We start from the raw sequence: 109,861 nt of genomic DNA on the forward strand, positions 1-109,861 counted from the left end.
CCTTTGGTCGTGATGGCGATCTGTTGTAGAGCCGAGCCCATGCTCGGCTGCGTTCCAGCATAAGCCGAGCGCAGGCTCGGCTCTACTTACAACCCGTAACGCTCGATCACATCCAGATGCGGCTGGCGGTCCTGGTCGCAGGCTTCGGCCAGCCGCAGCCAGCAGTGTGGGTGCGGCCACTTCGCGGTCTCCTGCTGCAGGAAGCGGTGCAGCGCCAGCGGTGCGTGGTCCTGCGGCTGCGCAACGGTGAACAGCACGCCCGGCAGGGTGCCTCCCTCCATGTCGGGGTCGGTCACGGTGTAGTCCGCGCGGCTGTGCGACCACACCTTCCAACCCTGTGCTTCGGCCGCCTCGACGAAGGCGTTCCAGGCTTCTTCGCCCGGGTGCGCGCCATCGACCAGCCAGCTGCGGGCAAAACCACCGCGTTCCAGCACATGGACCTGCGCATAGGTCGGAATGAAGTGCTCGCGGGCCTCTTCTTCCTCCGGTGCCGGGTGCACCAGCGCGGCATCAAACACCACCCAGTCGCCGACCTGCTGGGCACGGTTGGCCGGTGCGTTCTCGACGATGCGTGCGGTCACCGGGCCATTGCGACGGGCGTAGTACTCCATCGGCTCGCCATTCTCTTCACTGCGGATGATCACCCAGCCCCACGGCTCCTCGACCACGCCATCCTGGCTGGACAACTCCATGCCGATCGCCGCCGCCGAGCGGCGCACCGCATCCCAGTCGCGTGCCGCGCTGGCCGCACTCATGTGGTCCCAGTGCGCGGCGTTGGGTTCCTCCAGCAGCTCCACCAGCTGCGCATAGCAGGCCTGTGCTTCACGGAAACGGCCGGTTTCCATGTACATGCGCGCCAGCGTGCCCCGCGCGCCGTGCGAACCCGGCGAGGCGGCCAGCAGCGCCTGCGCGGCCTGCTCCAGCGCCGGCCAATCGGACACGCGACGTGCACGCTGCACCTCGCACCAGTGCGCGAACACCGGCACGCTGCCACGGTAGATCCCGGCCAGCTGACGCAGGCCCTCGTCGTCGCCCTGCTCGGTCAGCCAGCGCATCAGCGTGTAGGCGGCCGGGCCATCATCCTGATCGTGTGCGCGCACGAATCGCCACAGCAATGCGCGCGCTTCCGCCTGCGCACCACAGGCGCTCAATGCCGAGGCAGCCATCTCAGCCAGCGCCTCGTCATCGGGCAGCTGCGCCTGTGCCTGCAGCAGCCACTGGGCCTCGCGCTCCGGATCGCGCGACTGGTTCTGCTCCCCCTGCTCGTTCAGCCAGGCCAGCAGTTCGCTGGCCGGCACCGGCAGCGGCGCAACGTCAGGCAATGCATCGATACGCGCGGCCAGGTCGGCCACCAATGCTGCCGCACCACGGTCCTGGCGCAGCTGCGCCAGATGGGTACGCGCCAGTTCCAGCTGGCGCAGCGCCACCCAGCGTGCACCTCGCTGCAGCGCCAGTTCAAGGCTCAGCGCAGCGACTTCGATCAGCAGGCGGTGCGAGCCAACCTCGGCAAAGTGTTCGATGATGGTGTTGAAGCGCGTGCCCAGATCCCAGGTATTGCGTGCAGGATCGCGCCGGCACAGCGCTGCGGCCGTGTTCGCCCACAGTCGCCAGTAGGTAGGCGTCAGTTCGCTCCACGGCACCAGCTGCTGCACGGCCTCTTCGTCGCGGCCCAGCTGGGCCAGCGCCCATGCCTTGGACAGGCGGCGCGGCACCGTGCAGTTGGCCGGCTCGTACTCGCCCGACGCGGCCACTTCGGCCTCTCGCTTCTCGATCAGCAACAGCGCTTCTTCGGCGCGACCCATGCCCAGCAGGATCTTGATCTGCATTTCCGGGAAGCTGTCGAACACTTCCTTGCCGCAGGCCTCGATCGCATCCGACTGCACCTGCAGGTAATCCAGCGCATCCTGGCCGCGGCCATCATCCAGCAGCGCATCGGCCTTTTCGCAGCTCAGGCACTGGAAGCAGGCCCAGCTTGGATCGATGCGTGCAAGCGTTTCATCGCACACCTCGACACGTTCGGGAACCCAGCCCGGGCCATCGATGTTGCCGTAGCAGGCAGCCAGATCCTGGGTCACGCAGATCGACTGCGGGCACTCCATCGTGTCCTCACGATGCGCACGCTCGAACAGCGCCACGGCTTCGCCCAGCGCACTTTCGCCTTCGACGCGGTTGCCGACGCGATTGCGCAGCGCCCAGTGGCCGACGTAGACGTCGACCCACGGGTTGTCCAGCGCCTTGCCCAGCGCACGCGCTTCAGGCAGCAGCGCGTCGACGCGGTCGACACGCAGTTCGCTCACCTCGTCGGCGAGACGGTTCAGCAGGTGCGCGTTCTGCGCCTGGCCCGCCTGGCGCAGGTCACCCTGCAGTTTTTCGACCCAGTTCCAGATGTCCATGGGGTAAGTGCTCCTGTCTAGCGAAGGCTGGATGAGAAGGTACGGTGCTCAGCGCAGCATCTGCTGCAGGGCACCGGCGATATCGGTAAAGGCGCCGTTGAGATCCGGGCCGGGCGTAGTGTTCGCGCGTGCCAGCGGGCGGCCCTGCGCGGCGACGATGATCTTCAGTGAGCGCAGCAGGCGGGCTGCGGCTTCGGCCTGTGGATGCCCCTCGCGCTGGGCGCGCAACAGCGCCTGCACGGCCGGGTTGTCGAGGTTGAGGTACAGCCGCGACGGTGCGCGCGATTCGATGCGCGCGGTGAACTGCCGGGCCAGGCGCAGCGCGGCCATCGAAACGCGCTTGTCGTTCTCGTCGTCTTCCAGGCGCTGCTTCAGCTCGGCTTCGCGGTCGGGCACCACCACCACCGGCAGCGACTCGGGGCTGAAGCGTGCCGGCAGCAGCTGTTCGCCGTCACCGAGCTGCTCGCGCAGCCATGCCAGCTGCGCCTCGTCGAGGCTGTCATCGCTGCGGAACAGTGCACGGTTGCCCTGTTCGGTCCCCAATTCAACCAAGCGCAGGCCCTTGGCCTGGGCCCAACGGCGCAGGAACGGCGCCACCGCATAGCGATGGCCGTGCGCGACCGGCACGCCCATCGCGCGGAACAGCATTTCCTCGAAGCCGCCGCCGTTGTCGAGGATCACGTGCACGGCACCACGTGCGGGCAGCGCACTGGCCGGCAGGTCGCCCTGCGAGGTCGGCACGCGCACGTGTTCCAGCAACAGGTCGAACAGGCGATCATCGCACAGCGCTGCGCCCAGCAAGGCCTCATTGTGGCGCGTGAGAACGCGTCGCCAAGCCTCCGGCTGCTGCCGCGCGACGTCGGCCAGGCCATCAATCAGCGCTTCCAGCAGCGCATGCTGCACGGCGCGGTACTGGTCGTCGCGCTGCAGATCTTCGCGGCTGGCGGTAGGCGTCAGCCGCGAGGATTCGATCACCCCGCCAATGAACCCAGCCCAGGGCGGCAGCAGGTCGCGCGCATCGTCATCCAACAGCATGCCGCGCACGAACACCGACAGGTTGCGGTTGTCGCTGGTGCCGTAGGTAGCGCCGTCCTGCACCCACAGCAGGCCGGTGGCATCGCTGTTGCCATCGGCACGCAACGGCACGGTGACGATCGGCTCGAAATCGTGCTCGAAGCGCGCAGCGAACTGCAGCGCCTGGCGGCGCGCCTGCACCGGATGCAGAGCAACATCCCCCTGCCCACGCCACGGCGGCGGTTCGGGATTGAGCGCCTCGCCCGCAGCGCCGATGAAGATCGGTTCGGACAGCAGCGCGCAGTAACGGCCCAGCACCTCGTGCAGGCGCGCCTCGTTGGCCAGCGGCAGGAAGTCCGGATGCAACTCCAGTTCCACCTCGGTACCGATCGCGCGTGCCGGCACCTCACTGACGGTGTATTGCTCGGCGTTGCTGGACACATACAGATGGCCCAGTTCCGGCGTCTGGTACGAGGTGGTACGCACGCTGACCCGGCGCGCCAGCACGAAGGCCGAGAGGAAACCGAGGCCGAACATGCCGATCAGGCCTTCATCGTCCTCGCCGCCCTGGCGCAGGCCACGGGTGTAGCCGACGCCGACGGTAGCCAGGTAATCGTGGATCTCCTGGCGGGTCAGGCCAGCGCCGGTATCGGTGATGCGCAGTACGCCAGCGGCGGCATCGACCTGCACCGAAATGCGCGAAGGCACTTCGATGCCGGGCTGTTCGATGCGGCGACGGATGATCGAATCGTGCGCGTTCTGCACCAGCTCACGCAGCGCCACCACCGGGGTGGAATACAGGTGCTTGCCCAGCACCGTCATCAGTCCATTGAGATCGACCCCGGCGCGACGGATTTCGGCGTTGGGGGCGGTGAGCGCGGTGTCCTGCATGTAATCGTTTACTCCTGGGCACGGAAAGACGCCAGAGGGCGTCTTCGTCGAGCGGGAAAAACTAGCACAGGGAAGCTGACCGTTGCTGCATTGGACATGTGTAGAGCCGAGCCGATGCTCGGCTGCTGTTCGCTCTTTGTAGCGTCGAGCCATGCTCGGCTGCTGTTCGACCACCCGTCGACCATGGCTCGACGCTACAGAAAGCAGCCGAGCGTGGGCTCGGCTCTACAGTGCTGGCATCACGCCGCGTCGATGGCCTCGGACAGGCGCTCCACCGCGATCACTTCCATGCCTTTCACCGAACCGCCCTTCGGCGCATTGGCCTTGGGCACGATGGCGCGCTTGAAGCCATGGGTGGCCGCCTCGCGCAGGCGGTCTTCGCCATTGGGCACCGGCCGGATCTCGCCGGACAGACCGACTTCGCCGAAGGCAATGGTCTTCTCCGCCAGCGGCCGATCCTGCAGCGAGGACAGCACCGCCAGCAGCACCGGCAGGTCGGCCGCGGTCTCCTGCACGCGAATGCCACCGACCACATTGACGAACACATCCTGATCGCCGACCAGCACACCGCCGTGGCGATGCAGCACCGCCAGCAGCATGGCCAGCCGGTTCTGCTCCAGGCCAACCGCGACACGGCGCGGGTTCGACAGCGGCGACGCATCAACCAGCGCCTGCACCTCCACCAGCAGCGGCCGGGTGCCCTCGCGGGTGACCATCACGCAACTGCCCGGTTGATGGGTGCTGCCACCGGACAGGAAGATCGCCGATGGGTTGGAGACCTCCTTCAGGCCCTTGTCGCCCATCGCGAACACGCCCAGCTCGTTGACTGCACCGAAGCGGTTCTTGAAAGCGCGCAGCAGGCGGAAGCGGCTGCCGCTCTCGCCTTCGAAATACAGCACCGCATCGACCATGTGTTCGAGCACGCGCGGGCCGGCGATGCCGCCCTCCTTGGTCACGTGACCGACCAGGAACACGGCGGTGCCGGTTTCCTTGGCGAAGCGCACCAGCCGCGCAGCACTCTCGCGTACCTGGCTGACCGAGCCCGGCGCGGCGGTCAGGCTCTCGGTCCACAGGGTCTGCACGGAGTCGGCCACAATCAGCCGCGGGCCGGCCTTGGACGCATGCTGCAGGATCGACTCGACGCCGGTCTCGGCCAGCGCATTGACGCCATCCAGCGGCAGCTCCAGGCGATGCGCGCGGCCAGCCACCTGCGCCAGCGACTCCTCGCCGGTGACGTACAGCACCGGCAGCTCGGCCGCCATCTTCGCCACCGCCTGCAGCAGCAGGGTCGACTTGCCGATGCCGGGGTCGCCACCGACCAGCACCACCGCGCCTTCGACCAGGCCGCCGCCGAGCACGCGATCGAACTCGCCGATGCCGGTGCTGACCCGGCGGTGCTCGGTCTGCTCCACATCCTTCAGTGCGGTGATCTTCGGCGGGTCGATCTTGCCGGCCCAGCCCGCCCGGCGCGACGCCGGCGCCTTGGCCGCCGCCGCGCTCTCCAGCACGATTTCCGACAGCGAGTTCCAGGCGTTGCACTCGGTGCACTGGCCCTGCCACTTGCTGAATTCGGCGCCGCATTCATTGCAGACGTAGGCGGTGCGGGCTTTTGCCATTGGATGATTTCCAGCAACGGGAACAGGCGTGGCAGGATAGCCGAGCCGGGTCGCAGGTGCTGCGACCGCTCAAGTCCCGCCCCCCCGCGCCGATAGCTGTCGCGGGCGTGCGCCTTGCGGGCGCCCCCTCCCTCCCCCTCTGGATTCAACATGACTGGCAGTTACAGTCAGAGCCTGGTCGCCATCTCCCTGCTGGTGGCCATTCTTGCTTCGTACACGGCGCTGGACATGGCCGGCCGCCTGGCCACGGCCGAGGGCCGCGTGGCCCGCTGGTGGCTGGCCGGCGGTGCAGCGGCGATGGGCCTGGGTATCTGGTCGATGCATTTCATCGGCATGCTGGCCTTCGACCTGCCGATCCCGGTCGGCTACGACCTCGGCATCACCCTCTACTCGCTGGCCGTGTCGATCGGCGCCTCTGCCTATGCGCTGTGGCTGGTGTCGCGGCCCAGCCTGCCCTGGCGACGGCTGCTGGCCGGCGCCGTGCTGATGGGCCTGGGCATTGCCACGATGCACTACCTCGGCATGGCCGCGATGCGCATGCAGCCGGGCATCGACTATCACCCGGGCTGGTTCGCCGCCTCCATTGCGGTGGCCATCGGCGCCGCCGGTGCTGCGCTGTGGATCGCATTCCGCCTGCGTGCCGAGCAGCGCAACACCATGCGCCTGCGCGCACTGGCCTCGCTGGTGATGGGCCTGGCCATCGTCGGCATGCACTACACCGGCATGGCCGCGGCGCGCTTCCCGGAGGGCAGCATCTGCGGCGCGGTCGGCAGCGGTGGCATCGACACGCGCTGGCTGGCGGTGCTGGTGATCGTCACCACCGTGGCCACGCTGGGTATCGCCCTGGTCGCCTCGCTGTTCGACCGGCAGATGCGCGTGCGCACCGGCCTGCTGGCCGATTCGCTGGCGCATGCCAACAACAAGCTGATCCAGGCCGCCCTGCACGACCCGTTGACCCAGCTGCCCAACCGCATGCTGCTGCAGGACCGCATCGAGCAGGCCATCGAGAAGGCGCGGCGCCGCAACCATGCGGTGGCGGTGATGTTCTGCGACCTGGACGGCTTCAAGGCGGTCAACGATGCCTACGGGCACCAGCTGGGCGACCGCCTGCTGGTGGCGGTGGCGCAGCGTATCGGCGGCCTGCTGCGTCCGCAGGACACCTTCGCCCGCCTCGGCGGCGACGAGTTCGTGATCGTGCTGGCCATCGATATTCCCGACGATGCGGTGGTGGTGGCCGAGCGGATCATCGCGGCGGCTGGCGAACCGTTCCTGCTGGATGCAGCCGAGCTGCAGGTCAGTGCAAGCCTGGGCATCGCCCTGTACCCGGATGACGCCGGCAACGAGCGCGAGCTGATGGCACACGCCGACGCTGCGATGTACCACACCAAGGAAACCGGGCGGAACGGCTATACGTTCTTCACCCCCTCGATGCAGCTCAGCGCCAACCGTCAGCTGCGCCTGCTGCAGGACCTGCGCAAGGCCGTGATGCGCAATGAACTGATCCTGCATTACCAGCCCAAGTTCCCGGCCGCGGGCGCGCCAGCCACCGGCGCCGAGGCGCTGCTGCGCTGGCAGCATCCGGAGCTGGGCCTGCTGGCGCCGGACGTGTTCATCCCCATTGCCGAACGCAGCGGCCTGATCCTGCCGATCGGCGACTGGGTGCTGGACCGCGCCTGTGCGCAGTTGCGTGCGTGGCACGATGCCGGACATGCCGAATGGTCGATGGCAGTGAACCTGTCGCCCTTGCAGTTCTCCTCCCCGGCCCTTCTGGACAGCGTGCGCGGGGTGCTCGAACGGCACCACATCGAGCCGGCGCGGCTGACCCTGGAGATCACCGAGACCACGGCGATGAAGGACGTCGACGCCAGCCTGGCGATCCTCAACGACCTGACCGCGATGGGCGTGCACATTGCCATCGACGACTTCGGCACGGGCTATTCCAGCCTGCTGTACCTGAAACGCATGCCGGCCACCGAACTGAAGATCGACCGCGCGTTCGTGCATGACCTGGAATGCAATGAAGAGGACGCCGCCATCGTCTCGTCGATCATCGCGCTGGGACGCACCCTGCAGCTGCAGGTGGTGGCCGAAGGCGTGGAGACGCAGGCGCAGCGCGAGTACCTGAGCGAACTGGGCTGCGACCAGTTGCAGGGCTACCACCTGGGCCGACCGATGGACGCCGAGGAATTTCTGCGCCGGGTGGGCTGAGCCGATGTGCGGAGCAAGCTCCGCACCCACCTCATCAGTAGATCCACGCCGTGCGTGGATGTTCCTCGCCGCCCCTCCCACGGCAAACAGAAAGGCCGCCCGAGGGCGGCCTTTCTGCGTGGCAACGTCGCGAAGACGTCAGTGCATCATGTGCACGTTCATGTTGTGCATGACCCACAGGGTGCCGACCACGATGATGCCGATCACCACCACGGTGAAGGCCGCAGCGTTGACGTTCCAGCGGCTTTCCGAAGAGCGGTCCAGGTGCAGGAAGAACACCAGGTGGACCAGCATCTGCAGCACCGCGGTGATCGCGATCACCACACCGTTGACGGTGCGCGAGAAATCACCCGACATCACCATCCAGAACGGGATGACGGTCAGCACCACCGCCAGCACGAAGCCGATCAGGTACGACTTCACGGTGCCATGGCTTTCGCCGCCGGTGCCGTGGTCGTGTGCATGGTTGTCATGTGCCATTACAGGGCTCCATTGAGGTAGACGACGGAGAACACACCGATCCAGATCAGGTCCAGGAAGTGCCAGAACAGGCTCAGGCACGCCATGCGGGTCTTGTTGGTCGGGGTCAGGCCGTACTTCTTCAGCTGCACGAACATCACCAGCAGCCACAGCAGGCCGGCGCTGACGTGCAGGCCGTGGGTACCAACCAGGGCGAAGAACGCCGACAGGAAGGCACTGCGGTCCGGACCGTAGCCCTGGTGGATCAGGTGCTGGAACTCCCACACTTCCATGCACATGAAGCCGAAGCCCAGCAGCCAGGTGATGCCCAGCCACAGGTACATCTGGCCCATCTGCTTGCGGTGCATGGCGATCATGCCCAGGCCGAAGGTCAGCGACGAGGTCAGCAGCAGCGCGGTTTCCCATGCCACGAACGGCAGTTCGAACAGGTCCTTCGCGGTGGGGCCACCATCGGTACCGCCCGCCAGCACCACGTAGGTGGCGAACAGCGAGGCGAAGATGAGGCAGTCGCTCATCAGGTACACCCAGAAACCGAAGACGGTATTGCCGCCGGTGTCGTGGTGCTCGTGGTCGTCATGGCCATGGGCCGCCGCGTGCGCGGCGTGCCCGTGGCTCAGGGTCGAGGTATTGGTGCTCATGCCTTCAGCTCCGACTTCACCAGGCCCTGGGCTTCCAGGTGCTTGCGGTGTTCGTTCTCGATGCGTTCCACCTCGGCGGCCGGGACCCAGTAGTCCACGTCCTGGTCGAAGGTGCGGTAGATGAACGTGGCGATCATGCCGACGAAGCCGACGATGGCCAGCCACCAGATGTGCCAGATCATCGCGAAGCCGAACACCAGGCTGAAGGCACCGATGACAACGCCCGTGCCGGTGTTGCGCGGCATGTGGATGTCGGTGTACTTGGCCGGCTTCGGCCAGGCTTCACCACGCTGCTTGCGCTCCCAGAAATCGTCCAGCTCGGTGACTTCCGGCAGCGTGCCGAAGTTGTAGAAGGCCGGCGGCGAAGAGGTTTCCCACTCCAGCGTACGGGCATCCCACGGGTCGCCGGTCAGGTCGACGGTCTTCTTGCGGTCGCGGATCGACACGGCCACCTGGATGATCTGGCACAGGATGCCGGCGCCAACGATGAACGCACCTGCGGCGGCGATCAGCAGCAGCGGCTCGTAGGCCGGGTTGACGGTGCTCTGCAGGCGACGGGTCATGCCCATGAAGCCCAGCACGTACATCGGCATGAAGGTCACGTAGAAGCCGATGAACCAGCACCAGAACGCGCACTTGCCCCAGAACTCGTTGAGGCGGAAGCCGAACATCTTCGGCCACCAGTAGGTGATGCCGGCGAACATGCCGAACACCACGCCGCCGATGATGACGTTGTGGAAGTGGGCAATCAGGAACAGGCTGTTGTGCAGCACGAAGTCGATGGCCGGAATCGCCAGCATCACGCCGGTCATGCCGCCGATGACGAAGGTGACCATGAAGCCGATGGTCCACAGCACCGGGGTGGTGAAGTGCACGCGGCCGCGGAACATGGTGAACAGCCAGTTGAAGATCTTCACGCCGGTCGGGATCGAGATGATCATCGTCGTGATGCCGAAGAAGGCATTGACGTTGGCACCCGAGCCCATGGTGAAGAAGTGGTGCAGCCACACGATGAACGACAGCACGCCGATGCAGGCGGTGGCGTAGACCATGCCCTTGTAGCCGAACAGCGCCTTGCGCGAGAAGGTCGCGATGACTTCGGAGAACACACCGAACGCCGGCAGGACCAGGATGTACACCTCCGGGTGACCCCAGATCCAGATCAGGTTGATGTACAGCATGGCGTTGCCGCCACCGTCATTGGTGAAGAAGTGCGTACCCAGGTAACGGTCCAGGGTCAGCAGCACCAGGGTGATGGTCAGCACCGGGAAGGCGGCGACGATCAGCACGTTGGTCACCAGGGCGGTCCAGGTGAACACCGGCATCTGCATCAGCTTCATGCTGGGGGTACGCATCTTCAGGATGGTGATGAAGAAGTTGATACCGCTCAGCGTGGTACCCAGGCCTGCGACCTGTAGACCCCAGATGTAGTAGTCCATGCCGACGCTTGGACTGTATTCGATGCCCGACAACGGCGGGAACGCCAGCCAGCCGGTGGCGGCGAACTCACCGATCCACAGCGACAGCATGATCAGTACCGCACCGGACACGAACAGCCAGAAGCTGAGCGAGTTGACGAACGGGAACGCGACGTCGCGCGCACCGATCTGCAGCGGCACGGCCAGGTTCATCAGGCCGGTGATCAGCGGCATCGCCACGAAGAAGATCATGATCACGCCGTGGGCGGTGAAGATCTGGTCGTAGTGGTGCGGCGGCAGGTAACCCTCGGACCCGCCGACGGCGAGCGCCTGCTGGGTACGCATCATGATGGCGTCGGAGAAACCGCGCAGCAGCATGACGAAGGCGACGATGAGGTACATCACGCCGATCTTCTTGTGATCCACCGAGGTGAACCACTCCTTCCACAGATAGCCCCACAGCTTGAACTTGGTGATCAGGGCCATGACGCCCAGGCCACCCAGCACCGCGCCGACCAGGGTGGTCAGCACGATTGGATCGTGGGGGATCGACTCAAGAGAGAGTTTTCCCAACATGTTCATTCTCCCGAACCCGCGTGGCCGGCATGGCCCGCGTGTTCGTGTTCGTTGGCATCCAGGTTTTCACCCGATTCCTTGGAATCATGTGCGTCACTGGGGGCATGGCCCTCGTGCGCTTCATGGCTGGCGGCATCGGCAGCGGCGGCACCAGCGTGCGAGTGCTTCATGCCGTAGTGCTTGTTGTCGCCCATGTGCTTGGCGATGACCCAGTCGAACAGGCCTTCTTCGGTCTTGCCGAAGTAGGTGACCGGGTACCACTCGGCGTTGCGTGCTTCACCCAGCGCCTTGAACGAGGTCTTGTCCAGGGTCTGCTCGCCGGCACGGACCTGGTCCAGCCACTGGCGGTATTCGGCATCGGTGACCGAGTAGGCGGTGAAGTGCATCTTGGCGAAGCCCGCGCCGCTGTAGTGCGAGGACATGCCCGGGAATTCACCGGTCTCGTTGGCGATCAGATGGAGCTTGGTCTCCATCGCAGCCATCGAGTAGATCATGCTGCCCAGGTGCGGGATGAAGAAGGCATTCATCACCGAATCGGACGTGATCTTGAAGTTCAGCGGCGTGTTGACCGGGAACTTGATTTCGTTGACGACCGCCACCTTCTCTTCCGGATAGATGAACAGCCACTTCCAGTCCAGCGAGATCGCCTCGATGGTGACCGGCTTGACGTCCGAATCCAGCGGCTTGTACGGGTCCAGTGCGTGCGACGAACGCCAGGTCAGGACCGCCAGCACCAGCACGATCATGCAGGGAATGGACCACACCACCACCTCGATCGCCGTCGAGTGGGACCACTTCGGCTCGTAACGGGCCTTGGTGTTGGAGGCGCGATACTTCCACGCGAAGGTCAGGGTCATGATGATGACCGGGATGACGACCAGCAGCATGAGCACGGTGGCCGTGATCAGCAGGGTCTTCTCATCCTGGCCGATCTGGCCCTTCGGACTGAGGATGGCCACGGCATCGCAGCCGGTGAGCATCACCAGCAACGACAGCAGCAGGCCCGGGCGCAACCAGCGCCCAAGGGTTTTCAACGGAATCATCGGTCGATCCAATTGCGAGGGAATGCCGTTCCCCGTCCTGCCTGTTCCGGCCAAAGCCGGTCCCACCGGTCCGGAAGACAGGCAGGGAGGTGGGGTCGAGTCAGCCTTTCAATTTTAGGCCGTCACCCACCATTTAAGAAAGGCATTGACAATGATCGAGCGCAGGAAAGGCCCGTTTCTGGCTGCGACACGTTGTCGCACCGCACGGGCGCGGCGGGCAGAACACCCGAGGGCGGCATCCTAGCATCGGGTGCTGGCCGGCGGTCCGCCCTCGTTCGGCAAAGTCATCTGAACCTGTTCAGGCGTGCTGACGGGTGCCCGGCATGGGATGCTCGGCGCTGGAGGAAGCCCATGGACAAGATCGACTTCAAGAAGCGCGATCGCGCGTTGTACCAGCCCCCGGTGGGCCGGTTCGTGACGGTGGACGTACCGCCCCTGCCCTACCTGATGGTCGACGGCCACGGGGATCCGAATACGGCCCCCGCGTATGTGCAGGCGGTGCAGTGGCTCTACTCGGTCAGCTATGCACTGAAGTTCGCGCTGAAGGCCAAGGGCCAGGACTACGTGGTGCCACCGCTGGAAGCGCTTTGGACCGCCGAGGATCCGTCGAGCTTTGTGGCACGCCGCAAGGATGAGTGGAGGTGGACGGTGATGATCCGTACGCCGGACGGGATCCGTCCAGAGCAGCTGGAGGCTGCCATCGCCAAGGCGGCGAAAAAACTGGGCGACGCTCCGGCCAGTCTTCGCCATCAGGTGATTGAGGAGGGCCTCTGCCTCCAGACCCTGCATGTAGGCGCCTACGATGACGAGGGTCCGGCCCTGGCCCATCTGCACGACGAACTGATGCCTTCGCTGGGCTACACCTTCGCCGGCCCCCATCACGAGATCTACCTGGGCGACCCGCGCAGGACCGACGCTGCGCGGTTGAAGACCGTGCTGCGGCAGCCGGTGCGCAATGGATTGCCGGCCTGCTGATCATCGGCTCCGCATCAGCATGGCTCCTCCACCATGATAGACAGGTAGCGACCATTCAGAACAGCCAGTACTGTTGCAGGCACGGACGCGATACGGTGAAACGCATCGACGCGGATTTGCCTGTGAGAAAGACGTATTGGCCCCCTGATAAACCACGCCACCGTCATTGCTCAGTTCATATCGCTCAGCGCGCGCGGAAGCTCCCCAGGCCATTTCACAGGAGCTCCGCGTTTCGGCGACGTTGAGGCTTCCCGGCACATCAGGCACCGGGCGCAAGACCAGGGTGAAGGTAACCACAGCGGAGTACCCGCTGCACCCGGCGGCATTACATGCACGGGCACGGTAGCCGTAGCTACCCGCGCCGCGAGCACCCGCAGCGAACTGCGTCTCGGCCGAGTCCAGAACCTGCGTCCACTGCCCTGCTGCAAATTGCTCCTCCAACCGATAGGAACTCGCAGTGGCAACTGCCCCCCCAGTAGACCCTGAACCCTTGACCGCTTCCAACGTTTGACGAATCGACGGACAGACTAGGTGCAGACGGCGCCCGCAGCACGGTGACAAGCAGCGCCGATGACAGCGGTCCGCAACCACTGGCATTGCAGGCACGCACGCGATAGCCGTACGCCCCTGTCGAACGTTCGGGAAGCGTTGCGGCGATCGCGCTGGAGTTCTGCACCTGGGCCCAGGCTCTACCCGGCGCCTGCTCCTCCAACGCATAGCTCGCACCATCGAGCACGGCGCTCCAGCCAACCACGACCGGACTGCCATACTGCGTGGAGTTGCCACTCATTACAGGCGCCACGGCAGGGATGCGCAGGACACGAGTGGTCGCGACGGCGGAATAGCTGGAACACCCGGCGTCATTGCAGGCACGGACGCGATAGCCATCCTCACCGCTGGGGCGCCCGGCAACATCCTGCGAAGTCCTGGCGGCGTTCGCGATCTGGGTCCATTCACCTGTACCGGAGCGTTGCTCCAGCGCATAGCGGGCTGCCCCTGCCACTTGGCTCCACGAAACCACATACGCACCGGAGCTGTTGCTGGCCGGCAACGACAATGTCGGCGCGGTCGCCGGCTTGAGAATGACCTGGATGGAAGCGGGAGCCGAGTAAGCCGCACATCCACGCCCGTTGCAACCACGCACGCGGTACTGCACGGAGCCGGCGGGCTGCCCACTGACCGGATGATTCGCGACATTGGCGGAGAGGACGTTCGCCCACGCACCTCCAGTGGATGCCTGCAGCTCATAGCGACTGGCGCCGGCGACTGTGCTCCAGGTCACGACGTAGTTGCCTGAATAGCTCGTGGCCGGCACTGTGACAATGGGAACATCGACCGGCTCAGCCTGAACGTTGATCGCGCCAACACTGCTCCATGCACCACATGCATTCGAGGAGCACGCCCGCACCGAGTATCCATAGACACCGGCCGAACGATTGCTCACTGTCCAGATTCTACCAGCCCCCGAATACACCGTGGTCCAGCTGCCACTGTCTCGCTGCTCACGAAGCTCGTAGCGCACTGCGCGGCCGACTTCCCCCCAGCTTACGCTGAAGCTCCCCGTCTCCGATGAAGGCGGAACCGATAGCGACGGAACGCCTGGTGCAACATGCCCAACGACCTTCGCTACGAGACTGCTACCCAGGTAGACATATTCAGAGATTTCACCCGTCCGCTCATTGTTCTGTCGCCTCAGCAAGCCATCCTCGCCATACAGCGAGAAAATCCGGCGTTCCTCATTCTCGGCAGACGACAAAACTCGTCGCCCGTGTGCGTCATAGCGATAAGACTCAGCCCCGGCCACCTTTCGCAGCCGATTGCCGACATCGAACGTGTGAACAACGCCGTTTCGATTCCTAAGGTTTCCTTGCGGGTCATAGTCCAAGCCAATAATCGTGGAACCACCCCTCGTCTGTACATTGGTCAGCCGATTGGATGCGTCGTACCAGTACTGGTGGTCCCTCACTCCGGCGAGGCTGCTGCTGCGGAGGTTATCCAGTGCGTCATAGGTGTAGCGCATGACACCATTGCCGCCAAACATCGCAGAGGTCGCCTGCTGGAGGCGATCAAGCTGGTCATACTCCATCCGACGATCACGAAGGCTGTCGACGCCATCGAGGATGGTGACGACGTTTCCAGCGCCATCATAAAGATACGAATAGTCGAGCACCCCGTTCCCGTCAACAACCTGCGCCGGCAGCTGGCGGGCGTTCTGCTGCATGCTGTGCACGACGCCATTACCGTAAGTGAATCGACGAATCGCTCCATTGGGGTAATAGCTCACTGCAGTCGCGTAAGAGCCTGCCTGGGTTGCCTGTCCGAGCGCATTTGGGGCAAGGCCAACGAACATCCCGCTCGGATAGGTAATTACGGCCCTGGTACCGTTGCTGTCGTAGCCATACCCCAGCGAAAGGGCGGGCCCGGCCGACTCCTGCAGCGACTCACCGGTAAGAAGGCGACGCTTGTTGTAGGTATACCCGTTCACCGCTACGGCCCCGCCCCCGTCATTCAGAGTGGTCACCTGTGCGGGCTTGCCATCTGCATAATAGAGCCAGTCCTGATCACCATTCCGGTCGGGAAAACGCAGTGTCGCTAGACGGTTCCGCGCATCGTACGTCCGGTCCACGCGGCGCGAAGACGACAAGGCTGCGGCAGCATCACAGGATGCGACGTTGGGCAATGCGAGCCCGGATGCCGTCCACAGCAGATTTCCCACAGGGTCATATCCCATCGCGGTACTGCCAGTTTCCGGTTCAATCGACTTGCACAGTTGCTGGTGGCCGTCGTAGACATAAGTGCGCGTCAGCGCTTCAGTAGAAGACGCGTTCCGCCGTTTGATGGAAAGTGGCTTGCCAAAAACGTCACGGACAATCTCGGAGAACCCCCCCCCCGGGATGTGCAATGGCGATCGGCTGCGTCTGACTGGGCTGATCAAAGGCCTGGTATGCAGTCGTAGTCACCCGGCCTTTCGGATCAATCACCCTTACCAGTCCGCCAGCAAGATAACTGGTCGTAGTTGTCAGCAAACCAGACTCGCTGTCCTGTGAGACAGATGACACTCGCCCCAGGCCGTCGTACGTCGTCCAAGTGCCCGTGGAGGCATTGGCCGACGCCGACGGATATGACTGGAACTCGAGGCGCCCCTGTAGATCGTAGCTGGCTCTCACGAATCGCTGGGTTTCCGCAGGCGACGCCGCATCAAACTCCTGGGTCAACAGCGGCCGCCAGAATGCATCGTAGTAGACGCGCTTGCGTGCATTTCCGGTCGAAACATCCTGACGCCAATGGCCTGCAGCGACCCCATACTCAGCTGCACTGCTTTTGCTGAAACTGCGAACAGTATCCGCCCATGCGACCGTGTCGCCCGCTGGATAGCGTATGCGCGAGATGCGCCCCATCGAATCATATTCATACCCGGTCGCGGCACCGGTCTCGCCTGTGACCGACGTGACGAAGCCATTGTCATCCACACCACGAACCAGTGTCGTGCCATCTGCGAACTTCAGCGTCTGCGCAACGCCGCGTTTCCAGTCCGCCAGATGGGTGATGTGATTGTTCGCATCGGCAATACTCGAGAGTGAGCCATCTGGGTTGTAGCTGTAGCGCTGCAGAAGGCGCCCGTGGCTGTGGAGTTCGATCGGAAGCGCCCGACCATCGTAGATGGTGCGACTAATCACGGACGGCGTATCCGAGTTGGAAACGCGCGCCACCTGACCCAACACCCAAAGGCCAAGGTTGTCGCCGTACTCAGTCACATCCGTACGGGCGTCTCCCTGATTACTGAACCGGGAGACGCTCAGCGGTCGAGCCAGGCTGTCAAAGCTGTTCGTGCGACGGGTGTAGACCACCCCGTCCAGGCGCGTGACGGTTGACAGCTCTGGCTGGATCGCCTCGCGGGGGAAGTTGTCGCCGGTATCCTGCGCGCTGACACCAAAACGCGCGGGATACGGCTGGCCTGCGGGAGAGAGCGCGTAAGTGTTCTCGACAACCTGCAGGATATCGCCGCCCTTGCCACGTTCAATGCGCAAGAGCTTTCCTTCGTCATACTTGAAGCTGTTTCCGTGGGTGTAGCGGGTCCACTCAGCGCCGGGCCCCTCCACCACCGTCGTTGCGCGACCCGCACAGCTGTCACTCCTGCAGATCGGCTCTCCACACACCACTCCACCGGTCAATGGGCATGGCCGATCCATCGTTCCACCCGGGTAAAAAATGGAACTGATTGCGGAACTGTAGCTGTACTTCCAGGTCATCGGAGAAATGGCCGGTCCGCTGATGGACTTCTCGATCAATGTGTACGTCTTGTATGCAATCGCCCACTGGTTGACATCATCACCACTGTTGTTTCCACCTATCCCAGTCGTGAAATTCTTGCAGGATATTGGAACGTTGCTCCGACCATGCTCGCGGATGGCGACAGTAAATGTCCCTACAGCACCGGAAGGATGCTCGATACGCCCAGTTGCCGACTGTGGCCCCACGAGCGGAGTTCCATCTATAAAGCAACTGCGGACTGGCTCATTGGGAATGGGTGGCGTGGCATAGTACGCGGCATTGGAGAGGCCCGAGAAGTCGATCTTCCACTGGCTTCCATCAGGTTGAATGACCGCCGACAGCGAAACCTTGCCGTCGTTCCGATACAGATAGCGCCAGGTCCGGCCATTCGTGGTTGCGGTTTCGATCTGACCTCGTGGGTTATAGGAAAAGCTGATCTGGCGCCCGTCACTGGCGACGATGGATTGCAATCGCGCAGGTGCATTTGCTGCGTTGGCATAGTTGTACGCCACGCTATTGCCGAACCGGTCTTCGACGCGAGTGGCATACAGCACATTGAGCCTACGATCCAGCCGTTTTGCACCATTCAACGGATTCTTGATCTGCGGTTCGACGTACTGGGCCATCCAGTCGAACCAGTAGCGGGTGCCGTCTGGCCCGATCGCCAGGAATCCCTCGCCGGGGCCGTTGCGGATGGCAGACAGGCAGCCAACGAACACCTGATCGTTGGTCATCCAATGGTAAGGCCCCCCCTGGGCAGGTCTGGCCGTTGAACCATTGATCAGCAGCATTTCCCCGCTGGTCACGCCCGGAATGTTCATCGAGTTTCCGGACCACACGTCACTGACATCCATCGACCCGCTGAATGGAATGGACGGCTGCGCCTGGGACACTGTGCTGACACTGCAGCGCGCACCGGGCGACGCTGCGGCATGCCCCATGACCCAATCTGTTGAGAAAACGCCACTGATGCTGGGCAAGTCCAAGTCCCAGTCAGCAAGAAGCGCATCGTTATCGTACTGATAGCGATTCTTCATCACGTACTTGCGCTTCAGGCTCACTGGTAATGCGTGATGACTTTCCAGCGATACGTCAGCCGCCGAGAATGACAAGGCGCCATTTGAAAGACCTACGCTGTCTCCCAGCAAATCGTCCGACAACCTGGCAACGTCCATGCTGCTCTGCAAGCGCTTGTCGAACTCCTCCCAGGGATACTTGCCGGGCTGGGTATCCTGTGCAGCTGCGCCCGGGGCACTGAACATCCCCAGAAAAATCAGCCCGATCAGGCATCGACGGCTTCGCGCGTGCGTCTTCATGGCTTCCATAGCGAGATACCACTCCTTGGGTGCACGGAAGACGCATGCGCCATCCGATCAGGCAAGTGAACTCAACGTGAACCGGATGAATATCATTCACTCAAACTTTGTTCAAGGGCCAAACGCGGCATGTTGCCCCTGAGCCTGCGTAACTGACGTCCACCCCAGGTGCCGCCAACCCCAGGACTAGGTACGAAGAACCAGTCCGCGAACCTGAGCATCCCTGAGCAGTCATGGACGATCCCGGGGGCACAGCTACGTTTGGCTGGGGAGCAGAGGGATTAGCCCTCTCACGCCGCCAGCTTGGCAACTGCCCTACGCATTGTCGGGCGGCAGACATGACTGAGACGATTGGGCATACCCAGTGAAGGAGTCAGCCCACCTCTTCAATCGATACGTAGACGTAGTCATTTGCCGGAAATTGCCACGAACAGGGGGCTACATCTCCCGGCAAAGTCAAGAGCAGTGCACCCGGCACGTCCACCGCAACGACTGAGAGGATACGGTCATCAGAGAAGCGCAGGCGAATACCAGAGTCAACGATCAATCCAGCACCTTGCCAACGAACGACTTCAACACACGTAACGTCAAGTGCTTCCGAAAGCTCTAGATTGACCCACTCACATTCCGATTCAGTCAGAGCACTCGACAAGATCTCAACATTAATGGTTCCAAATTCGTCCCATCCATGAACAACGGTACTAGACGATGTCACTTCAAGAGACACATTGGAATCAAAGCTAAAGACTACTTGCCAAGCCAGGTTCGCCGTGTGCGTAGAGGGAAACCTGCAAGCCAGAAGCCGACGCCCCTGGAGCAGCTGAGCCACTTCAGTCGGCTTCGCACCATTCCACTGTATCGGCAAATAACGCGTGCCGTCCGGAAGTACTTCAATCGTAGTGTAGGGTTTCACGTGGCTTGTCACCATTTGCCGGGATGTCGATACTCTTGCCGCCCGAGCTGTTCGTCTGGCGACCAAAGACGCCATTCTCTCCGATCTGTGCTCCAGGAGGAGCGCTGTCCCCGCGAACCGCGGGCCTTGTTTCTCCGGCGAGAGTCTTGAGGTCTTCGTCGTAGTTCCCGGTGCCACCGAACTCCGGCTTCAGATTGCCACTTGTATGCCGCGTGCCGTTCTTATTCGACCCTGCCAAGGGGCTGCTCTGATCACCTACCAGATCCACTGGCAATGCCGGTGGCTTCGTGCCACTGGGGGCTGCTGTAGAGCCGGACGGATCAGCCGACTCATTTCGTTGAACCGTATCGATCAGGTTTGAAAGCAACCAACCGCCTTAGGCCACCGTTAGAATGACAGGAAGAGCTAGAGCATCGGCTATGGTATTGACCTCACCAGCACACCGCTTTTCATCGCACGTGACGACCCGTCCATCAGGATCGGTGAATTTGTAAGGATTCCCGTTGGCATACCGGTACCGATTGAACTGCTCAACCGGTTTCTGATACGCCGTCACCGGATCCACCGACAGGAACACACCCAACTGCGGGTCCATGTGCCGCTGCCTTAGTTAACCAGCGGGACGGAAATTACCCATAACGGTGCCGCTATCCATAGATTCAGGCCGCCAGCACGTCGACGACCGGAAACGCGAAGAATTTAAGATAGGGGGCTGGCTCAATACTGAAATCAGCCGACTCCACCCTCCAGTCGTTTGGACACCCCAAGAAAATCGCACCTCGGCGACCGTACAATTCATCGCGCAGCAGACGATCAAGGCCATCCACGTCTGCATCAGCAAGAAAGCGTTCAATCAGATGCTTTTCCTGCGCAATAATATTGATCACGAAGTAGACTCTATCCTGAAAGGATTTGCTGAAGTCCGCCTCCACACAGATAGCGTAGAAGTATCGACCACCATCCTCCATGACTTGCTGCAACTCACCGTCGTACCATTCCACAATCAAGTCGATTTTAATTTGTAAACCTCATTGAACTTCTGAGCCACTTTCTCCGTTACTGGCTTGGGAAGTTCCACGGTATGGTGGTTCGGATTGTTTCCGGTTTGAGGTGTATTGAACGCGTTCTTTGCCTCCGCCTGATCGGCAACTCGATGTTTGACTCTACCAGACTTAGCGTTCTCGGCCCGGATGGTCAGCATCTTGGCTTCCCAGTTGATGTCAGCCCAGCTCATCGACAACAACTCACCACGTCTCATACCGGTATTAATGGCTGTAAGAACCACCGAGGTCAGGTGATCGACGTACCCGTCCATCGGCAAATCAGGCAGAACCGCTTGCCGGTACTTGCGTCGGGCCGCATTGGCGTTCGCCCTCCCCTCAACCCCAGCTAGATCGCGCGCGGCGAGCGCAGCCCGGAGCATCGCTTCTTCGTCCGGGGACAGGAACCGAACCACCTTGCGGCTAGCCGCTGATCGTTGACGCATGCCCATCAAAGGATTGGTCTCGATCAACTTCCACTCGACCGCACGGGACAAGGCAGACCGCAGGCAAGCGAAGTCGCGCGCTGCAGTAGCCTTGGTGACGGCATCGGGGCCAGTGACACGCCCGCGCCACCATCGCTCCATCGTGGGCACGTCGATTTCGATGATCTGACGGCGTAACAGCCACGGGAACACTGATCGAATGCGGTCTGGGTATTGACGACCGCCCTTGAGCTCAGCTATCGCCCAAGGCTCAAAATGCTCGTTGAGCAGCGTTTCGAGCGTGCAGCTAGTGGGCTTGGACTTTGCGAGTGACGGCAATCCGGACTGAACGTATTCAGCGACCGCTTGCCGGGCTTGGTCGCGGGCCTGATCAAGTGTCAGATGTTCGACCGAACCTAAAGTACGACGCTTACCGTGCGCCCAGGTGACGATCCAAGCTTTGTGGCCCGAGGGCTGCACTCGCAGGATCAGGCCGCGAACCTGAGCGTCCCTGAGCTCGTAGGGGCGATCTCGGGGTTCTGCTGTGAGAACAATGCGCTTGGTAAGGGCGGATGACATCGGGCGGGAGGTCCGTAAGTGGCGATAAGGCCAATTTAGGACAGGATGCGAGGCGGTGCTTGGATGAGGATCGTCCGCATACATTTCTCCGGACCAACGCTCGCAGAACGCACTTAGCAGGTAGAAATCCTAGATCACTGGGCGGATCTTACCTACGCCCGCAGCACCACCTGCGACACCCTCTTCATCAATCATCGATTCGCGGCGATTTAGGTGGCAAGGGTGGCAAGGGTGGCAACCCAGGAGCGACCAGCGGGAGCTTTGCCTTCCCCTGCTTTACAAAACCTGCAAGCTTCCTGAGTCTTCTGTACTGAGCACTCAGCAGTTTCGCCGTAACGTGGGGATTGTTCGTCCTCCCCTCCAGCCCTGCTATGTCGGAAAAATTCATTACCTTAGCTAGCTGTTCATTTAGCGCCTGCAACTCCTCAACTTCAAGCCGCGTAAGCTGAATACTCTCCACACGCGCCTTTTTCGACCTAGCGCTGATCTTATACAAGACATCTTGAACAGCCGCATAAGCCTTTGCAGTAGCTGCAATAGAACTCGCGATCGCGGCGACAGCGCCCGCAACCTTGACCGCCGGATGAATATGAAGAATTAAATCCAACCAGCCAGGCGAGGCGTATCTAATCTCCTTAATTACCGGCTTCGATCTCGGACTAACTTGACTCTGCAGGACGCTATAGATGTTGACGACAGAGTACCCGCCAGCCCAAGGATAGCTTTCGAGTGCGTAGTTGATCCTATCAGAATCAACCGCCGGAAGATCCGTATCAAAAGCGTATGCAAAGGCATAGACCTGCATATAAGCGTGTGGAAATTCATATAAATCTTTCAAGCTCCAGCGACCATCCATCTCCACTCGGTAGACCCCAGAATCCATTTGTCCAGCCCCTTACCTTGTTAGTGAAATCTAGCGCAAGACACAAGCGACCTCCTTGGAGGGATCACCCACTCGGCGCATCGCCCGCGAACTTCGGCAACAAATACTCAAAAGGGAAAAGAACGCCACAATGATAATTGCTACCAGAGAAGCCCCTTAAAGCCAGCAGCGCTGTCTAGAGCTTTATTCTCCACTAGACCGTCAGATCTAAGGATCACTGAATTAACTCCATCGACTAGATTGAGCAACTCCTTCCAGCCGTTATCCGGCGCCAACTCATATTGACTGTGGGCCAGTGTATCTCTCAACACCTCAACATCCTTTAGAAATCGCTCGCAGGCCGCCTTAGATTCAAAACCCAGCTGATGTCGTATTCCAATGGACTTACTAACCAGAGTCCTTTTGTCACACATCTGCAGGCATTGAATCAAAGATACATCCTGACCCAGCGCCGCGCGCTTTTTCCTAACTTCAACAGCCATGCCCAGCCTGCCCTCAGTCAAGGCCTGCTGCCAGTCGCCGTCGGAGTAAGTGTGAGCGACCCAAAAGCTAAGATGCATCTCCAGCAGCGAGATAAGCCCGAATATGTATACGCGAACAATTGGCTTATTTAAGTCCGCCCATGTAAGGATGGCAGATATGTCACCAGCTGTTCGTACAAACAAGAATGAATCCTTCCCCAGGCATTCAAGAACAAACTGCAATGACACCTCATCATCGATGACCGTCCCAGCTGTTAGGGAATAGAGATGAGCCTGCACTGATCCACTGGACAGCTCTTCAACTCTCACGAAGCCGGTAACCGGACCATCTTCCGCATCTCGGACTCCACAAACGGAAAAATCGAGACGACTCAGTTCATTCTGCACCAGATCTGCGGGCGCTCCGGAAGCACAACATTTCAGGGACTCACAGATATCCCTCGCCATAATCCTCAGGCCCAGCGCGTCGTTGAAATCTGCAAGCCTCGTGCCGTGGCGACGATGTCCAGTCACAGGCGACGTCCACAGTTCATAGCCCATCCAAGCCATCCTTTAGCTCTAATCGAAGTCAGAGTACCAATTGATCAAACCGATCATTCAATATGGTTCTCGATCCATCGTAATGCATCGCCGTCGTTGACTTGACCAGGGTCTCCAAATCCGCATCGTCAAGCACGATCATGTAGCCGCGCCCATCATTTGCGGCATCTCTGCACATAGCATCAATCTTCTTGCGATCACTAACCGCACGGCAAATCAGAATGCCAACTTGCCCTCTGGATTTTGAGAACCGCCCAGACAATTGGTCAAGCTCCGGATTCTTGACATCCTCTGTGTAATTCTTGAACTCAATGAAGACGTAGGGCGCGGTGTAGTGCTTTGAAAGCCAACTGAAGAATCCTGCCGTGGCTGAGTTAGAAAACCGGAGATCGACAATCTTCCGCCCCTGATTGATTGGGGCTTGACGCACAGGGTGTATGAGAGACGGGTAAAGCAAGGCCGAAAGGAGGCCTTCGACAGCTCGCTCATAGTCGTGAGCGCGCGCTCTTCCAGGAGGGACAGCCACCACCTTTTTATAGAGATCGTACAGTTGAACGTTCGGAACGTTCTCAATCTCTGCAAGCGCGCTATTGCTTATCGGAGGTGAAGGATCTGCCGCTTTCGCCTTTTTATACTTGGCGAGGACATCAGGATTGTCCTCCGTCAATTTTGCTACAGCATCTTTGTTTTTGCCATAGTGCCTCATCAAAGCGGTCTTCGTAACCCTTCGCCTCTTACTCTTCAGCACTTCCACCAGACCAGATCCACTGGCCAAGTGTTGTTTCTGTAGTTCCGGCAACAAATAGTGCCGATAGTAGGCCCCAGCGTCGTAAGCACCCGCGAGTCGAACAATCGACTTTGGGACCAACACGAGACTCTCGCCCTTCGGCATCGGAAGCTCTACATGCCTCGCCACCCAGTTTTGCGCTTGCATGTCCCAGCAGGGGCCTGACGAAACATTTGCGACCATAGGAATGCCGTAATATCGGCACATGTCTTGAGTGTACTCAATCAGCGGTTCACGAATTATGTTGCAGACCGCATCAGAGATCATGTCTGCACCCACGCCTTCGATGAGAAGGGCGGTATCTTCCAAGTCAGAGAGCACGCCAGACTTCGCGGCTTTGCTTGTCAGAAGTGACTCCCACACTGAGCCTGCAGATCCCTTGCCGAATGCGTGGCCACGCGACTCACCAGATGAATATCCAAGATGAAAATCATTTCTCTCGTTCAACGAACCAAGTAGCGAAACAGCCCTAGCTTTGTCGCCCTTTTTAACCGCACTGAGAACATTGCTAAAGAAGTTCTGAAGGAGTGCCACGCACTCACTAGACCACGGAGTGTCCATTGCCCGAATTGCCGTGGGCTCCACAAAAACTGGAAGATCTGTATCCAAAGGAACGTCAACGAAATCAAGCTCGGCCTGCTTTCGTTTTAGCTTGTATTTCTGAGATACGCGCATCCTATCCCCCCTGTGCTGGCTTCACTGCCAAGGCGGAACGTACCTCATCAAGGCCTACCTTGCTACTACCATGCGAAGTCGCCGAGATACCGGGGGAGGCTCGATCAGTGAGGCAGTTAGGCGCTTCCATGTAAGTTGGAATGAAGCCAAGTGATCAGGATCAACCCGCTCTAATCGCGTGGACGCGAACCATCCGCAATAGAGAACATGAGCATCGACCAATGATCGGCTTGCAGCGAATCCCTTTCCCATCAATAAGTTCCAACACCCGCGCCAACACAGCCCAAACAAAAAGCCCCGACCAAGGCCGGGGCTTTTCATTGCAACTGGTGCCGGAAACAGGAGTCGAACCTGCGACCTACGCAAAGGTGACTCGCCAACTGAACCTCAACAGCAGTCAACCCGCGCCAAGGCCAAACACGCCATGCAGCAGTCGGCCATACCGGCGCAAATGTCACAGAGCATCTTCAACCACGCTCGCCCAAATTCTATCCACAATTCTGGCCAGAAGCGCAGCTTTCACCGTCCATCCCCAAAGCCCTCCTTGGGTAGGATCCGGAAGCCAACGGGCCTGTCATTTGGGCTTGGCTCTTGCTTCCCCCGATCGGACGAGGAGCGTCTCCCAACCTAACCAACAACGGGTACCAGTTTATGCACCCTCCTCCCAAGGACCTTCAACGATCCTCCCCCGCCATACGCCTTCAATTCCAGGTGCAACAACGATGATCTTGGCAGTGAGATCACCGTCTGATCCTGTAGCGGGCATCCCATCTTCGAGAACCAGTTGCTCTCTTCTCAGATCCTCCAGCGTCCCCGTGAGGTTAAGCCTCAAGAAGCCATCAGAATCTCTATTGTTGAAGTCGACAAATATTCTGAGCTCAGACATCTATGGCCTCTGCAGCCTTTCAACGGCCGGAACCGGATTGGATACTGTAGGGGAAAACAACCGGCTCGCTGCTTCCGGCTCAAGCCCCACAACTGTTGCGTGCGTCGGCGAGACCCCGCCTGTCGAGATGACATCACCTCCCGCAGCCCTTACCTGCCCAACCGTGGAAACACCGACCTGATTGTGAGTTACATTGCTGCACAACTGGCAGAACGACGATCCATTTGCACTCTCTGCGGAGAAACCGAAGGGTCCTGCTGGATGCTGGCCGGTACCCTTTCCAATTCCGGCCGCTGAATTCGCTCCCTGAGCGGAGCCACCTCGAACTACCAATGCACTGTTCGCCAATCGAGCTTCAGCCGTTGCGAGCCCTCCGGCGGCCTGACCAGCGCCCCGCATCCCCTCCGCAACCATTAGTGCGGAACCGAATTTGTAGCCACCTTGCCCAACTTGACTCGCCGGCGCACCAAACAACGGGCCGCCATTTAGCTCCCGCGTTCGGGACATATCTACGGTGCCGTATACGCTCGGGCCAGCATTCCGGCCAATGCTGTAGGCAGCATCACCGACCGCGCGTCCAACTCCTCCCCAGAACTGGCAGAAAGATGTATCACAGCGGCCATCAGGGTCCGTATATCGGTAAGGGTTCCCCGATGCGTATCTGTAGCGGTTGAACATACCAACTGGGTTTGCGTAAGCCGTCACCGGATCCACGGACAGGAACACCCCCAACTGCGGATCCATGTACCGCTGCTGCATGTAACTCAGTCCGGTCGCCGAGTCACTCACATGCCCGGTATACCCCGGCCCATCCGTGACCTGACCACCCACCACGGCCCCGTAAGGCTCGTAGTCATAGCGCTTTATCACATTGCCATTGGCATCGCTCTCAGCCACAACCGAGCCCAACGCGTCCGTGTGGATGTACGTGACCGTCGTCTGTGCGACTGCGGCTGGCGACACGCCAAGGCCAATGAGTAGAACGCAGCACAGCCAGGTGCCGAATGCCCCCAACTTGCGAATTCGATCTCCACAACCCCTCAAGCGGGTCGACACACCGCTTGCAGTTCCCCCTAGCCTGCGCATCCTTCCAATCCCTGAAAGAGCCTTGAAGCAAGGCTGGATATTCATAGCACAGGAATGACCGCTGCGTTTGCCAGGTCAGGAACTGTGCGAGGAGCTAAGCGCCTGGGAAGCCGGGCTGGCCGCGAGATTCGGAAATTGGGGGCTGCCAGCCATGGGCTGGCACTACTGGGGCCGGCATTCCGCCGGGCATGGCCCGGCGCTACCAAAGCACAAAAAGCCCCGGCCAAGGCCGGGGCTTTTCATGCAACTGGTGCCGGAAACAGGAGTCGAACCTGCGACCTACGCATTACGAATGCGCCGCTCTACCAACTGAGCTATTCCGGCTTAGCAGGCAATTCTAGAGGGTGCCGGTCAGCAGGTCAATTGAAGCCGCCGCCGCGAGGTTGACCCACTTCATGGTGGCTCGGAACGTCGTTTTACTCATAGGTACAGGAATCGTCGGCGCCCCCCTTGGCCGCCTTGATGGTACGCATCACATCCCAACCTGTCGCGTTGCGTCACAGCACGACCGCTCGACGCCATCGCATTCGTTCCGGACGCCGTTGAAGCCATCATTGAAGCCGGCATCGCCGTCCGCCACCAGCACCAGCGCACCCAGCGCCACCTCCGGCTGCACTTCGCGTTCGTGTGAATCTGGACATGTGGTGCGCGACACAACAGGCGCCGCAGTCACGATGTCGCCGGATCAGCCAGTCCCCACCAAATTGGCGCACACCCGCCCGGCCGCGAAATCCTGCAGGTTCCCCAGCGTGATCGCCGAGATCTCCTGCAGCGCCTCGACGGTGAAGAAGCCCTGGTGGCCGGTCACCAGCACATTGGGGAAGGTCATCAGGCGCTGGAAGGCCTCGTCGTCGATGATCTCGCCGGACAGGTCCTGGAAGAACAGCGCGCTTTCCTGCTCGTACACGTCGATGGCCAGATGACCCAGCCGGCGCGCCTTCAGCGCGCGGATCACTGCATGGGTATCCACCAACCCGCCGCGCGAGGTGTTGACCAGCATCGCGCCCGGCTTCGTCCGCGCCAGCGACGCATCATTGATCAGGTGGTGGGTCTCAGGCGTCAGCGGGCAATGCAGCGACACGATGTCGGCGCGTGCCAGCAGTTCATCCAGCCCGACCCTATCGCCGATTCCGCCGAACGCAGCCGACGGATACGGGTCGTGCCCCAGCACGATGCAGCCCATGCCCTTGAAGACGCGCGCAGTGGCCAGCCCGATCTTGCCGGTACCGACGATGCCCACGGTGCGGCCATGCAGGGTGCGCCCGAGCAGGCCATCGAGCATGAAGTTGCCCTCGCGCACGCGGTTGTAGGCGCGATGGGTCTGCCGGTTGAGGGTCATCACCAGCGCCAGCGCATGCTCGGCCACCGCCTCCGGCGAATAGGCCGGTACGCGTGCGACGAACAGATCCAGCGCTTTTGCAACCGCCAGATCCACGTTGTTGAAACCCGCGCAGCGCAGCAGCACGGCCCGCACCCCCACCGCATGCAGGGCGTGCAGTACCGGCGCATCCAGGCGGTCGTTGACGAACACGCATACGGCTGCGCAATCCTGCGCCAGCGCCGCCGTGTGCACGTCCAGCGCCACATCGAAGTACACGAACGCAAAGCCGCCCCGAGACGCATCGCGCTGGTTCGCGTCATCAAGGAAGCGGCGGTCGTAGGGACGGGCACTGAAGACGGCGATCTGCATGGATGGGCCTGGGTGGAATGCCATACCGACCATACCGCAGCAGCGACCGCGTTGGGATGGCACCGGCGATGCCGTCATCGCCGGTGCCGGGTGCCACTTAGAACCGGTAGCCCAGGCCCAGCATCACGCCGTTCTGGATCTGCCCGTCGCGGCGCTCGCCCACGTAATCGGCCATGATCGACAGCCGCTCGCTGGCACGGCTGGTCACACCCAGGTTCCAGGCCAGCACCTGCTCGCCCACCGCCTGGCTGCTGGCGCCGAACACCAGATCCGGAGCTGCGGCGAAGCCGGTGCTGTAGCGGGCCTGCGAATCGCCCAGCTCCTTCTGCCAGACCACCCGGGCGCGCGGGGTGATGCGCTCACCGTTGTTGCCTTCGAAGGTCTTGAACAGCTGCAGGCCCGCACCCACGCGGATGCTCTCCAGGCTGCCACTGCGGCCAACCAGCGCACCGGCGCCCTGCCCTTCGTTGAAGCGGGCGGCCGACGTGCGCGCGTAGTCCACCACCGGCAGCAACGGCTGGATCACCAGGCCCTTGCCGGTGGTGAACGAGAACGCATGTTCAACACGTGCGGAGATCGCATCGTTGCTGTACTTCGCGCGCAGGGGCTGCTGCAGGCCATCGATACCGCCGATGCTGCGACGGGTGTCATGCCGCAGATCGGTGTAGCGCACGGCCGCCGACAGATAGCCGCGCGCGTACGTCGCATCGAGGTAACCGCCCACGTCCAGCGCGCGCACATCACCGGTGAAACCAGAGCCATCGCTGGCCTTGGTCGACATGTCCGCCGCGGCCACGCTGACGCCCAGGGTCACGCGGTCATCGGCCACGCGGGTGTCGGCACCGACCACGATGCCGCCGATGTTGTGGCTCAGGCCGGCCACGCCACCGTCGGCATCGATGCGGCCATGGCTGGCGAAACCACGTGCCCAGATGCCATGGCTGCGTCCGGCGTCACCGCTACCCGCAACGCTGCCCGGCGCCGGTTCGACCAGGTGCATCGCCAGCTGGTTGAACAGGCTGCCATGGCGCATGCCCGGCTGGGAGGAGACCGACTGCGCCACCTGCGAGGCCAGGCCATCGGCATCGCCGCCGCTGCGCATGGCCGACTGGTGCTGCTGCACGACGTTGCCGATGCTGCCCACCAGTGCGGTGTCTGCCAGGCGCAGGCTGGCGTGCGCATCACCGCGCAGGGCACCGGCCTGTTGTGCGATCACATCGCGGTCGGCGAACTGCAGTGCGCCCAGCAGCGATCTCAGCCCCTTGTCCTGGCGATCGGAGGCCGTCGCCAGCGCACGGCCCAGGCCGTCGCCGGACGTACCGTTGGCGAACAGGCCCAGCTGGTCAAAGCCGGGGTTGGCGGTCAGCCACAGGCCATCGGCCGTCTGCTTCACGTTGAAGCTCAACAGCGAATTGTGGCGGGGACGGAACACATCACCGCTGATGCTGGCACTGTAGCCGGTGTCACCCAGGCGCACGGCCTCTTCGAAGCCACCCTGGTAGATCGGGCCCTCAACCAGATCACGACGGAAATCCTGGCCGTAGTAGCCCTGCGCCACGTTCAGTTCGAGGAAGGCCCCCTTGGAGATCACCAGTGCCCCCTCGGTCTGCTCGTCATCGAAGAAGGTACCCACGCGCAGGCGGCCTGCAGCGGTGCCGCCATTCTCTGTAACGTCGAACAGCACCTTGCCGCCCGGCATGATGTTGACGTAGCCATGGGTGACCAGGTCGCCACCGCGCGGCATCAGCGTGCCGAACACGCGCAGGCGGTTGAAACCGTCTTCGCGGTACGACGGGCCGGTGCCGTCCAGCAATGCAGCGCGGTCCATCGCCGTACCCGCCACGTCGCCATGGCCGACCAGCATGCCTGCGCCGAGCACGCGCACTTCCGATGCGCGCAGGGCACCGCCTTCCAGCGCGATGGTGCCATTGTCGACCAGCATGAAATCCGCACCCGTCGTCGCGGACGTGCGCCAGGTGGCGCCGTTGGTCACCCGGATCACGCCCATGGCGTTGTCCAGCGTGGAGACATCCAGATCAGCCAGCCGCAGCTTGGACAGCAACAGGTCCTGGATGTCCGGGTCACTGAGGTAACCCTGCACCGACAGCGCACCGATGCCCTGCGGACCCTTGCTGGATGCGTTGTAGATGCTCTGCGCGAGATTGATGTAGGTGGATCGCCAGTCGGTATTCCAGCGCGCGAAATCATCATCGACGAACGCCTGCAACTGGCGTCCGGTACGCAGGTAGCCGGGGTTGATGTCGCCGGTCACGTTGGCGGTGACATTCAAGGTGTCGCCCGGATCGCGGTACCCGTTCGCGGTGATGATCCTGTTGCTGTAGATGTCCTGGCCGGGGAACGACTCCAGCTTGCTGCCACTGCCATCGGGGTCGAAGGTGACCGAGGAACCGGTGCTGCGTGCCGGATCGCGGAACACCAGCAGGCCGTTCGGCTTCACCACTTCGTACATGGCCTTGTGCAGCAGCCCGGCATCCATGCCACCACCGTAGTTGCCGGTATAGATCTGGGTCATGCGCGGGGACGGCGTGTAGATCACCTTGCCGCCGCTGCTGGCCGCGTGGATCTGCACCGAGTCGATGAGCGGCAGATCGCCGGCCAGATAGCGTTCGACGCCACCGGACTGCATGATCGAGCAGGACGAGATGCAATTGCCGGACACGATGGTGTTCAGTCCGGAGGTGCGGATGATGCCCTGCAGCCACTCGCCGGCGATCAACGCACCACCATTGGACGTGCGCAGCACCACCTCACGGACCGGCCGGCCTTCGGCCTGCGCCTTGGCCAGCAGTGCCGGCAGGGACACCACGTCGGCGTAGGTCACATCGCCACTCAGGAAGATGCGATCGCCCTGCACGTGATAATTCATTGCCATGACGTCATCCACCACGGATATGGCGGCAACGCCCATCAGCCCGGCCAGGGCCAGGCTCAACTTCGAATACTTCATGTGTTCTCTCTCCACCCGCAACACGCGGGTAGAACGATCAACGCCACAGCGGGGTGATCTCCCCCAGTGGAACGGATCCTGAAAAATGAATACATTCACAATGAGAATCCGATCGATGCACACTCTTCCCCATCCGGTCATCGTCGCGTAAAACTCGATGACGCATTCGCCACCGACAGTCGAGGCCAGCCCTGTCCACCCCGTCTCCCCTGATCCATCGCGCGCCGGAGCTACCCGCACCTGCGGATGCCTTCATCGCGTTCGTACGCGAAGAGCGCGCACCGCTGTGCGCGTTCCTGCGCACGCGGGGGGTCGGGCCTGAGGATGCGGAGGATATCGCGCAGGACTGCATGGAGCGGCTGATCCGCTACCGCGCACAGGGCCCGGACGAACTGCGCCTGCTGCTGTATCGTATCGCCCGCAACCGCCTGGCAGACCGCGGCCGCTCGCCGCAGTCGCGGCCGCATCTGCCGCTGGCCGAACACGATGGCAGCGACGAACCGTCCAGTTCCTCGCCCGATCCATTGCGCCAGGCCGAGTCAGGGCAGATGCTGTCCCTGCTGCGGCAGGCCCTGTTCAAGCTGCCCGAACGCGCACGCGAGGTCTATCTGCTCAACCGCATCACCGGCATGAGCTACACGCAGATCGCGCGGCATTGTGGAATTACTGCCAAGACCGTGGAAAAACATATCGCCCGGGCCCTGCAGGGCCTGCGTCAGGAGTTGGGATCGGATCCGCTGCACAACGACAGGGACGGCCAATGAGTGGCACCCCGCACAGGGATGATGCACAGCTGTTTGAACGCGCCAGCGCCTGGGTAGCCCGCCTGGAAGCCCCGGACTGCACGTCGGTCGAACGCGAGGCGTTCGAGGACTGGCTGGCCGAAGATCCGGCCCACGTCAAAGCCTGGGTGCAGGCCGAAACCCTGTTCCAGCAGGGTGCGGCGCTTGCGGCTGACCCTTGGCTGCGCACCGCCGCGGCACGGGCGGCGCGTCCGCCGCGCCGGCGCTGGCTGCCGGGCGTGGCCGCTGCCGCCGGTGTCTGCATGGCGATCGGCATCGGCTGGATGGTTGCCGTCGACGGCAACCCGACGCCGCAGGTCTACGCCAATGATTCGCACCAGCCACAGCAGCAGACGCTGGCCGATGGCAGCGTCGCCATGCTGGATGCCGGCACCACCCTCCGCGCACGCTTCGGCTGGCGCCATCGTGATCTGGTGCTGGAGCGGGGCCGGCTGCAACTGCAGGTCGCACCGTCGAACAAGGCGCTGAAACTGCACGCCGGCGACAGTACGATCCGTGACATCGGCACGACCTTCCAGGTGGAACGCCTGCGCGACGGCCTGGTCGAGGTCGCGCTGCTGGAAGGTGCCGTGGAAGTCAGCAACGGCGCAGCGCAGCACACGCTGGCGCCTGGCCAACAGCTGCAGGTACTGCCCTCCGGCCGCATCCAGCCGGGCCCTGCCCTCTCGTCCAACGCAGCCGCTGAAGGCTGGCTGCGGGGGCAACTGGTGTTCGATGCCACGCCCCTGTCGATCGTGGTCGAGCGCATGAACCGTTATGGCCGCACGCCGCTGGTGATCGTCGATCCGGAGATCACCGACCTGGCTGTAAGCGGCACCTTCCGCGCCGGTGATGCACAGGAGCTGCTGTCGGCGCTGGAACTGGGTTGGTCCGTGGCTGGCCAGACGCGTCCGGATGGCGCGCTGGAACTGCGCCGCACCTACTGAGGAGACCGGCAGTGACGGCAGGTCCGGGTGCGCTGCAGTGGGGGCTGCTCCGCGCCCTGCTATGCCTTGCACTGGGTGTTGCCGCACTACCGATGGCCGATGCCGGCGAGCCCGCCGGCACGCTGGAGATCGACGTGGGTGCGGGCCCACTGATACCGGCACTGCAGCAATGGGCCCGGCAGAGTGGCACCGCCCTGCTGTTCGACGCACGTGAACTGGATGATCTGCGCACCACTGGCACACGTGGCCAACGCGATACCGGGGCCTCCCTGAAGCTGCTGGTCGCCGGCCTGCCGGTGAACATCCTGCGCACGTCCTCGGGTGCCTTTGTCGTGCGACGTGTCCATCCCGAGCCACCTGCCACGCCACCGAAAGCGGTCGCAGCCCCGCGCCTGCCGCACCCGGCTCCCAGGTCCGCCGACACGCCACACCAGGTGGAACTGGCACCCATCCACGTCACCGGCAGCCGGCTGCCGCGCTCTTCGGTGCAGACCACACTGCCGGTCACCACCATCGATCGCGACGACATCCTGCGCAGTGGCTACGGCAATCTGTTCGACCTGCTGCGGCACCTGCCCGGCATGAACGGCCATCCCGCCATGAGTACCTCGCGCGGCGGCGATTCGCAGTACCTGCCGGTGGGTGCAGCGGCCACCACCAGCCTGGACGGCATGGGCCCGCGGGCGACGCTGTTCCTGGTCAACGGCCGGCGCCTGCCGCGTTATCCCATGGTGTCGCTGGAACAGGGCGGGCTCACCGACCTCGGCGGCATTCCGCTGAGCTTCGTCGACCGCATCGAACTGGTACGCGGCGGTGCCTCGGCCATCTATGGGGCCGATGCCATGTCCGGCGTGGTCAACATCATCCTGCGCGACCAGGCCGATGGGCCCGAAGCCATGCTGCAGACCGGACTCAGCAGCCGCGGCGATGCGGGCCAGTACCGCCTGCAGGCCGCCACGGGCGGCGCGCGTGGCAATGGGGACCGCTGGTTTGCCGGCCTGGATCTGCACCGTGTCGAGCATGTCGCCGGTGACCAGCGTGACTGGCATGCGGAAACCTCGCTGTATCCGATCGGCGCGATCTTCGGCAACTGGTACGTGCCCGCCCGACGCTGCGAGCCGCCCCTGAAGCGGCGCGAGGATGGCTGCTGGTTTGACAGCGCGCGCCCGCGTTCGCTGCAGCCCGCCTCGGATACCGCGTCGGCCTACCTGCACTACCGGCATGAACGTGGCGAGGGACGCTATGCCTATGTCGAGGCACGGGCCAGTCACAACCGTCAGCGCTTCGACCTGGGCCCGACTGCCGTTGCCGTAGTCTCGCGCGGAATCACCTTCAACAGTGTGCTGCGCGAGGCCGGCAACGTGCGCCCCAGCGTCCGCGCCACCGATGCGGACGTCACCCTCGGCATCGGCCGTGACCAGGGCCGGCGCAGCTGGGAGGCGGGCATCAGCGCGCAGCGCAGCGAAGTCACCTTGTCCACTGCCGGCACCGTGCGCACGACGCGCCTGCTTGAAGCAACGCAGGCGCGCAGGTTCACTCCCGGTTTCGACGCGCCGCCGGCGGCCGAGGCGGACACGCTGTTTCCGTCCATCCGCAACCGCGGCAGCACCGCACAATGGCAGGGCTGGTGGGGTGTGCAGCGTGAACTGATGGCAATGCCCGGGGGCAATGCGCAGCTGGCCACCGGCATCGACCTGCGCCATGAACGCTGGGTCTCGCGTCCGGATGCGCTGCTGAGCCAGGGCGACCTTGCGCTGGGCCTGCCGCAGCAGCAACGCCGCCTGTCGCGACAAAGCAGTGGCGTCTATACCGAGCTGGGCCTGCCGCTGGCACCCACGCTGCGCGCGGACCTGGCTGCACGCTGGGACCGCGACGGCGGCTTCATGGCGTTCTCGCCTCGTGCCGGGCTGCGCTGGAGCCCGACGCCGCACTGGTCGTTCCTGCTGGCCAGCGGGCGCGGTTACCGTGCACCGAGCCTGTTCGAGCAACGGCGGCCTCCCGGCTACTTCGGCTCGATCACGCTTCCGGTGTCCAGTGCCCTTCCGGAATGTGCAATCGCCACCCGCGGTGGCGGCTGCAGCGTCACGGCCAACGTCGTAGAGAACGATGCACTGAAGGCCGAGCGATCGCGCAGCCATTCGCTGGCAGCCACGTGGACACCCAACGACACGTTCTCGCTGTCGCTGACCCACAACATCGTGGAACTGCGCAACGAGATCCTCGCCCTGCAGCCCAGCGATGCGGTGTGGAATCGCAGTACCTGGGAACTGGATGAAGACGGCCACCTGAGCAGCCTGCGCCTCTCGTTCGACAACATCGGCCGCACCACCTCCCGCAACTGGGTGCTGCGTGGCGAGTACCGCATCGACAGCGGCAGCAACGGCCAGTGGTTGTTTTCGCTCGATGCGCTGAAACAGCAGGAGCTGCGCCGCCGCCGTGACCACGAGGCCGCCGTGGACCTGCGTGGCCACGTGACACCCGAGCTGGCTGCGGTGTTGAACGTGCAATGGCAGAACAGCAACTGGGACATCGCCCTGCGTGGCAACCAGGTCGGGCGCACCCGTGCCTGGCTGCCCGGGGCCGAGTGCCCGCAGGATCAGGTCGATCGGAACCACTGCATGAATCCACGCCAGCTGCGCTGGAACCTGCACCTCGCACGTCGGCTGGGGCCGCGCATCGTTGCAGCGCTGGATGTGCACAACGTACTCGATGCGCAACCGGTGAACTATCTGGTCGGCAATGGCGGACAGATGCCGGGCCTGGACGATCCGCTCGGCCGCTACTACCTGCTTACCCTGCAGTTCCGCTGAAGCGTAGTAATCTACGCGCCCTGTTCCACCGCGGTCCCCTTCCCCCATGAAAGCCTATCTCTGGTTCTGGGGCGCGTTCCTGCTGTTCTTCGCGTTGCCTTTTCCCTGCATTCTCTATTTCGGCACTTCGTGGCCGGTGGCGTTGGTCGACCGCAGCGCGCCGTGGCCGGCACTGTTGCTGCTCGCACTGTCGCTGGCCTTGTGGCTGACGCTGCTGTTCGCCTTCCTGCACTACCTGTTGCTGGGGCCACCGCGCGCACTGCACCGGGTGCAGTCGATCCTGGCCGACGGTGAACCGCGCAGTGCGCTGATCGAACAGGCCGAACAGACCGGCGTACAGGTGCGCGGCTTCGCGCAGTGGAAACTGCAGTTGTCCTTCAAGAACCTGTCAGGTACGCCGATCCGCGAACAGATGCTGGTGGTCGACAGCAAACCCCAGCTGCATCGCTTCGAGGTGGGCAGGCACATCGATGCGCGCCTGGGCCGGACGCCCGGGGCATTCCCCAACATCGTGCTGGACGGTGCGCAGCCCGAACTGAATGTTGCCAGCCTGTGGCGGCGTGGCATCGGTGCAGCACTCGGCATCGCAGCCGTTGCCGCTGCCTATGTGTTGGCCTACCGGCTGCAGAACGAGGGGCTGGGCTGGACCTTCCTGTCGTTCGGTCACCCGCTGCTGGTATGCCCGCTGGTGCTGTGTGGCTATGCGCTGGGGCTGCGCCTGCTCGGCCGCCTGCTGCACGCCGATGCCCGCGGTGATGCGCTGAAGTATCGCGGCATCGGCGTGGAGGCCCGGGTATTGAAGGTCCGTCAGACCGGCACCTACCTCAACGAACAACCACAGGTGGAGTTCCAGCTGGAATACATCGACCGCGAAGGCAACGTGCAGCAGGCCCGCGTGCGCCGCTTCATCCCGCTGATTGAACTGGCCAACATCCCGCGCGAGCACGTGACGCTGCTGTACGACCCGGATGACCGCAGCAACGTGCGGCTGGAGGGAATATGAAACAGCCTCCCTCCACCCGCACGGTGTTCCTGGTACTGCTGCTGGTTCTGGCGGGCGCGGCCATTGCCGGCGGCGCAGTGCAGACCATCAGCGAAACGCTGGGGCATTCGGTACAGCCGGACCGGTTGCCCCCCTCCGTCCCGTCTCAGTCACAGCGCGAACAACCCGTATCGCTTGTGCCGTCCCCGGCGCCCTTCCCCGCGGCGAGTACCGCTGCGGCGCCCGAGCGCAACAATCGCCTGTTCGATGCGGACTACCTGCTGGCTGCCCGTCAGGCACTGGAGCAGCTGCCGGCACTGGCCGGCCAGCGGCTGACGGTCTTCCACAGCATCCACTTCTACGACGATGGCCGCATCAACCTGGATCTGGTCGATCCGCAACAGCCGGGCCACGTCGACAGCTATCACTTTGAACGTGGCCAGTGGCGCAAGGGCAATCCGGTGAACCCGCAGCAGTTCGCGCCGACCATCAGCCTGCAGCGCAGCAGCACATCCCTGGCCAGCATCGATTTCGAGGCCGTGCCGCGCGTGGCGCAGGCATTGCAGGAACAACGCAATGCCCTGCAGAACCCCGCATCCGAAGTCGGCCACGTGTATGTGATCGTGCGCAAGGGCGGCAAGCTGGTGTGGCTGCCGGACGAAGTGGCCGGTGACCGCGAATCCGTGCGCCTGCAGTTCGATGCGCAGGGCACTCTGCGCGGCGTGCACCGCCGATAGGCCACACAAAAAGGGGACGGAGGGGATTAAGTCGTATCTGCCTTGGTGCGGTTTGCGACTTAATCCCCTCCGTCCCCTTTTTCTATTTCACCGAGCGGGCGATGGCGTACTGCGCGCCGTAGTAGGTGGACAACACCAGCAGGCTGGCCAACGGCAGGCCACCGGCGAAGCGGTCCCAGGCCAGCAGGGAATCGCTGGCCACGAACAGCAATGCACCTGCCGCGGCCCAGCGGGCGCTTCGGGCGTCCACGGCACCGGGCTGCGGGCTGCGCCACTGCCGTGCCAGGGCCAGCACCGCCATCGACGCCAGCACCACCACGTAGGCCAGCACCGGCAAACGCATCGGCACCGGCAGGTGCGGCCACAGGCCCATCACGTTGAGCACGGCAAATGCACCCAGCAGCACAGCGGCGCCGAACAGCCCACGCCCGGCACGCAGGCCATCGCGGAAGGCGACGATGTAGCAGACATGCGCCAGCAGGAACGCGACCAGTCCCGGCACGAACGCATCCATCGGCAGCATCAGCGCGATGTCGCCCACGCACGAAAGCAGCATGCCGGCCAGCACCGCACGGCGGTAGAACGGCTGCGCCGGATCATGCACACGCCAGGCGATGGCCGCGATCAGCAGCGTGGTCGCGGGCTTGGCCAGCCAGTGCAGCCATCGCCCATCGCCGTGCAGGAACGCGCCGACGATGGCGAGGATCGCCATCAACAGGACCACGCCATCGCGGGCGCGCGACTTCATCGCGCCTTCCACAGATCTGCAAGGCGGTCGGGCTTGCCGGTGATGCGCTCCAGCACCGGGTACTGCAGGCCACCGTGGTAAGCGATGCTCATGGTTTCAATGCGGTCGAACTGCTTCACCAGCAACATGATCGGCGCCTTGTCCTTCGCTGCCGCAGCCACCGCGTCCTTCAAGCGCTGGCTGCTGTACTCGCGCCCGCCCACCGCGATCACCTTCATGCCAGGTGCAAGACCGGCGTTGAAGGCCGGGCTGTCCCAGATCACATCACCGACCGTGCCGTTGTCGAGCACGGTCGCACCCAGCGAGTACGCCAGCAGCGCCGCCTTCGCGCGCTTCTCCTGCGCCTTGTAGGCATCGTTCGGGGTATCGCGGTAGACCAGCATCCAACCCGCCAGCTCCAGGCCGCCAGTCAACGAACCGTGGCCGTCCAGGCGCCCGCGCAGGAACGTGGCCCAGTCGTACGGCGCGATGCCGTTCAAGGTCGCGACCACGTCATTGAAGGTGTACGGATTGACGTCCCAGTCGCCATTGCCGACGCCGAAAAAGGCGCGCGCGAAGTCGTCCAGGCTGCGGCGGTTGCTGCTCAGTTCGCGCAGCTTGCCCTCCACTTCCAGCCACAGCATCTGGCCGCCGGAGTAGTAGTCCTCGCTCATCTGGTAGTTGCGATACGGCAGCGTGCGACGCTGGGCGATGGTCGGGTCATTGGTGGTGTCCTGCAGCGGACGCCAGGCCAGGCCCGGGCGGCCACGGTCATAGGTCGCGGCCACATTGGCCAGCATGTCGCGCGCCTGCGCAGCCGACCACAACCCCGAGCGTGCTGCCAGCACCTGCCCCCAGAACTGGGTCTGCCCTTCGTACACCCACAGCAGGCTGTCGCCCATGGGCACGTTGAAGTTGGCGGTGGCCAGGTCGGCGCCGCGACGGTACTTGCCGTTCCAGGAATGGGTGTACTCGTGCGGCAGCAGGTCACGCATCCACGCGTTGCTGTCCCACTCGGTGAAGTAGCCCGGATCGGCACTGTTCTCGCTGGAACGGTGATGCTCCAGGCCGATGCCACCGAGGCGGTCGGTCAATGCCAGCAGGAACTCATAGTGGTTGTAGTGGCGCGCACCGTAGAGCTTGTCGGCCTGCTGCACCAGCGCGCGGTGCATCGTGATCTGCGCCTCGCTCGGCTTCAGCGACTTGGCGTCGTCGGCAAACACATTGAGGTGCACCGGTACCTTCGCGCCCGGATCGAGATCAATGCGCTGATAGTGCTCGCCGGCAAACAGCGGCGAATCGACCAGGTGGTCGTAGGAGATCGGCTTGAACACCACGGTGTCGCCGTCGCGGCGCGCGGTTTCCAGCGCAGTGGCGAATGACCAGCCCTTGGGCAGGGTCACGCTGGCCTGCGCCTGCAGCTGGCGCGCATCGACGCCGGCCGGATACAGCGAGTTGGCGTTCCACTGCAGGTTGAGCATCTCCGGAGTCATCACCACCCGCCCCTGGCTGCCACCCTGCGACGACAGGAAATCGAAGTGGGCGACGATCTCGCTGGCGCCCTCCGGCACGTTCACCTTGAACGCATAGACGTTGTACTGATCGCGCTGCCAGGCCAGCGGCCTGCCGTTGGCGGTCACGCGCAGGCCGGCCAATTTATCGATCGGGCCGGTGGGCGAATGGTTGCCGGGAATCCACTGCGGGTACAGCAGGGTCATCGGGCCGGGTTTGGCCGGCACCGTGGCGGTCACCTTGAAGATGCGACGGGCCAGATCGCGCGCGTCGACCTCGATGCGCAGCAGGCCGGCAGCCGCCGCGTTCGCCGGTGGCGAGGTCTGCGCCAGTGCAGGCGTGGCCGCCAGCGCGAACAGCAACGACATCGCCAAGGCTCGGGTCTTCATCGGGCAACTTCCAACAACGGAGAATCTTCCGATGCTAGGCCTGTAACGTGCCCCGCCCCATGGCCAAAGGTCATGGGCAGGCCGCCCATCCTTGCATGCGAAAAAGCGTGCGAACCCAGGTTCGCACCCGCCAGAGCAGTTTCAGTAGATCCACGCCATGCGTGGATGAGGCGCTTCCGCGGTCAGTCGACCAACCGCAACCGCAGTTCCTTCGGCAGCGCGAACACCATCGATTCCGGTTCGCCGTCCAGTTCGCCCACGCCGCTGGCGCCCAGCTCGGCCAGGCGCGCGAGCACGCCGTCGACCAGCACCTGCGGCGCCGAGGCACCTGCGGTCACGCCGATGTGCTGCTTGCCTGCCACCCACGCCGGATCGATCTCGTGCGCGCCGTCGATCAGGTACGACTCCACGCCCTCACGGCGGGCCAGCTCGCTCAGACGGTTGGAGTTGGAGCTGTTCGGCGAACCTACCACCAGCACCAGGTCGCAGCGCTTGGCCAGGTCGCGCACGGCGTCCTGGCGGTTCTGCGTGGCGTAGCAGATGTCGTCGTTCTTCGGGCCCTGCATCGCCGGGAAGCGCTCGCGCAATGCATCGATGATGCCGCGCGTGTCGTCCACCGACAGCGTGGTCTGGGTGGTGTAGGCGAAGTTTTCCGGCTGGTTGATGTGCAGCGTGGCAACCTGCTCCACGTCCTCCACCAGGTAGATCTGGCCGGTGCCGGCTTCGCGGTTCCACTGGCCCATGGTGCCTTCCACTTCCGGGTGACCGGCGTGGCCGATCAGCACCACGTCACGGCCGGCACGGCAGTGGCGGGCGACCTCGAAGTGCACCTTGGTCACCAGCGGGCAGGTGGCGTCGAACACCTTCAGGCCACGACGATCGGCTTCCTGGCGCACGGCCTGGGACACGCCATGGGCGCTGAAAATGACTGTGTTGTTGTCCGGCACTTCATCGAGTTCTTCGACGAAGATCGCGCCGCGCTGCTTCAGGTCGTCGACCACGAAGCGGTTGTGCACCACTTCATGGCGGACGTAGATGGGCGCGCCCAGCGTTTCGATCGCGCGCTTGACGATCTCGATCGCACGATCGACACCGGCACAGAAACCACGCGGGTTGGCGAGCAGCACATCCATCAGTTCAATCTCCCGGCAGCGGCCGGCTTACGGTTTCGGATTGGCATTATCCGCCTTTTTGGCGGACTTGCCGTCGAACAGGCCAAACAGGGCGATGCCGATGGCACCCACCACGATGGCCGAATCGGCGATGTTGAACGAGGGCCAGGTGTAGCTGCCCACGTACCACTGGATGAAATCGACCACATGACCATGCACCTGGCGGTCGATCACGTTGCCGATCGCGCCGCCGATGATCAGCGCATACGGCACGGCCGCCTTCCAGTTGCCACGGGCGGTGCCGCGCAGCCACCAGGCCATCAGGCCGCTGATGACGATCGCCAGCACGGTGAAGAAGTGCTTCTGCCAGCCACCGGCGTCGCTCAGGAAACTGAACGCCGCACCGGTGTTGTAGGTGCGGTACCAGTTCCAGAAGCCATCGATGACCACCACCGGCTGGAACTCCGGCAGGCTCGACAGGACCCAGGCCTTGGACCACTGGTCCAGGCCGATGATGGCCGCCGACAGCAGCAGCCAGACCAGGGCGTTCGGATGTGGACGGGGCGCGGCCATCAGAACCAGCTCCGCACTTCACCGGCACCGGTGATGTTGCTCACGCAGCGACCGCACAGCTCCGGATGATCGGCATTGCTGCCGACGTCGGCGCGGTGGTGCCAGCAACGCACGCACTTGGCCTTGGTGGTCGGCTGGGCGCTGACGAACACCTCGTCGGTGGTCGCCGGACGCACCTGCACGTCACCACTGATGAACAGGAAACGCAGTTCATCGGCCAGCGGCTGCCAGCGCGCGGCCTGCTCTTCGCTGGCGGCGATGGTGATTTCCGCTTCCAGCGCGGCACCGATGGCACCGTTGGCGCGCATCGGTTCCAGCACCTTGGCCACCTGCTCGCGCACAGCCAGCAGCTGGTCGAAATCGGCGGCGTTGAGCTGCGCATCGGCCGGCAGCGGCGCCAGGCCGTCGTACCAGGTGGTGAACAGCACGTGGCCGGCGTGCTCGCCCGGCAGGTAGCCCCACAGCTCGTCGGCGGTGAAGGTCAGGATCGGTGCGACCCAGCGGGTGAACGCTTCGGCGATGTGGTACATCGCGCTCTGCGCCGAACGGCGACCGTGCGAATCGGTCGGCATCGTGTACAGGCGGTCCTTGGTCACATCCAGGTACAGCGAGCCCAGGTCCACGCTGCAGAAGTTCAGCAGCAGCTGCACGATCTCGGCCATGTTGTAGCCGTCGTAGGCCGCCTTGATCTTCTCCTGCAGCTCCCACGCGCGATGCACGATCCAACGGTCCAGCGCGACCATCTGATCCAGCGGCTGCAGGTGCTGGGCCGGATCGAAACCGTCCAGGTTGCCGAGCAGGAAGCGTGCGGTGTTGCGCAGGCGACGGTAGGCGTCGGCATTGCGCTTGAGGATCTCCTGCGACAGCGACATCTCGTTGCTGTAGTCGGCCGAGGCGATCCACAGGCGCAGGATGTCCGCGCCCAGCTTGTTCATGATGTCCTGCGGCTCGATGCCGTTGCCCAGCGACTTGGACATCTTGCGGCCGTGCTCGTCCACGGTGAAGCCATGGGTCAGGCACTGCTTGTACGGGGCGCGCTTGTCGATCGCCACGCCGGTCAGCAGCGAGGACTGGAACCAGCCACGGTGCTGGTCGGAACCTTCCAGGTACAGATCGGCCGGCTTGCCGAAGCCACGCGCGGCGAGCACGCCCTCATGAGTCACGCCCGAATCGAACCAGACGTCGAGGATGTCGGTGACCTTCTCGTAGTCGGCCGCTTCGGCACCCAGCAGTTCGGCAGCATCCAGCGAATACCACACGTCGATGCCCTCGGCTTCGACGCGGTCGGCGACCTGCTGCATCAGTTCCACCGAACGCGGGTGGATCTCGCCGGTCTGGCGATGGGTGAACAGTGCGATCGGCACACCCCAGGTGCGCTGGCGCGAGATGGTCCAGTCCGGACGACCGTCGACCATGCTCTGGATGCGCGCCTTGCCCCAGGTCGGGAACCAGCCGACGGTGTCGATGGCGGCCAGCGCATCGTTGCGCAGGTTGGCCTTGTCCATCGAGATGAACCACTGCGGAGTGGCGCGGAACACCACCGGCGTCTTGTGGCGCCAGCAGTGCGGGTAGCTGTGGCGGATCGGATGGAACGCCAGCAGCGAACCGTTGTCGCGCAGCACGCCGACGATGGCCTCCTGCGCCTTCCACAGGTGCTGGCCAGCCAGCACCACGTCACCGGCCGGCGGGGTCGATTCCAGGTACACGCCACGGCCGTCGATCGGGGTCACCTGGCCGGCGTTGTACTTGTCCAGCAGGCCGTACTTCTGGCTGACCACGAAGTCTTCCTGGCCATGGCCGGGGGCGGTATGCACCGCACCGGTACCGTCCTCGTCGGACACATGGTCGCCGTTGAGCACCAGGATCCCGCGTTCCGGGTAGAACGGATGCGCCAGGAGCTGGTTTTCCAGCGCCGCGCCGGTGGTTTCACCGTGCAGCACCACTTCGTCCACGCCGTAGCGCTGCAGTGCGCGCTCGGCCAGCGCGGCAGCCAGCACCAGCCAACGGCGCTTGCCGTTGTGCGCCGGGCCTTCGGCCAGGACGTAGTTGATCTCCGCACCAAGTGATACCGCCAGCGAGGCCGGCAGCGTCCACGGGGTGGTGGTCCAGATCGGCACCGCCACTTCGACGTCGGCCGGCACGCTCACGCCGAACGCCTGGCCGATGGCCTGCGCATCACGCGCGGCGTAGGCCACGTCGATCGCCGGCGATTCCTTTTCCTGGTACTCGATCTCGGCCTCGGCCAGCGCCGAGCCACAGTCGAAGCACCAGTACACCGGCTTGGCGCCGCGGACCAGGTGGCCATTGGCCACGACCTTGGCCAGCGCACGGATCTCGTTGGCTTCGAAGTCGAAGCTCAGGGTCTTGTACGGGTTGTCCCAGTCGCCGGTCACACCCAGGCGCTTGAAGTCCACGCGCTGGATGTTGATCTGCTCTTCGGCGAACTCGCGGCACTTCTGGCGGAATTCAACGGCGTCGAGCTTGGTGCCGACCTTGCCCCACTTCTTTTCGACCGCGATCTCGATCGGCAGGCCATGGCAGTCCCAGCCCGGCACGTAGGGCGCATCGAAGCCGGCCAGGTAGCGCGACTTGACGATGATGTCCTTCAGGATCTTGTTGACCGCGTGGCCGAGGTGGATGCGGCCGTTGGCGTACGGCGGGCCATCGTGCAGCACGAACAGCGGGCGGCCGGCGGCGTTGTCGCGCAGCTGCTGGTAGAGCCCCTGCGCTTCCCACTGCGCCAGAATGCCCGGCTCGCGCTTGGGCAGGTCGCCGCGCATCGGGAATTCGGTGGCTGGCAGGTTCAGGGTGGTCTTGTAGTCCTGGCTCACGCAGTGGCTCGCAATCTATGTTCGGAAAGGATGGCGCGCGCCTGTTCGGCGTCGCGGTGCATCTGGTCGGTCAGGGCCGCCAGATCATTGAATTTCTCTTCGTCGCGCAGCTTGGCGACGAATTCCACTTCGATGTGTCGACCGTACAGGTCGCCCTGGAAATCGAACAGGTGGGCTTCCAGCAGCGGCTCCACGCCCTCCACCGTCGGCCGCGTGCCGAAGCTGGACACCGACGGCCACGGCTGGTCGAACACGCCGTGCACCCAGGTCGCGTAGATGCCCGACAGCGCCGGGGTCTTCGGGAAACGCAGGTTGGCGGTGGGGAAGCCCAGCGTACGGCCGAGCTGGCGCCCGCGCACCACCCGGCCGCTGATCGCGTACGGTCGGCCCAGCAGATCGTTGGCGCGGGCGAAGTCGCCCTCCTGCAGCAGCTGGCGGATGCGGGTGCTGGAGATGCGCTCGCCATGCAGGTCGACCGCTTCGATTTCACCCGCGGTGAAGCCCAGTTCGGCGCCCATCTTCTGCAGCAGGGCCAGGTCGCCGCGACGGCGGTTGCCGAAGCAGAACTCCGGCCCGATCCAGACCTCACGCGCACTCAGGCGATTGACAAGCAGCTGGTGCACGAAGGTCTCGGCCGGCATCGCCGCCATTGCCGCGTCGAAACGCAGCAGGCCGATCGCATCGACACCGAGCTCGCGCAGGATCTCGACCTTGCTGCGGGCCAGGGTCAGCCGCGGCGGCGGCGTGCCCTGGGCGAAGAATTCACGCGGCAGCGGCTCGAACGCCACGGCCACCGCGGCCACGCCCAAGGCGCGCGCGCGGGCAACCGCGTGGCGGACCAGCGCACGATGACCCAGGTGGAGGCCGTCGAATGCACCGATACAGACCACGCTTCCGTTCGGGAACAGCTCCCCGCCCTCGACGCTTCTGAACAGCCTGCTCATCAACTCTCGTTCCGGCCCGACCGGGGCCGCCGTTTCAATGGTGTAACCCTGAAGTATAGCCGCCACGGGCCGCGATCAATGCCCACGCAGGTCGCGCGCGCGGAAGCCCATCGCCAGCATGGCCACCGCGTAGGTCGCACCGCCACCGCCGACCAGCAGCGACAGGCTGCCGATCCGCTCCCAGACACCCATCGCGGAGAACGCTGGCAGCCAGTGCAACAGGGCCAGCAGCACACCAACCATGGCCGCACAGGCCAGCAGCAGGCGCAGCAGATAGCCGCCCCAGCCCGGCCGGCGCTGGTAGACGTCGGTCTTGCCCAGCCAGTACCACAACAGGCCGAGGTTCAGGTAACTGGACAGTGCGCTGGCAATGCCCAGCGCCAGGTGCAGGCCCGGCTGCTTGCCGATGGCCGCCATTACGCCCTGCGCTTTCAGCTCATCGGGCACCATCACCTGGTACAGCACGGCCAGCAGCGCGAAGTTGAACACCATGTTGGCCACCAGCGCGGCCACACCGGCGCGTACCGGAGTCTTGGTGTCCTGGCGGGCGTAGAACGCCGGCAGCACCACTTTCAACAGGGCGAACGCCGGCAGGCCGAAGCTCAGGCCGTACACCGACAGCGCGGTCATGCGGGTATCGAAGGCGCTGAACTGGCCGTGCTGGAAGATGGTTGCGATCAGCGGCTCGGCCAGCAGCAGCAGGCCCAGCATGGCCGGCACCGAGATCAGCAGGGTCATGCGCAGGCCCCAGTCCAGCGAGCGCGAGAAGCCCTCGCGGTCAGTACTCACGTGGTGGCGGGCCAGCGCCGGCAGGATCACCGTGCCCAGCGCCACGCCGAACACGCCCAGCGGCAGCTCCAGGAAGCGGTCGGCCAGCGACAGCCAGGACTGCGAGCCATCGGTCAGCTTGGCCGCGATGACGGTGTCCAGCAGCAGGTTGATCTGCGCCACCGACGAGCCGAACAGGGTCGGCACCATCAGCGTCATCACCTTGCGCACGCCCGGGTGGCGCCAGCCCCAGCGCGGCAGGGTCAGCAGGTTGATGCCATTCAGCGAGGGCAGCTGGAACAGCAGCTGCAGGATACCGGCGGCCAGTACCGCCCAGCCCAGTGCCAGGATCTGCTTCTCTGGAGTGCCGCCCAGCCGCGGGGCCAGCCACAGCGCACCGGCGATCATGCACAGGTTGAGGATGACCGGGGTGAGCGCCGGCATGGCGAAGCGCTGGAAGCTGTTCAGCGCGCCGCCGGCCAGCGCGGTGAGCGAGACGAACAACAGGAACGGGAAGGTCAGGCGGAACAGGTCGATCAGCAGGCCCTGCTTCACCGGGTCGGTATCAACGCCGCTTGAGAAGACCGAGGCCAGCTGCGGTGCGAAGATCAGCGCCACGGCGGTGACCAGCATCAGCACCCCACCCAGGGTACCGGCGGTGCGGGCCATCAACTCACGCAGTTCGGCGTGGCTGCGGGTTTCCTTCACTTCCGTGAACACCGGCACGAAAGCGGTGGCGAACGAGCCTTCGGCGAACAACCGGCGCAGGAAATTGGGTACCCTGAAGGCAACCCAGAACGCATCGGTGACCGCATTGGTGCCGAACGTGGTGGTGATCACCTGGTCCCGGACAAGTCCGAGCACCCGCGAGACCATGGTCATGCTGCTGAACGACAGCAGGCCTCGCAACATCTTCGGTGAACTCACTCAGCGTCCCTCTTGACAATCGACTTGACGTGCATTTCTCGGGCCATCATACTAGCTAGCTTGCTGTTCCCATAACACCGATTTTTTCAGGAAACCACCACCGTGGCCAATATCAAGTCCGCCAAGAAGCGCGCCAAGCAGACCGTCGTGCGCAACGCGCGCAACGTGGCTCAGCGCTCGATGCTGCGCACCGCTGTCAAGAAAGTGATCAAGGCGCTGGACGCCAACGATGCCGCCGGCGCCGAAGCCGCCTTCGCCGTTGCCCAGCCGATCCTGGATCGCTTCAGCGCGCGTGGCCTGATCCACAAGAACAAGGCTGCTCGCCATAAGAGCCGCCTGAACGACCGCATCAAGGCCCTCAAGGCCGCCTGATCCGGCGTTGCCGCCCTGCCCTTCGGGGTTTGGGCTGCAGACAAAAGCCCGGCCTCGGCCGGGTTTTTTGTTGCCTGCGATCCAGCTTATGTAGAGCCGAGCCCACGCTCGGCTGCCGTCTGCGCGGAAAGCCGAGCATGGCTCGGCTCTACAGCAAAAGCAGTCCCAACAAAAAACCCGGCCGAAGCCGGGTTTTTGCACGGAACCACAACGGCATCACTGCGCGTTGCGGGCTTCCAGCTCGTCTTCCTTCTGGCGATCGAAGAACGCCATGATCCGGCTCATGATCGGGAAGGTGCCTTCGCGGCCCAGCGCCGAGACCAGGAACCACGGCTCCTTCCAGCCCAGCTCGGCGACGATCTGCTCGGCCGCGGCCTTCGCTTCGTCTTCGAACATCAGGTCAGCCTTGTTCAGCACCAGCCAGCGCGGCTTCTGCAGCAGCTCCGGATCGTGCTTTTCCAGTTCGCGCTCGATCGCACGCACCTGCTCGACCGGGGAAATGCCTTCCACCCCACCTTCCATCGGCGAGATGTCCACCAGGTGCAGCAGCAGGCGGGTGCGCTGCAGGTGGCGCAGGAACTGCGCACCCAGGCCGGCGCCATCCGCCGCGCCTTCGATCAGGCCCGGAATGTCGGCAATCACGAAGCTGCGGTAGTTCTCCACCTTCACCACACCCAGGTTCGGGTACAGCGTGGTGAACGGGTAATCGGCCACCTTCGGCGTCGCCGCCGAAACGGCGCGGATCAGGGTGCTCTTGCCGGCGTTGGGGAAGCCCAGCAGGCCGACGTCGGCCAGCAGCTTCAACTCCAGCTTCAGCGTGCGCTCTTCGCCCGGCTCGCCCGGCAGCGCCTGGCGCGGCGAGCGGTTGGTCGAACTCTTGAAATGCATGTTGCCCAGGCCACCACGGCCACCCTTGGCCACCAGCAGGCGATCGCCGTGCTGGGTCAGGTCGCCGATGACTTCATCGGTGGCGACGTTGATCACCACGGTGCCGACCGGCACGGTGATGGTCAGGTCTTCGCCGCCCTTGCCATAGGCCTGGCGCCCCATGCCGTTCTCGCCACGCTGCGCCTTGAAAATGCGGTCATGGCGGAAGTCGACCAGGGTGTTCAGGTTTTCGTCGGCGCGGATGTACACGCTGCCGCCCGCACCGCCGTCGCCGCCGTCCGGGCCGCCGAGCGGAATGAACTTCTCGCGACGGAAGCCAATGCAGCCGTTGCCGCCGTTGCCGGCGAACACTTCGATTTCTGCTTCGTCTACCAGTTTCATTGTTTCGATGCCTGCGATGGGCGCGGCCTGACTGCCGTCGCCTTGAATGTCATGCCGGCCGCGGGCCGACAACCCGGCATGGCCGGTCTTGCGTTCACTCTAACGAAAAGCCCCGCCGAAGCGGGGCTCTCCATGCAACGTGCTCTTCATCCAGCACAGCCATGCCGGGGCATGGGTGCCGGCGATGCCTGGATCAGGCGTCGGCCGAGACGATGCTGACGGTACGACGCTTCTTGGCGCCCTTGACCGAGAACTCCACCTTGCCGTCCACGAGGGCGAACAGGGTGTGGTCACGGCCCAGGCCAACGCCCGAACCCGGGTGGAACTGGGTGCCGCGCTGACGCACGATGATGTTGCCGGCTTCGATGGCCTGGCCGCCGAAGATCTTGACGCCCAGGTACTTCGGGTTGGAGTCGCGACCGTTGCGCGAGGAGCCTACGCCCTTTTTATGTGCCATGACTGCTTCTCCTGATGCTTAGCCGGCGATGCCGGTGATCTCGATTTCGGTGTAGTACTGACGGTGACCCTGACGCTTCATGTGGTGCTTGCGGCGACGGAACTTGATGATCCGGACCTTGTCAGCACGCCCCTGGGACAGGACCTTGGCGGTGACGGCAGCGCCCTTCAGCGCATCGCCCAGCTTCACGCCGTCGCTGTCACCCAGCATCAGGATGTTGTCAAACTTGATCTCGCTGCCGACTTCGACTTCGAGCTTTTCAATGCGGAGCTTTTCGCCCTGCGCCACGCGGTATTGCTTACCGCCGGTGACCAGTACTGCGTACATGACCAGGCCTTCCTCTGTAGTTATTGTGGTCTGAGCTGCCGCCATCGAGGGCGGACAGGAGCGGGATTGTACGCAGATCAGCGGGCGCGGGTCAAGTCAACCCCTGCATAGCCCGGGGGCCGGCCCTGTAGGGCCGAACCATGCCCGGCTGAACGGTCCGGGGCCCAGGCAGCCGGGCATGGCCCGGCTCTACACAAAGCTGTCGGCCTGTCTCATCAGGTGAGACATCGGGCTGGCATTGTCGCCCATTGCCCCCATCTGGTCACCTCGGTAGGCTGACCGATTGCCGTTCCCTGCTGGCCCGGCACCCAGCCAACGCCCCCACAACCGGATCCCCCATGGCGATGGATTTCATCCGCATCCGCGGCGCGCGGACGCACAACCTGAAGAACCTCGACCTCGACCTGCCCCGCGACAAGCTGATCGTGATCACCGGCCTGTCCGGTTCGGGCAAGTCCTCGCTGGCGTTCGACACCATCTATGCAGAAGGCCAGCGCCGCTACGTCGAATCGCTGTCGGCCTATGCGCGCCAGTTCCTGAGCGTGATGGAAAAGCCGGACCTGGACCACATCGAAGGCCTGTCTCCGGCCATCTCGATCGAGCAGAAGTCGACCTCGCACAACCCGCGTTCGACGGTCGGCACCATCACCGAGATCTACGACTACCTGCGCCTGCTGTACGCCCGCGTCGGCACTCCGCGCTGCCCGGACCACGGCTATCCGCTGGAAGCGCAGACGGTCAGCCAGATGGTCGATCAGGTACTGACCCTGGACCCGGAACAGCGCTACATGCTGCTGGCCCCGGTCATCCGCGACCGCAAGGGCGAACACGCCCAGGTGTTCGACCAGCTGCGCGCGCAGGGCTTCGTGCGTGTGCGCGTGGACGGCGAGCTGCATGAAATCGATGCGGTGCCGCCGCTGGCGCTGCGCCAGAAGCACACCATCGAGGCGGTGATCGACCGCTTCCGCCCGCGCGAGGACATCAAGCAGCGCCTGGCCGAGAGCTTCGAGACCGCGCTGAAGCTCGGCGATGGCATGGCCTCGGTGCAGAGCCTGGACACCGCCGACGCCACGCCGGCACTGTTCTCCTCCAAGTACTCCTGCCCGGTCTGCGACTACTCGCTGCCGGAGCTGGAACCGCGTCTGTTCTCGTTCAACGCACCGATGGGTGCCTGTCCCGGCTGCGATGGCCTGGGCATCGCCGAATTCTTCGACCCTTCGCGCGTGGTCGTGCACCCGGAGCTGTCGCTGGCCGCTGGTGCGGTGCGTGGCTGGGACCGTCGCAACGCCTACTACTTCCAGCTGATCGCCTCGCTGGCCAAGCACTACAAGTTCGACGTGGACGCCGCGTGGAACTCGCTGTCGGCCAAGATCCAGCAGGCCGTGCTGTACGGCAGTGGCGACGAAACGATCACCTTCACCTACTTCACCGAAGCCGGTGGCCGCACCCAGCGCAAGCATCGCTTCGAGGGCATCATTCCCAACCTCGAGCGCCGCTACAAGGAAACCGAATCGCCGGCGGTGCGCGAGGAACTGTCCAAGTACATCAGCGAGCAACCGTGCCCGGAATGCAACGGCGCGCGCCTGAACAAGGCGGCACGCAACGTGTTCGTGGCCGATCGTCCGCTACCGGAGCTGGTGGTGCTGCCGATCGACGAGGCACTGAAGTTCTTCAGCGAACTGAGCCTGCCGGGCTGGCGCGGCGAGATCGCCGCGAAGATCGTCAAGGAGATCGGCGAACGCCTCGGCTTCCTGGTCGATGTCGGCCTGGATTACCTGACCTTGGAGCGCAAGGCCGACACCTTGTCCGGAGGCGAGGCGCAGCGCATCCGCCTGGCCAGCCAGATCGGCGCCGGCCTGGTCGGCGTGATGTACGTGCTCGACGAGCCGTCGATCGGCCTGCACCAGCGCGACAACGAACGCCTGCTCGGCACCCTCACCCGCCTGCGTGACCTGGGCAACACGGTGATCGTGGTCGAGCATGACGAGGATGCGATCCGGCTGGCCGACTATGTGCTGGACATCGGCCCGGGCGCGGGCGTGCACGGCGGCGAGATCGTCGGCCAGGGCACCCTGCAGGACATCCTGGAGGCACCACGCTCGCTGACCGGCCAGTACCTTTCGGGCAAGCGCGCGATCGAGATCCCGGCGCGCCGGCACACCCCGAACCCGAAAATGACCCTGCATCTGCGCGGGGCGACCGGCAACAACCTGAAGGGCGTGGACCTGGCGATTCCGTCGGGGCTGCTGACCTGCGTGACCGGCGTGTCCGGCTCGGGCAAGTCGACCCTGATCAACGACACCCTGTTCTCGCTGGCCGCCAACGAGATCAACGGCGCCTCGCATCCGATCGCTCCCTACAAGGAGATCGATGGCCTGGACCTGTTCGACAAGGTGGTGGACATCGACCAGTCGCCGATCGGCCGCACCCCGCGTTCGAACCCGGCCACCTACACCGGCCTGTTCACTCCCCTGCGCGAACTGTTCGCACAGGTGCCCGAAGCGCGTGCGCGTGGCTATTCGCCGGGCCGCTTCAGCTTCAACGTGCGCGGCGGCCGCTGCGAAGCCTGCCAGGGTGATGGCCTGATCAAGGTCGAAATGCACTTCCTGCCGGACGTGTACGTGCCGTGCGATGTCTGCCATGGCAAGCGCTACAACCGCGAGACGCTGGAGATCCTGTACAAGGGCTTCAACATCAACGACGTGCTGGAAATGACCGTCGAGGATGCGCTGAAGCTGTTCGAGCCGGTGCCGTCGATCGCGCGCAAGCTGGAAACACTGGTCGACGTCGGCCTGAGCTACATCAAGCTGGGCCAGAGCGCGACCACATTGTCCGGTGGTGAAGCGCAGCGCGTGAAGCTGTCCAAGGAACTGTCACGCCGCGATACCGGCCGCACCCTGTACATCCTCGACGAGCCGACCACCGGCCTGCACTTCCACGACATCGAAGCGCTGCTGGGCGTGCTGCACAAGCTGCGCGACGAAGGCAACACGGTGGTGGTGATCGAGCACAACCTGGACGTGATCAAGACCGCCGACTGGATTGTGGATCTGGGACCGGAAGGCGGCCATCGCGGTGGCACCATCCTGGTCACCGGCACGCCGGAGGACGTGGCGGCCTGCCCGCAGTCGTACACCGGCCAGTTCCTGGCCCGCATGCTGCCCTCCACCAGCGCGCGCCCGGAGCAACCGGCTGCGGTGGCCAACAAGCCCGACGCCCGTCCGCCACGCAAGGTGAAGCCTGAGAAGCCGGCGAAGAAGGCGGTGGCTGCCAAGAGCACCGGCAAGACCAGCAAGACCGCGACGACCCGCAAGAAGAAGGACGCCTGATGAGCAGCGAACACAAGATCCTGGCCCGCATCCCGATCAGCGTACGGTGGCGCGACATGGACAGCATGGGCCACGTCAACAACGCCAAGTACATTTCCTATCTGGAAGAAGCCCGCGTGCGCTGGATGCTGGGCGTTGAAGGCGTGTCGATGACCGACCGCATCGCACCGGTGGTGGCCGCGACCAACGTCAACTACCGGCTGCCGATCGTATGGCCCAACGACATCCTGGTCGAGCTGTTCGTCGAGCGCCTGGGCAACAGCAGCGTGACCATCGGCCACCGCATCGTCGACCAGCAGGACGATTCGAAGCTGTATTCCGACGGTAACGTGGTGGTGGTCTGGATGGATACGCAGACCGGCAGGAGCGCACCGCTGCCGGAGGCGATCCGCAGCGCGTCGAGCTGATCCGCTTCTGGTAGATGCCGACCTTGGTCGGCGTCTGGTCCGCCGGGCATGGCCCGGCGCTACCGTTGCAATTCAAAGGACTGACATGATCCATCAGACTGAACTGAGCGACCTGCTGCCCGGCATGGTCCCCTTCCCCACCGACGTCTTCCCCGCTGACCAGGCGTGGCTCGCCCAGCATCTGCTGCCGCTGCTGAAGATCGACCTGGGTGTGCTGCGCCCGGAACTGGCCGGCCAGGTGGCAACGATGCTGTGCCCGATCGAGCCGTATGACGGCTGCATCGGCGAGACCACCGAAGAACACCACAACGATTTCACCGGCACCAACTGGATCGCCTTCGAACTGACCGCCGGCAACGAGATGCGCTTTCTCGGCAACGAGGGCTATTTCATCGGCGACGCGGTGCAGGACAAGCACGCGCAGGAACACATCGCACAGATGCGCGAGAGCTATGCCAAGGCGCGTGACTACCATGCCACGCACGGGCGCCTGGCCTGCTACTCGCGCTTCGGCAAGGGCGAACCCAGCGAGCGTGACTACCTGGATACGCTGGGTGGCCCAATCGGCTTCGGCAACTGGACCGAGACCGCAGAGATTCCCGCCGCCTTCGAGCTTGGCTTCACCGACGCTGCCGATGACCCCAACGCTGCGGACGATGCTGAAACGGTGATCATCACCCGCAATGGCAACACGTTCTTCGCCGTGGCCGACGTGGCCGGCTACAACTGGTGCGCCACCGGTGCCGATGCGATCGTGATGCTGTACGAGCCGGAAAGCCGCACGGTGCTGTTCTCGTACGACTGGACGTAAGCCCCCGCAGTAGTGCCGGCTGCTGGCCGGCATTTCCTGTGCTGCCGGCCAGCGGCCGGCACGACCATCCCGCTACGGCGCAGCCTTGCGCACGGTCAGCGCCGCACTCGCTTCGTCACCGCCTTCCAGCTGCAGCCGCAGCGGCAGCGCCTGGCCTTCCTTCAACGGGCCCTTGCCCTGCATCAGCATCAGGTGCAGGCCACCGGGCTTGAGCTCGGCACGCGCGCCCGGTGCCAATGGCAGGCGCTCGATCGTGCGCATCCGGCTGACCCCATCGACGATGGTGGTTTCGTGCAGCGACACATCGCCAAACACCGCACTGCTTGCGCCGGTGATCACCACCGCCTTGCTGCAGCCGTTGTGGATCACGCCGTAGCCGGCGGTCATCGGCATCGCCGGATTCGGTGGCAACCGCGCCCAGCCCTGCTCCACCGTGACGCAGGCCGGTTCCGCCGCCGAAACCGATGCTGCGGCCGCACACAGAACCAACAGTACGCCAACGAATGGTTTGGTTATCATCGTCCAGGTTCCTTCTTCGCAACGAGACCGCAGCATGACGACGCTCATCGAGGTGATCAACCATGGCCCCATTCGCGAACTGCGCCTGGCGCGGCCGCCGGTCAACGCACTGGACACCGAACTGTGCCGGCAGTTGATCCATGCCATCGAGCTGGCCATGGCCGAAGACGCGCACGGCATCGTGCTGTCGGGCAGCGAGCGTATCTTCACCGGCGGCATGGACGTGCCGCACCTGCTCTCGCATGGAGATGACAAGCACAAGTTGCTGGACACCTGGAACGCCTTCTTTGGCGCCGTGCGCACGCTGGCCGAGAGCCGCATTCCGGTGGTCGCGGCGATCACCGGCCACGCCCCGGCGGGTGGCTGCGTGCTGGCGCTGTGCTGCGACTACCGCGTCATGGCGCGCAGCGCCGATCCGTCGCGACCGTATGCCATCGGCCTGAACGAAGTGCAGGTCGGCCTGATCGCACCGGAGGGCATCCAGCGCCTGCTGCGCCGTGCGGTGGGCGTGCACCGCGCCGGTGTCCTGCTGACCACCGGTTCGCTGGTGCCGGCCGAACAGGCGCTGCAGATCGGCCTGGTCGACGAACTGGCCGAAGGTGACCTGGTGGTCGCGCGTGCCGTGGCCTGGCTGCAGAACCTGCTCAAGCAGCCGCGCCAGCCGATGCTGCTGACCCGCGCCATCGCCCGCGCGGACCTGCACGTGGCGCTGCAGCCGGACCTGATCCAGCTCGACCGCTTCGTCGAGGCCTGGTTTGCGCCGGACGCACAGAACGCCCTGCAGGCGCTCGTGGCCCGCCTCGGCAAATAGCGGTTGCCTCGCCCGGGGTCAGATCCCTTTCGCCGGGCGAAAGGGAACTGACCCCTGACCGGTATAATCAGGCCCTCTTTCACTGCCGTGGCCGCCCCCTTGAACGACACGCCCGAACCCGTCGTCTCCGAGCTGATCGACCTGCTCACCCTGGAGCGGCTGGAGGACAACCTGTTCCGCGGGCAGAGCCGCGACATCGGCACCAAGTACGTGTTCGGCGGGCAGGTGCTGGGCCAGGCGCTGGCCGCGGCCCAGGCCACGGTCGACAACGGCCGCCACGTGCACTCACTGCACGCCTACTTCCTGCGCGCCGGCAACATCGACCACCCGATCGTCTACGACGTGGACCGCACCCGCGACGGCGGCAGCTTCTCGGTACGCCGGGTCACTGCGATCCAGCACGGCAAGGTGATCTTCTTCTGCGCGGCCTCGTTCCAGCAGGCCGAGACCGGCGCCGAGCACCAGCACAAGATGCCCGAAGTGCCGCAGCCGGAAGACATCGAACCGAACCGTCCGCTGCCGGCCGAAGTGCTGGAGCGGCTGCCGATCAAGGTGCAGCGCTGGCTGTCGCGCGGCGGCCCGTTCGAGTTCCGCCATGTCTACCCGCGTGACGAACTGAACCCGCCCAAGCGTCCGCCCTACCACCAGGTGTGGCTGCGCCTGAGCGAGCCGGTCGGCGACGCCCCGGAACTGCACCAGGCGCTGCTGGCCTATGCCTCCGATTTCCACCTGCTGGGAACGGCAACCTTCCCGCACGGCATCAGCTATTACCACCCGCACGTGCAGATGGCCTCGCTCGACCACGCGATCTGGTTCCATCGCCCGTTCCGCGCCGACGACTGGCTGCTGTACTCCCTGGACAGCCCCAGCGCGCAGGATTCGCGCGGCCTGGCCCGCGGCCAGTTCTTCACCCGCAACGGCGTGCTGGTGGCCAGTACCGCGCAGGAGGGCCTGATCCGCGTGGTTCCCGACCAGGCCGCGGCCGCCGCCGTGCCGGCCAAGGAGTAAACCGATGCGCCAGATCTTCAGCAGCCAGCGCGTGGAAACCGTCGAAGGCGTAGCCGACCTGCTGCGCGAGCACGGCATCGACGTCAAGGTGACCAACGGGCGCTCGTACAAGACCCGCCGCCGCGGTCAGTTCAGCTATACCGACCTGGGCAACGCCAACGCCTACCCGGCAGTCTGGATCGTGCGCGCCGACGATCAGCCGCGCGCACGCGAAATCCTGCGCGAGGCCCGCCTGCTCGACACCACCCGCCGCGACCACCCAACCGCCGAGTTCGCCTTCCGCGACACCGCCGAAACGAGCGGCAGCGGCCGCGGCTGGGCTTGGCGCATCCGCATCGCCCTGCTGGTGGTGATCGCCGGCGTGGCGCTGGTGATCGGCCTGCGCCATCGCGGCGCCCCGGCACCTGCCGCACCGGCTCCTGCCGCGCAGGCCCAGCCGCAGCAGGCGCAACCGGCCCCTCAGGCCGCGCCGGAAGAGGAAGAAGTCCGGGTCCGTATCCAGCCCTCCAAGTAAGAGGCGGTAGCGCCGGGCCATGCCCGGCGAGCACAGCGGCCTGGCAGCAGGGTCGCGACTTCACCGTAACCCGTCAGGATTGGAGCCCCCTTGTTGTTCAAGGGGGTGCGCCAACGGCGCGGGGATGAGGTGGAATGCGCGGACCGCAGATGCATCAGCATCTGCGGTCACATTGGGCGCGCAGCTCCGTCATGGGACACAATCCCAGCAGGAGAGCCGCCGCCATGACGACGTTCGCCGCATCGATCGACCAGACCCTGGAACGCGAACTGCCCGCTGCCGCCAGCGGTTGCCAGCACGCCTACGGCCGCATCGTGCTGGCCTGCCAGAACACGGTCACCGCCATCGCGCTGGCCATCACCCGCGACCGCCAGGCCAGCGAGGACATTGCCCAGGAAGCCTTTGTGAAGGGCTGGCAGCAGCTGCACCAGCTGCGCAGCGCGACCAGCTTCCTGCCGTGGCTGCGGCAGATCACCCGCAACCTGGCCCGCGACTGGCTGCGCGCCCAGCGTGGCCGTCCACTGACCGGCGAGGCGGCCGAGGTGGCGATGGGGATGGCCGCAGATCCATCGCCGGGCGCCGCCGATCGCCTGCAGCGGGTGGAGGAAGAAATCGCCGCCGAGGACATCATCTCCACCCTACCCGCCGACAGCCGCGAAGTGCTGTTGCTGTACTACCGCGAAGGCCAGCGCTCGCAGCAGGTGGCCGACCTGCTCGGTCTCAGCGACGCGGCGGTGCGCAAGCGCCTGTCGCGCGCCCGCACCCTGGTGCGCGACGGCCTGCTGCAGCACTTCGGTGAGTTCGCACGCAGCAGCGCGCCGAGCGCTGCATTCGCCACCGCCGTGGTGTCGATGGTCCTGGTGGCCGCACCCGGCACCGCCAGTGCCGCGATCCTGCTCAGCACCGGCGTCGGCGTGGGCGGCAGCAAGCTGGGCCTGGGCGGCGTCAGTGCCGCAGGCGGCGCAGCCATGGGTTCACTGACGGCCGCCGCCAGCCAGCTGCACCTGATACCCGCCAGCAACTGGGCCGCCGTTGCCGGGGGCGTCGTCGGTGGCATCATCGGCAGCTATCTGGGGGGCCGCTTCCTGCTGCGCTTCGCAGACACCCCGCAGGAACGGGCGGCCGTGCGACGGTTCGTGCACCTCAATACGTTCACTGCGATGGTCGTCTGCACCAGCCTGTTGGTTTCGCTGATGCTGCAGGTGCCGCTGTGGCTGCAACTTGCCATTCTCGTCATCGGCCTGGGTACGGTGAACTACCAGTGCCTGGTGCCGCTGCAGCGCGTGATGGCCCCCATGATCGCGCGTGATTCGGCGCGGCGCGGCCGCAGCGGAACCAACTGGCAATACGAATCCGTCTACGGGCGCACCGGCATCATCGGCGCGAACGTCTTCGTGATCGCCTTGGTGGTGTATGCATTGATGCGCAGCGGAAACGTATAACGGACAACGCCGGCAGTCTGCCGGCGTTGTCGTCATTCACTGCGTCGACCCTCAGCGCTGCGGCGCCGGTGCGCCACCGTCGCGCGGACCGCCATGGCGCGGGCCACCGTGCATCGGGCCCTTGGCGGCGTCGAACTCGGCCTTGCTCAGCTGGCCGTCCTTGTTGGTGTCGGCGGCAGCGAACCAGGCATCACGATGCTGCTTCATGCGCAGCTCGCGGTCGGCCTTGTCCAGATAGCCGTCCTTGTTCAGATCAAGCTGGTCGAAGCGCGCGGCCAGGCGCGGATCGGCCTTGGCTTCCTCGCGGCTGATGCGGCCGTCCTTGTTGACGTCCAGCTTGGCCCAGCGCTCACCGCCGTGGCCACGGCGGCCATGCTTCCAGCGCGGCAGCTCATCGCGCGAGAGCTTGCCGTCCTTGTTCTTGTCCAGCTCGTCGAACTTCGCGGCCAGGCGCGGGTTGGCAGCGGCTTCGCCGCGGTCGATGACGCCGTCGCCGTTGGTGTCCAGTTTGGCCGGACGCTGCGCGGGCGTGGCCGGGGTGTCGGCAGCGAGCGCGATACCGGAAGCGGAGGTGCCGAGCAGCAGGGCCAGCAGCAGGGGGGTACGGATCATGAGGTCACTCCTGGGGATGGGAACAGCGTCGGGGTGATCACTTCACCCTCGGGGGACAACAACGCCCGGGCGCGACATCGGTTGACGCCGCTGCCGGTGCCATTCATCCGGCGGACAGTCGCCGCCACTGCGACAACCTGGGGCTATGCTGTGCCCATGGCGATGCATGGCGACAGAGACGACGAACTGCGACTTTTCCAGACCGGCGAGCACCCCTGCGGGTACTGGTCGGACCGGGTGGCACGCGACCTGGTGCTGGACCCGAACGACCGCCGCCTCGGTGCGCTCTATCCGCTGGCACTGAGCTGGGGCTTCCGCCGCAGCGGCGATCTGGTCTACCGGCCCCATTGCGCGCACTGCCAGGCCTGCGTGGCGGTGCGGATCCCGGTGGCGCGCTTCGCTCCGGACCGCAGCCAGCGCCGCTGCGCCGCCCGCAATGCCGACCTGGAGGTACGGATCACCGCCGCCACCGCCCGCGACGACCTGTTCGCGCTGTATCACCGCTACCTCACCCACCGCCACGCCAATGGCGGCATGGACGACCACGGCCCGCACGAATTCGAGCAGTTCCTGATCGGCAGCTGGTCGCACACCCGTTTCATGGAAATGCGCCTGCCCGGCCACGACGGCCAGCCCAGCCAACTGCTGGGGGTGGCGGTGACCGACGTCACCGAGCACGGCCTGTCGGCGGTCTACACGTTCTTCGACCCGGACCACGCCGCGCGCGGGCTGGGCACCTTCGCGATCCTGCAGCAGATTGAATGGGCGCGCCGCGAGGGCCTGCCACACGTGTACCTGGGCTACTGGATCCGCGGCCACCAGAAGATGGACTACAAGCGCCGCTTCCATCCGCTGGAGGCGTACGACGGCCGCCGCTGGCACGATTTCGACAACGAACTGGACGGGCGCTGACAAACCGCTGACACCAGGCCAGGTGCACAATACGGCCCATGAACATGACCCGCCGCCATCCCCTGATCCTCGCCCTGGCCCTGCTCTGCGGCGCCACCGCCCCTGCCTTCGCCACGTCCCCCGCGATGACCGAAAAGCCGTCCACTGCGCTGCGCCTGGCTACCTACAATACCTCGCTGTACTCCGACGACGCCGGTGGCCTGATCAAGGAACTGGAAGGCGACAGCGAGCACGCACGCAAGATCGCCGCGGTACTGCAGCAGGTGCGCCCGGATCTGGTGCTGCTGAACGAATTCGATTTCGACGACGCCCATCGCGCCGCCGACCTGTTCCAGAAGCGCTACCTGGAAGTCGCCCAGCCCGGCGGCGGCAAGCCGCTGCATTTCGCCTACCGCTATCTGGCCCCGGTCAATACCGGCGTGCCCAGTGGCCTGGACCTGGACAACAACGGCGTGGTCGGCGGCGAAGGCCGCAGCCGCGGCAACGATGCGTGGGGCTACGGCCTGCACCCGGGCCAGTACGGCATGCTGGTGCTGTCGCGTTACCCGATCGATGAAGCCAAGGTACGCAGCTTCCAGCTGCTGAAATGGAGTGCGATGCCGGGTGCCATCCGCCCGGTCGATCCGCGTACCGGCCAGAGCTTCTACAACGACCAGGTGTGGTCGCAGCTGCGCCTGTCGTCGAAGTCGCATTGGGACGTGCCGGTGAAGACCCCGGCCGGCGTGGTGCATGCGCTGGTCTCGCACCCGACCCCGCCGGTGTTCGACGGCCCGGAGAAGCGCAACGCGGCGCGCAACCACGACGAGCTGCGCCTGTGGCAGGAGTACCTTTCCAAGGGTGACAAGCCGTGGCTGTGTGACGACAAGGGCCAGTGCGGTGGCCTGGCGCAGGACGCACGCTTCGTGATCCTGGGCGACCTCAACAACGACCCGGTCGACGGCGATGGCCGCCATGAGGCGATCGTCGAGCTGATCGAGAACGCCCGCGTGCTGCGCTACCCCACCCCGCGCAGCGTCGGCGGTGAGCAGACCAGCCTGGCCTATGCGGCCAAGGGCATCGAGCGCAAGGGCGCACCGTTCCACGCCACCGGCGACTTCGGCCCGAAGTCCGGCACCATGCGCCTGGACTACGTACTGCCCTCGACCGGTTTCGAGTACATCGGCAGCGGCATCTTCTGGCCGGCCAATGAAAGCCCGGAGGCGAAGATCGCCGACGGCAGCGACCACCACCTGGTGTGGGTGGATGTGCGGTAGAGTCGACTGTTAGTCGACTGCACGGAAATCTGTACCGACCAACGGTCGGTACCCACCGGGTTTCGGTAGGCGACGACCGTTGGTCGTCGCTCCTTTCTTACGGGCGCAGTTCGACGCCGATGGCGTCGGCGGCATCACGCGCGATGGCGCGTGCTACGTCAATGGTTTCCGCGCGCGCCAGGGTCACGCCCACGCGGCGATGGCCGTGCACGCTCGGCTTGCCGAACAGGCGCACGGCGGTGTCCGGCATCTGCAGGGCGGCGGCGACGTTGTTGAAGTACGGCACGCCCTCGCCGTGCGCCAGCAGCGCGCACGAGGCCGACGCGCCGCTCTGGCGGATCACCGGAATCGGCAGGCCGAGGATGGCGCGCGCGTGCAGCGCGAACTCGCTCAGCTCCTGCGATACCAGCGTCACCAGGCCAGTGTCATGCGGGCGCGGCGACACTTCGCTGAACCACACTTCGTCGCCCTTCACGAACAGCTCCACGCCGAACAGGCCCCAGCCACCGAGGTCGTCGGTGATCGCGCGCGAGATCTCTTCCGCGCGCGCCAGTGCCGCGCTCGACATCGGCTGCGGCTGCCAGCTTTCGCGGTAGTCGCCGTCCTTCTGCAGGTGGCCGATCGGTGCGCAGAACGAGGTGCCGCCGGCGTGGCGCACGGTCAGCAGGGTGATCTCGTAATCGAAATCGATGAAACCTTCGACGATGCAGCGGCCGGCACCGGCACGGCCACCGGTCTGCGCGTACTCCCACGCCGGGGCGATGTCCGCCTCGCTGCGCAGGGTGCTCTGGCCCTTGCCCGAGGACGACATCACCGGCTTGACCACGCACGGCAGGCCGATGGCGGCCACGGCAGCACGGTACTCGGCCTCGGTATCGACGAAGCGGTACGGCGAGGTCGGCAGGCCCAGGGTTTCGGCGGCCAGGCGGCGGATGCCTTCGCGGTCCATGGTCAGGCGTGCAGCACGCGCGGTCGGGATCACCCGCAGGCCCTGCTCCTGTTCCAGCTGGACCAGGGTCTCGGTGTGGATGGCCTCGATCTCCGGCACTACCAGGTGCGGCTGCTCCTGGGCGATCAGCGCGCGCAGGGCCATCGCGTCCAGCATGTCGATCACGTGCGAGCGGTGTGCGACCTGCATCGCCGGCGCGTCGGCGTAACGATCGGCGGCGATCACCTCCACGCCCAGCCGCTGCAGCTCGATGGCCACCTCCTTGCCGAGTTCGCCCGAGCCCAGCAGCAGCACGCGGGTGGCGGAGGGGGACAACGGAGTTCCAAGCTTGGCCATGGCAGTTCCAGCAGCGATGTGAAGGCGGGTGGGCATTCTAGCTGGCCGGGCACCCGGGCCATGGCATCCGACGAACGGTAGTCGACAAGTGATATCACTTTGATATCTTCACCTTGAACCCTCAAGGACGTACCGCCATGAAAGAGAAGTCGCTTGCCTCCCTCAACGGCCTCGGCACCCTGGCCGGATCCCTGCTGGCTGCGCTGGCCGGCGGGGCGCTGTTCGTGCTGGGGGTGGCGGCCAAGGCCAGCACCGGCTCGCCCAACCTGCTGCTGATGCTGGCCGGCGTGCTGGTGGTCGCTGCCGCGGTCTTCATCCTGGCCGGCCTGTACACCATCCAGCCCAACCAGGCGGCCGTGCTGAGCCTGTTCGGCAAGTACGTCGGCACCGTCAAGGACAACGGCCTGCGCTGGAACAACCCCTTCTACGCCAAGCGCCGGGTCAGCCAGCGCGTGCGCAACTTCGAGAGCGGCAAGCTGAAGGTCAACGAGCTGGACGGCAGCCCGATCGAGATCGCCGCAGTGATCGTCTGGCAGGTGGTCGACGCCTCCGAAGCGGTCTACAACGTGGACGACTACGAGAGCTTCGTGCACATCCAGTCCGAATCCGCGCTGCGTGCGATGGCCACCAGCTATCCCTACGACCAGCACGAGGACGGCCAGCTGGCCCTGCGAAGCCACGCCAGCGAGATCTCCCAGCACCTGAAGAACGAGCTGGCCGAGCGCCTGGCCGATGCGGGTGTGCAGGTGATCGACGCGCGCATCAGCCACCTGGCCTACGCCGCTGAAATCGCCCAGGCGATGCTGCAGCGGCAGCAGGCCAACGCGGTGATCGCCGCACGCACGCGCATCGTGGCCGGTGCAGTGGGCATGGTCGAGATGGCCCTGGCCGAACTGCATAAGAACGGCGTGGTTGAACTGGACGAGGAGCGCAAGGCGCACATGGTCAGCAACCTGCTGACCGTGCTGTGCTCGGACCGCGGCACCCAGCCGATCGTCAATGCCGGCTCGCTGTATTGAGCCACACTCGCAACGGGGCGCCCCACCGCCCCGCCAGGAGCCCCCATGAGTGAGAAGAAAGCCTATCCGCTGCGCATCAACGCCGAGGTCCTGGCCGCGGCGCAGCGCTGGGCCGACGACGAGCTGCGCAGCCTCAACGCGCAGATCGAATACGTGCTGCGCGACGCCCTGCGCAGGGCAGGACGCCTGCCGAAACCCACGCCATCGCCGGAGGACAAGGAATGAGCACGCGCTGGAGTTACCAGACCATCGAAGTGAAGACCACGATGATGGGCACCCTGAAGGCCGAGGACATCCAGAGTGAACTGACCCGCCAGGGCCAGCTTGGCTGGGAACTGGTCAACGTCATCATCCCGGCCCCGATGCGCCCGGCGATGCTGGTGTTCAAGAAGGAGGCCTGAACCATGGGCGGCAGCGACCCCAATCCCTTTGACGTGGCCGAGAGCTCGCCGCTGCGCGTGCTCTGGATCGTGCTGCCGCTGCTGGCTGCCTTCGTGGCCTGCCTGTACGCACAGCTGTACAAGGCACCGGCAGGCGCCCCCTGGATCGAAGTGACGCTGTCGCCGCCCTGGTTCCGGATGGGCGGCAGTGCGGCATGGAGCCTGATCGTCATCGCTGTACTCGCTGTCGGGCTGGGAGCCGCATTCTTCCGCCGCCGCGTGGCGCTGGCCGGCAACGTGCTGGACGTGCGCTCGACGATGTATCGGCGGCGCGTGCCGGTGGCGCAGCTGCGGCTGGACCAGGCCGAGGTGGTCGACCTGCAGCGTGACCGCCGCTACGGCATCCGTGTCAAAACCAATGGCTATTCAATGCCGGGCTTCTACTCGGGCCACTTCCGCCTGCAGGGCGGCGGCAAGGGCTTCGCCCTGGTCACCGACCGTGCGCGCGTCCTCGCCCTGCCGGTCAGTGATGGCAGCACGCTGCTCAGCGTGGACCGGCCGCAGGCCCTACTCGATGCACTGCGCAAGGTGGCCGCGTCGGCGCCACGGCAGTAAGCTGCGGCGATGCAACGACGCGCCCCCCTGCTGATCAATACCGAGGCCATCGAGCTGTGGCCCGCCCACCTGCTGCGTGCACGCAGCAACCTGGATGCACGCCTGCTGTCGCAGGCGCACTGGGTGCTGCGGCGCAAGCGCGATGGTCGCTACCTGGCGGCGGTACTGGCGCAGGGTGTGCACGCCATGGTGCCGCGCCTGCAACGCGAGCCCGGGGTCGAGGAAGCACTGGCGCTGCTGGATGCCGCGGCAGCGCGGCCCTTCGCCGCCGGGCTGGAAGAACAATGGCTGCCGCTGGCCGGGTTGCAGCAGCGCCTGCAGCAGCTTGGCCTGGATGCACAGCGCTACGCGGACGGCAGCGGCTTGCCGCTGGAATCCGAACCGTGCCTGCTGCACTTCGCCGGTCGCGACCGCTTCGCCCGCCCGTTGTGGCTGCGCCGTGGCGCCGCGCAGGGCTGGCGGCGGATGCAACTGCACGCGGCACAGGACGGAATTGCGCTGGACGCGATCTCCGGCTTCCGCAGCCATGCCTACCAGCTGGGCATCTTCGAACGGAAGCTGGCGCGCGGCTTGAGCGTGGCAGAGATCCTGAAGGTGAATGCCGCACCGGGGTTCAGCGAACACCACAGCGGCCACGCGCTGGACATCGGCACGCCGGGCGACGCGCCGGCCGAAGAATCGTTCGAAGCCACCGACGCGTTCGCGTGGCTGCAGGCCCATGCCGGTGAACACGGCTTCCATCTGAGCTACCCCCGCGACAACCCGCACGGAATCGTCTACGAACCGTGGCACTGGTGCTGGAAGCCGGCCAACGGCTGAGCCCCTCGTGGCGAAAGCCTGGGGCAATCAGTGCATGGCCGCAGGATGGAACAAGAGAGCAAAGACAAAAGCGGGTCGCTTCGCTCGAAGCCGAGCATGGCTCGGCTCTACAGAAGCTGACGGCGCAGCGGTGTCGTGCTTGGCCGATCTCCGCTGCCGTCACCGCCTCAACGCATTGATCCCCAGCAACACCCATCCGGCCATCATGCTGGTGCCGCCAATCGGTGCCATCCGCGTCGGCCACTGCCACAACGCGCCGCCCACCAGGCTGCCGGAAAACAGCAGCACTCCCAGCAGCAGCAAGTACAGCGCCAGGTGCGCGATCGCTCCCTGCGCGCGCGGTCCGAGCGCCACCAGTACCGCACCATGCGCGAACGCATACAGCGCCGCCATGTTCAGATGCTGCTGCGCCAGCGGGTCGGCCACACCGTGCGAGGCGTAGGCCGACAGGCCGATCGAGACGGCGGCCAGCAGCGCACCCAGGCAGGCCAGCAGCGAAGGCTTACGTGCGCGACGTTCGAGATTGAACATGTGGGCTCCTTGCGCAGCGCCCTTGCCGGGCGCCAGATGAAAAAAAAACGCGCCGCAATGAGCGGCGCGTTTTCGTGTCCAACACTACATGGGTCAGCCGAAGCTTACTTGACGGCCCAGTAGATGTCGTAGGTACCTTCCGGGGTGAACGACTTGTCGATGCCGTCCTTCCAGGTTTCGTACGGACGGTCGATCACTTCGTTGCCGGAAGTCACGGCCCAGGCACGCAGACCGTTGCGGGCCACGTCCAGACCCGCCATGTGGCCGGTGTAGGCGGCATGCGCCGAACGGTGCGGAGCCACATGCACGTACTTGACCGGAGCGCCACCGTCGATCTTGACGGTCAGCTCTTCAGCGGTGGCACCTTCAGCACCCTTCTTCTTCACCGGCTGGGCGATGTCGAAGGCGTACTTTTCCTGACCGAAGTCGGTGGTGATGATGCGGAACGGACCGGCGGCTTCAAGGCCATTGGCCTCCATCACGCGCTTGATCCACTCCTGGTTGTCCTTGATGGACTTGGTGATCGTGTCCTGACCACGGTCCACGTTACCGGCGTTGACGACCAGCAGGTCTTCAGCCGGCACGTCGACGATGCCCAGATCGGTCAGCGGGGCTTCCGGGGTGCGGTAGTCCACGTTCGGGACGGTGGCCAGCATGTTGGCCATGCGCGACAGACCCATCTTGATGTCGTCGCCGATCTGGCGGCTGACATACAGGCCTGCATAACGGCCGAACAGGTCAAAGCCGTACTTCACCGAGTAGTCCTGGGTGATCTTGACGTTGCGGCCACCCTTGCCGGTCGGCTCCAGCGTGAAGGTGGTGATCTTGTCGTGACCCTTGGTGGCGTCATCGATGGCGATCGCAACACGCTTGTTCTCTTCGGCTTCGGTGATCTTCCAGGAACCGGTGCCCAGGTCCTTGGAGGTGAAGTCGAGAGTGGCACCGACGCCGGAGGCCGGGCCGGACAGCTTCAGTTCAACGGCGGGATCGCGCAGTACCAGCGGGTTCCAGTCCTTGAAGCGGCGCAGGCTGCTGACCGTGTCGTACACGATCGTCATCTTGCGGTTGGTCTCGATGCTTTCGGTGATGTGACGCTCGCCCGGCAGACATACGCCAATGATGACGAACAGGCCAGCCACGATCCCCAAGGCGATCAGGAACTCGATAATACGGGTCATTCAGAGAGTCTCCGGGGCCGATCCCACGGCCGGGTTGATTGAAGCGAAGCGCCAATCCTAGCAGGCTTCGCGGGCATTGTTTATCGGGATTGGCGCACCGGTTTCCCTGCCGGCTGCGTATTTGTATGGACAAAGAATTCGAAGGGTACCGCATACCGATACCCGTGAAGTAGGGGGCAACCCCACCCGAGGGCCATGCCTGGGCCTCAAGTCATTGTCCTGAAAAGGTTTTCCTCAGACCAGCTGAAGCTCGAACGCCTTCAGTACGGCACGCGTACGGTCGCGCACGCCCAGCTTGGACAGGATGTTGGACACGTGGTTCTTGATGGTGCCTTCGGCCACACCCAGCGAATTGGCGATCTCCTTGTTGGAGAAGCCACTGGCCATCAGGCGCAGGATCTCGGTCTCGCGGTCGGTCAACGGGTCCGGCCGGTCCAGGCTGACGAACTCGTTGCGCATGTGCTCCAGGCCGGACAGCAGGCGCTGGGTCACGGCCGGCTGCACCAGCGAACCGCCTTCGGCCACGGTGCGGATGGCACCGACCAGCTGCGCCAGGGTCACGTCCTTGAGCAGGTAGCCCTTGGCACCGGCCTTGAGCCCGGCCAGCACCAGCTGGTCGTCGTCGAAGGTGGTGAGGATGATGGTCGGCGGCAGCTGCTCCTGGCGCGACAGCACCTGCAGCGTCTCCAGCCCGGACATCACCGGCATGCGCATGTCCATCAGCACCACGTCGGGACGCACCTGCGGTATCAGCTCGACCGCCTGCCGGCCATCGCCGGCCTCGGCCACCACCTCGATACCGTCGTCGAGCGCCAGCAGGGAGCGGATTCCCTGCCGCACCAGGGTTTGGTCGTCGACCAGGCAGACGCGAATCATCAACGCACTCCTTCAGGAACCTTGGTAAGGGTGGCCGCCAGCACCGTTGCCGGCACCGTCGCCCGCAACCGGAAGCCTTCACCGGGGCGGGTTTCGACCTGCAGCTGGCCACCACATTGTTGCAGGCGCTCGCGCATGCCGCGCAAGCCATTGCCCACATTGACCATATCCGCGCCGACACCGTCGTCGCGGGCCTCCACCACCACCCGGTCGGGGGCTTCACGGTACACCTTGATCCACAGGTGGCGGGCGCCGGCGTGGCGCACCGCGTTGGTGATGATCTCCTGGGTGCAGCGCAGCAGCACGTGGGCCCTCTGCGGGTCCTCCACGTTCAGCGGATCCTCGATGTCCAGCTGGATGTCCAGCGAAGGCACATTCTCGGTCAGCGGGCGCAGTGCCGCGGCCAGATCGATGGCGCCGGTCTCACGCAGCTGGCTGACCACCTCGCGCACGTTGCCCAGCAACAGCTTGGCCAGGGCGTGCGAGCGCTTCACATGGTCCAGCGCCTGGCCCTCGGCCAGGTGGCCGGCCACTTCCAGGTTCAGGGTCAGCGCAGTCAGCTGATGCCCCAGAAGATCGTGCAGCTCACGCGAAATGCGGGTTCGCTCATTGACCCGGGCGCTTTCGGCCAGCAGGGCGCGGGTGGCGCGCAGCTCCGAATTGAGCCTTCGCTGCTCGTCGCGGGCCTGGGTCTGCTGTCGCGCGACAAGGCTGGTCACGAAGATGAACATGGAAAAGCCGCCATACAGCAGCGATTGCATCACGGCTTCGAACAGCGGGAAGTGCAGCAGCATGTAATAGACCGGGGCCACCGCCAGCTGGCTGACCAGCAGCCACAGCACGCACAGGCGCGCCGACAGCATCCACGGAATGACGCCGGCAGCCACCATCATCAGGATGCTGCCAAGGCCGGAACCACTGAGGTAGCTGACGCCGAGCGCCGAAACCGTCAGCAGCAGCAGCAGGCCGCGGTCCAGCCAGGTGGTGTGACTGTCGCTGTCGCTGCGCAGGAGGCGGGTCAGCCAGTAGTACGCGGCGCCGAAGGACAGGTAGGCGACGAACAGCAGGATCGCCCAGCTGCCCATATCGCTGCGGCTGTGCAGGTTCTCGAACTGCGAGTACGCCAGTGGCAGGCCGACCATGACCCAGGTAAACAGGCCGGCCAGACGGAGGACGCGGGTATGGCTGAGGACTCCCAACATGCCAGCACTCTACGGGCCCGGCCTGCGTCGCGCACTCCCACGGAAGTCATGCATCTGCGGCCCCCTGTTCATGCCGCAGCCCACCCCGGGCATGCAATAATCGTGCGCAGGGTCCAATTTGACGGACCAACCGCGTTACCCCACGGAGTCACAATGTCGATTGTCATCCGCGACGTGCGCGAGCACGAGCTCGATTCCGTCCTGGCTTTGAACAACAACGCTGGCCTGGCCATCCTTCCCCTGGATGCGGCCCGCCTGCGCCTGTTCTACGAAACCGCTGAGTATTTCCGCGTCGCCGAGCGCGACGGCAACCTGGCCGGTTTCCTGATCGGCTTCGGCAGCGACAGCCAGCACGACAGCAGCAACTTCGCCTGGTTCAAGCAGCAGCTGGACACCCCGTTCTTCTATATCGACCGCATCGTGGTCGCCAGCCGCCGTCGTGGCGGTGGCGTCGGCCGTGCGTTCTATGCCGACGCGCAGAGCTTCGCCGAGCTGCGCTACCCGCAGATGACCTGCGAAGTCTTCCTCGACCATGGCGCCGATGCCGCCCTGCTCTTCCACGGCAGCTTCGGCTTCCGCGAGCTGGGCCAGAACACCATGCCGCAGGTCGATGTGCGCGCCAGCATGCTGGCCAAGGAACTGTGCAGCTACCCGTGGGTCCAGGAGACCTACGGCGGCAAGCTGCCGGATGTGGCATGGACACGTGCCCGGCAGCTGCCGGCACAGGCACAGCGGCCGACGGGGACCTGAGCGTGGCGGTGAATTTCGATTACGAACAGGCCGGTGAACTGAAGATCGGCCAGGTGGGCGTCGCCAACCTGCGCATCCGCACCCTTGATGTCGAGCGCCTTGTGCAGGAAATGCGTGAACGCGTCACCCGTGCGCCGAAACTGTTCGGCCGCGCGGCGGTGATCCTCGACTTCGGCGGCCTGAGCCAGGTGCCGGACGTGGCTACCGCGCAGGCGCTGGTCGATGGCCTGCGCAGTGCCGGCGTGCTGCCGGTGGCGTTGGCCTATGGCACCAGCGCGGTCGACCTGCTCTCGCAGCAGCTCGGGCTGCCCCTGCTGGCCAAATTCCGCGCCCAGTACGAGCGTGCCGAGGCCGAGCCGGCTCCGCCGCCGTCCGCGCCTGAACCGCGTCGCGCGGCCCGTGCCGAACCGAAGCCGGCGCCGGCCACGCCGGTGGCCAAGGTCGCCGACGCCGCCGCACCGCAACCCGGCCGCATGCAGCTGGGCAACGTGCGTTCGGGCCAGCAGCTGTACGCTGAGAACTGCGACCTGACCGTGATGGCCACCGTCGGTGCCGGCGCCGAAGTCATCGCCGACGGCAGCATCCATATCTACGGCACCCTGCGCGGCCGCGCGCTGGCAGGGGCCCAGGGCAACACCGCGGCACGCATTTTCTGCCGTGATTTCCATGCGGAACTGGTGGCCATTGCAGGCCACTACAAGGTACTGGACGATGTCCCGGACAACCTGCGCGGCAAAGCCGTGCAGGTGTGGCTGGAACAGGACCAGATCAAGATCGCTGCGCTGGACTGACGCAGCTCCAAACTCATGCAGAACCAGGAGAAGTCCTTTGGCTGAAATCATCGTAGTCACCTCCGGCAAGGGCGGCGTCGGCAAGACCACTTCCAGCGCGAGCCTGGCCTGCGGCCTGGCACGGCGCGGCAAGAAGGTGGCGGTGATCGACTTCGACGTCGGCCTGCGCAACCTCGACCTGATCATGGGCTGCGAACGCCGCGTGGTGTACGACTTCGTCAACGTCGTGCACGGCGAAGCGACCCTCAAGCAGGCCCTGATCAAGGACAAGCGCTTCGAGAACCTGTACGTGCTGGCCGCCTCGCAGACCCGCGACAAGGACGCACTGACCCAGGAAGGCGTGGGCAAGGTCCTGAAGGACCTGGCCGCCGACGGTTTCGATTACATCATCTGCGATTCCCCGGCCGGCATCGAGAAGGGCGCCTTCCTGGCGATGTACTTCGCCGACCGCGCCGTGGTGGTGGTAAACCCGGAAGTGTCGTCGGTGCGCGACTCGGACCGCATCATCGGCCTGCTCGATTCGAAGACCCACAAGGCCGAGTCCGGCCAGGACGTGCCGGCCTTCCTGCTGCTGACCCGCTACACCCCGCTGCGCGTGGAAAGTGGCGAGATGCTCAGCATCGCCGACGTCGAGGAAGTGCTCGGCCTGAAGGCGATTGGCGTGATCCCCGAGTCGGGTGACGTGCTCAACGCCTCCAACAAGGGCGAGCCGGTCATCCTGGATGTCGAGTCCGCTGCCGGCCAGGCCTACGACGACGCCGTCGCGCGCATCCTCGGCGAAGAACGCCCGATGCGCTTCACCAACGTCGAGAAGAAGGGCTTCTTCAGCAAGCTGTTCGGAGGGTAAGCATGGGCCTGTTTGATTTCCTCAAAGCGAAGAAGACCACCGCCGAAACCGCCAAGAACCGCCTGCAGATCATCATCGCGCAGGAACGCAGCAACCGTGGCGGCCCCGATTACCTGCCGCTGCTGCAGCGTGAGCTGCTGGAAGTGATCAAGAAGTACGTGAACATCGACGTCGATGCGGTGAAGGTCGACCTGGTGAAAGATGGCCAGCACGACGTGCTGGACATCTCCGTGGCGCTGCCTGAAGGCCCGGACAAACCCTGATCTCCTGCCCCGCCCGTGCCTGCATGGGCGAGGCTGCCCAACCGCATGACCGATACGACAACCGCCGTGGACATCACCTGCGTGGGCGACATCGCCTTCGCCGATGCGCAGCGCCTGCTCGCCGCGCATGGCCTGCGGCTGCACCACGTCGCGGCCGGTGAAGCGATTCCCGGCAGCTACTGGGGCGAGCCCGAGGCCGGCATCATCGCCAGCAACGTGTATGTGCGCGACGACACTCCCGTGCATTCGATGCTGCACGAAGCCTGCCACCTGATCGTGCTGCCGCCGGAGCGGCGTGCGCGGGTGCATACCGACGCCACCGACTCGGTGGCCGAGGAAGATGCCACCTGCTACCTGCAGATCGTGCTGGCCGGGCAGCTACCGGGTGTTGGCACTGCGCGGCTGATGGCCGACATGGATGCCTGGGGGTATACGTATCGGCTGGGATCCACCAAGGCGTGGTTTGAACAGGACGCCGAGGATGCGCGGGCGTGGTTGATCGAACGCGGGTTGCTGCAGGCGGCGTAACCGCCATCCACGCATGGCGTGGATCTACTGCAGAGCCGAGCCCATGCTCGGCTGCTCTTCGCTGTCACGAGCGCGAATGCAAAGCCAGAAGCAGCCGAGCATGGGCTCGGCTCTACAGGATCACCCCTGCCCGGCCAGCGCGCGCAGGGTAATACCGACGATGTAGGCCAGGTACGTGCCGGTCGCATAGCCCATCGTGCCCAGCAGCACGCCCACCGGCGCCAGCGCCGGATGGAACGCGGCCGCCACTACCGGCGCCGAGGCCGGGCCACCGATGTTCGATTGCGAACCGATCGCGAAATAGAAGAACGGCACCTTCAGCAGCTTGCCCAGGCACCACAGCAGCACGATGTGCACGGCAATCCAGATCAGGCCGAGCAGGAACAGCCACGGGCGATCCAGCAGCGCCAGCAGATCCATCTGCATGCCGATGCAGGCGATCAGGAAATACAGCAGCAGCGAGCCCAGCCGCGAGGCGCCCGCCCCTTCCAGGGTACGTGCACGGGTGAAGCTCAGGCTCAGGCCCAGCGAGGTCGACAGCACCACCACCCACACGAATGGCGCATCCAGGCTGAACTGCGAAGCCCAGCTGACGTTGGCCTTGAACCACGCCGCCAGCGGCGCGCCGATGGCGTGCGACAGGCCCACGCCACCGAAGGCCACCGCCACGATCAGCATCAGGTCGGTAAGGCTGGGAATGCGCTCGTGCTCGGCCTGGAAGCGCGCGATGCGCTCCTTCAGTTCATCGATGGCCGAGGTATCGGCGCCGCTGCGTGCATCGATCTTCGCGGCGCGCCCGGCCAGGAAGATCAGTGCCGCCATCCACACGTAGCCGACACCCACGTCGACCACCGCGAACTGGCCGAACGTGGTGGCGTTGACGTCGAACACTTCGCGCATCGCCAGCATGTTGGCGCCGCCACCGATCCAGCTGCCCGCCAACGCGGCCATGCCGGCCCAGGTGTCGCCGGCCACGGTTTCCGGATGCACCGCGCGCATCAGCAGGAAGGCCACCACCGCGCCGAGCATGATGCTGGCCGATGCGCCCAGGTACATCAGCACCAGCTTCGGGCCCAGCCGCAGGATGCCCTTGATGTCCACCGCCAGCGTCAGCAGGATCAGCGCCGCCGGCAGCAGGATGTCGCGTGCGATCGGGTTGTAGAGCTTGGTGTTCTGGCCATCGATGAGGCCGACGGTGTTGTAGATGCCGGGAATCAGGTAGCACAGCAGCAGCGCCGGCACGAACGTGTAGAAGCGCTTCCACAGGCCCTGCTCGCGCGAGGCGGTCCAGAACACGGCGCCGAGGGTGGCGGCGATCAAGCCGAAGACGACGATGTCGTTCTGGATCATGCAGGTGCTCTTGTAGAGCCGAGCCATGCTCGGCTGCTGTTGGCGAAGGTGTGCCGACCAACGGTCGGCACCCACCGGCGGGAACATCGGCACCCACCGTCGAAAACAAAAGCGCCGCCCCGAAGGGCGGCGCTGCAGTCATCAGTTGCCGATGTGCTGCTTCAGCCAGGCATTGACGGTGTCATGCCACAGGATGCTGTTGTTCGGCTTCAACACCCAGTGGTTCTCGTCCGGGAAGTACAGGAACTTCGATTCGATGCCCTGGCGCTGTGCAGCGGTGAACGCAGCCAGGCCCTGCTCGACCGGAATGCGGAAGTCCTGCTGGCCGTGGATGACCAGGATCGGCTTCTTCCAGTCCGCCACGTGGTTGACCGGGTTGAACTTCTCGTAGTTCGCGGCCTTCTGGTACGGGGTACCGCCCTGCTCCCACTCGGTGAACCACAGCTCTTCGGTGGCGTAGCCCATCATGCGCTGGTCGAACACGCCGTCATGGTTGACCAGGCACTTGAACGGGCTGTTCCAGTTGCCGGCGATCCAGTTGACCATGAAGCCACCGTAGCTCGCGCCCAGCGCACAGGCCTTGTCACCGTTGAGGAAGGAATACTTCTTCAGCGCCGCGTCCCAGCCCTTCTGCAGGTCTTCCAGCGGGCGGTCGCCCCAGTGCTGGCTGATCGCATCGGTGAAGGCCTGGCCATAGCCGGTGGAACCGTGGAAATCGATCATCACCACCGCGTAGCCCTGGCCCGCGTAGGTCTGCGGGTTCCAGCGGTAGCTCCAGCCGTTGCCGAAGCTGCCCTGCGGACCGCCGTGGATCAGGAACGCGACCGGGTACGACTTGCCTTCCTGGTAGTTGTGCGGCTTGACCACGTAGCCGTGCACGGTGTCGTTGTTCCAGCCCTTGAACTCGAACTGTTCGTAGTCACCGAAGGTCACGTCCTTCAGCACCTCGCCAGCAGCCGGGGTCAGCGCGCGCAGTTCGCCGATGGCTTCGCCCGCGGCCGGCAGCAGGCCGACCAGTACCTGGTCGTTGCTCTTCAGGCTGTTGCGGGTGATGGCCACGCTGTTGCCGGCCACGTCGACAGCAGTAACGCTGCCATCGCCAATCAGCTTGGTGGCCTTGCCGCTGGCCACGTCGATCTGGAACAGCGGGTGTTCGCCGAGGTCATCGGCAGTGGTGTAGATGCTGGCACCGTCGGCGGACAGGGCGATGCCGCCAGCCGAACGATCCCACTGCGGGGCGATCTCGCGCGTCTTGCCGCTGGCAACGTCCATCGCCATCAGGCCAAAGCGATCGGCTTCGAAGCCCGGGCGCTTCATCGCACGGTAGAACAGGGTTTTGCCGTCGGCGCTGAACACCGGGCCGGCATCCCAGGCCGGGTTGGACGCGGTCAGGTTGACCGGTGCCTGCTTGCCTGCGGCGTCGAAGCGGTACAGGTCGAAGTTGGTCGACCATGGCTCCTGCTTGCCGGCCACACGGATGCTGGCCACCACGCTGGCACCATCCGGCGACCACGCGAAATCATCGTTGCCACCGAACGGCTTGGACGGCGCGTCGCCATCGATGGTCGCGCTCAGTGCAGAAGCGCCCTTGACCGCGCCGGCCTTGGCCGACGGCAGCGGCGCCACGAACAGGGTATTGCGGCGGCCGTCGTTCCAGGTATCCCAGTGGCGCACGAACAGCGAATCGAAGACCTTGCCGCTGGCCTTGGCGCCGGCCACGTCCTTCAGCTTCTTCTCGGTGCACGCCAGATCCGAGGCGCAGGCCTGGAACACGCCGGCGCTGAACAACACGCGGTCGTCCTGCGGCGACACGTGGTAGCTGTCCACGTCCACCGGGAAGTCGGTCAGCTGGCGCGGAGCACCGCCGCAGATCGGCTGCGCGTAAAGCTGCTGGCTGCCGTTCTTGGCGCTGAGGAAGTACACGGTCTGGCCATCGGCCGACAGCGATGCGGAGTTGACGTTCCAGCCAGCCGGGGTGATCTGCTTCGGCGGCGCCGCATCGCGGGTGCGCAGGTTGCGTGCGAACAGCGCGGTGGAGGCCTTCAGGTTGGCGTCGACGCTGCGCTTGGCGAACACCACGGTGCCGCCGTCAGCGGTCAGTACCGGCGCGGAGACGCGGTCCATGGCCACCATGTCGCGGACTTCCAGGCCACGGGCAGCGGCAACGCTGGGCAGGGCGGCCAGCAGGCTCAGTGGCAGCAGGGCATGACGCAGTTTCATCGGGGTCTCCGCAGGACGGCAAAAAACCGATGTTAGGCCCGTGCGGCCGGGGCTGCCAAGGCCATCGGTCATGCCTGTGGGCGGCAATCGCCAGAAACAGCAAACCGCGCCGTAGCGCGGTTTGTGGGGACACGGGGGTCGGATCCGATTCCGGCGGAATCGGCTCTGACCCCAGACGCTGTCAGCGTGGGGTCAGAGCCCTTCCCTCCGGGAAGGGATCCGACCCCCTGCATTACGCCTTGGCGTACTTGCCAGTGCGGTAGATCAGCCAGCCGACCAGGAACAGCACGGCCAGGCCGATCCACTGTGCGCCCGGCAGGTGGAACGGCACGGCCAGCACGTCTGCGCGGCTGCTGACCACGATCGGAATCGCGATGGCGATGCCCATCAGCGCCTCGCCGGTGATCAGGCCGGCAGCGAACAGCACGCCCGGCTTGTGCACGCGGTCGCGGCCTTCTTCGTCATCGGCGCGCACCTTGTGGAAGCGCTCCACCAGGTGGGCAATCAGGCCACCGAGGAAGATCGGCACCATCAGTTCCAGCGGCAGGTAGATACCGATGGCGGCGGCCAGCACCGGCACGCGGAAGCGTGCGTTGCGCGACTTCAGCCAGCTGTCGAAGGCGATGATGGCGGCGCCGACCACGGCACCGATGCCGATGAAGGTCCACGGCAGTTCGCCACCGAACAGGCCCTTGGCCACCGAGGCCATCAGGTTGGCCTGCGGTGCAGCCAGCGCGTTCGGGTGCAGCTCGGACTTCACGCCGATGCCGTAGGCGGTAGCCAGCAGGTTCAGCACCGGGGCCATGATCAGTGCGCACGAGAACGCACCGATGCCCAGCATCAACTGCTGCTTCCACGGGGTGGCGCCGACGATGTAGCCGGCCTTGAGGTCCTGCAGGTTGTCACCGCCGACCGCCGCAGCGCAGCACACCACCGCGCCGATCATGATCGCAGCCACCGCACCCAGCGGCGCACCGCCGGCACCGACCGGCTTGAGGCCATCGGCGCCCAGCAGCACCACCAGCACGGCCGAGGCGAACAGGATGGTGGAGATGGTGATGCCCGAGACCGGGTTGTTGGACGAACCGATCAGGCCGGCCAGGTAGGCCGAGACCGACACGAACAGGAAGCCGGCGACGATCATGATGAGGGTCATCGGGATCGACACGTGCCACTGGCCGACGATGGCCTGGTACAGGGCCAGCAGCGGCAGCACGAAGACCACCAGGGCCACCAGCATCCACTTCATCGGCAGGTCGCGCTCGGTGTGCGCCAGCACCGGGCCGCCGCTCTTGCGGGCGGCGGCAAAGCCGCTCTTGACGCCGTTGAGCAGCGACTTGCGCAGCGAGATCAGGGTCCAGATACCACCGATCAGCATCGCGCCGACACCCAGGTAGCGCATCTTCGCACCCCAGATGGCAAACGCGGCTTCGGTGGACGAAGCGGTGGCGACCGACGCGGCCAGTGCCGGATCGGTGTTCATGAAGAACGCCTGGTAGATCGGAATGGCGATGTGCCAGGTCAGGATCGAGCCGGACACCACCACGATGCCGACGTTGAGGCCGACGATGTAGCCCACGCCCAGCAGTGCCGGCGACAGGTTGGTGCCGATGAAGGCGGTGACCTTGGAGCTGCCGACGTAGGCCGAAGTGGCCCAGGCATCGGGAATCAGGCGCATGCCGCTTTCCGCGGCCAGCTTGACGAAGGCACCGATCACCGCCGACAGGCCGAGGATCTTCAGGCCCGGGCCCGGGTTCTCACCGGCCTTGAGCACTTCGGCCGCGGCCTTGCCTTCCGGGAACGGAAGCGGGTCTTCGACGATCATCGAACGGCGCAGCGGCACCGAGAACAGCACACCCAGCAGGCCGCCAAGGCCGGCGATGCCCAGCACCCACCAGTACTTGAAGTCCGGCCAGTAGCCCATGATCACCAGCGCCGGAATGGTGAAGATCACACCGGCGGCGATCGACGAGCCGGCCGAAGCGCCGGTCTGCACGATGTTGTTTTCAAGGATGGAGCCACCGCCCAGCAGGCGCAGCACGCCCATGGAAATCACCGCGGCGGGAATGGCGGTGGCGATGGTCAGGCCTGCGAACAGACCGAGGTAGGCGTTTGCGGCCGACAGCACCACCGCCAGCACGATGGCCAGGGCCACTGCGCGGAAGGTGAGCTGCTTGGGCGCAGCGTCGTGGTTCATGGAAGCCCCTGCTGGCAAAAAATCCCTGCCACGCTAGCGTTCAGGGGGCGGCAAGTCCAGTGCGGTTGGTACCGGCTGGCAAGCCCTCGCCCAGCGCTGCGCCCTAGCAGGCCCCTGGCCCCTTCAGATGTGTCGTGTTTGACCAAGTTGTGCACAGGGCACCGGTGCGTCGGAGCGGGGGGTCCCTTGACCCCAATCCCCCGACGCCCCCGGCCCATCGGGCGATGCGCGCCAGGCGAGGGGGTTTGCGACCCAGCACCTGCTTGAGTCGATTCCCGGAATCCAACACCGTGCACTGCCACCAACACAACGTCGGCAAGGAGACCGCATGGCAGACGCACCATTGATCACGATGATGCGTGCCCTCCTCGTTGCAGCGGGCGCGATGCTGTGCCTGCTGCTGGGTATAGGCAACGTCAACGCCTACAGCGGGTTCGGCACCGCGGTGATCGAGGATCGGGAAGGAATACCTTGTTTCGGCCTGCCGCCGCGGGCACTGGAATGGGTCCGATCGCCCCGTATCCTGCAAGCGGTGATCGTGTATCACCACGACACGGTGAAGGCATGGTCGTTCATGTACGACCTGACTCCCGTAGAGCCTTTGGCACCGGGCCAGTGCATCGTCTACGGCGATCTGCCAGCCTCGGCCACGCTGCGCACTTCTCCACAGCCATTGATTCCTGCAACCTTGTACGAGGTCTACCTCAACGCTCCCACCAATGGCCCAATCAGGGGCTACACGGCGAAGTTCTGCCTGAAAGCTGCGCCTGACGGATCGACTCGGGTGATCCCCATCAGGTACGACAAGCGGACGGGTTGGAGCGCAGCTGTCTGCCAACCCTGACGGGCTACGCAGCAGAACGTTATGTTATATCCTGTCACGCCGGTCGAACATCCCACGTGGCCTCTTCCCCCTCCCTCCGCCTTGCCTCCATCGACCAGCTGCGCGGCACCGTGATGCTGTTGATGTTGCTGGACCACGTGCGCGAGACCTTCTTCCTGCAGCACCAGGTGAGCGACCCGATGGACGCGGCGACGGTCTCCCCTGCGCTGTTCGCCTGCCGTCTGCTGGCCCACCTGTGCGCGCCCGTGTTCGTCCTGTTGACCGGTCTTTCGGCCTGGCTGTACGGCCAGCGCCAGGCGGATCCGCGCCGGGCCACGTCCGCCTTCCTGCTCAAGCGCGGCCTGTTCCTGGTCGTGCTGGAACTGACCCTGGTGAACTTCGCCTGGACCTTCCAGCTGCCGCCGGACACGCTGTACCTGCAGGTGATCTGGGCCATCGGCCTGAGCATGATCGCGCTGGCCGGCCTGTTGTGGCTGCCCCGTCCCGTCCTGCTGGTGGCCGCGGTCGCGGTGGTGGCCGGGCACAACGTGTTGGATGGTGTGCGGACGGAAGGCAACGGGCCGCTGCCGGTGCTGTGGAAAGTGCTGCATCAGCGCGACTGGATCGAGGCCGGTGCGCTGCGCCTGCGCACGTCCTATCCGCTGCTGCCCTGGATCGGGGTGATTGCGCTGGGCTACCTGATGGGGCCGTGGTTCGGTCGCGAGCGCGCGCCAGAGCAGCGCCAGCGATGGCTGCTGTGGGCAGGCATCGGTGCGCTGGCCCTGTTCGCGCTGCTGCGGTTCGCCAACCAGTACGGGGATGCACCGTGGCAGTACCAAAGCAGCACGCTGCGCACATGGATGAGCGTGTTCAACATCACCAAGTACCCGCCGTCGCTGCAGTTCCTGCTGTTGACCCTGGGCGTGGGGCTGTTGCTGCTGCGCCTGTACGAATGGCCGCCACTGGCGCGCGCACTGCGCCCGCTGGCCGATATCGGCGCCGCGCCGATGTTCTTCTACCTGCTGCACCTGTATGTGCTGAAGGGGCTGTACCTGGCCGCGCTGGCGATCGGGGGACCGACGCACGGTGACCTGTACGCCCTGGATTCGGTGGCCGGCCTGCTGCTGGTGGCCTGTGCGCTGGCGGTGGTGCTGTACCCGCCGACGCGGGCCTTCGCGCGGTTCAAGGCGCGAAGGCGTGACCTGGCGTGGTTGCGGTACCTGTGATCGCCCAGACCAGTCCGGCAATCCACGCATGGCGTGGATCCACTGAAAGCGGATCGGGCCACAGGCCTATAATTCCGCGATGAATTCCACCGCTATCGCTTCCGACGATTTCCTGGGCCACCCCAAGGGCGTCTACGTCTGCTTCTTCACTGAAATGTGGGAGCGCTTCTCCTTCTACGGCATGAAGGCGCTGCTGCTGCTGTACCTGACCAAATACCACCTGTTCGGCGACAAGGCCGGCCTGGACCTGCTCGGTGCCTACGGCGGCCTGGTGTACTGCATCCCGGTATTCGGCGGCATGCTGGCCGACCGCTGGCTGGGCATGCGCCGGGCGGTGCTGTTCGGCGGTATCCTGCTGGTGCTCGGCCACCTTGGCATGGCCTTCGAAGGCCACGCCGCGTACCGGGTGAACGGCGAAGTGGTGCGCGACACCTCGGCACTGGCGGTGACCTACCTGTCGCTGGCACTGATCATCATGGGCGTCGGCTTCCTCAAGCCGAACATCTCCACCATCGTCGGCAAGCTGTACGCCAAGGACGATCCGCGCCGCGATTCGGGCTTCTCGCTGTTCTACGCCGGCATCAACCTCGGCGCGCTGTTCTCCTCGCTGGTGTGCGGCTTCCTCGGCGAGGCCTATGGCTGGAAGTACGGTTTCGGAGCAGCCGGTATCGGCATGCTGGCCGGCCTGGCGATGTTCCTGTGGGGCCAGAAGTACCTGCAGGGCCATGCCGAACCGCCGCAACCGGCGGCACTGAAGCAGAAGGTGCTGGGCCTGCCGCGCGAATGGCTCATCTATCTGTGCGCGGTGCTCGGTGTGCTGCCGGTGGCGTGGCTGATGTGGGCCGCCGGCAATGGCGCATTCGCGCTGGGCGGTGAAATCAGCCTGGCGCTGATGCTGATGCTGGTGGTGCTGGGCGGCGTGCTGGTCTGGTTCGCCTGGTTCACCGGCAGCAAGTGCACGCCGGTGCAGCGCCAGCAGATGATCGCGCTGATGGTGCTGATCTTCATGGCGCTGGTGTTCTTCACGATGTACGAGCAGTCCTACGGCTCGTGGGTGACCTTCACCGACCGCCTGCTGACCAAGGACATCGTGCCCTCGCTGGTGATCACCGGCGGTACGCCGCTGCCGTGGTCGATCATCTCGCTGCTGCTGGCACCGCTGGGCTTCGTGGTCAGCGCGCGCCTGTCCGAACGGCGCCCGGGTTCGGCTGCGCCGCGCACGTTCTTCGCCGCCATCGTCGTGCTGATGCTGGTGCTGCTGGTGCGCGACTGCCTGGTGATCCCGCAGACCGCAGGCTCGCTGACCTACCTGGGCGGCCTGTTCCTGGTGCTGCTGGCACCGGCCTTCGCCGCACTGTGGACGTGGATGGACCGCCGCGGCTGGGAACCGGGCAAGCCGGTCAAATCGGCCTGGGGTCTGGTGATCGGCGCGCTGTCGTTCGTGCCGCTGGCACTGGCCGCACAGCAGGTCGGCGCTACCGGCGAGATGGCCAGTGTGTGGTGGCTGGTGCTGGCCTACTTCCTGCTGGCCAGTGGCGAGATGTGCCTGTCGCCGGTCGGCCTGTCGGCGGTCACCCAGTTGGCCGTGCCGCGGGTGATGAGCCTGATGATGGGCACCTGGTTCCTGGCCACCGCATTCTCGGAGACGCTGGCCGCGCTGTTCGGCAAGCTGGCCGCGATCGAGGTGCCGGAAGGCGAATCGCTGGACATGGTGGCCGCCGCCGGCGCCTATGCGCACCTGTTCTGGCTGCTGATGTGGATCGGCCTGGGCTGTGCGCTGGCCGCCTTCATTGCCGCGCCGCTGCTGAAGAAGATGATGCACGGGGTCAAGTAAGCCCGCTGCAGGCGAAATCCGGGGCGGCGGATCGATCATCCGCCGCCCCCGGCTTGTTCAGGGCGCGCTGCTCTTTTCCGCAGGCGTGGCCTGCGCGGCCACCTGTCCCCCCAGGCTGCGCGAGAGGAAGGCCAGCAACCTGCTGTAGTACGTGCGTTGATTGGCAGGAGAATAGAAACCATGCCCTTCGTTCTTGACGAACAGGGTTTCCACCGGCGAGCCGGCCTTCTTCAACGCAGCTTCCATGCGTTCACTGTGCACGATCGGCGCACGCTGGTCCTGCCCTCCCGCGGCCAGGAATACCGGCACCCGCACCTGCGCGGCCAGATTCACCGGGGAACGCTCTGCCAGATCCTTGGGCGATCCCAGCCAGTTGCGCAGATAGGCCAGGCCTGACTCATCACTCTGGATGTCTCCACGGGCGTACATCAACGGCAGGTCGTAGATGCCGACGTAGCCTGCCGCGCACTGGTAGAGGCCCGGCTCGCGCACCGCCCCCATCATGGCCGCATAGGCACCGTAACTGGCCCCGTAGATGCAGATGCGGTTCTTGTCGGCCACGCCCTGTTCGATCGCCCAGCGCGTGGCATCGGTGACGTCATCCTGCATCGACAGTCCCCATTGCTTGCGCGCGGCCTGCATGTGGGCCCGGCCATAACCGGAAGAGCCGCGGAAATTCACCTGCAATACCGCGTAACCTGCCGCCGCCAGCATCTGCGCCTCGGCGTCATAGGCGCCGTCGTCGGCAACACCGATCGGACCTCCGTGCGGCACCACCACCATCGGCAGCGCACGGGCCTCGCGGCCGTGCGGGACGGTAAGGAAGCCATGCAGCGGACGCCCATCGCGCGCCTTCAGGCTGATCGGACGCACCTCCGCCGCCAGCGCGGGGTCGATCCAGTCGCTGCGGCTGATCAGGTGCCGTGCACTCTTGCCAACCGTGTCATAGAGATAGAAATCGCCCGGATTGCTGCCTGACCAGGTTTCCACCAGCACCGTCCTGCCATCGCGCGTGCTGGAGGTGATGTAGGCCGCTCCGCCCAGGCCCGCTTCGAGGCTGCGGTAAAGGCGGGCTTCGTTCGAGGCGTCATCGAAGAATGCCGTTCGCGGCGTACTGCCAAGGAACAGTGCCCCGACCGGCACGCGGCTGCCGGGGCGCCGGATGATGCGCGCCGGGTCGGCGCTCTCATCGCGCAGCACGGTGCGTCGTTCATTGCTCTGGGGGTCCCAGCTGACAATGGCATCGGGTCCGTCTGCCTGCTCGACCTGCAGGTACGCCAGGCGACCGTCGGCCGAGAAGCCGAGGGGCAGCTCGATGCGCTTGCTCAGGGATTCATCGTTGAGCAGGATCCAGTCGCTGTTGCTGCCTGTGCGGTAGTAGAGCTTCTGCGTGCCATCGGTAACGACAGCGCGCGCGAAACGCACCTCGCCCTGCTCATCGATCGTGAAGTCCGCATCGGGGATGGGAGCCCGTGCCACCGCGTTGCGGCGACCGGTGATCACATCCATGCGCTCGACCTGGGCATGCGAACTGCCGACCAGCGGGATCACCGTCACCAGTGCGTTGCGATCGTCATCCTTGAGTTCGTCGCTGAGGTACGCGGCCACCAGGCCTGCCGGTTTGACCTTGATGTTGGTGCCCAGGCTCTGGTCGGCAACCCGGTAACCCACCAGCAGCTCGCCGCCCTTGCCGTTGGCATTGATACCGAACAGTTCGCCGGTCGGCGTCGGCCGGTCCAGCACGCCGAACTTCTGTGCCATGCCCACCAGCAGTCGCTCGTTGCTGACCCAGTCGAAGGTGTGGGCGTGATCGTTGCGGGGCGGGCGGAAGCTGCCGACCATCTTCATGTCGGCAATGCGATAGATCGCCAAGGCGGTTCCCGCCTCCAGCGGAACCGTCGCGGCGATGTACTCGCCCCCCGGCGAAATCTTGATGTCGGTAAACGACTCCTGCCGCAGATAGCGATCCAGGTCCAGCGCTGCGGCCGATGCCCCACCCACAACCGCTCCCAACAGTACAGCCAGCACAATCCTGCGCATCCTTCCCCCATGGAAAACCGGACACCCTGTCCGGATGCACGATTCCAGGCACGTGACCGATTGCCGCGCCACATCGGCAGAAAAAACGACGGCACCGTTGCCGGTGCCGTCGTTACCACTACCTTGGAGAGAGAGTCAGGACGTGGGTTCGGGGGGCGTGCGCCGGGTCAGTGGACCCCGCGCACCGCCAACGTGAGGGCCAGGATGCTGAGGATCACGGCAATGGTGCCGTCGAGCACGCGCCAGGTACTGGGCTTGGTGAACAGCGGCGCCAGCAGGCGTGCACCCAGGCCCTGCGCGGTCAACCATAGGCAGCTGGCGGTGACCACGCCAGCGGCGAAGGCCATGCGGGCGTTGCCGAAGTTCTCGGCGATCGAACCGATCACCATCATGTCCAGCCAGAAGTGCGGGTTGATCAGCGAGAAGCCGACCGCGGCCATCAGCACCGCGCGGCGGCTGCCGTCGTCACTGTCGGCCTCGCCCATGCCACCGCCACCGGCGATCGCACGGCGTGCCGACTTCATTGCGTACCAGGCCAGGAACGCGACACCCGTCCACAGCACGGCGGTGGTCAGCCACGGCAGTGCCGAGGTGAGCGTGCGCAGGCCGGCCACGCTGGCGAAGATGAAGATCGCATCGATGGCCGCACAGGTGGCAACCACCGGCACGATGTGCTTGCGCAGGATGCCCTGGCGCAGAATGAAGGCGCTCTGGGCCCCGACCACGGCGAACAGGCCGATGCCGGTAGCTGCACCAGAGAACCAGGCACCGAGGCCGGTGCTGGCGGAGATGACCGAGAACATGGGATTCACTGCCTTTACTTGCTTGGGGGGACGGTGCCTCGCGAAGGCGGACAGCACCGGAACGGGCGTCATTGTCGCGCCGCAACATGAAAAAGACGAGCTAAACTTCCTAAACCAACATTAGCGGAACTTAATTCGATGCGTATCGACCATGCCCAGCTGCGCGCCCTGGCCGCGGTGATCCGCGAAGGCAGCTTCGACCGCGCCGCACAGTCGTTGAATGTCACGCCCTCGGCCATCTCGCAGCGGGTCAAGGCGCTGGAGGACCGGGTCGGCCGCCTGCTGGTCAAGCGCGGCACTCCGGCCACCGCCACCGCCGAGGGCCAGGTGCTGGTGCAGCTGGCCGAGCAGACCGCCCTGCTCGAACACGATGCCCTGCACCGTATGGGCCTGGCCGACGAGGACCTGCCCCAGGCAAGCATCCCGGTGGCGGTGAACCACGACAGCCTGGAGACCTGGTTCCCGCAGGCCGCCTCGCAGTTCGCGCAGAGCACCGGCACCACGCTGGACCTGCGCGTGGAAGACCAGGACCACACCGTCGAACTGCTGCGCCAGGGCACGGTGCTGGGCGCGGTGACCACCCTGGATGAGCCGGTGCAGGGCTGCCAGATCCACGCGCTGGGCAGCATCCGCTACGCGGCGACCTGTACCCCCGAGTTCCGCGAGCGCCATTTCGCCAAGGGCGTAACCGCGCAGGCGCTGGCGCAGGCCCCGGTGCTGGTATTCAACCGCAAGGACGAAATGCAGTCGCGCTTCGCCCGGCGCATGGCGGGCGACGACCTGCCCAGCACCGCGCCGACCTGGTGGATTCCGTCCACCCGCGCCTTCGTGCAGGCCAACCTGGGCGGCATGGGCTGGACCATGAACCCCCTGCCCTTGGTCAAGCGGCATCTGGACGCCGGGCGACTGGTCTACGTGCGCCAGCGCGCGTGGGAAGACGTGCCGCTGTACTGGCAGCATTGGAAGGGCGACGTGCAGACCATGGCCCTGCTGACCCGCGCGGTGCTGGATGCCTCCTCCGCGCTGATCCGGCGCAAGCGCTGAAAAGGGGACGGAGGGGATTAAGTCGTTCAAGACCCAAACGACATATCGGGCAAAGACGACTTAATCCCCTCCGTCCCCTTTTTGCTCCATCCAATCTCCACGCAACCTCCACACGGGGTCCATGCGTGATGCGGATACTGGTCGGCCGATCACTGCAAGGATGCCCTGCATGCCTGTATTCGTCCGCGATGCGCGCCCCGAAGATGCCGCCGCCTGCATCGACCTGCGCGGGCGCACCCGCGAGAACGCCTTCAGTGCCGCCCAACTGGCGGAACTGGGCATCACCGAGGACAGCTGGGCCGCCGGCATCGCCCAAGGCGATTCGATCGGCCGCGTCGCCTGGGAGGGCGAGCGCATGGCCGGTTACTGCTTCGCCGACCGCGACAGCGGCGAGGTGCTGGTGCTGGCCCTGCTGCCGGACTACGAAGGCCGCGGTATCGGCCGCCAACTGCTGCAGGACGTGGTGAGCCTGACCCGCGATGCCGGCCACCGGCGGCTGTTCCTGGCCTGCTCGGCCGACCCGCGATCGCGCTCGCACGGCTTCTACCGCCGCCTGGGCTGGCGCCCGACCGGCGAGATCGACGACGCCGGAGACGAGATTCTGGAGCTGGTCTGATTGAAGGCGTCGCCAGGCATGACCTGGCGCTATGGGTGACGGGCCGCGAAAGGCCGGATGCTGCGTTGCATCAAAAAAGGACCGGAACCGGTTAGAATCGCGCCAGGATGTTGCAAGGCGTTGTTTCTTCACGCCCTTTCCCTGCTTCATGCGCATCCTGACCTCCTCCCCTCCGCCAACGATCCCGCCCCCATGAAGAAATTTGGCAAGGCCCTGCTCGCCCTGCTCGTGCTGCTGTTGCTGGCCGCCGCGCTGTTCCTGTACTGGCCGCTGACCCAGCGCTCGGTGCCCGCCGCCAGCAACGACAAGCCCGTTGACGTTGTGCTGGTCGGCGCCGGCATCATGAGCATCACCCTGGCCACCTACCTGCAGGAACTGCAGCCGGACTGGAACATCCAGGTCTACGAACGCCTCGACGGCGTCGCCGGTGAAAGCTCCGATGGCTGGAACAACGCCGGCACCGGCCACTCGGCGTTCGCCGAACTGAACTACACCCCGGAACTGCCCGACGGCAGCATCGAGACCAAGCGCGCGGTCGGCATCGCCGAATCGTTCGAGGTCTCGCGCCAGTTCTGGTCGCACCAGGTCAAGCAAGGCCGGCTGAGCCAGCCCAGCGACTTCATCAACCCGACCCCGCACATGAGCTTCGTCTGGGGCGATGACAACATCGCCTACCTGCACAAGCGCCAGCAGGCCCTGGTGAAGAATCCGCTGTTCTACGGCATGCAGTACTCGGAAGATCCGGCGCAGATCAAGCAGTGGGCCCCGCTGCTGATGGAAGGCCGTGACCCGAAGCAGAAGGTTGCCGCGACCTGGATGCCGCTCGGCACCGACGTCAACTTCGGCGTGATCACCCGCCAGCTGACCACCGGCCTGCAGCGCAGCCCGAACTTCAGCCTGCATCTGAACCATGAAGTGAGCGCGCTGCGGCAGAACGCCGACAAGAGCTGGAACGTGACGGTGAAGGACCTCAAGGCCGGCACCGAATCCACCACCCACGCCCGCTTCGTGTTCATCGGTGCCGGTGGCGCCGCGCTCAAGCTGCTGCAGATGTCCGGCATTCCGGAATCGAAGGACTACGCCGGCTTCCCGGTCGGTGGCCAGTTCCTCGCCTTCCAGGGCCAGGACGTGACCTCGCGCCATGGCGTGAAGGCCTACGGCATGGCCGAGACCGGTTCGCCGCCGATGTCGGTGCCGCACCTGGATGCGCGCAAGCTGGACGGCAAGCCGGTGGTGCTGTTCGGGCCGTTCGCGCTGTACAGCACCAAGTTCCTCAAGCACGGCTCGTGGTGGGACCTGTATTCCTCGGTCACCCACAACAACGTCGGCCCGATGCTGGAAGTGGGCAAGGACAACCTGGACCTGGTGCAGTACCTGATGGGCCAGGCACGCCTGAACGATGCCGACCGCCAGGCCGAGCTGGTCAAGTACTTCCCCAATGCCAAGCCGGGTGACTGGAAGCTGGTCACCGCCGGCCAGCGCGTGCAGATCATCAAGCGTGATCCGCTGAAGGGCCCGGTGCTGCAGTTCGGTACCGAGATCGTGACCGACAAGGACCACACCCTCGCGGCCCTGCTCGGCGCCTCGCCGGGTGCGTCGACCTCGCCGCCGATCATGCTGGACCTGATGGCCAAGGCCTTCCCGGACCAGATGAAGGCCGGCTGGGAAACCCGCCTGCGCGAAATCGTGCCGTCGTACGGGCGCAAGCTCAACGACAATGCCGCGCTGGTCAACGAGATCCGCACGCTGACCAGCCAGACCCTGCACCTTCCCTACCTGGAAGTGCCGGTGGATGCCAACGCGGCAGCACCTGCACCGGCCGCAATTCCGGCTCCGGTCAAGGAAAAGCGCAACGCCAACGAGGAACTGCAGGCGCTGTAAGCCCGCCGTTTCCTTTCGACGCACACGGACGGCCACCTTTGGGTGGCCGTTCGTTTTTGGGGCGGCTCCCTGCTGTAGAGCCGAGCCCACGCTCGGCTCCAGCAAAAAGCAGCCGAGCATGGGCTCGGCTCTACAGAAGACGATGCCTGGTGCCGGAAAGCCGATGCACGATGACGCGAATTGTAATGCCGTTAAGAATTATTTACATTTGCGTCCTACGCAGTGACCGCGCCCCTCCCAGATGGACCTGATGTGCCCGAAGCCGCCGCCCCGGGTACTGGACGACTGCTGCCGCCCTTCCCCGCTTCCAAGCCTCGAGCCCACCATGTCCCTGACCCTGCGTAACCGCCTGCCCCGCCGCGCGCTGCTGCCGGCTGCCCTGCTTTCGTCGCTGTCCCTGCTGGCCGCGCCCAGCGCGTTCGCCGCCGCCGATGGCGCCGCCGATGCCAAGACCCTGGACCGGGTCAGCGTCCGTGCCGAGCAGTCCGCTCCGCCATCCAGCACCACCCGCCTGCCGATCACCCTGCAGGAAACCCCGCAGTCGGCCACGGCGATCAGCCTCAAGCGCCTGCAGGACGAATCACTGTTCAGCATCAACGATGTGATGCGCAACGTCACCGGCGTCAGCGTGTCCTTCTATGACACCCAGCGCCCGCTGTACTACGCGCGTGGCTTTGCCATCACCGACTTCCAGGTCGATGGCATTCCCACCTACAGCGGCTCCACCAACCAGGAATACGACACCGCCTTCTACGACCGCATCGAAGTGATCCGCGGCGCCAACGGCCTGCTCAGTGGCGCCGGCGTGCCGTCGGCCACGGTCAACCTGCTGCGCAAGCGCCCGGGCAAGGAGTTCGATGCCTCGTTCGCGGTCAGCGCCGGCAGCTGGGACTATCGGCGCATGGAGGCAGACGTGACCGCGCCGCTGACCGCCGACGGCCGTTTCCGCAGCCGCGTGGTCGCCGCCTACACCGATCGGGGCCTGTATTACGACCGCTACGACGAGAACAAGATGGCCGGCATGGCGGTGCTGGAAGGCGACGTCACCGACAGCACCACGATCACCCTCGGTTACCAGAGCCAGGACAACAACCCCACCGGTTCAACCTGGGGCACCGTGCCGTTCTTCGACAACCAGGGCAACTTCGCCCACCTGCCGCGTTCGACCAACCTGTCGCCGAAGTGGAGCTACTGGAAGCGCGAGAGCAACACCGCGTTCGCCAACCTGGAACAGCGCTTCGGTGACAACTGGCTGCTGAAGATCAACACCGCCTACACCCGTGGCAACGTGCAGAACGTGCGCCTGTACGGCACCGGCAACCCGGACCCGGTGACCGGCTCGGGCATCTACCTGCGTGCCGCCGCCGGTGATTCCAAGGACACCCGCCGCAATGTCGATGCCTACCTGTCCGGCAGCTTCGACCTGTTCGGCCGCGAGCACGACCTCACCGTTGGCGCACAGTGGTCGGACCTGGAAGGCACCACCAACACGCTTGCACTGAACTTCCCGAACGACTGGGCACGCTGCGGCGGCGAGCGCTGCTACTACATTCCCAACGTGTACAACTGGAACGGCGACATCTCCGAGGTGACCTACCGCCGCACCGGCGCGCGCCGCGTGGCCAAGACCACGCAGAGTGGCGTCTATCTGGCCACCCGTCTGCGCCTGGCCGATCCGCTGTCGCTGATTGCAGGCGCGCGCCTGAGCCGCTGGGAAACCCTCAGCCGCTCGTACAACGCCGCAGGCGCCTATACCGGCACCAGCGGCGCCTACAAGGTGAGCGATGAAGTCACCCCGTACGTGGGCCTGGTCTACGACATCACCCCGAACGTGTCCGCCTATGCCAGCTACACCGAGATCTTCAACCCGCAGAACTTCAAGGACCGCAACGAGAACCTGCTGGCACCGGTGCAGGGCTCGAACCTGGAGGCGGGCATCAAGACGCAGTGGCTGGATGGCCGCCTGACCGCCAATGCCGCCGTGTTCGAGGCCAAGCAGGACAACTACGCAGTGCGCGACATGGGCGTGCCGGAAGGTTCGCTCAGCGATGGCACCTCCGCCTACGTCGGCGTCAACGGCACCAAGGCGCGCGGCTGGGAGATGGACGTCAACGGCGAGATCCTGCCGGGCTGGACGGTCAATGCCGGCTACACCCACGTCAAGGTCACCCGAGCGGCTACCGACCTGCTGTACGCCAATCCGCCGAAGGATCTGTTGCAGCTCAACACCCAGCTGCAGCTGCGCGGCGCGCTGGAACGCCTGAGCGTTGGCGGCGGCCTGCAGTGGCAGAGCAAGGTGCAGGGCTACAACATCGCCTACCCGCTGGGCGGCACGGTCACGGTGAACCAGCCGGCCTACATGCTGGTGCAGTTCAATGCCAACTACCGCATCAGCGACAGCTGGACCGCAACGCTGAGCGTGCGCAACGCACTGGACAAGACCTACTGGGCGAATCTGGACTACAACAACTACGGCGAACCGCGCTTCGTGTCGGCCAGCCTGCGCTGGAAGTTCTGAGCCACCCGCAAACCGGTGGGTGCCTGGTGGGTGCCGACCGTTGGTCGGCACGCCCTCCGCCACGACCCACCGTCGTGGCCTACCTGAATGGGCCCGCCTTCGTGCGGGCCCTTCTTTTTGCTGCACTGCAGGTTGCACCCCTCTTCATAATTATGCCGTAATTACACCGACACCAATCGGAAGCCGGTCGATGAACCCGAGCTGGGATACGTTGGAACGCAGCCGCCAGGCCCGCCTGGAACGTGCCGCGCCGTGGGCCCGGGGACGCGAGGTCGCCGCCACCGATGTGGGCGAGCTGCTGCACGCACTGCTGGAGCCAGGCGACAAGGTCTGCCTGGAGGGCAACAACCAGAAGCAGGCCGACTTCCTCGCCCAGGCCCTGGCCGACCTCGACCCGGCACGGGTGCATGACCTGCACATGGTGCAGTCGGTGCTCTCCCTGCCCTCGCACCTGGATGTATTCGAGCGTGGTATCGCTTCGAAACTGGACTTCTCGTTCTCCGGCCCGCAGTCGGTGCGGCTGGCCAACCTGGTGGCTGAAGGGCGCATCCAGATCGGTGCCATCCACACCTACCTGGAACTGTTCGGCCGCTACTTCATCGACCTGACCCCGCGCGTGGCCCTGGTCGCCGCGCAGACCGCAGACCGCCACGGCAACCTCTACACCGGACCGAACACCGAAGACACGCCGGTGATCGTCGAAGCCACCGCCTTCGGTGGCGGCATCGTCATTGCCCAGGTCAACGAAATCGTCGACACCCTCCCCCGCGTCGACATTCCCGCTGACTGGGTCAACTTCGTGGTGCAGGCACCGAAGCCGAACCATATCGAACCACTGTTCACCCGCGACCCGGCGCAGATCTCCGAGATCCAGGTGTTGATGGCGATGGTGGCCATCAAGGGCATCTACGCCGAGTACGGCGTCAACCGCCTCAACCATGGCATCGGCTTCGATACGGCGGCCATCGAACTGCTGCTCCCCACCTACGCCGAATCGCTCGGCCTGAAGGAAAAGATCTGCCAGCACTGGGCACTGAACCCGCATCCGGCGCTGATTCCGGCCATTGAATCGGGCTTCGTGAAGTCGGTGCACTCATTCGGTTCGGAACTGGGCATGGAGAAATACATCGCGGCGCGAGGCGATGTGTTCTTCACCGGCGCCGATGGCTCGATGCGTTCCAACCGCGCGTTCTCACAGACCGCCGGCCTGTATGCCTGCGACATGTTCATCGGTTCCACACTGCAGATAGACCTGCAGGGCAACAGCTCCACCGCCACCCGCGACCGCATCGCCGGGTTTGGCGGTGCACCGAACATGGGCTCGGATGCGCGAGGTCGTCGCCACGCCAGCGATGCCTGGATCAAGGCCGGGCAACAGGCTGCACGCCCGGGCGAGATGCCGCGCGGGCGCAAGCTGGTGGTGCAGATGGTGGAGACCTTCCGCGAGCACATGGCGCCGGCCTTCGTTGAACGCCTCGATGCGTGGGAACTGGCCGAACGCGCGGACATGCCGCTGCCGCCGGTGATGATCTATGGTGACGACGTCAGCCACGTGCTGACCGAGGAAGGCATCGCCAACCTGCTGCTGTGCCGCACCCCTGAGGAGCGCGAGCAGGCGATCCGTGGCGTGGCCGGCTATACCGCCGTCGGCCTCGGCCGGGACCGCGCGATGGTGGAAAACCTGCGCGACCGCGGCGTGATCCGCCGTCCCGATGACCTGGGCATCTCCGTGCGCGATGCCAGCCGTGACCTGCTGGCGGCGCGTTCGGTGAAGGACCTGGTGCGCTGGTCCGGCGGACTGTACGACCCGCCCAAGCGCTTCCGCAACTGGTAAAGGGCTGAGCATGGAAACCCTCGACTATCGATTCGAAGGACACACTGCGGTGCAGTTTCCGCGCGATGCGGTGCTGGTCGGCGTACTGGCCTCGGGCAACCTGGAAATCCTGCTGGAGCCGGCGGCGCAGGACGGCGCGATGACGGTGCGCATCATCACCGCCGCACAGGGCTTCGGCGCCATCTGGCAGGCGGTGATCGCCGATTTTGCCCAGCGTCACCCGCTACGCGACGTGCGCGTCTCGATCAACGATGCCGGCGCGACGCCGGCCGTGGTCAGCCTGCGCTTGGACCAGGCCGTGGAAACCCTGCTGGCCGGAGGCACGCCATGAGCCACGTGCAACGCCACAGCTATTACGAAGCCGATGCACGCGAACGCATCGCCGGCCTGGTCGATGCCGGTTCGTTCCGCGAATTCCTCGGCCCCGCACGGCGCGTGATGAGCCCGCACCTGGCCCAGCTCGACCAGCCGGCTGCCTTCGACGATGGCATCGTCGCCGGCGAAGCCACGCTGCAGGGAAGACGCGTGCTGCTGGCCGCACAGCAGGGTGAATTCATGGGCGGCGGCGTGGGCGAGGTGCATGGCGCCAAGTTGACCGGGCTGCTGCGCCGTGCGGCGGCAACCCGCCCTGACGGTGTGCTGCTCCTGCTCGACACCGGCGGCGTGCGCCTGCACGAAGCCAATGCAGGGCTCATCGCCATTTCCGAGATCATGCGCGCCACCCTGGACGCGCGTGCAGCGGGCGTGCCGGTGATCGCGCTGATCGGCAGCGGTAACGGCGCCTTCGGCGGCATGGGCATCGTGGCCCGCTGCTGCAGCACGGTCATCATGTCCGAAGAAGGACGTCTGTCGCTGTCCGGGCCGGAAGTGATCGAGACCGTGCGTGGCGTGGAAGAGTTCGATTCCCGCGACCGCGCACTGGTCTGGCGCGTGACCGGTGGCAAGCACCGCTACCTGATCGACCAGGCACAGGTGTTGGTGCCCGACGCCATCGAGGCCTTCGCCCGCGCCGCCGCCGATGCATTGCAGGCCGACGCTGCCAGCCGTGATACCGACACCGCACTGAGCGCCCTGCAGGCGCGCCACGCCGCATTGAAGGCACGCGTGCAGGCCTGGGGCGACTGCCGCGATGGACTGGAGATCTGGGCGCGGCTGGGCATTCCCCACCCCGAACGCCTGCCACTGCTCGACACCGATGAGTTCCTCATCGCCACCGCCGACCGGAGCCTCCCATGAGCATGCAACTGCAGAGCCTGCTCGATGCCCTGTTCCCGCAGGGGCATGCGATTGCGGTGAACGATTCGGTGCTGACCGGCAGCGCTACCACCGAGGACGGCGAGGTGACCGTGATCGGTACCGCCGACAAACTCGAAGTCGGCGTGGACCACGCACTGGCACTGGCCGGGATGGTGCTGGCCAGCACCCGCGTACATCCTCAGCGGCCGATCGTGATGCTGGTGGATACCGCCGGCCAGCGCCTGGCGCGGCGCGACGAACTGCTTGGCATCAATGGTTACTTTGCGCATCTCGCGCAGACGCTCGATCTGGCACGCCGCCGTGGTGCGCAACTGGTCACGCTGGTCTACGGTGAATCCGTCAGTGGCGGCTTCCTCTCATTCGGTCTGATGGCCGACCACATCCACGCCCTGCCCGATGCACAGGTGCGGGTGATGGACCTGCGCGCGATGGCACGGGTGACCAAGCAGCCGCTGGAGAAGCTGCAGTCGCTCAGCCAGACCTCACCGGTGTTCGCACCGGGCGTGGAAAACTACGTAGCGATGGGTGCGGTGGACTCGATCTGGAACGGCAACCTGGCCGCCCACCTGCTGCAGGCACTGCGCACGCCCGCCGATGGCGACCGCCGCGCCGTGCGCGGAGCCGAACGTGGCGGGCGCATGCTGGCCGCACGCGTGGCTGCTGCCGTGAGCCAGGGCGATGCCTGAGCGGCTGCCCCGCCATACGCTGGTCTGGCTGTCAGCGCACGCCGGCTGGCAGGCGGACATTGCCGCGCATGAGTCGCGCTTGGCCGATTGGTTTGCGCAGGGCCGGCCGGCCATCGTCGCGCGACGTGCCGCCGATGATGCGGACCCCCGCCTGCGTCTGGGCGTGCCGCTACCGCCCGTCGAGGGCAAACTGCGCCTGGCCCTGCGCGTACCAGCACACGATGTGCTGCGCACCGCGCCGCCGCCGACACTTCAGACGGTGCTGGAAGGCGACGTTCCACAGGACTGGCAGCGGCCCCTTGAAGTGCTGCAGAACATCGCTGGGGCGCGCGTAATCGGTGCCTTCGCGTGGCAGCACCTCACTGGCCTGCGCTATGTGCACGCGCGCTCGGACGTCGATCTGCTGTGGCCGATCGACACCACCGCGCAGGCCGATGCCCTGGCTGCACGGCTACAGGCATGGGAAGCCGAACACGACCGGCGGGTCGATGGCGAGCTGTGCCTGGGCGGCGACGCCGCCGTGAACTGGCGCGAGTACGCCGGACGCAGCCGCGAGGTACTGGTCAAGCGCCTCGATGGTGCCGCACTGGAACCACGCGAGGCATTGTTCGCCTCCGCCGGGGTGAGCGCATGAACGCCGTCGTGCAACCGGCGGTCAGGCCGGCAGCTGCCGTGGACACCGCGCGTCTGGGGCGCCTCGCCGTCGCCAGCCTGCATGCGGAGCTGGCGCTGGCGCCCAAGCCCGGACTGGTCACACCCTTCGACACCGGCAGCCATCACGACATGGACGCCGGCACGTTCCTGCGCAGCCTGTTCGCGCTGCGCCACTATTTCACCGCCGTGGCATACCTCGGTGCAGCCGGGGCGGACTTCGACGCCTTGCGCCGGTGTGGCATCGCCGCCGAAACCGCGATGCAGCGCGCGACCGCCGGCATCAATACCCACCGTGGCGCGGTCTTCAGTCTCGGCCTGCTGGTGGCGGCCGCCGCGGCCTGTCGCTCCCACCTGGGCCATGCCGCCACGGGTGAGCAGGTCTGCCAGGAAGTGCGCCGTTGGGCTGCCGAGCTCGCCGGCGCACCTCTGGATGCGAACAGCCCTGGCCAGCGCGCGCGCGCGCGGCACGGCGTGCAAGGTGTGCGCGAACAGGCGGCCACCGGCTACCCGCTGCTGCGCGACGTGGCACTGCCTACCCTGCGCCACGCACTGGCCAGCGGCCTGCCACGCGAGGCCGCGATGTGCCAGACCCTGATGCAGCTGATCGCGTGCGTGGATGACCTCAACCTGCTGCACCGTGGCGGCGCCGACGGCCTGCGCTGGGCCCAGCGGCAGGCGCGCCGTTTTCTGCGGGACGGCGGTACCTTCGTACCCGGCTGGCAGGCACACCTGCACGACATCGGCGAGGGCTTCGTCGCGCGCCGCCTGAGCCCGGGTGGCAGCGCCGACCTGCTGGCCTGCAGCTGGTTCCTGCTGCAGCAGGAGGGCGCATGAGCCTGGCCCTGCTCTGCCCCGGGCAAGGTGCGCAGCACGCCGCGATGTTCGAGCGCGTGCGCGATCTGCCTGCCGCGCACAACGTACTGGAGGCTGCCAGCGCAGTGCTTGGACGCGATGTGTTCGCGGCGGCCGCTGACGAATCGCGCTTCGGCAATGCACTCGCTCAGCCCCTGCTGTGTGCAGCCAGCCTCGCGCACTGGCAGGGACTTCGCGAAGCAGTGCCAGCACCGGTGCTGGTGGCCGGCTACAGCATCGGTGAACTGGCGGCGCATGTGGTTGCCGGCAGCGTTGATGCGAGCACCTGCCTGAGCCTGGCCGCGCAGCGCGCGCGGCTGATGGATGCCGCCAGCCCTGCCGATGCAGGCATGCAGGCCGTGCTGGGGCTGGAGCGCCATACCCTGCAGCCGCTGTGTGATGCACACGGCGCACATGTGGCCATCGCCAACGGCCGAGATCACTTCATCGTCGGCGGCACGCAGGCCGCTCTGCAGGCGCTGGCCGATGACGCTCGCGCGCAGGGTGCGGAGATCCGCCCGCTACCGGTGCATGTGCCCGCGCATACGCCGCTGCTCCGCTCTGCTGTCGCAGCGTTCGCCGCCGCACTCGATGCCTCGGCGCTGCAGGGCCCACGCCTGCCGCTGCTGGCCGGCATCGATGCGCGTCCGGTGCGGGATCGCGCAACGGCGGTCCACACGCTGTCGTTGCAACTGGCGCAGACCATCGAGTGGGCGCAGGTGATGCGCCAGGCCTACGAGCGCGGTGCGCGGGTGTTCCTGCAGCTGGGCCCGGGCAATGCCTTGGCCCGCATGGTCGCGTCCGATTATCCGTGCTGCGAGGTGCGCGCGGTGGAGGAATTCCAGAGCCTCGACGGCGCGGCGGGCTGGGTCCGCAGCGCGCTGGAGCGGCTGCAGTAACGGGTTCGAGCAGTACGCAACACGCAGTACGTCGCCTTACCCCGGGATGGCGGGTCTCCATCCGCGCTGTACGTGAGTCACGTGTCTGGGAGGGCGCATGAGTCCACAAATCGCAACGATCATCGGTCTGGTGATCATGTTCATCGTCGCCACGGCGATGCCGATCAACATGGGCGCCGTTGCCTTCGCGCTGGCCTTCATCATCGGTGGGCTGTGGGTCGACATGGGCGGCAAGGAGGTCCTGGCCGGCTTTCCCGGCGATCTGTTCCTGACCCTGGTTGGCATCACCTACCTGTTCGCCATCGCGCAGAAGAACGGTACCATCGACCTGCTGGTGCACTGGGCGGTGAAAGCGGTACGCGGCCATATCGTGGCCATTCCGTGGGTGATGTTCGTCATCACCGCGGTCCTCACCGCCTTCGGCGCACTCGGCCCCGCCGCGGTGGCGATCATCGGGCCGGTCGCGCTGCGCTTTGCCAAGCAATACAACATCAACCCGCTGATGATGGGCCTGCTGGTCATCCACGGTGCGCAGGCCGGCGGCTTCTCGCCCATCAGCGTGTACGGCAGCATCACCAACGGCGTTGTGCAGAAGGCCGGGCTGGAAGTGACCGAGATGGCGGTGTTCCTGACCAGCCTGGGCTTCAACTTCATGATGGCCACGATCTGCTTCTTCGCTTTCGGTGGCGTCGCCCTGCTGCGGCGTGGCTCGATCACCGCAGCAGGAACGATCAGCACTGCCGAACTGGCGATGGCCGGTGGCCCGCAGGCGTCGTCGCGCCAGTTCGCGATCGAAGGCCATGGCGCGCTGGTCGCAGCAGGCGGCGGCACGCTCAGCAATGATCCGGCGGCACTGGACGCGGTGGGCCTGACCCGCGAGCGGTTGTTCACCCTGATCGGCCTGCTCGGCCTGGGCGTGGCCGCGTTGATCTACAACCTCAACGTCGGCCTGGTCTCGATCACCGTGGCGGTGGCGCTGGCGCTGTTGTCGCCACAAAGCCAGAAGGGTGCGGTCGATGGCATCAGCTGGTCCACCGTGCTGCTGATCTGCGGCGTGGTGACCTACATCGGCGTGCTGGAACATGCCGGCGCGGTGGACTTCATCGGCAACGGCGTGTCCGACATCGGCATTCCGCTGCTGGGCGCGCTGCTGGTCTGCTACGTCGGCGGCATCGTCTCCGCATTCGCTTCCTCGGCGGCGGTACTGGGCGCCACGATTCCGCTGGCGGTGCCGTTCCTGCTGCAGGGCCACCTCAGCGCCGCCGGCGTGATCTGCGCGCTGGCGGTGTCGTCCACCATCGTCGATGTCAGCCCGTTCTCGACCAATGGCGCACTGGTGGTGGCCTCGGCCGCGAAGGAAGAACGCGAGACCCTGTTCCGCCGCTTCCTGGTCTACAGCGGGCTGGTGGTCGCGCTGGGGCCGCTGCTGGCCTGGCTGGTGTTCGTGGTGCCCGGCTGGATGTAACCACCCAGCGGTAGTGCCGGCCGCTGGACGGCAATCTCATGAAGCCATCCAGCGATCACGGGTTGCCGGCCAGCGGCCGGCACTACCTGGCGGTACACTTCCTCCATGGCCATTGCCCCTGCCCCGCGATCACCGAAGAAGCGCGCGCCTCTGTATGAAGAGGTGGCCGACCACGTGCGCGAGCGCATCTACGACTACCGGCTGCCGCCGGGCGAGTGGATCGACGAGCCCGCGCTGTGCGAAGAACTGGGCATCAGCCGCACGCCGCTGCGCGAGGCCTTGAAGCTGCTGGCCGCCGAAGGCCTGGTACAGATCGACGCAGGTCGTGGCAGCCGGGTCACCCGGTTGACGCTGGAAGACCTCAACCAGCTGTTCCCGGTAATGGCCATGCTGGAAGGCCGTTGCGCACACGAGGCGGTCAGGCACATCGATGATGCCGGCGTGCAGCAGCTGGAAGACCTGCATGCAGCGATGGAAACCGCGGCGGCCGAGGGCAACATTGCCGAGTACTACCGCAACAACTACCTGATCCACGAAACCGTGCAGCATTACGCGGGCAATCCGTGGCTGATCCGCATCACCCACGACCTGCACCGCATCCTGAAGATGCATCGCGGCCGCCAGCTGCTGACTCCAGGCCGCACCGCGCAGTCGCTGGCCGAACACCGCGAGTTGATGGAGTGCTTCCGCCGCCGCGACGCGCAGGCTGCCGAACGCACCATGGAACGCCATCTGCTCAGCCAGGGCCAGGCCCTGGCCGCCTATGTGGCAGCGGGCGGGCTGTTGAACGTGCCGGCGCCGTTGCCGACCGAAGGCGGCGGTTGAGCGGATGAGGGTGTCGGCCAGCGGCCGGCATCCTGGAACATCTCGTCAATCGCCACCACCGCAGCTGCCGCCGTCACCGCTGCCACCGTCGCTGCTGCAGTCGGAGCTGCTGTAGCTGTGATGGCTGTGGTTGTCACTGGCATAGCCAACGGAGGTGTCATGGCTTCCGCCGCCATCCCCCCGGCTGCCGGAGCCATCGGCCGTGGCCACTGCCAGGCACAGGATGGCGCCGACCAGCGGCAGCAGCCATACCAGCAGCAGCTGCACCGTCCGGCCGCCCGCCGACACCTCTTCGCGCCCCAGCACCACGAAGGTGGCGACGAGGTTCAAGCCCAATACCAGGGCGACCAAGACCAGGGTTACCACCAGCATGGCGCAGCTCCTTGAGCAGGGGGGGGCATACCTACCGCGACTGATCCATTGGTTGCAGCGCGGCTTTTCCATCGGATTTCCGCTCGAATAAATACTCTGCGAGGCTATCGATAAATGTTGACCAAGCATTTTAGTCAGACCTGCAGGAATTCTACAAACCATCTTGCGCGAGCCGGACATCCTCCGGTTCGCTTAGCAATTCAAGATGTCTGATATAGCAGCTGGCCGCTCCTGACCTACTCCTTCTACACCGTTCTATCTCCAGCTACTTCGGCCCATCACGCAGACTTCTGACAATCCTATTCCAGTAGCGCACAGCCTCAAAATGCTGCTCTCTCGTCAACCAGGCTTTGTTCTCAGGGCTGACCGGATCACCACCAACGATAACGGGTCTAAGCTCGAACAGCTCCATGCCTTTAGGGCGTGCGTGCTTATCCAGGCCAATCATTCTCGCTCTGCCAATTGCGCAAATAAATCCGGAAGGTCGGCCGCTACCACGATGGCGTATTGACGATCCATGCCTATAAAAGGAATCATTACTACCGGCATAGCGACATCCCACATGTCGAATCCATACGCTTCTCCTCCCCCGCTGGAGCCGAACAAAAATACACCGGGCGCATCCGTCTCGACTTCATATTCACGATTGAAATCAACCAGCTCTTCTGCCCTCCAAAAAATTATGTAGTTATCGCCAATGAATCCTTCGCCGCCGTCGTGAATCTTAAGGAATTCAAGGTAGCTCTTAGGGAGTGCCGTTCTCAAGTCTTCTGGCAGGCTATCAATGGCCGAAAGTTGAGCTGGACCATTGAGCTGTCCTTCTGTTAGTTGATATTTCATCGCTATTTTCCTGAAACTCTCTGCAATTGTTTCCACCAAGGAGTCACCTCCTGCCAATGAGCCAGGTGCGCTCTTCAAATACGGAACTGCTGCCGTTCTCTGCATAGTAGGTGTCGGCAATGCAAAGTGGCACTGGCTCGTCATCGATGAAGATGGTTCGGAGTCTGGCAGGACAGCTCTCAAACGGTTCGAGTCGACACCCTACCTTGAAGGCGATGATATGCCCCCACCGACGCCGCGGTTCGCCCTGCCTGTCATGAAGATGGGACAATGTAGGGCGCGCCGGCCTGTCTCCGGGCCGCCGGCGCCCCCCGCACTACACGGAAGAAGAAGAACAACAACATGCTGAAAGTCATTTTCGATACCGACCCGGGCGTCGACGACGCCCTGGCGCTGCTGTACCTGCACAAGCACCCGCAGATCGACCTGATCGGCGTCACCACCACCTTCGGCAACGCCTCGGTGGAATCGACCACGCACAACGCGCTGTACCTGAAGCAGGCCTGGGGCTTTGCCGCACCGGTCGCGCGCGGTGCCGGTGGCCCGCTGCAGCCGGAAGCCACCCCGGAAGCCTGGCCGGTGCACATCCATGGCCACAACGGCCTGGGCAACCACCCGGTGCCGGCCGAACTGGACGTGACCGCCGACGCGCGCCCCGCCCACCAGCTGATCATCGACCTGGTCCGCGCCCATCCGGGCGAGGTGACCCTGGTCGCGGTCGGCCGCATGACCAACCTGGCCCTGGCCCTGCAGCAGGCGCCGGACATCGCCAGCCTGGTGCGCGGCGTGGTGCTGATGGGCGGCGCCTTCCACGTCAACGGCAACATCACCCCGGCCGCCGAGGCCAACATCTGGGGTGACGCCGAAGCGGCCGACGTGGTGTTCACCACCGATTGGCCGGTCACCGCGATCGGCCTGGACGTGACCACCCGTGTGGAAATGGACCGTGATGGCCTGGATAAGCTGGCCGCACTCGGCGGCGCCGACGCCGAGCTGGTCCGTGCACTGTCGCAGGACTACGTGGACTTCTACCTGCAGGCCGGCCACAAGGGCATGGTCGTGCACGACTGCTGCGCCTGCATTGCCCTGACCCGTCCGGAGCTGTTCCAGTTCGAGCGTGCCAGCGTGCGCGTGGCCACCGACGGCGTTGCCCGTGGCATGACCATTCCGAAGCCGGAAGGCATGGGCTTCGGCCCCAGCGTGTGGGATGGCCACGTGCTGCAGTCCGTCGCCATCGGCGTGGATGCGGCCGCGGTACTGGCCGACATCGAGCAGACCCTGAAGGTCTGATCGGCTAGCGTCTGGCCCTGCCTGGGACGGTCTCGGGCAGGGTCCACAGCACCGGCAGCACCAGCACTGCCACCAGCGCGATCATCGCGCCCGGTGCCGCCGCCCAGCCGCTGCGTTCCACCCACCATTGCGCCAGCCACGGCGTCGCGCCGCCGAACACCGCAGTGGCCATGGTCACACCCAGTGCCAACCCGCTGACCCGGCCTTCGCCCGGGAACTGCTCGGCCGTGGCCGGGGCCGCGACCGCACTGACACCACCGGCCACGCAGGCCAGCAGCACGGCGGCCAGTGTGATGCCCAGCGCCGTCGCCTGCGCCATCCACGCGAACAGGGACAGCGGCAGCAGCGCTGCCAGCACGGTCAGGCCCAACAACACCGGCCGTCGTCCGACGCGGTCCGACAATGCGCCACACAGGGGCGTGATCGCGATCACTGCCACCGCCGCGATCGTCGACAGCCACAGTGCGTCACCCTCATTGTGGCCCTGCGCGTGCAGGAATGCAGGCACATAGGTGATGCCCACGTAGTAAGTGATCGACCCCAGCGCCGAGATCGCGAAGGTGCGTGCCACCGCTAGCGGATGGTTGCGCAGTACGTGGCGAAGCGGTGTAGCCGGAATGCTGCCCTCGCGCCGCTGGCGCTCGAACTCCGGCGATTCGTGCATGCCCGAGCGTGCGACCAGGATCACCAGTGCCAGCGCCGCGCCGACGAAGAACGGAATCCGCCAGCCCCAGCTGTCCAGCTGCACGGTGGGCAGCAGCGCGACGGTAAGTGCAGAGATCGCCACAGCCACCAGGGCGCCCACTTCGCTGGCGGCCGAGGCCAACGAGGTCACCAGGCCGCGTCGGCGCGCCGGTGCGCTTTCCAGCAGGTACGCCACCACCCCGGTGTACTCACCGCCCACCGAAAACGCCATCACGCAGCGCAGGATCAGCAGCAGCACGCCGGCCGTCGTACCGGCCGTGGCCGCTGTCGGCAGCAGTGCAGTGGCCAGCATCGCCGCTGCCATCAACGCCATCGACGCCAGCAGCATCCAGCGCCGGCCCAGGCGGTCGCCCAGGTGGCCGAAGCACAGCGCGCCCAGTGGACGCATCAGGTAGGACACCGCGAAGCCGGCAAGCGTGACGAGCAGCGCCTGCTCGCCACCACCGAAGAACACCCGCGACAACACCGTGGCGAAGTACAGGTACAGGGTGAAGTCGTACCACTCCACCACCGTGGACAGGCCGGCCACCCACATCGAGCGCTGCCGCGCCGCGGTCATTGCTTGTTCGCCTTCAACAGCCTCGTTCCCGTGGGTGCAGGTTCCTGGCAGGGTGTCACGACCCGGGTGAAATGCCGGTCATCGGCCATCCATCGGCTGCATGTACTGCGTCTCGTGCCCGGTGAAGCGCTCACCGTCAAAGCCAAAGCAGAACCGCCCTTCCTCGAACGCGCGATAGACAAGCAACGCACCATCCAGGCAGAACTGCTGCCGGTCTACGCCCGTTTCCAGGGTTCCGTAGCGGATGGCGTCTCCGCCCTTCTCCGCTGGCCCGGTGAAGGCATCGATCGGTAATGGCGTGGCGCGTCCGGTGCGCGTGTCGACCAGCACCACCGAGCGCTGGAAGAACCCGGGGCGATCATCGACCTGCACCAGCAGGTAGTGCTGGTTGAAGTTGGGCTTTTCGTTCCTGAGGGCTTCCTCGATGCGCGCCACGTGCTGCGCATCGCAGAAATCGATCGGGCTGTAGCGATAGCTGCATCCGTCGTGGTCGTAGGGCAGGTTCATGCCGGAATAGCTCACGCCTGCCTGGTCGCCCAGGCCGTCTCCCGGTTCCGGCGTGCTGCACAGCAGCCACGAGCGCTGTGCATCCTCGGGATCGGCCATCAATTTCGGCTCGCGTCCCGCCTCGTAGGCCGCACCACCCGGGAAATCCTGCCCGAACTGATGGCGGACAATCGAGCGTGCCCTCTCCAGCGGCAGGCCGATCTTCGCACCACGAAATGAAACGAACGTCATCGTCGGAAGGATCACCTCCTCCACCGGCAATCCTTTCCATTGCCCCCGCACGCAGAACGTGGCGATCTCGTTTTCCTCATCCACCTTGCAGGGTGTCGACGCGTCCTCGGCCAGCCAGGGATGGGCCGGACGCCCAGTCTGATGATCGATGTGCCAGCCGTCCAGCGCGCAGGTCGGCAAGGCATCGAGGAGCGGAGAGAGGTCTGTTGCCGTGGCCGGGGCGGCAAGCGATGTGCCCCCTGCGGGTGTCCCGGTCAGCGCATCCGGTGTGCGCTGACATGCGGCCAGCACGAGTAGACCGACCAGCAGCGCGACGTGGCGCGCACGCTGGATTGAATGCTGCGTTCCCTGCATTGCGTGTTTCCTGGTTTCGACACCCGCTAGATGATCGCCGATCCCGAGGCCATGCAGGTGCGTGGATGCATTGACCCCGCCAGTTACCCCGGCAGCTGCAATTCGGCCCGCAGGCCACCGCCCTCACGGTTGTGCAGCCGCAGCGAGCCGCCCAGCGACTGCGCCAGCTGCACGGCGATGGCCAGACCCAGCCCGGTGCCGCCGGTATCGCGGTTGCGTGAGCTTTCCAGCCGATGGAACGGTGCCAGCACCGCCTGCAGCTGGTCCTCCGGGATGCCGGGGCCGCGGTCGGACACGCTGATCCACGGCCGGCCTGCTGCATCGCGCCCCGCCTCGATCTCGGCACTACCGGCGTAGCGCAACGCGTTGTCGACCAGGTTGCCGACCACCCGCCGCAGCGGCTGCGGCCAGGTCTGCGCGGTCAGGCCTGTGGGTGCGCCACCACTGACCGCCTTGCCCATGTCTTCATAGTCGCCCACCACGCTGGCCAGGAACGCGCCAAGATCCATCGCCACTGGCGCGCCACTGGCCACGTGGCTGCTGCGCGCGTAGGCCACGCCTTCGCGCACCAGTTGCCCCAGGTGGTCCAGGTCATCCAGCAGGCGCTGCTGGGTGGCATCTTCGGGCAGGGTTTCCACGCGCAGCTTCATGCGCGTGATCGGCGTCTGCAGATCGTGCGAGATGGCCGCCAGAATCTGCAGCCGCTCGCTGACATGGCCACGGATCCGCGCCTGCAGTGCATTGAGCGCGGCTGCGGCCGTGCCCACTTCGGCGGGGCCGTCTTCGGGCAGCATCGGTGCGTCCTTGCCAGGCTGCAGTTGCTCGACGGCGTGCGAGAGCTGCCGCAGCGGGCGCAATGCCAGCCGCACCGCCAGCCAGGCGCATACCAGCAGCAGGGCCAGCTGCACCAGCAGCACGGCCGGCAGCCAGCGCGCCAGCGGCAGGCCCGACGGTGTGACTTCGATGGTCAACGGTGAACCGTCGTGCAGGCGCAGCTCCACTTCAAAACGTTCCGGCAGCCGTGCCACCTGCCGCGCCTGCAGCGGATAGCGGTGTTCCAGACTGTCATCGATGATGGCGGTGACCTGGCGCGCACGATCGGTTTCCAACGCCGGGCCGGCCTGTGCCGGGCGCAACAGGTAACGGTACGTGCGCCGCTCCAACCGCGGCACCCAGGCCTGGCGCTGGTCGGCCGGCAGGTGTTCCAGCAGGGCCACGCTCACTGCTGCATCCTCGTCCAGGTTGCGCAGCATCATGCTGCGGGTGGACTGGTAGCGTTCGTAGAACAACAGGCCGAAGGACAGCGCATGGGCCAGGATCAAACCGCCCAGCAGCACCAGCAGCAGGCGCGCCGACAGCGTGCGCGGCCACGGCAGGCGGCGCGCGCGGGCGTTCATTCCTCCGGCCCCAGCAGCTGCACCGGCACGCTGAACACGTAGCCTTCGCTGCGCACGGTCTTGATGTAGGTGGGCTCACGCGCGTCATCGCCCAGGCGCTGGCGCACGCGGCTGACCAGGAGATCGATGGAACGATCGAACAGTTCTGCATCACGGCCCTGGGTAAGGCTGAGCAGCTGGTCGCGGCTGAGCACACGGTTGGCGTGGTCGAGAAACACGCGCAGCAGTCGGAATTCCGCACCGCTGAGCGGATAGGCGGTGTCCTGCGCATCCAGCAGATGGCGGGCAGTGGTATCCAGGCGCCAGTCGCCGAAGGCCAACTGGCGGCCGGCTTCACTCACCTGCAGGTTCGGCGGCAGCATCTGCGTGCGCCGGATCACCGCATTGATGCGCGCCAGCAGTTCGCGTGAGGAGAACGGCTTGGTCACGTAGTCATCGGCGCCCATTTCAAGGCCGATGATGCGGTCGGTTTCGTCGTCGCGGGCGGTCAGCAGCACCACCGGCACCGCGCGATGCTTGCCGGCACGCAGGTTGCGGCACAGGCTCAACCCGTCCTCGCCGGGCATCATCACGTCCAGCACCACCAGGTCCACCGCGTGGGTGTCCATCAGCGCGCGCATCGCACGGCCGCCATCGGCCTGGCTGACGCGCAGGCCGTTGCGCTGCAGGTAGTCGGCCAGCATCTGGCGGATCTCGCTGTCATCGTCGACGACAAGGATGTGCGGTACGTGGTTCATTGCGTTCTCGATGAAGACGGAGGTCAAGGCCGCGCGGCGCGGCCATGGTAGCGCGGCTCAGGGGCTGGCCAGCAGGCGCTGGATCTCGCTCTCGGTACGTGCGTAGTCGCCCTCACCGTAGTGGCGGTAGACCACCCTGCCCTGCCGGTCGACCAGGTAAAGCGCCGGCCAGAAGCGGTTGCCCCAGGCGTTCCAGATCCGGTACTGGTTGTCCTGCACCACCGGCCAGGTGATATCCAGCCGCGCGATGGCCTTGCGCACATTGCCGGGCAGGCCTTCGTAGGCGAACTCCGGAGTATGCACGCCGATCACCTGCAGCCCCTGCCGCGCGTAACGTGCATGCCACTGGTGCACATGCGGTGCCACGTTGAGGCAGTTGCTGCAGGCGTAGGTCCAGAACTCGACCAGCACCACCTGCCCACGCAGTTGATTCAACGCGAGCGGTGGGCTGTTGTGCCAGGGCCCGCCGCCATCGAACCCGGCAGCAGGAGCGGCCTGCGCCGGATGCGCACCGGCCTCCGGGCTGGGCAAGGCCATCAGCAGCGCCGCCCCACCCAGCAGGCCCAGCAGCAACGGCAGTACATACACACGCAGCGCGTCCATCGTTCAGCCTCCCTGCTCGGCCAGCGGCAGTTCGGCCGGCTTCACGCCTGCGGCTTCCAGAATGCTGTCAGCCACCTGAGCCGGGTGCGAGAGCAGCGACACATGGCTGCTGCCGATCGATTGCAGCTGCGCGCCAATGCGCTTTGCGGTGGCCGCCTGCAGTTGCGGCGACAACATGCGGTCGTCACGGCTGAGCACGTACCAGCTCGGCTTGCTGCGCCACGCGGCCACAGTGACGGACTCACCCAGCGCGCTGGCCTTCAATGGCACCTGCGTGCTGTACAACAGTGCAGCGGTCTTCTTCATCACATCCGGTGCGAAGTCCTGGGCGATGGCGTCGGCTGGCAGGGTCAGGTAACCGTCCTTCTCCTGCAGGCGCGTCAGGCCCGGGCCGACCGGATAGCCCTCGCCCTGCTGTGCCGATGACTGCCCGGCATCCGGTGCGAATGCGGCCACGTACACCAGCGCCTGCACCTTGGGATCGTTGCCCGCTTCGGTGATGACCGTGCCGCCCCAGCTGTGGCCGACCAGCACGACCTTGCCCGGCGCGGCGGCAATCGCGCGACGGGTGGCGGCCACATCGTCGGCCAGCGAGGTGAGCGGGTTCTGCACGGCCACCGCAGGCAGTTTCCAGTCATGCAGGGTGGTGATGACCTTGTTCCAGCTGGAGCCATCGGCGAAGGCACCGTGGACCAGGATGACGGTGGGCGCGGCGCCGGCATCGGCCTCGGCGGCGAATGCCGGCGTCGCGACGCCGGCAAGGGCGAGGGCAGCGGCGAGCAGGGTGGTGCGGATCATGGGTGGCACTCCGGTGTTGGGAGTGGCCATTTCCGCCTGGGGGTGTATCGGCGCTGTTTCGCTGCGAGGCAGAGTTGTACCGGACTGTAGGGCGGCGGCGGATTTCTACAGTTGGATACATTCGGCCGCTGGGCATGGCCCGGCGAACGCCCGACGCGGCGTCTTTGTATCTGACTGTACGAACCCCCTGACACAGCCACAGTCGCTGACAAAACCCCGGGCAACAGCACACGTTGCCGATACCTGCGTGGCTCGGAATGGCCTCCATCGACCACTGGCCCGCAGGACACTCCCATGATCAGCTCCGCTTCTTCCGTGTATACACCCCGCCTGGACGCCGTCGGCCGCTGGCTCTCGCCATTGGCGCTGCGCGCCCTGCTGGCCTGGGAGTTCTTTGAATCGGGCCGCGAGAAGCTGGGCGGACAGAACTGGTTCGCCGACCTGGAAGGGCGTTTCCCGTTCCCGTTCTCCACCCTGCCTGCGTCACTCAACTGGCAGCTGGCCACCTGGCTGGAACTGGTGGGCGCGGTGATGCTGCTGCTGGGCCTGGCCACGCGCTCGGTGGCCTACATCTTCTGGGTGCTGACCCTTGTCGCCATCGCTGCAGTGCACTGGCCGGACCAATGGAACAGCCTGGGTGAGCTGTGGCAGGGCTACGCAATCACCGACCAGGGCTACGGCAACTTCAAGCTGCCGCTGCTGTTCCTGGCCATGCTGCTGCCGCTGATCCTCAACGGCGGCGGTGCACTCAGCCTGGACCGCCTGCTGGCCGGCCCGCAGCGCGCCGCGGCGGGCAACGACGGCCTCGGCTGGGGCGTGAGCCTGATCGCCCTGCTGCTGCCGGTCGCCGCGCTGCTGCCCGGTATCGGTTTCGGTGGCGCACTACTCGGCGGCGCCCTGCTGCTGGGTTACCGACTGCGCCGTCGCCGCAACGCCTGATCCGCTTCACCCCTTCCCGCGCTTCTTCCCTTCGTTTCCGTCGCCTTCAAGCGGCGTCCATCCCGCACGCCCTGCGTGCCCATCCAAGGAGTCATCACCATGTCCGTCTCGACCAAGAACACCGCTGCTTCCCGTCTGCCGCGCATCGGCGCCATCGGCATCGCCCTGGCCGGTGGCCTGCTGCTGGCCGGCCAGGCGGCCGCGATCCAGCCACTGGCCATCGGTGCCGTGGCCATGAGCGCCGCCGCCGAAGGCAAGTGCGGTGAAGGCAAGTGCGGCGCCAACAAGGCCGCCACTGGCAAGCCTGCCGCCAAGACCAAGGTGGCCGAAGGCCAGTGTGGCGAAGGCAAGTGCGGCGACGCTTCGTTTGCCCGCACCGACCGTGACCACGACGGCCGAGTCTCGCGTGCCGAGTTCAACGCCGTGGCGGCCAAGCGCGCCGCTGAATTCGACCGCATCGACACCGACCACGACGGCTACATCAGCGAACAGGAGGCGCACGACTACCTGCGCAGTGTCTACACCGCCAACGGCAAACCGATG

Annotated in this window: 96 protein-coding genes and 1 tRNA gene; 46 read left to right on the forward strand and 51 right to left on the reverse strand. The window is 65.2% G+C overall.

Going from position 1 to position 109,861, the window contains the following annotated elements; all coding sequences use genetic code 11:
• Nucleotides 1-86: 86 nt before the first annotated feature.
• The 3 genes from N5D45_RS11640 to radA form a co-directional block, all read right to left on the reverse strand.
• On the reverse strand, nt 87-2,393 hold the full coding sequence (locus N5D45_RS11640) for a tetratricopeptide repeat protein (protein WP_057502590.1): 2,307 nt from the start codon (nt 2,391-2,393) through the stop codon (nt 87-89).
• Nucleotides 2,394-2,441: 48 nt separating this feature from the next.
• Nucleotides 2,442-4,298 (reverse strand): ATP-binding protein, encoded by a 1,857-nt coding sequence (locus N5D45_RS11645; protein ID WP_279938994.1) that lies wholly within the window; start codon nt 4,296-4,298, stop codon nt 2,442-2,444.
• Nucleotides 4,299-4,537: 239 nt separating this feature from the next.
• Complete coding sequence (gene radA, locus N5D45_RS11650) at nt 4,538-5,914, reverse strand: DNA repair protein RadA (protein ID WP_014646395.1); 1,377 nt, start codon at nt 5,912-5,914, stop codon at nt 4,538-4,540.
• 150 nt (nt 5,915-6,064) lie between these two features.
• Here radA and N5D45_RS11655 point away from each other — a divergent pair, with 150 nt between their 5' ends.
• Nucleotides 6,065-8,122, forward strand: a complete 2,058-nt coding sequence (locus tag N5D45_RS11655) for a bifunctional diguanylate cyclase/phosphodiesterase (RefSeq protein WP_010483277.1) — start codon at nt 6,065-6,067, stop codon at nt 8,120-8,122.
• A gap of 138 nt (nt 8,123-8,260) precedes the next feature.
• On the opposite strand, the gene cyoD is transcribed toward N5D45_RS11655, so the two are convergent.
• From cyoD to cyoA, 4 genes are read right to left on the reverse strand one after another with little or no spacing between them, the layout of a single operon-like run.
• A complete protein-coding gene (gene cyoD, locus N5D45_RS11660; RefSeq protein ID WP_005408584.1) occupies nt 8,261-8,602 on the reverse strand; it encodes a cytochrome o ubiquinol oxidase subunit IV in 342 nt (113 codons plus the stop codon).
• Nucleotides 8,602-9,240 carry a cytochrome o ubiquinol oxidase subunit III gene (gene cyoC, locus N5D45_RS11665; RefSeq protein ID WP_005408583.1) on the reverse strand — a complete coding sequence of 213 codons (639 nt, stop codon included), beginning with the start codon at nt 9,238-9,240 and terminating at the stop codon, nt 8,602-8,604. The genes cyoD and cyoC overlap by 1 nt, the downstream gene beginning before the upstream one ends.
• Nucleotides 9,237-11,234, reverse strand: coding sequence for a cytochrome o ubiquinol oxidase subunit I (gene cyoB, locus N5D45_RS11670; RefSeq protein ID WP_005408582.1), 1,998 nt, complete (start codon nt 11,232-11,234; stop codon nt 9,237-9,239). The genes cyoC and cyoB overlap by 4 nt, the downstream gene beginning before the upstream one ends.
• A gap of 2 nt (nt 11,235-11,236) precedes the next feature.
• A complete protein-coding gene (cyoA, locus tag N5D45_RS11675; protein WP_010483288.1) occupies nt 11,237-12,277 on the reverse strand; it encodes a ubiquinol oxidase subunit II in 1,041 nt (346 codons plus the stop codon).
• Nucleotides 12,278-12,628: 351 nt separating this feature from the next.
• Between cyoA and N5D45_RS11680 the strand changes: the two genes are divergently transcribed.
• The gene (locus N5D45_RS11680) at nt 12,629-13,252 is read left to right on the forward strand and encodes a GyrI-like domain-containing protein (RefSeq protein WP_057503731.1); all 624 of its coding nucleotides are present in this window, start codon (nt 12,629-12,631) and stop codon (nt 13,250-13,252) included.
• A gap of 352 nt (nt 13,253-13,604) precedes the next feature.
• Here N5D45_RS11680 and N5D45_RS11685 read toward each other — a convergent pair whose 3' ends face one another.
• The 14 genes from N5D45_RS11685 to N5D45_RS11750 all read right to left on the reverse strand — a co-directional run bounded on the left by N5D45_RS11685 (nt 13,605) and on the right by N5D45_RS11750 (nt 31,794).
• Entirely contained in the window at nt 13,605-16,154 is a 2,550-nt protein-coding gene (locus N5D45_RS11685; protein ID WP_279938996.1) for a hypothetical protein, read from the reverse strand.
• Nucleotides 16,114-18,849 carry a wall associated protein gene (locus N5D45_RS11690; protein ID WP_279938997.1) on the reverse strand — a complete coding sequence of 912 codons (2,736 nt, stop codon included), beginning with the start codon at nt 18,847-18,849 and terminating at the stop codon, nt 16,114-16,116. Before N5D45_RS11690 ends, N5D45_RS11685 begins: the two co-directional genes overlap by 41 nt.
• A 364-nt stretch (nt 18,850-19,213) precedes the next feature.
• Entirely contained in the window at nt 19,214-19,753 is a 540-nt protein-coding gene (locus N5D45_RS11695) for a hypothetical protein (RefSeq protein ID WP_139042432.1), read from the reverse strand.
• A gap of 376 nt (nt 19,754-20,129) precedes the next feature.
• Complete coding sequence (locus N5D45_RS11700) at nt 20,130-20,348, reverse strand: RHS repeat-associated core domain-containing protein (protein ID WP_057503729.1); 219 nt, start codon at nt 20,346-20,348, stop codon at nt 20,130-20,132.
• A 64-nt stretch (nt 20,349-20,412) separates the two neighbouring features.
• Nucleotides 20,413-20,754, reverse strand: coding sequence for a hypothetical protein (locus N5D45_RS11705; protein ID WP_057503728.1), 342 nt, complete (start codon nt 20,752-20,754; stop codon nt 20,413-20,415).
• Nucleotides 20,755-20,756: 2 nt separating this feature from the next.
• Nucleotides 20,757-21,797 carry an integrase family protein gene (locus N5D45_RS11710; RefSeq protein WP_057503727.1) on the reverse strand — a complete coding sequence of 347 codons (1,041 nt, stop codon included), beginning with the start codon at nt 21,795-21,797 and terminating at the stop codon, nt 20,757-20,759.
• A 187-nt stretch (nt 21,798-21,984) separates the two neighbouring features.
• Nucleotides 21,985-22,635, reverse strand: a complete 651-nt coding sequence (locus tag N5D45_RS11715) for a hypothetical protein (protein ID WP_279938999.1) — start codon at nt 22,633-22,635, stop codon at nt 21,985-21,987.
• Nucleotides 22,636-22,820: 185 nt separating this feature from the next.
• Nucleotides 22,821-23,702, reverse strand: coding sequence for a hypothetical protein (locus N5D45_RS11720; protein WP_139042430.1), 882 nt, complete (start codon nt 23,700-23,702; stop codon nt 22,821-22,823).
• Between the two features lie 28 nt (nt 23,703-23,730).
• Entirely contained in the window at nt 23,731-25,164 is a 1,434-nt protein-coding gene (locus N5D45_RS11725; RefSeq protein ID WP_057503724.1) for a hypothetical protein, read from the reverse strand.
• A 649-nt stretch (nt 25,165-25,813) separates the two neighbouring features.
• Entirely contained in the window at nt 25,814-26,050 is a 237-nt protein-coding gene (locus tag N5D45_RS11730) for a hypothetical protein (RefSeq protein ID WP_082587882.1), read from the reverse strand.
• Nucleotides 26,051-27,181: an RHS repeat-associated core domain-containing protein gene (locus tag N5D45_RS22570; RefSeq protein ID WP_312250819.1), complete on the reverse strand. Its 1,131-nt coding sequence runs from the start codon at nt 27,179-27,181 to the stop codon at nt 26,051-26,053.
• Nucleotides 27,182-27,384: 203 nt separating this feature from the next.
• A tRNA-Thr gene (locus N5D45_RS11740) sits at nt 27,385-27,460 on the reverse strand.
• Nucleotides 27,461-27,821: 361 nt separating this feature from the next.
• Entirely contained in the window at nt 27,822-28,826 is a 1,005-nt protein-coding gene (locus tag N5D45_RS11745; RefSeq protein ID WP_279939000.1) for a 2-hydroxyacid dehydrogenase, read from the reverse strand.
• A 97-nt stretch (nt 28,827-28,923) separates the two neighbouring features.
• On the reverse strand, nt 28,924-31,794 hold the full coding sequence (locus N5D45_RS11750; RefSeq protein WP_279939001.1) for an autotransporter outer membrane beta-barrel domain-containing protein: 2,871 nt from the start codon (nt 31,792-31,794) through the stop codon (nt 28,924-28,926).
• 254 nt (nt 31,795-32,048) lie between these two features.
• Here N5D45_RS11750 and N5D45_RS11755 point away from each other — a divergent pair, with 254 nt between their 5' ends.
• From N5D45_RS11755 to N5D45_RS11775, 5 genes are read left to right on the forward strand one after another with little or no spacing between them, the layout of a single operon-like run.
• On the forward strand, nt 32,049-32,558 hold the full coding sequence (locus N5D45_RS11755; protein ID WP_029379863.1) for an RNA polymerase sigma factor: 510 nt from the start codon (nt 32,049-32,051) through the stop codon (nt 32,556-32,558).
• Nucleotides 32,555-33,523, forward strand: a complete 969-nt coding sequence (locus N5D45_RS11760; RefSeq protein ID WP_191850888.1) for a FecR domain-containing protein — start codon at nt 32,555-32,557, stop codon at nt 33,521-33,523. The genes N5D45_RS11755 and N5D45_RS11760 overlap by 4 nt, the downstream gene beginning before the upstream one ends.
• A gap of 11 nt (nt 33,524-33,534) precedes the next feature.
• Nucleotides 33,535-36,333, forward strand: a complete 2,799-nt coding sequence (locus tag N5D45_RS11765) for a TonB-dependent receptor (protein ID WP_279939002.1) — start codon at nt 33,535-33,537, stop codon at nt 36,331-36,333.
• 46 nt (nt 36,334-36,379) lie between these two features.
• Nucleotides 36,380-37,336: a hypothetical protein gene (locus N5D45_RS11770; protein ID WP_049455614.1), complete on the forward strand. Its 957-nt coding sequence runs from the start codon at nt 36,380-36,382 to the stop codon at nt 37,334-37,336.
• A complete protein-coding gene (locus N5D45_RS11775; protein ID WP_049455613.1) occupies nt 37,333-38,052 on the forward strand; it encodes a hypothetical protein in 720 nt (239 codons plus the stop codon). The genes N5D45_RS11770 and N5D45_RS11775 overlap by 4 nt, the downstream gene beginning before the upstream one ends.
• 82 nt (nt 38,053-38,134) lie before the next feature.
• Here the strand turns inward: N5D45_RS11775 and N5D45_RS11780 are convergent, their stop codons facing one another.
• The 7 genes from N5D45_RS11780 to murJ all read right to left on the reverse strand — a co-directional run bounded on the left by N5D45_RS11780 (nt 38,135) and on the right by murJ (nt 47,820).
• On the reverse strand, nt 38,135-38,800 hold the full coding sequence (locus tag N5D45_RS11780) for a lysoplasmalogenase (protein ID WP_197656432.1): 666 nt from the start codon (nt 38,798-38,800) through the stop codon (nt 38,135-38,137).
• Nucleotides 38,797-40,680: a peptidase M61 gene (locus N5D45_RS11785; RefSeq protein ID WP_279939003.1), complete on the reverse strand. Its 1,884-nt coding sequence runs from the start codon at nt 40,678-40,680 to the stop codon at nt 38,797-38,799. The genes N5D45_RS11780 and N5D45_RS11785 overlap by 4 nt, the downstream gene beginning before the upstream one ends.
• 182 nt (nt 40,681-40,862) lie before the next feature.
• The gene (ispH, locus tag N5D45_RS11790; protein WP_010483308.1) at nt 40,863-41,813 is read right to left on the reverse strand and encodes a 4-hydroxy-3-methylbut-2-enyl diphosphate reductase; all 951 of its coding nucleotides are present in this window, start codon (nt 41,811-41,813) and stop codon (nt 40,863-40,865) included.
• A 27-nt stretch (nt 41,814-41,840) separates the two neighbouring features.
• Nucleotides 41,841-42,365: a signal peptidase II gene (gene lspA, locus N5D45_RS11795; protein WP_010483311.1), complete on the reverse strand. Its 525-nt coding sequence runs from the start codon at nt 42,363-42,365 to the stop codon at nt 41,841-41,843.
• Nucleotides 42,365-45,196, reverse strand: coding sequence for an isoleucine--tRNA ligase (gene ileS / locus N5D45_RS11800; protein ID WP_049411378.1), 2,832 nt, complete (start codon nt 45,194-45,196; stop codon nt 42,365-42,367). The genes lspA and ileS overlap by 1 nt, the downstream gene beginning before the upstream one ends.
• The gene (locus tag N5D45_RS11805) at nt 45,193-46,140 is read right to left on the reverse strand and encodes a bifunctional riboflavin kinase/FAD synthetase (RefSeq protein ID WP_010483316.1); all 948 of its coding nucleotides are present in this window, start codon (nt 46,138-46,140) and stop codon (nt 45,193-45,195) included. Before N5D45_RS11805 ends, ileS begins: the two co-directional genes overlap by 4 nt.
• Nucleotides 46,141-46,215: 75 nt before the next feature.
• The gene (gene murJ / locus N5D45_RS11810; RefSeq protein ID WP_197656434.1) at nt 46,216-47,820 is read right to left on the reverse strand and encodes a murein biosynthesis integral membrane protein MurJ; all 1,605 of its coding nucleotides are present in this window, start codon (nt 47,818-47,820) and stop codon (nt 46,216-46,218) included.
• 117 nt (nt 47,821-47,937) lie between these two features.
• Between murJ and rpsT the strand changes: the two genes are divergently transcribed.
• The gene (gene rpsT, locus N5D45_RS11815; RefSeq protein WP_005408560.1) at nt 47,938-48,207 is read left to right on the forward strand and encodes a 30S ribosomal protein S20; all 270 of its coding nucleotides are present in this window, start codon (nt 47,938-47,940) and stop codon (nt 48,205-48,207) included.
• 216 nt (nt 48,208-48,423) lie between these two features.
• Here the strand turns inward: rpsT and cgtA are convergent, their stop codons facing one another.
• From cgtA to rplU, 3 genes are all read right to left on the reverse strand, one after another.
• On the reverse strand, nt 48,424-49,476 hold the full coding sequence (gene cgtA, locus N5D45_RS11820) for an Obg family GTPase CgtA (protein ID WP_010483324.1): 1,053 nt from the start codon (nt 49,474-49,476) through the stop codon (nt 48,424-48,426).
• Between the two features lie 193 nt (nt 49,477-49,669).
• On the reverse strand, nt 49,670-49,933 hold the full coding sequence (gene rpmA / locus N5D45_RS11825; protein WP_005415704.1) for a 50S ribosomal protein L27: 264 nt from the start codon (nt 49,931-49,933) through the stop codon (nt 49,670-49,672).
• Between the two features lie 18 nt (nt 49,934-49,951).
• On the reverse strand, nt 49,952-50,260 hold the full coding sequence (gene rplU, locus N5D45_RS11830; RefSeq protein ID WP_005408557.1) for a 50S ribosomal protein L21: 309 nt from the start codon (nt 50,258-50,260) through the stop codon (nt 49,952-49,954).
• A gap of 338 nt (nt 50,261-50,598) precedes the next feature.
• Here rplU and uvrA point away from each other — a divergent pair, with 338 nt between their 5' ends.
• The 3 genes from uvrA to N5D45_RS11845 all read left to right on the forward strand — a co-directional run bounded on the left by uvrA (nt 50,599) and on the right by N5D45_RS11845 (nt 54,807).
• Nucleotides 50,599-53,589 (forward strand): excinuclease ABC subunit UvrA, encoded by a 2,991-nt coding sequence (gene uvrA, locus N5D45_RS11835; RefSeq protein WP_043396729.1) that lies wholly within the window; start codon nt 50,599-50,601, stop codon nt 53,587-53,589.
• Nucleotides 53,589-53,996 (forward strand): thioesterase family protein, encoded by a 408-nt coding sequence (locus N5D45_RS11840; protein ID WP_010483330.1) that lies wholly within the window; start codon nt 53,589-53,591, stop codon nt 53,994-53,996. Before uvrA ends, N5D45_RS11840 begins: the two co-directional genes overlap by 1 nt.
• Nucleotides 53,997-54,081: 85 nt before the next feature.
• Nucleotides 54,082-54,807, forward strand: a complete 726-nt coding sequence (locus tag N5D45_RS11845) for an enolase (protein ID WP_279939005.1) — start codon at nt 54,082-54,084, stop codon at nt 54,805-54,807.
• A gap of 72 nt (nt 54,808-54,879) precedes the next feature.
• Here the strand turns inward: N5D45_RS11845 and N5D45_RS11850 are convergent, their stop codons facing one another.
• Nucleotides 54,880-55,326: a copper chaperone PCu(A)C gene (locus N5D45_RS11850; protein ID WP_279939006.1), complete on the reverse strand. Its 447-nt coding sequence runs from the start codon at nt 55,324-55,326 to the stop codon at nt 54,880-54,882.
• A 34-nt stretch (nt 55,327-55,360) separates the two neighbouring features.
• On the opposite strand from N5D45_RS11850, the gene N5D45_RS11855 reads away from it, so the two are divergent.
• The 4 genes from N5D45_RS11855 (at nt 55,361) to N5D45_RS11870 (ending at nt 59,101) form a co-directional block, all read left to right on the forward strand.
• Nucleotides 55,361-56,137, forward strand: coding sequence for an enoyl-CoA hydratase/isomerase family protein (locus N5D45_RS11855; protein WP_010483336.1), 777 nt, complete (start codon nt 55,361-55,363; stop codon nt 56,135-56,137).
• Between the two features lie 99 nt (nt 56,138-56,236).
• Nucleotides 56,237-57,145 carry an acyl-CoA thioesterase II gene (gene tesB, locus N5D45_RS11860; RefSeq protein WP_005412623.1) on the forward strand — a complete coding sequence of 303 codons (909 nt, stop codon included), beginning with the start codon at nt 56,237-56,239 and terminating at the stop codon, nt 57,143-57,145.
• A 4-nt stretch (nt 57,146-57,149) separates the two neighbouring features.
• Entirely contained in the window at nt 57,150-57,659 is a 510-nt protein-coding gene (locus N5D45_RS11865) for a pathogenicity-like protein (RefSeq protein WP_279939007.1), read from the forward strand.
• A 224-nt stretch (nt 57,660-57,883) separates the two neighbouring features.
• Complete coding sequence (locus tag N5D45_RS11870; RefSeq protein ID WP_057502694.1) at nt 57,884-59,101, forward strand: sigma-70 family RNA polymerase sigma factor; 1,218 nt, start codon at nt 57,884-57,886, stop codon at nt 59,099-59,101.
• A 51-nt stretch (nt 59,102-59,152) separates the two neighbouring features.
• Here the strand turns inward: N5D45_RS11870 and N5D45_RS11875 are convergent, their stop codons facing one another.
• Entirely contained in the window at nt 59,153-59,713 is a 561-nt protein-coding gene (locus N5D45_RS11875; RefSeq protein ID WP_043396741.1) for an EF-hand domain-containing protein, read from the reverse strand.
• A gap of 156 nt (nt 59,714-59,869) precedes the next feature.
• On the opposite strand from N5D45_RS11875, the gene N5D45_RS11880 reads away from it, so the two are divergent.
• Together N5D45_RS11880 and N5D45_RS11885 are read left to right on the forward strand one after the other, a co-directional pair.
• On the forward strand, nt 59,870-60,625 hold the full coding sequence (locus tag N5D45_RS11880; protein ID WP_010483343.1) for an arginyltransferase: 756 nt from the start codon (nt 59,870-59,872) through the stop codon (nt 60,623-60,625).
• A 38-nt stretch (nt 60,626-60,663) separates the two neighbouring features.
• A complete protein-coding gene (locus N5D45_RS11885) occupies nt 60,664-61,878 on the forward strand; it encodes an endonuclease/exonuclease/phosphatase family protein (protein ID WP_049411395.1) in 1,215 nt (404 codons plus the stop codon).
• Between the two features lie 97 nt (nt 61,879-61,975).
• On the opposite strand, the gene purT is transcribed toward N5D45_RS11885, so the two are convergent.
• Nucleotides 61,976-63,163 (reverse strand): formate-dependent phosphoribosylglycinamide formyltransferase, encoded by a 1,188-nt coding sequence (gene purT, locus N5D45_RS11890; RefSeq protein ID WP_057502693.1) that lies wholly within the window; start codon nt 63,161-63,163, stop codon nt 61,976-61,978.
• Nucleotides 63,164-63,300: 137 nt separating this feature from the next.
• On the opposite strand from purT, the gene N5D45_RS11895 reads away from it, so the two are divergent.
• Genes N5D45_RS11895 through N5D45_RS11915 form a run of 5 tightly spaced genes read left to right on the forward strand, consistent with a single transcriptional unit; the run spans nt 63,301 to nt 65,996 of the window.
• Nucleotides 63,301-64,182, forward strand: a complete 882-nt coding sequence (locus N5D45_RS11895; RefSeq protein WP_057502692.1) for an SPFH domain-containing protein — start codon at nt 63,301-63,303, stop codon at nt 64,180-64,182.
• Nucleotides 64,183-64,227: 45 nt separating this feature from the next.
• Nucleotides 64,228-64,407: a hypothetical protein gene (locus N5D45_RS11900; protein WP_010483358.1), complete on the forward strand. Its 180-nt coding sequence runs from the start codon at nt 64,228-64,230 to the stop codon at nt 64,405-64,407.
• The gene (locus tag N5D45_RS11905) at nt 64,404-64,583 is read left to right on the forward strand and encodes a DUF4177 domain-containing protein (protein WP_010483360.1); all 180 of its coding nucleotides are present in this window, start codon (nt 64,404-64,406) and stop codon (nt 64,581-64,583) included. Before N5D45_RS11900 ends, N5D45_RS11905 begins: the two co-directional genes overlap by 4 nt.
• A gap of 3 nt (nt 64,584-64,586) precedes the next feature.
• Nucleotides 64,587-65,177: a PH domain-containing protein gene (locus tag N5D45_RS11910; protein WP_279939008.1), complete on the forward strand. Its 591-nt coding sequence runs from the start codon at nt 64,587-64,589 to the stop codon at nt 65,175-65,177.
• Between the two features lie 9 nt (nt 65,178-65,186).
• Entirely contained in the window at nt 65,187-65,996 is an 810-nt protein-coding gene (locus N5D45_RS11915; RefSeq protein ID WP_057502690.1) for a M15 family metallopeptidase, read from the forward strand.
• Nucleotides 65,997-66,155: 159 nt separating this feature from the next.
• Here the strand turns inward: N5D45_RS11915 and N5D45_RS11920 are convergent, their stop codons facing one another.
• From N5D45_RS11920 to N5D45_RS11935, 4 genes are all read right to left on the reverse strand, one after another.
• Nucleotides 66,156-66,527 carry a DUF423 domain-containing protein gene (locus N5D45_RS11920; protein ID WP_057502689.1) on the reverse strand — a complete coding sequence of 124 codons (372 nt, stop codon included), beginning with the start codon at nt 66,525-66,527 and terminating at the stop codon, nt 66,156-66,158.
• 104 nt (nt 66,528-66,631) lie between these two features.
• Nucleotides 66,632-67,705 carry an SRPBCC family protein gene (locus N5D45_RS11925; protein WP_021203110.1) on the reverse strand — a complete coding sequence of 358 codons (1,074 nt, stop codon included), beginning with the start codon at nt 67,703-67,705 and terminating at the stop codon, nt 66,632-66,634.
• A 234-nt stretch (nt 67,706-67,939) separates the two neighbouring features.
• Nucleotides 67,940-68,581 (reverse strand): response regulator transcription factor, encoded by a 642-nt coding sequence (locus N5D45_RS11930; protein WP_279939009.1) that lies wholly within the window; start codon nt 68,579-68,581, stop codon nt 67,940-67,942.
• Complete coding sequence (locus N5D45_RS11935; RefSeq protein WP_057502687.1) at nt 68,581-69,783, reverse strand: sensor histidine kinase; 1,203 nt, start codon at nt 69,781-69,783, stop codon at nt 68,581-68,583. Before N5D45_RS11935 ends, N5D45_RS11930 begins: the two co-directional genes overlap by 1 nt.
• A gap of 153 nt (nt 69,784-69,936) precedes the next feature.
• Here N5D45_RS11935 and N5D45_RS11940 point away from each other — a divergent pair, with 153 nt between their 5' ends.
• Genes N5D45_RS11940 through N5D45_RS11960 form a run of 5 tightly spaced genes read left to right on the forward strand, consistent with a single transcriptional unit; the run spans nt 69,937 to nt 72,962 of the window.
• A complete protein-coding gene (locus N5D45_RS11940; RefSeq protein WP_010483371.1) occupies nt 69,937-70,533 on the forward strand; it encodes a GNAT family N-acetyltransferase in 597 nt (198 codons plus the stop codon).
• Nucleotides 70,479-71,324 (forward strand): septum site-determining protein MinC, encoded by an 846-nt coding sequence (gene minC / locus N5D45_RS11945; RefSeq protein ID WP_049455603.1) that lies wholly within the window; start codon nt 70,479-70,481, stop codon nt 71,322-71,324. Before N5D45_RS11940 ends, minC begins: the two co-directional genes overlap by 55 nt.
• A 37-nt stretch (nt 71,325-71,361) precedes the next feature.
• Nucleotides 71,362-72,171 (forward strand): septum site-determining protein MinD, encoded by an 810-nt coding sequence (gene minD / locus N5D45_RS11950; protein WP_010483375.1) that lies wholly within the window; start codon nt 71,362-71,364, stop codon nt 72,169-72,171.
• 2 nt (nt 72,172-72,173) lie between these two features.
• A complete protein-coding gene (gene minE, locus N5D45_RS11955; protein ID WP_004148073.1) occupies nt 72,174-72,434 on the forward strand; it encodes a cell division topological specificity factor MinE in 261 nt (86 codons plus the stop codon).
• 45 nt (nt 72,435-72,479) lie between these two features.
• Nucleotides 72,480-72,962, forward strand: coding sequence for a hypothetical protein (locus N5D45_RS11960; protein ID WP_057502711.1), 483 nt, complete (start codon nt 72,480-72,482; stop codon nt 72,960-72,962).
• Between the two features lie 120 nt (nt 72,963-73,082).
• On the opposite strand, the gene N5D45_RS11965 is transcribed toward N5D45_RS11960, so the two are convergent.
• The 3 genes from N5D45_RS11965 to N5D45_RS11975 all read right to left on the reverse strand — a co-directional run bounded on the left by N5D45_RS11965 (nt 73,083) and on the right by N5D45_RS11975 (nt 78,729).
• A complete protein-coding gene (locus N5D45_RS11965; protein WP_029550672.1) occupies nt 73,083-74,312 on the reverse strand; it encodes a DUF819 family protein in 1,230 nt (409 codons plus the stop codon).
• Between the two features lie 141 nt (nt 74,313-74,453).
• The gene (locus N5D45_RS11970; RefSeq protein WP_279939012.1) at nt 74,454-76,532 is read right to left on the reverse strand and encodes a S9 family peptidase; all 2,079 of its coding nucleotides are present in this window, start codon (nt 76,530-76,532) and stop codon (nt 74,454-74,456) included.
• 232 nt (nt 76,533-76,764) lie between these two features.
• A complete protein-coding gene (locus N5D45_RS11975) occupies nt 76,765-78,729 on the reverse strand; it encodes an oligopeptide transporter, OPT family (RefSeq protein WP_010483387.1) in 1,965 nt (654 codons plus the stop codon).
• A 328-nt stretch (nt 78,730-79,057) separates the two neighbouring features.
• Here N5D45_RS11975 and N5D45_RS11980 point away from each other — a divergent pair, with 328 nt between their 5' ends.
• From N5D45_RS11980 to N5D45_RS11990, 3 genes are all read left to right on the forward strand, one after another.
• Nucleotides 79,058-79,573, forward strand: coding sequence for a hypothetical protein (locus N5D45_RS11980; RefSeq protein WP_021203104.1), 516 nt, complete (start codon nt 79,058-79,060; stop codon nt 79,571-79,573).
• Between the two features lie 56 nt (nt 79,574-79,629).
• Entirely contained in the window at nt 79,630-80,778 is a 1,149-nt protein-coding gene (locus N5D45_RS11985) for a heparan-alpha-glucosaminide N-acetyltransferase domain-containing protein (protein ID WP_279939014.1), read from the forward strand.
• A 79-nt stretch (nt 80,779-80,857) separates the two neighbouring features.
• Complete coding sequence (locus tag N5D45_RS11990; RefSeq protein ID WP_019336990.1) at nt 80,858-82,612, forward strand: oligopeptide:H+ symporter; 1,755 nt, start codon at nt 80,858-80,860, stop codon at nt 82,610-82,612.
• Nucleotides 82,613-82,669: 57 nt separating this feature from the next.
• Here N5D45_RS11990 and N5D45_RS11995 read toward each other — a convergent pair whose 3' ends face one another.
• Both N5D45_RS11995 and N5D45_RS12000 read right to left on the reverse strand, forming a co-directional pair.
• Nucleotides 82,670-84,652 carry a S9 family peptidase gene (locus N5D45_RS11995; protein ID WP_279939015.1) on the reverse strand — a complete coding sequence of 661 codons (1,983 nt, stop codon included), beginning with the start codon at nt 84,650-84,652 and terminating at the stop codon, nt 82,670-82,672.
• A gap of 167 nt (nt 84,653-84,819) precedes the next feature.
• Complete coding sequence (locus N5D45_RS12000; protein WP_005408523.1) at nt 84,820-85,455, reverse strand: LysE family transporter; 636 nt, start codon at nt 85,453-85,455, stop codon at nt 84,820-84,822.
• A 138-nt stretch (nt 85,456-85,593) separates the two neighbouring features.
• Here N5D45_RS12000 and N5D45_RS12005 point away from each other — a divergent pair, with 138 nt between their 5' ends.
• The 13 genes from N5D45_RS12005 to N5D45_RS12065 all read left to right on the forward strand — a co-directional run bounded on the left by N5D45_RS12005 (nt 85,594) and on the right by N5D45_RS12065 (nt 99,986).
• Nucleotides 85,594-86,499, forward strand: a complete 906-nt coding sequence (locus N5D45_RS12005; protein ID WP_006424060.1) for a LysR family transcriptional regulator ArgP — start codon at nt 85,594-85,596, stop codon at nt 86,497-86,499.
• Between the two features lie 169 nt (nt 86,500-86,668).
• Nucleotides 86,669-87,115 (forward strand): GNAT family N-acetyltransferase, encoded by a 447-nt coding sequence (locus N5D45_RS12010; protein ID WP_019336987.1) that lies wholly within the window; start codon nt 86,669-86,671, stop codon nt 87,113-87,115.
• A 192-nt stretch (nt 87,116-87,307) separates the two neighbouring features.
• Nucleotides 87,308-88,996, forward strand: a complete 1,689-nt coding sequence (mqo, locus tag N5D45_RS12015) for a malate dehydrogenase (quinone) (protein WP_279939016.1) — start codon at nt 87,308-87,310, stop codon at nt 88,994-88,996.
• A gap of 325 nt (nt 88,997-89,321) precedes the next feature.
• On the forward strand, nt 89,322-91,514 hold the full coding sequence (locus N5D45_RS12020) for a TonB-dependent siderophore receptor (protein ID WP_279939018.1): 2,193 nt from the start codon (nt 89,322-89,324) through the stop codon (nt 91,512-91,514).
• A 190-nt stretch (nt 91,515-91,704) separates the two neighbouring features.
• On the forward strand, nt 91,705-93,348 hold the full coding sequence (gene mdcA / locus N5D45_RS12025; RefSeq protein ID WP_279939019.1) for a malonate decarboxylase subunit alpha: 1,644 nt from the start codon (nt 91,705-91,707) through the stop codon (nt 93,346-93,348).
• A gap of 10 nt (nt 93,349-93,358) precedes the next feature.
• A complete protein-coding gene (gene mdcC, locus N5D45_RS12030; protein WP_279939021.1) occupies nt 93,359-93,679 on the forward strand; it encodes a malonate decarboxylase acyl carrier protein in 321 nt (106 codons plus the stop codon).
• Nucleotides 93,676-94,584, forward strand: coding sequence for a biotin-independent malonate decarboxylase subunit beta (locus N5D45_RS12035; RefSeq protein WP_279939022.1), 909 nt, complete (start codon nt 93,676-93,678; stop codon nt 94,582-94,584). Before mdcC ends, N5D45_RS12035 begins: the two co-directional genes overlap by 4 nt.
• 2 nt (nt 94,585-94,586) lie before the next feature.
• Nucleotides 94,587-95,291: a biotin-independent malonate decarboxylase subunit gamma gene (gene mdcE / locus N5D45_RS12040; RefSeq protein ID WP_057502710.1), complete on the forward strand. Its 705-nt coding sequence runs from the start codon at nt 94,587-94,589 to the stop codon at nt 95,289-95,291.
• Nucleotides 95,284-95,925 carry a malonate decarboxylase holo-[acyl-carrier-protein] synthase gene (mdcG, locus tag N5D45_RS12045; RefSeq protein WP_010483417.1) on the forward strand — a complete coding sequence of 214 codons (642 nt, stop codon included), beginning with the start codon at nt 95,284-95,286 and terminating at the stop codon, nt 95,923-95,925. The genes mdcE and mdcG overlap by 8 nt, the downstream gene beginning before the upstream one ends.
• On the forward strand, nt 95,922-96,779 hold the full coding sequence (mdcB, locus tag N5D45_RS12050) for a triphosphoribosyl-dephospho-CoA synthase MdcB (protein ID WP_057502680.1): 858 nt from the start codon (nt 95,922-95,924) through the stop codon (nt 96,777-96,779). The genes mdcG and mdcB overlap by 4 nt, the downstream gene beginning before the upstream one ends.
• A complete protein-coding gene (gene mdcH, locus N5D45_RS12055; RefSeq protein ID WP_057502679.1) occupies nt 96,776-97,696 on the forward strand; it encodes a malonate decarboxylase subunit epsilon in 921 nt (306 codons plus the stop codon). Before mdcB ends, mdcH begins: the two co-directional genes overlap by 4 nt.
• A 97-nt stretch (nt 97,697-97,793) precedes the next feature.
• Nucleotides 97,794-99,161: an SLC13 family permease gene (locus N5D45_RS12060; protein WP_057502678.1), complete on the forward strand. Its 1,368-nt coding sequence runs from the start codon at nt 97,794-97,796 to the stop codon at nt 99,159-99,161.
• 105 nt (nt 99,162-99,266) lie between these two features.
• On the forward strand, nt 99,267-99,986 hold the full coding sequence (locus N5D45_RS12065) for a GntR family transcriptional regulator (protein ID WP_049414197.1): 720 nt from the start codon (nt 99,267-99,269) through the stop codon (nt 99,984-99,986).
• Between the two features lie 45 nt (nt 99,987-100,031).
• Here N5D45_RS12065 and N5D45_RS12070 read toward each other — a convergent pair whose 3' ends face one another.
• Nucleotides 100,032-100,358: a hypothetical protein gene (locus N5D45_RS12070; RefSeq protein ID WP_197657155.1), complete on the reverse strand. Its 327-nt coding sequence runs from the start codon at nt 100,356-100,358 to the stop codon at nt 100,032-100,034.
• Nucleotides 100,359-100,802: 444 nt separating this feature from the next.
• A complete protein-coding gene (locus N5D45_RS12075; RefSeq protein ID WP_134735523.1) occupies nt 100,803-101,198 on the reverse strand; it encodes an SMI1/KNR4 family protein in 396 nt (131 codons plus the stop codon).
• A 342-nt stretch (nt 101,199-101,540) separates the two neighbouring features.
• Here N5D45_RS12075 and N5D45_RS12080 point away from each other — a divergent pair, with 342 nt between their 5' ends.
• Nucleotides 101,541-102,488, forward strand: a complete 948-nt coding sequence (locus N5D45_RS12080) for a nucleoside hydrolase (protein WP_197657154.1) — start codon at nt 101,541-101,543, stop codon at nt 102,486-102,488.
• A 4-nt stretch (nt 102,489-102,492) separates the two neighbouring features.
• On the opposite strand, the gene N5D45_RS12085 is transcribed toward N5D45_RS12080, so the two are convergent.
• The 6 genes from N5D45_RS12085 to N5D45_RS12110 form a co-directional block, all read right to left on the reverse strand.
• Nucleotides 102,493-103,752, reverse strand: a complete 1,260-nt coding sequence (locus N5D45_RS12085) for an MFS transporter (RefSeq protein WP_279939023.1) — start codon at nt 103,750-103,752, stop codon at nt 102,493-102,495.
• 78 nt (nt 103,753-103,830) lie between these two features.
• Nucleotides 103,831-104,844 carry a hypothetical protein gene (locus N5D45_RS12090; RefSeq protein WP_197657152.1) on the reverse strand — a complete coding sequence of 338 codons (1,014 nt, stop codon included), beginning with the start codon at nt 104,842-104,844 and terminating at the stop codon, nt 103,831-103,833.
• 83 nt (nt 104,845-104,927) lie between these two features.
• Nucleotides 104,928-106,241 carry an ATP-binding protein gene (locus tag N5D45_RS12095; protein WP_197657151.1) on the reverse strand — a complete coding sequence of 438 codons (1,314 nt, stop codon included), beginning with the start codon at nt 106,239-106,241 and terminating at the stop codon, nt 104,928-104,930.
• Nucleotides 106,238-106,978: a response regulator transcription factor gene (locus tag N5D45_RS12100; RefSeq protein ID WP_010483437.1), complete on the reverse strand. Its 741-nt coding sequence runs from the start codon at nt 106,976-106,978 to the stop codon at nt 106,238-106,240. Before N5D45_RS12100 ends, N5D45_RS12095 begins: the two co-directional genes overlap by 4 nt.
• 57 nt (nt 106,979-107,035) lie before the next feature.
• Complete coding sequence (locus N5D45_RS12105) at nt 107,036-107,581, reverse strand: redoxin family protein (protein WP_197657150.1); 546 nt, start codon at nt 107,579-107,581, stop codon at nt 107,036-107,038.
• Between the two features lie 3 nt (nt 107,582-107,584).
• Nucleotides 107,585-108,379, reverse strand: a complete 795-nt coding sequence (locus tag N5D45_RS12110; protein WP_010483441.1) for an alpha/beta hydrolase — start codon at nt 108,377-108,379, stop codon at nt 107,585-107,587.
• A gap of 294 nt (nt 108,380-108,673) precedes the next feature.
• Here N5D45_RS12110 and N5D45_RS12115 point away from each other — a divergent pair, with 294 nt between their 5' ends.
• Both N5D45_RS12115 and N5D45_RS12120 read left to right on the forward strand, forming a co-directional pair.
• Nucleotides 108,674-109,318 (forward strand): DoxX family protein, encoded by a 645-nt coding sequence (locus N5D45_RS12115; RefSeq protein ID WP_010483443.1) that lies wholly within the window; start codon nt 108,674-108,676, stop codon nt 109,316-109,318.
• Between the two features lie 99 nt (nt 109,319-109,417).
• Nucleotides 109,418-109,861, forward strand: a 444-nt coding sequence (locus tag N5D45_RS12120) for an EF-hand domain-containing protein (RefSeq protein WP_279939024.1), incomplete at its 3' end; no start/stop codon positions are given.

It is taken from the genome of Stenotrophomonas sp. GD03819 (assembly GCF_029841665.1).
Lineage (GTDB): Bacteria > Pseudomonadota > Gammaproteobacteria > Xanthomonadales > Xanthomonadaceae > Stenotrophomonas > Stenotrophomonas geniculata.

Coding starts and splice junctions, on each gene's coding strand:
- N5D45_RS11640 (WP_057502590.1), bottom strand. CDS start 2,393: ATGGACATCTGGAACTGGGTCGAAAAACTGCAGGGTGACCTGCGCCAG.
- N5D45_RS11645 (WP_279938994.1), bottom strand. CDS start 4,298: ATGCAGGACACCGCGCTCACCGCCCCCAACGCCGAAATCCGTCGCGCC.
- radA (WP_014646395.1), bottom strand. CDS start 5,914: ATGGCAAAAGCCCGCACCGCCTACGTCTGCAATGAATGCGGCGCCGAA.
- N5D45_RS11655 (WP_010483277.1), top strand. CDS start 6,065: ATGACTGGCAGTTACAGTCAGAGCCTGGTCGCCATCTCCCTGCTGGTG.
- cyoD (WP_005408584.1), bottom strand. CDS start 8,602: ATGGCACATGACAACCATGCACACGACCACGGCACCGGCGGCGAAAGC.
- cyoC (WP_005408583.1), bottom strand. CDS start 9,240: ATGAGCACCAATACCTCGACCCTGAGCCACGGGCACGCCGCGCACGCG.
- cyoB (WP_005408582.1), bottom strand. CDS start 11,234: ATGTTGGGAAAACTCTCTCTTGAGTCGATCCCCCACGATCCAATCGTG.
- cyoA (WP_010483288.1), bottom strand. CDS start 12,277: ATGATTCCGTTGAAAACCCTTGGGCGCTGGTTGCGCCCGGGCCTGCTG.
- N5D45_RS11680 (WP_057503731.1), top strand. CDS start 12,629: ATGGACAAGATCGACTTCAAGAAGCGCGATCGCGCGTTGTACCAGCCC.
- N5D45_RS11690 (WP_279938997.1), bottom strand. CDS start 18,849: ATGGAAGCCATGAAGACGCACGCGCGAAGCCGTCGATGCCTGATCGGG.
- N5D45_RS11700 (WP_057503729.1), bottom strand. CDS start 20,348: ATGGACCCGCAGTTGGGTGTGTTCCTGTCGGTGGATCCGGTGACGGCG.
- N5D45_RS11710 (WP_057503727.1), bottom strand. CDS start 21,797: ATGTCATCCGCCCTTACCAAGCGCATTGTTCTCACAGCAGAACCCCGA.
- N5D45_RS11720 (WP_139042430.1), bottom strand. CDS start 23,702: ATGGGCTATGAACTGTGGACGTCGCCTGTGACTGGACATCGTCGCCAC.
- N5D45_RS11725 (WP_057503724.1), bottom strand. CDS start 25,164: ATGCGCGTATCTCAGAAATACAAGCTAAAACGAAAGCAGGCCGAGCTT.
- N5D45_RS11730 (WP_082587882.1), bottom strand. CDS start 26,050: ATGTCTGAGCTCAGAATATTTGTCGACTTCAACAATAGAGATTCTGAT.
- N5D45_RS22570 (WP_312250819.1), bottom strand. CDS start 27,181: ATGAATATCCAGCCTTGCTTCAAGGCTCTTTCAGGGATTGGAAGGATG.
- N5D45_RS11745 (WP_279939000.1), bottom strand. CDS start 28,826: ATGCAGATCGCCGTCTTCAGTGCCCGTCCCTACGACCGCCGCTTCCTT.
- N5D45_RS11750 (WP_279939001.1), bottom strand. CDS start 31,794: ATGAAGTATTCGAAGTTGAGCCTGGCCCTGGCCGGGCTGATGGGCGTT.
- N5D45_RS11760 (WP_191850888.1), top strand. CDS start 32,555: ATGAGTGGCACCCCGCACAGGGATGATGCACAGCTGTTTGAACGCGCC.
- N5D45_RS11770 (WP_049455614.1), top strand. CDS start 36,380: ATGAAAGCCTATCTCTGGTTCTGGGGCGCGTTCCTGCTGTTCTTCGCG.
- N5D45_RS11775 (WP_049455613.1), top strand. CDS start 37,333: ATGAAACAGCCTCCCTCCACCCGCACGGTGTTCCTGGTACTGCTGCTG.
- N5D45_RS11780 (WP_197656432.1), bottom strand. CDS start 38,800: ATGAAGTCGCGCGCCCGCGATGGCGTGGTCCTGTTGATGGCGATCCTC.
- N5D45_RS11785 (WP_279939003.1), bottom strand. CDS start 40,680: ATGAAGACCCGAGCCTTGGCGATGTCGTTGCTGTTCGCGCTGGCGGCC.
- ispH (WP_010483308.1), bottom strand. CDS start 41,813: ATGGATGTGCTGCTCGCCAACCCGCGTGGTTTCTGTGCCGGTGTCGAT.
- lspA (WP_010483311.1), bottom strand. CDS start 42,365: ATGGCCGCGCCCCGTCCACATCCGAACGCCCTGGTCTGGCTGCTGCTG.
- N5D45_RS11805 (WP_010483316.1), bottom strand. CDS start 46,140: ATGAGCAGGCTGTTCAGAAGCGTCGAGGGCGGGGAGCTGTTCCCGAAC.
- murJ (WP_197656434.1), bottom strand. CDS start 47,820: ATGTTGCGAGGCCTGCTGTCGTTCAGCAGCATGACCATGGTCTCGCGG.
- cgtA (WP_010483324.1), bottom strand. CDS start 49,476: ATGAAACTGGTAGACGAAGCAGAAATCGAAGTGTTCGCCGGCAACGGC.
- rpmA (WP_005415704.1), bottom strand. CDS start 49,933: ATGGCACATAAAAAGGGCGTAGGCTCCTCGCGCAACGGTCGCGACTCC.
- rplU (WP_005408557.1), bottom strand. CDS start 50,260: ATGTACGCAGTACTGGTCACCGGCGGTAAGCAATACCGCGTGGCGCAG.
- uvrA (WP_043396729.1), top strand. CDS start 50,599: ATGGCGATGGATTTCATCCGCATCCGCGGCGCGCGGACGCACAACCTG.
- N5D45_RS11840 (WP_010483330.1), top strand. CDS start 53,589: ATGAGCAGCGAACACAAGATCCTGGCCCGCATCCCGATCAGCGTACGG.
- N5D45_RS11845 (WP_279939005.1), top strand. CDS start 54,082: ATGATCCATCAGACTGAACTGAGCGACCTGCTGCCCGGCATGGTCCCC.
- N5D45_RS11850 (WP_279939006.1), bottom strand. CDS start 55,326: ATGATAACCAAACCATTCGTTGGCGTACTGTTGGTTCTGTGTGCGGCC.
- N5D45_RS11855 (WP_010483336.1), top strand. CDS start 55,361: ATGACGACGCTCATCGAGGTGATCAACCATGGCCCCATTCGCGAACTG.
- N5D45_RS11865 (WP_279939007.1), top strand. CDS start 57,150: ATGCGCCAGATCTTCAGCAGCCAGCGCGTGGAAACCGTCGAAGGCGTA.
- N5D45_RS11870 (WP_057502694.1), top strand. CDS start 57,884: ATGACGACGTTCGCCGCATCGATCGACCAGACCCTGGAACGCGAACTG.
- N5D45_RS11875 (WP_043396741.1), bottom strand. CDS start 59,713: ATGATCCGTACCCCCCTGCTGCTGGCCCTGCTGCTCGGCACCTCCGCT.
- N5D45_RS11880 (WP_010483343.1), top strand. CDS start 59,870: ATGGCGATGCATGGCGACAGAGACGACGAACTGCGACTTTTCCAGACC.
- N5D45_RS11885 (WP_049411395.1), top strand. CDS start 60,664: ATGAACATGACCCGCCGCCATCCCCTGATCCTCGCCCTGGCCCTGCTC.
- purT (WP_057502693.1), bottom strand. CDS start 63,163: ATGGCCAAGCTTGGAACTCCGTTGTCCCCCTCCGCCACCCGCGTGCTG.
- N5D45_RS11895 (WP_057502692.1), top strand. CDS start 63,301: ATGAAAGAGAAGTCGCTTGCCTCCCTCAACGGCCTCGGCACCCTGGCC.
- N5D45_RS11900 (WP_010483358.1), top strand. CDS start 64,228: ATGAGTGAGAAGAAAGCCTATCCGCTGCGCATCAACGCCGAGGTCCTG.
- N5D45_RS11905 (WP_010483360.1), top strand. CDS start 64,404: ATGAGCACGCGCTGGAGTTACCAGACCATCGAAGTGAAGACCACGATG.
- N5D45_RS11910 (WP_279939008.1), top strand. CDS start 64,587: ATGGGCGGCAGCGACCCCAATCCCTTTGACGTGGCCGAGAGCTCGCCG.
- N5D45_RS11915 (WP_057502690.1), top strand. CDS start 65,187: ATGCAACGACGCGCCCCCCTGCTGATCAATACCGAGGCCATCGAGCTG.
- N5D45_RS11920 (WP_057502689.1), bottom strand. CDS start 66,527: ATGTTCAATCTCGAACGTCGCGCACGTAAGCCTTCGCTGCTGGCCTGC.
- N5D45_RS11925 (WP_021203110.1), bottom strand. CDS start 67,705: ATGACCCGTATTATCGAGTTCCTGATCGCCTTGGGGATCGTGGCTGGC.
- N5D45_RS11930 (WP_279939009.1), bottom strand. CDS start 68,581: ATGATTCGCGTCTGCCTGGTCGACGACCAAACCCTGGTGCGGCAGGGA.
- N5D45_RS11935 (WP_057502687.1), bottom strand. CDS start 69,783: ATGTTGGGAGTCCTCAGCCATACCCGCGTCCTCCGTCTGGCCGGCCTG.
- N5D45_RS11940 (WP_010483371.1), top strand. CDS start 69,937: ATGTCGATTGTCATCCGCGACGTGCGCGAGCACGAGCTCGATTCCGTC.
- minC (WP_049455603.1), top strand. CDS start 70,479: ATGGACACGTGCCCGGCAGCTGCCGGCACAGGCACAGCGGCCGACGGG.
- minE (WP_004148073.1), top strand. CDS start 72,174: ATGGGCCTGTTTGATTTCCTCAAAGCGAAGAAGACCACCGCCGAAACC.
- N5D45_RS11960 (WP_057502711.1), top strand. CDS start 72,480: ATGACCGATACGACAACCGCCGTGGACATCACCTGCGTGGGCGACATC.
- N5D45_RS11965 (WP_029550672.1), bottom strand. CDS start 74,312: ATGATCCAGAACGACATCGTCGTCTTCGGCTTGATCGCCGCCACCCTC.
- N5D45_RS11970 (WP_279939012.1), bottom strand. CDS start 76,532: ATGAAACTGCGTCATGCCCTGCTGCCACTGAGCCTGCTGGCCGCCCTG.
- N5D45_RS11975 (WP_010483387.1), bottom strand. CDS start 78,729: ATGAACCACGACGCTGCGCCCAAGCAGCTCACCTTCCGCGCAGTGGCC.
- N5D45_RS11980 (WP_021203104.1), top strand. CDS start 79,058: ATGGCAGACGCACCATTGATCACGATGATGCGTGCCCTCCTCGTTGCA.
- N5D45_RS11990 (WP_019336990.1), top strand. CDS start 80,858: ATGAATTCCACCGCTATCGCTTCCGACGATTTCCTGGGCCACCCCAAG.
- N5D45_RS11995 (WP_279939015.1), bottom strand. CDS start 84,652: ATGCGCAGGATTGTGCTGGCTGTACTGTTGGGAGCGGTTGTGGGTGGG.
- N5D45_RS12000 (WP_005408523.1), bottom strand. CDS start 85,455: ATGTTCTCGGTCATCTCCGCCAGCACCGGCCTCGGTGCCTGGTTCTCT.
- N5D45_RS12005 (WP_006424060.1), top strand. CDS start 85,594: ATGCGTATCGACCATGCCCAGCTGCGCGCCCTGGCCGCGGTGATCCGC.
- N5D45_RS12010 (WP_019336987.1), top strand. CDS start 86,669: ATGCCTGTATTCGTCCGCGATGCGCGCCCCGAAGATGCCGCCGCCTGC.
- mqo (WP_279939016.1), top strand. CDS start 87,308: ATGAAGAAATTTGGCAAGGCCCTGCTCGCCCTGCTCGTGCTGCTGTTG.
- N5D45_RS12020 (WP_279939018.1), top strand. CDS start 89,322: ATGTCCCTGACCCTGCGTAACCGCCTGCCCCGCCGCGCGCTGCTGCCG.
- mdcA (WP_279939019.1), top strand. CDS start 91,705: ATGAACCCGAGCTGGGATACGTTGGAACGCAGCCGCCAGGCCCGCCTG.
- mdcC (WP_279939021.1), top strand. CDS start 93,359: ATGGAAACCCTCGACTATCGATTCGAAGGACACACTGCGGTGCAGTTT.
- N5D45_RS12035 (WP_279939022.1), top strand. CDS start 93,676: ATGAGCCACGTGCAACGCCACAGCTATTACGAAGCCGATGCACGCGAA.
- mdcE (WP_057502710.1), top strand. CDS start 94,587: ATGCAACTGCAGAGCCTGCTCGATGCCCTGTTCCCGCAGGGGCATGCG.
- mdcG (WP_010483417.1), top strand. CDS start 95,284: ATGCCTGAGCGGCTGCCCCGCCATACGCTGGTCTGGCTGTCAGCGCAC.
- mdcB (WP_057502680.1), top strand. CDS start 95,922: ATGAACGCCGTCGTGCAACCGGCGGTCAGGCCGGCAGCTGCCGTGGAC.
- mdcH (WP_057502679.1), top strand. CDS start 96,776: ATGAGCCTGGCCCTGCTCTGCCCCGGGCAAGGTGCGCAGCACGCCGCG.
- N5D45_RS12060 (WP_057502678.1), top strand. CDS start 97,794: ATGAGTCCACAAATCGCAACGATCATCGGTCTGGTGATCATGTTCATC.
- N5D45_RS12065 (WP_049414197.1), top strand. CDS start 99,267: ATGGCCATTGCCCCTGCCCCGCGATCACCGAAGAAGCGCGCGCCTCTG.
- N5D45_RS12070 (WP_197657155.1), bottom strand. CDS start 100,358: ATGCTGGTGGTAACCCTGGTCTTGGTCGCCCTGGTATTGGGCTTGAAC.
- N5D45_RS12075 (WP_134735523.1), bottom strand. CDS start 101,198: ATGAAATATCAACTAACAGAAGGACAGCTCAATGGTCCAGCTCAACTT.
- N5D45_RS12080 (WP_197657154.1), top strand. CDS start 101,541: ATGCTGAAAGTCATTTTCGATACCGACCCGGGCGTCGACGACGCCCTG.
- N5D45_RS12085 (WP_279939023.1), bottom strand. CDS start 103,752: ATGACCGCGGCGCGGCAGCGCTCGATGTGGGTGGCCGGCCTGTCCACG.
- N5D45_RS12090 (WP_197657152.1), bottom strand. CDS start 104,844: ATGCAGGGAACGCAGCATTCAATCCAGCGTGCGCGCCACGTCGCGCTG.
- N5D45_RS12095 (WP_197657151.1), bottom strand. CDS start 106,241: ATGAACGCCCGCGCGCGCCGCCTGCCGTGGCCGCGCACGCTGTCGGCG.
- N5D45_RS12100 (WP_010483437.1), bottom strand. CDS start 106,978: ATGAACCACGTACCGCACATCCTTGTCGTCGACGATGACAGCGAGATC.
- N5D45_RS12105 (WP_197657150.1), bottom strand. CDS start 107,581: ATGGACGCGCTGCGTGTGTATGTACTGCCGTTGCTGCTGGGCCTGCTG.
- N5D45_RS12110 (WP_010483441.1), bottom strand. CDS start 108,379: ATGATCCGCACCACCCTGCTCGCCGCTGCCCTCGCCCTTGCCGGCGTC.
- N5D45_RS12115 (WP_010483443.1), top strand. CDS start 108,674: ATGATCAGCTCCGCTTCTTCCGTGTATACACCCCGCCTGGACGCCGTC.